107 protein-coding genes, 5 pseudogenes and 1 riboswitch (2 of these 113 cut by a window edge) are annotated in these 112,619 nt (G+C 60.1%); of the genes and pseudogenes, 52 read left to right on the forward strand and 60 right to left on the reverse strand.

All coding sequences use genetic code 11. From position 1 onward, the window contains the following. Nucleotides 1–214, forward strand: the final stretch of a protein-coding gene (locus KHO31_RS10725) for an AraC family transcriptional regulator (protein ID WP_201085639.1). The gene continues 596 nt to the left of window position 1, outside the view; only the last 214 of its 810 coding nucleotides appear in the window; its start codon lies beyond the left edge, outside the window; its stop codon occupies nt 212–214. Between the two features lie 112 nt (nt 215–326). Further along, nucleotides 327–1,499 (forward strand): threonine aldolase family protein, encoded by a 1,173-nt coding sequence (locus tag KHO31_RS10730; RefSeq protein ID WP_201108015.1) that lies wholly within the window; start codon nt 327–329, stop codon nt 1,497–1,499. Here KHO31_RS10730 and KHO31_RS10735 read toward each other — a convergent pair. The 5 genes and pseudogenes from KHO31_RS10735 to KHO31_RS10750 all read right to left on the reverse strand — a co-directional run bounded on the left by KHO31_RS10735 (nt 1,428) and on the right by KHO31_RS10750 (nt 4,871). Further along, nucleotides 1,428–2,429 (reverse strand): NADP-dependent oxidoreductase, encoded by a 1,002-nt coding sequence (locus KHO31_RS10735; protein WP_201085637.1) that lies wholly within the window; start codon nt 2,427–2,429, stop codon nt 1,428–1,430. The two genes, KHO31_RS10730 and KHO31_RS10735, sit on opposite strands and share 72 nt — an antisense overlap. A 149-nt stretch (nt 2,430–2,578) precedes the next feature. Then, the gene (locus KHO31_RS10740; protein WP_201074437.1) at nt 2,579–3,394 is read right to left on the reverse strand and encodes an oxidoreductase; all 816 of its coding nucleotides are present in this window, start codon (nt 3,392–3,394) and stop codon (nt 2,579–2,581) included. A gap of 188 nt (nt 3,395–3,582) precedes the next feature. Next, nucleotides 3,583–4,164 (reverse strand): TetR/AcrR family transcriptional regulator, encoded by a 582-nt coding sequence (locus KHO31_RS10745; RefSeq protein ID WP_201074439.1) that lies wholly within the window; start codon nt 4,162–4,164, stop codon nt 3,583–3,585. Nucleotides 4,165–4,327: 163 nt separating this feature from the next. Further along, a pseudogene (locus tag KHO31_RS39220) lies at nt 4,328–4,408 on the reverse strand (LysR family transcriptional regulator); the annotation flags it as partial. A gap of 55 nt (nt 4,409–4,463) precedes the next feature. Continuing rightward, the gene (locus KHO31_RS10750) at nt 4,464–4,871 is read right to left on the reverse strand and encodes a PPC domain-containing DNA-binding protein (RefSeq protein ID WP_211623265.1); all 408 of its coding nucleotides are present in this window, start codon (nt 4,869–4,871) and stop codon (nt 4,464–4,466) included. Between the two features lie 327 nt (nt 4,872–5,198). Here KHO31_RS10750 and KHO31_RS10755 point away from each other — a divergent pair, with 327 nt between their 5' ends. The 3 genes from KHO31_RS10755 to KHO31_RS10765 all read left to right on the forward strand — a co-directional run bounded on the left by KHO31_RS10755 (nt 5,199) and on the right by KHO31_RS10765 (nt 8,230). After that, nucleotides 5,199–5,918 (forward strand): hypothetical protein, encoded by a 720-nt coding sequence (locus KHO31_RS10755; RefSeq protein WP_211623266.1) that lies wholly within the window; start codon nt 5,199–5,201, stop codon nt 5,916–5,918. A 344-nt stretch (nt 5,919–6,262) separates the two neighbouring features. After that, on the forward strand, nt 6,263–7,720 hold the full coding sequence (locus KHO31_RS10760) for an NCS1 family nucleobase:cation symporter-1 (RefSeq protein ID WP_211623267.1): 1,458 nt from the start codon (nt 6,263–6,265) through the stop codon (nt 7,718–7,720). Nucleotides 7,721–7,849: 129 nt separating this feature from the next. Continuing rightward, a complete protein-coding gene (locus tag KHO31_RS10765) occupies nt 7,850–8,230 on the forward strand; it encodes a hypothetical protein (RefSeq protein ID WP_211623268.1) in 381 nt (126 codons plus the stop codon). A 225-nt stretch (nt 8,231–8,455) separates the two neighbouring features. On the opposite strand, the gene KHO31_RS10770 is transcribed toward KHO31_RS10765, so the two are convergent. Then, entirely contained in the window at nt 8,456–8,914 is a 459-nt protein-coding gene (locus KHO31_RS10770) for a hypothetical protein (RefSeq protein ID WP_201074444.1), read from the reverse strand. Between the two features lie 171 nt (nt 8,915–9,085). Continuing rightward, the gene (locus tag KHO31_RS10775; RefSeq protein ID WP_201074445.1) at nt 9,086–9,487 is read right to left on the reverse strand and encodes a hypothetical protein; all 402 of its coding nucleotides are present in this window, start codon (nt 9,485–9,487) and stop codon (nt 9,086–9,088) included. Between the two features lie 79 nt (nt 9,488–9,566). Here KHO31_RS10775 and KHO31_RS10780 point away from each other — a divergent pair. Next, nucleotides 9,567–9,764 (forward strand): annotated as a pseudogene (locus tag KHO31_RS10780) (4Fe-4S dicluster domain-containing protein); the annotation flags it as partial. A 6-nt stretch (nt 9,765–9,770) separates the two neighbouring features. Here the strand turns inward: KHO31_RS10780 and KHO31_RS10785 are convergent. The 3 genes from KHO31_RS10785 to KHO31_RS10795 all read right to left on the reverse strand — a co-directional run bounded on the left by KHO31_RS10785 (nt 9,771) and on the right by KHO31_RS10795 (nt 14,624). Further along, complete coding sequence (locus KHO31_RS10785; protein ID WP_211623269.1) at nt 9,771–10,397, reverse strand: LysE family translocator; 627 nt, start codon at nt 10,395–10,397, stop codon at nt 9,771–9,773. Continuing rightward, nucleotides 10,321–13,101: a CHAT domain-containing protein gene (locus tag KHO31_RS10790; RefSeq protein WP_211623270.1), complete on the reverse strand. Its 2,781-nt coding sequence runs from the start codon at nt 13,099–13,101 to the stop codon at nt 10,321–10,323. The genes KHO31_RS10785 and KHO31_RS10790 overlap by 77 nt, the downstream gene beginning before the upstream one ends. A gap of 1,082 nt (nt 13,102–14,183) precedes the next feature. Continuing rightward, nucleotides 14,184–14,624: a hypothetical protein gene (locus KHO31_RS10795; RefSeq protein ID WP_097395218.1), complete on the reverse strand. Its 441-nt coding sequence runs from the start codon at nt 14,622–14,624 to the stop codon at nt 14,184–14,186. Between the two features lie 452 nt (nt 14,625–15,076). Between KHO31_RS10795 and KHO31_RS10800 the strand changes: the two genes are divergently transcribed. Continuing rightward, nucleotides 15,077–15,640: a hypothetical protein gene (locus tag KHO31_RS10800; RefSeq protein WP_236071174.1), complete on the forward strand. Its 564-nt coding sequence runs from the start codon at nt 15,077–15,079 to the stop codon at nt 15,638–15,640. Nucleotides 15,641–15,994: 354 nt separating this feature from the next. Here the strand turns inward: KHO31_RS10800 and KHO31_RS10805 are convergent, their stop codons facing one another. Beyond that, nucleotides 15,995–16,729, reverse strand: a complete 735-nt coding sequence (locus KHO31_RS10805; RefSeq protein ID WP_211623272.1) for an SDR family NAD(P)-dependent oxidoreductase — start codon at nt 16,727–16,729, stop codon at nt 15,995–15,997. A 187-nt stretch (nt 16,730–16,916) separates the two neighbouring features. Here KHO31_RS10805 and KHO31_RS10810 point away from each other — a divergent pair, with 187 nt between their 5' ends. Beyond that, nucleotides 16,917–17,864: a LysR family transcriptional regulator gene (locus KHO31_RS10810; protein ID WP_211623274.1), complete on the forward strand. Its 948-nt coding sequence runs from the start codon at nt 16,917–16,919 to the stop codon at nt 17,862–17,864. Between the two features lie 415 nt (nt 17,865–18,279). On the opposite strand, the gene KHO31_RS10815 is transcribed toward KHO31_RS10810, so the two are convergent. Further along, nucleotides 18,280–19,074 carry a response regulator transcription factor gene (locus KHO31_RS10815; protein WP_211623275.1) on the reverse strand — a complete coding sequence of 265 codons (795 nt, stop codon included), beginning with the start codon at nt 19,072–19,074 and terminating at the stop codon, nt 18,280–18,282. A 133-nt stretch (nt 19,075–19,207) separates the two neighbouring features. On the opposite strand from KHO31_RS10815, the gene KHO31_RS10820 reads away from it, so the two are divergent. Continuing rightward, nucleotides 19,208–20,023: a carbon-nitrogen hydrolase family protein gene (locus KHO31_RS10820; RefSeq protein WP_211623276.1), complete on the forward strand. Its 816-nt coding sequence runs from the start codon at nt 19,208–19,210 to the stop codon at nt 20,021–20,023. Between the two features lie 70 nt (nt 20,024–20,093). Here KHO31_RS10820 and KHO31_RS10825 read toward each other — a convergent pair whose 3' ends face one another. Continuing rightward, nucleotides 20,094–21,212 (reverse strand): polyamine ABC transporter substrate-binding protein, encoded by a 1,119-nt coding sequence (locus KHO31_RS10825; RefSeq protein WP_211623277.1) that lies wholly within the window; start codon nt 21,210–21,212, stop codon nt 20,094–20,096. Between the two features lie 592 nt (nt 21,213–21,804). Here KHO31_RS10825 and KHO31_RS10830 point away from each other — a divergent pair. The 5 genes from KHO31_RS10830 to KHO31_RS10850 all read left to right on the forward strand — a co-directional run bounded on the left by KHO31_RS10830 (nt 21,805) and on the right by KHO31_RS10850 (nt 25,047). Further along, entirely contained in the window at nt 21,805–22,278 is a 474-nt protein-coding gene (locus KHO31_RS10830; RefSeq protein WP_201074470.1) for an SRPBCC family protein, read from the forward strand. A gap of 112 nt (nt 22,279–22,390) precedes the next feature. Then, nucleotides 22,391–22,666 (forward strand): metal/formaldehyde-sensitive transcriptional repressor, encoded by a 276-nt coding sequence (locus KHO31_RS10835; RefSeq protein ID WP_201074472.1) that lies wholly within the window; start codon nt 22,391–22,393, stop codon nt 22,664–22,666. Between the two features lie 8 nt (nt 22,667–22,674). Next, a complete protein-coding gene (dmeF, locus tag KHO31_RS10840) occupies nt 22,675–23,964 on the forward strand; it encodes a CDF family Co(II)/Ni(II) efflux transporter DmeF (protein WP_211623278.1) in 1,290 nt (429 codons plus the stop codon). Nucleotides 23,965–23,967: 3 nt separating this feature from the next. Continuing rightward, a complete protein-coding gene (locus KHO31_RS10845; RefSeq protein WP_211623279.1) occupies nt 23,968–24,183 on the forward strand; it encodes a DUF1289 domain-containing protein in 216 nt (71 codons plus the stop codon). A 77-nt stretch (nt 24,184–24,260) separates the two neighbouring features. Next, nucleotides 24,261–24,446: riboswitch (yybP-ykoY riboswitch) on the forward strand. Nucleotides 24,447–24,456: 10 nt separating this feature from the next. Then, nucleotides 24,457–25,047: a TMEM165/GDT1 family protein gene (locus KHO31_RS10850; RefSeq protein WP_201085623.1), complete on the forward strand. Its 591-nt coding sequence runs from the start codon at nt 24,457–24,459 to the stop codon at nt 25,045–25,047. Nucleotides 25,048–25,163: 116 nt separating this feature from the next. Here the strand turns inward: KHO31_RS10850 and KHO31_RS10855 are convergent, their stop codons facing one another. The 3 genes from KHO31_RS10855 to KHO31_RS10865 form a co-directional block, all read right to left on the reverse strand. Further along, nucleotides 25,164–25,922, reverse strand: coding sequence for a hypothetical protein (locus tag KHO31_RS10855; RefSeq protein WP_201140748.1), 759 nt, complete (start codon nt 25,920–25,922; stop codon nt 25,164–25,166). Nucleotides 25,923–26,072: 150 nt separating this feature from the next. Next, entirely contained in the window at nt 26,073–27,248 is a 1,176-nt protein-coding gene (locus KHO31_RS10860; protein ID WP_236071176.1) for an NHL repeat-containing protein, read from the reverse strand. Nucleotides 27,249–27,319: 71 nt separating this feature from the next. Beyond that, a complete protein-coding gene (locus KHO31_RS10865; RefSeq protein WP_201074481.1) occupies nt 27,320–27,478 on the reverse strand; it encodes a hypothetical protein in 159 nt (52 codons plus the stop codon). A gap of 629 nt (nt 27,479–28,107) precedes the next feature. Here KHO31_RS10865 and KHO31_RS10870 point away from each other — a divergent pair. After that, on the forward strand, nt 28,108–29,229 hold the full coding sequence (locus KHO31_RS10870; protein WP_211623280.1) for a polyamine ABC transporter substrate-binding protein: 1,122 nt from the start codon (nt 28,108–28,110) through the stop codon (nt 29,227–29,229). A 253-nt stretch (nt 29,230–29,482) separates the two neighbouring features. On the opposite strand, the gene KHO31_RS10875 is transcribed toward KHO31_RS10870, so the two are convergent. Further along, complete coding sequence (locus tag KHO31_RS10875) at nt 29,483–30,391, reverse strand: LysR family transcriptional regulator (RefSeq protein ID WP_201074485.1); 909 nt, start codon at nt 30,389–30,391, stop codon at nt 29,483–29,485. Between the two features lie 138 nt (nt 30,392–30,529). Here KHO31_RS10875 and KHO31_RS10880 point away from each other — a divergent pair. The 4 genes and pseudogenes from KHO31_RS10880 to KHO31_RS10895 all read left to right on the forward strand — a co-directional run bounded on the left by KHO31_RS10880 (nt 30,530) and on the right by KHO31_RS10895 (nt 34,762). Next, nucleotides 30,530–31,534: pseudogene (locus KHO31_RS10880) on the forward strand (agmatine deiminase family protein). A gap of 32 nt (nt 31,535–31,566) precedes the next feature. Further along, a complete protein-coding gene (gene aguB, locus KHO31_RS10885; RefSeq protein ID WP_211623281.1) occupies nt 31,567–32,481 on the forward strand; it encodes an N-carbamoylputrescine amidase in 915 nt (304 codons plus the stop codon). A gap of 10 nt (nt 32,482–32,491) precedes the next feature. Then, nucleotides 32,492–33,604, forward strand: coding sequence for a polyamine ABC transporter substrate-binding protein (locus KHO31_RS10890; RefSeq protein ID WP_201074491.1), 1,113 nt, complete (start codon nt 32,492–32,494; stop codon nt 33,602–33,604). A gap of 48 nt (nt 33,605–33,652) precedes the next feature. Beyond that, a complete protein-coding gene (locus tag KHO31_RS10895) occupies nt 33,653–34,762 on the forward strand; it encodes an agmatine deiminase family protein (protein ID WP_201074493.1) in 1,110 nt (369 codons plus the stop codon). A gap of 31 nt (nt 34,763–34,793) precedes the next feature. On the opposite strand, the gene KHO31_RS10900 is transcribed toward KHO31_RS10895, so the two are convergent. Together KHO31_RS10900 and KHO31_RS10905 are read right to left on the reverse strand one after the other, a co-directional pair. After that, a complete protein-coding gene (locus KHO31_RS10900; protein ID WP_201074495.1) occupies nt 34,794–35,519 on the reverse strand; it encodes a hypothetical protein in 726 nt (241 codons plus the stop codon). Nucleotides 35,520–35,523: 4 nt separating this feature from the next. Further along, complete coding sequence (locus tag KHO31_RS10905; protein WP_201074498.1) at nt 35,524–35,697, reverse strand: hypothetical protein; 174 nt, start codon at nt 35,695–35,697, stop codon at nt 35,524–35,526. 359 nt (nt 35,698–36,056) lie between these two features. Here KHO31_RS10905 and KHO31_RS10910 point away from each other — a divergent pair, with 359 nt between their 5' ends. Next, on the forward strand, nt 36,057–36,674 hold the full coding sequence (locus KHO31_RS10910; RefSeq protein WP_201085620.1) for a class I SAM-dependent methyltransferase: 618 nt from the start codon (nt 36,057–36,059) through the stop codon (nt 36,672–36,674). Nucleotides 36,675–36,704: 30 nt separating this feature from the next. Here KHO31_RS10910 and KHO31_RS10915 read toward each other — a convergent pair whose 3' ends face one another. Then, a complete protein-coding gene (locus tag KHO31_RS10915; protein ID WP_201074502.1) occupies nt 36,705–38,006 on the reverse strand; it encodes an aspartate aminotransferase family protein in 1,302 nt (433 codons plus the stop codon). A 78-nt stretch (nt 38,007–38,084) separates the two neighbouring features. Here KHO31_RS10915 and KHO31_RS10920 point away from each other — a divergent pair, with 78 nt between their 5' ends. Next, complete coding sequence (locus tag KHO31_RS10920) at nt 38,085–38,969, forward strand: LysR family transcriptional regulator (protein ID WP_201074504.1); 885 nt, start codon at nt 38,085–38,087, stop codon at nt 38,967–38,969. A gap of 158 nt (nt 38,970–39,127) precedes the next feature. Here the strand turns inward: KHO31_RS10920 and KHO31_RS10925 are convergent, their stop codons facing one another. From KHO31_RS10925 to KHO31_RS10935, 3 genes are all read right to left on the reverse strand, one after another. Continuing rightward, entirely contained in the window at nt 39,128–39,343 is a 216-nt protein-coding gene (locus tag KHO31_RS10925; protein ID WP_407945931.1) for a glutathione S-transferase family protein, read from the reverse strand. Then, nucleotides 39,324–40,895 (reverse strand): serine hydrolase domain-containing protein, encoded by a 1,572-nt coding sequence (locus KHO31_RS10930; RefSeq protein WP_211623283.1) that lies wholly within the window; start codon nt 40,893–40,895, stop codon nt 39,324–39,326. The genes KHO31_RS10925 and KHO31_RS10930 overlap by 20 nt, the downstream gene beginning before the upstream one ends. A gap of 164 nt (nt 40,896–41,059) precedes the next feature. Beyond that, nucleotides 41,060–41,686, reverse strand: coding sequence for a TetR/AcrR family transcriptional regulator (locus KHO31_RS10935; protein WP_328822718.1), 627 nt, complete (start codon nt 41,684–41,686; stop codon nt 41,060–41,062). Nucleotides 41,687–41,793: 107 nt separating this feature from the next. On the opposite strand from KHO31_RS10935, the gene KHO31_RS10940 reads away from it, so the two are divergent. The 8 genes from KHO31_RS10940 (at nt 41,794) to KHO31_RS10975 (ending at nt 50,952) form a co-directional block, all read left to right on the forward strand. Then, entirely contained in the window at nt 41,794–42,717 is a 924-nt protein-coding gene (locus tag KHO31_RS10940; protein WP_211623287.1) for an NAD-dependent epimerase/dehydratase family protein, read from the forward strand. Nucleotides 42,718–42,719: 2 nt separating this feature from the next. After that, entirely contained in the window at nt 42,720–43,064 is a 345-nt protein-coding gene (locus KHO31_RS10945; RefSeq protein ID WP_201074511.1) for a DoxX family protein, read from the forward strand. A gap of 455 nt (nt 43,065–43,519) precedes the next feature. Then, nucleotides 43,520–43,828, forward strand: coding sequence for a hypothetical protein (locus KHO31_RS10950; protein WP_211623288.1), 309 nt, complete (start codon nt 43,520–43,522; stop codon nt 43,826–43,828). A gap of 411 nt (nt 43,829–44,239) precedes the next feature. Continuing rightward, complete coding sequence (locus tag KHO31_RS10955; protein ID WP_236071180.1) at nt 44,240–45,493, forward strand: mechanosensitive ion channel family protein; 1,254 nt, start codon at nt 44,240–44,242, stop codon at nt 45,491–45,493. 64 nt (nt 45,494–45,557) lie between these two features. Continuing rightward, a complete protein-coding gene (locus KHO31_RS10960) occupies nt 45,558–45,986 on the forward strand; it encodes an ACT domain-containing protein (RefSeq protein WP_211623290.1) in 429 nt (142 codons plus the stop codon). A 331-nt stretch (nt 45,987–46,317) separates the two neighbouring features. Beyond that, entirely contained in the window at nt 46,318–46,980 is a 663-nt protein-coding gene (locus KHO31_RS10965) for a dihydrofolate reductase family protein (protein ID WP_211623382.1), read from the forward strand. Nucleotides 46,981–47,316: 336 nt separating this feature from the next. After that, nucleotides 47,317–48,996 carry an ABC-F family ATP-binding cassette domain-containing protein gene (locus KHO31_RS10970; RefSeq protein ID WP_201074525.1) on the forward strand — a complete coding sequence of 560 codons (1,680 nt, stop codon included), beginning with the start codon at nt 47,317–47,319 and terminating at the stop codon, nt 48,994–48,996. 669 nt (nt 48,997–49,665) lie between these two features. Then, nucleotides 49,666–50,952, forward strand: a complete 1,287-nt coding sequence (locus tag KHO31_RS10975; protein WP_211623292.1) for a tyrosinase family protein — start codon at nt 49,666–49,668, stop codon at nt 50,950–50,952. 197 nt (nt 50,953–51,149) lie between these two features. On the opposite strand, the gene KHO31_RS10980 is transcribed toward KHO31_RS10975, so the two are convergent. From KHO31_RS10980 to KHO31_RS39235, 3 genes and pseudogenes are all read right to left on the reverse strand, one after another. Continuing rightward, nucleotides 51,150–51,665, reverse strand: coding sequence for a GFA family protein (locus KHO31_RS10980; RefSeq protein WP_201074529.1), 516 nt, complete (start codon nt 51,663–51,665; stop codon nt 51,150–51,152). 307 nt (nt 51,666–51,972) lie between these two features. Next, nucleotides 51,973–53,010 (reverse strand): methyl-accepting chemotaxis protein, encoded by a 1,038-nt coding sequence (locus KHO31_RS39825; RefSeq protein WP_211623294.1) that lies wholly within the window; start codon nt 53,008–53,010, stop codon nt 51,973–51,975. A 215-nt stretch (nt 53,011–53,225) separates the two neighbouring features. After that, nucleotides 53,226–53,390: pseudogene (locus tag KHO31_RS39235) on the reverse strand (LysR family transcriptional regulator); the annotation flags it as partial. On the opposite strand from KHO31_RS39235, the gene KHO31_RS10990 reads away from it, so the two are divergent. The 3 genes from KHO31_RS10990 (at nt 53,337) to KHO31_RS11000 (ending at nt 55,360) form a co-directional block, all read left to right on the forward strand. Then, nucleotides 53,337–53,552, forward strand: a complete 216-nt coding sequence (locus tag KHO31_RS10990) for a hypothetical protein (protein ID WP_321207312.1) — start codon at nt 53,337–53,339, stop codon at nt 53,550–53,552. The pseudogene KHO31_RS39235 and the gene KHO31_RS10990 overlap by 54 nt on opposite strands. 142 nt (nt 53,553–53,694) lie before the next feature. Beyond that, nucleotides 53,695–54,996 carry a UDP-N-acetylglucosamine 1-carboxyvinyltransferase gene (locus KHO31_RS10995; protein ID WP_211623296.1) on the forward strand — a complete coding sequence of 434 codons (1,302 nt, stop codon included), beginning with the start codon at nt 53,695–53,697 and terminating at the stop codon, nt 54,994–54,996. Nucleotides 54,997–55,129: 133 nt separating this feature from the next. Then, nucleotides 55,130–55,360 carry a hypothetical protein gene (locus KHO31_RS11000; RefSeq protein ID WP_201074535.1) on the forward strand — a complete coding sequence of 77 codons (231 nt, stop codon included), beginning with the start codon at nt 55,130–55,132 and terminating at the stop codon, nt 55,358–55,360. A 92-nt stretch (nt 55,361–55,452) separates the two neighbouring features. Here the strand turns inward: KHO31_RS11000 and KHO31_RS11005 are convergent, their stop codons facing one another. Continuing rightward, the gene (locus KHO31_RS11005) at nt 55,453–55,929 is read right to left on the reverse strand and encodes a MarR family winged helix-turn-helix transcriptional regulator (RefSeq protein WP_211623298.1); all 477 of its coding nucleotides are present in this window, start codon (nt 55,927–55,929) and stop codon (nt 55,453–55,455) included. A gap of 95 nt (nt 55,930–56,024) precedes the next feature. Here KHO31_RS11005 and KHO31_RS11010 point away from each other — a divergent pair, with 95 nt between their 5' ends. From KHO31_RS11010 to KHO31_RS11020, 3 genes and pseudogenes are all read left to right on the forward strand, one after another. Then, a complete protein-coding gene (locus KHO31_RS11010) occupies nt 56,025–56,393 on the forward strand; it encodes an antibiotic biosynthesis monooxygenase family protein (protein ID WP_201074539.1) in 369 nt (122 codons plus the stop codon). Nucleotides 56,394–56,504: 111 nt separating this feature from the next. Further along, nucleotides 56,505–57,420, forward strand: a pseudogene (locus KHO31_RS11015) (NAD(P)-dependent oxidoreductase). 153 nt (nt 57,421–57,573) lie between these two features. Then, on the forward strand, nt 57,574–58,434 hold the full coding sequence (locus KHO31_RS11020; protein ID WP_211623300.1) for a PhzF family phenazine biosynthesis protein: 861 nt from the start codon (nt 57,574–57,576) through the stop codon (nt 58,432–58,434). A gap of 862 nt (nt 58,435–59,296) precedes the next feature. Here KHO31_RS11020 and KHO31_RS11025 read toward each other — a convergent pair. From KHO31_RS11025 to KHO31_RS11060, 8 genes are all read right to left on the reverse strand, one after another. Continuing rightward, nucleotides 59,297–60,007: an ABC transporter ATP-binding protein gene (locus KHO31_RS11025; protein WP_211623302.1), complete on the reverse strand. Its 711-nt coding sequence runs from the start codon at nt 60,005–60,007 to the stop codon at nt 59,297–59,299. Between the two features lie 126 nt (nt 60,008–60,133). Then, nucleotides 60,134–60,883, reverse strand: coding sequence for an ABC transporter ATP-binding protein (locus KHO31_RS11030; protein ID WP_211623304.1), 750 nt, complete (start codon nt 60,881–60,883; stop codon nt 60,134–60,136). Nucleotides 60,884–60,941: 58 nt separating this feature from the next. Continuing rightward, nucleotides 60,942–61,901, reverse strand: coding sequence for a branched-chain amino acid ABC transporter permease (locus KHO31_RS11035; RefSeq protein WP_211623306.1), 960 nt, complete (start codon nt 61,899–61,901; stop codon nt 60,942–60,944). Next, nucleotides 61,898–62,767: a branched-chain amino acid ABC transporter permease gene (locus KHO31_RS11040; protein WP_201074549.1), complete on the reverse strand. Its 870-nt coding sequence runs from the start codon at nt 62,765–62,767 to the stop codon at nt 61,898–61,900. Before KHO31_RS11040 ends, KHO31_RS11035 begins: the two co-directional genes overlap by 4 nt. A gap of 131 nt (nt 62,768–62,898) precedes the next feature. Then, a complete protein-coding gene (locus tag KHO31_RS11045) occupies nt 62,899–64,161 on the reverse strand; it encodes an ABC transporter substrate-binding protein (RefSeq protein ID WP_201074550.1) in 1,263 nt (420 codons plus the stop codon). 274 nt (nt 64,162–64,435) lie between these two features. Continuing rightward, nucleotides 64,436–66,349 (reverse strand): SMP-30/gluconolactonase/LRE family protein, encoded by a 1,914-nt coding sequence (locus tag KHO31_RS11050; protein WP_236071206.1) that lies wholly within the window; start codon nt 66,347–66,349, stop codon nt 64,436–64,438. Nucleotides 66,350–66,679: 330 nt separating this feature from the next. Continuing rightward, nucleotides 66,680–66,850, reverse strand: a complete 171-nt coding sequence (locus KHO31_RS11055; protein WP_201085666.1) for a hypothetical protein — start codon at nt 66,848–66,850, stop codon at nt 66,680–66,682. Between the two features lie 41 nt (nt 66,851–66,891). Then, the gene (locus KHO31_RS11060) at nt 66,892–67,725 is read right to left on the reverse strand and encodes an oxidoreductase (protein ID WP_201085609.1); all 834 of its coding nucleotides are present in this window, start codon (nt 67,723–67,725) and stop codon (nt 66,892–66,894) included. A gap of 166 nt (nt 67,726–67,891) precedes the next feature. On the opposite strand from KHO31_RS11060, the gene KHO31_RS11065 reads away from it, so the two are divergent. After that, entirely contained in the window at nt 67,892–68,803 is a 912-nt protein-coding gene (locus KHO31_RS11065; protein WP_201074808.1) for an AraC family transcriptional regulator, read from the forward strand. Nucleotides 68,804–69,011: 208 nt separating this feature from the next. Here KHO31_RS11065 and KHO31_RS11070 read toward each other — a convergent pair whose 3' ends face one another. The 15 genes from KHO31_RS11070 to KHO31_RS11140 form a co-directional block, all read right to left on the reverse strand. Then, nucleotides 69,012–70,679 (reverse strand): alkaline phosphatase family protein, encoded by a 1,668-nt coding sequence (locus tag KHO31_RS11070; protein ID WP_201074552.1) that lies wholly within the window; start codon nt 70,677–70,679, stop codon nt 69,012–69,014. A 280-nt stretch (nt 70,680–70,959) separates the two neighbouring features. Next, nucleotides 70,960–71,793, reverse strand: coding sequence for an AraC family transcriptional regulator (locus KHO31_RS11075; protein WP_201074553.1), 834 nt, complete (start codon nt 71,791–71,793; stop codon nt 70,960–70,962). 130 nt (nt 71,794–71,923) lie between these two features. Then, nucleotides 71,924–73,420: a DHA2 family efflux MFS transporter permease subunit gene (locus KHO31_RS11080; RefSeq protein ID WP_211623308.1), complete on the reverse strand. Its 1,497-nt coding sequence runs from the start codon at nt 73,418–73,420 to the stop codon at nt 71,924–71,926. A 180-nt stretch (nt 73,421–73,600) separates the two neighbouring features. Beyond that, nucleotides 73,601–74,278, reverse strand: coding sequence for a glutathione S-transferase (locus KHO31_RS11085; RefSeq protein ID WP_201074556.1), 678 nt, complete (start codon nt 74,276–74,278; stop codon nt 73,601–73,603). An 88-nt stretch (nt 74,279–74,366) separates the two neighbouring features. Then, on the reverse strand, nt 74,367–76,007 hold the full coding sequence (locus tag KHO31_RS11090; RefSeq protein WP_201074557.1) for an AMP-binding protein: 1,641 nt from the start codon (nt 76,005–76,007) through the stop codon (nt 74,367–74,369). A gap of 76 nt (nt 76,008–76,083) precedes the next feature. Next, the gene (locus KHO31_RS11095; protein WP_201074558.1) at nt 76,084–76,479 is read right to left on the reverse strand and encodes a RidA family protein; all 396 of its coding nucleotides are present in this window, start codon (nt 76,477–76,479) and stop codon (nt 76,084–76,086) included. Next, nucleotides 76,476–76,919: an acyl-CoA thioesterase gene (locus KHO31_RS11100; protein ID WP_201074559.1), complete on the reverse strand. Its 444-nt coding sequence runs from the start codon at nt 76,917–76,919 to the stop codon at nt 76,476–76,478. Before KHO31_RS11100 ends, KHO31_RS11095 begins: the two co-directional genes overlap by 4 nt. Then, entirely contained in the window at nt 76,916–78,106 is a 1,191-nt protein-coding gene (locus KHO31_RS11105; protein ID WP_201074810.1) for an acyl-CoA dehydrogenase family protein, read from the reverse strand. Before KHO31_RS11105 ends, KHO31_RS11100 begins: the two co-directional genes overlap by 4 nt. Before the next feature lie 19 nt (nt 78,107–78,125). Further along, nucleotides 78,126–78,977, reverse strand: a complete 852-nt coding sequence (locus tag KHO31_RS11110) for an enoyl-CoA hydratase family protein (RefSeq protein ID WP_201085607.1) — start codon at nt 78,975–78,977, stop codon at nt 78,126–78,128. 26 nt (nt 78,978–79,003) lie between these two features. Further along, complete coding sequence (locus KHO31_RS11115) at nt 79,004–79,561, reverse strand: MarR family winged helix-turn-helix transcriptional regulator (RefSeq protein WP_201074561.1); 558 nt, start codon at nt 79,559–79,561, stop codon at nt 79,004–79,006. Continuing rightward, nucleotides 79,558–80,331: an SDR family NAD(P)-dependent oxidoreductase gene (locus tag KHO31_RS11120; protein ID WP_201074562.1), complete on the reverse strand. Its 774-nt coding sequence runs from the start codon at nt 80,329–80,331 to the stop codon at nt 79,558–79,560. The genes KHO31_RS11115 and KHO31_RS11120 overlap by 4 nt, the downstream gene beginning before the upstream one ends. Next, on the reverse strand, nt 80,328–82,700 hold the full coding sequence (locus tag KHO31_RS11125; protein ID WP_201074564.1) for a bifunctional salicylyl-CoA 5-hydroxylase/oxidoreductase: 2,373 nt from the start codon (nt 82,698–82,700) through the stop codon (nt 80,328–80,330). Before KHO31_RS11125 ends, KHO31_RS11120 begins: the two co-directional genes overlap by 4 nt. Before the next feature lie 748 nt (nt 82,701–83,448). Next, nucleotides 83,449–83,616 (reverse strand): DUF2934 domain-containing protein, encoded by a 168-nt coding sequence (locus tag KHO31_RS11130; RefSeq protein WP_211623309.1) that lies wholly within the window; start codon nt 83,614–83,616, stop codon nt 83,449–83,451. Between the two features lie 143 nt (nt 83,617–83,759). Continuing rightward, complete coding sequence (locus KHO31_RS11135; RefSeq protein WP_211623311.1) at nt 83,760–84,119, reverse strand: superinfection immunity protein; 360 nt, start codon at nt 84,117–84,119, stop codon at nt 83,760–83,762. Nucleotides 84,120–84,162: 43 nt separating this feature from the next. Then, nucleotides 84,163–84,438, reverse strand: a complete 276-nt coding sequence (locus KHO31_RS11140) for a hypothetical protein (RefSeq protein ID WP_201074570.1) — start codon at nt 84,436–84,438, stop codon at nt 84,163–84,165. Nucleotides 84,439–84,710: 272 nt separating this feature from the next. Between KHO31_RS11140 and KHO31_RS11145 the strand changes: the two genes are divergently transcribed. Then, nucleotides 84,711–85,604 (forward strand): SDR family oxidoreductase, encoded by an 894-nt coding sequence (locus KHO31_RS11145; RefSeq protein WP_211623313.1) that lies wholly within the window; start codon nt 84,711–84,713, stop codon nt 85,602–85,604. Nucleotides 85,605–85,990: 386 nt separating this feature from the next. Here the strand turns inward: KHO31_RS11145 and KHO31_RS11150 are convergent, their stop codons facing one another. Continuing rightward, a complete protein-coding gene (locus tag KHO31_RS11150) occupies nt 85,991–86,929 on the reverse strand; it encodes a LysR family transcriptional regulator (protein WP_211623315.1) in 939 nt (312 codons plus the stop codon). Between the two features lie 182 nt (nt 86,930–87,111). Between KHO31_RS11150 and KHO31_RS11155 the strand changes: the two genes are divergently transcribed. Genes KHO31_RS11155 through KHO31_RS39245 form a run of 4 tightly spaced genes read left to right on the forward strand, consistent with a single transcriptional unit; the run spans nt 87,112 to nt 91,389 of the window. Next, the gene (locus KHO31_RS11155; protein ID WP_268962261.1) at nt 87,112–88,212 is read left to right on the forward strand and encodes a porin; all 1,101 of its coding nucleotides are present in this window, start codon (nt 87,112–87,114) and stop codon (nt 88,210–88,212) included. A gap of 59 nt (nt 88,213–88,271) precedes the next feature. Then, nucleotides 88,272–89,714 carry a carboxylesterase family protein gene (locus tag KHO31_RS11160; RefSeq protein ID WP_211623317.1) on the forward strand — a complete coding sequence of 481 codons (1,443 nt, stop codon included), beginning with the start codon at nt 88,272–88,274 and terminating at the stop codon, nt 89,712–89,714. Nucleotides 89,715–89,758: 44 nt separating this feature from the next. Continuing rightward, entirely contained in the window at nt 89,759–91,036 is a 1,278-nt protein-coding gene (locus tag KHO31_RS39240) for an MFS transporter (RefSeq protein ID WP_236071182.1), read from the forward strand. Continuing rightward, nucleotides 91,036–91,389, forward strand: a complete 354-nt coding sequence (locus tag KHO31_RS39245) for an isochorismatase family protein (protein WP_236071208.1) — start codon at nt 91,036–91,038, stop codon at nt 91,387–91,389. Before KHO31_RS39240 ends, KHO31_RS39245 begins: the two co-directional genes overlap by 1 nt. Before the next feature lie 227 nt (nt 91,390–91,616). On the opposite strand, the gene KHO31_RS11170 is transcribed toward KHO31_RS39245, so the two are convergent. Continuing rightward, nucleotides 91,617–92,315, reverse strand: coding sequence for a substrate-binding domain-containing protein (locus KHO31_RS11170; RefSeq protein WP_211623318.1), 699 nt, complete (start codon nt 92,313–92,315; stop codon nt 91,617–91,619). Between the two features lie 217 nt (nt 92,316–92,532). On the opposite strand from KHO31_RS11170, the gene KHO31_RS11175 reads away from it, so the two are divergent. The 3 genes from KHO31_RS11175 to KHO31_RS11185 all read left to right on the forward strand — a co-directional run bounded on the left by KHO31_RS11175 (nt 92,533) and on the right by KHO31_RS11185 (nt 96,843). Then, nucleotides 92,533–92,814: a hypothetical protein gene (locus KHO31_RS11175; RefSeq protein WP_236061360.1), complete on the forward strand. Its 282-nt coding sequence runs from the start codon at nt 92,533–92,535 to the stop codon at nt 92,812–92,814. Nucleotides 92,815–93,631: 817 nt separating this feature from the next. Beyond that, nucleotides 93,632–94,699 (forward strand): alanine racemase, encoded by a 1,068-nt coding sequence (gene alr, locus KHO31_RS11180; RefSeq protein ID WP_201074580.1) that lies wholly within the window; start codon nt 93,632–93,634, stop codon nt 94,697–94,699. Between the two features lie 209 nt (nt 94,700–94,908). Next, nucleotides 94,909–96,843 (forward strand): putative bifunctional diguanylate cyclase/phosphodiesterase, encoded by a 1,935-nt coding sequence (locus KHO31_RS11185; RefSeq protein ID WP_211623321.1) that lies wholly within the window; start codon nt 94,909–94,911, stop codon nt 96,841–96,843. A 190-nt stretch (nt 96,844–97,033) separates the two neighbouring features. Here KHO31_RS11185 and KHO31_RS11190 read toward each other — a convergent pair whose 3' ends face one another. Together KHO31_RS11190 and KHO31_RS11195 are read right to left on the reverse strand one after the other, a co-directional pair. Then, nucleotides 97,034–97,657: a hypothetical protein gene (locus KHO31_RS11190; protein WP_211623323.1), complete on the reverse strand. Its 624-nt coding sequence runs from the start codon at nt 97,655–97,657 to the stop codon at nt 97,034–97,036. 30 nt (nt 97,658–97,687) lie between these two features. Continuing rightward, nucleotides 97,688–98,245: a hypothetical protein gene (locus KHO31_RS11195; protein ID WP_201074583.1), complete on the reverse strand. Its 558-nt coding sequence runs from the start codon at nt 98,243–98,245 to the stop codon at nt 97,688–97,690. A 286-nt stretch (nt 98,246–98,531) separates the two neighbouring features. Between KHO31_RS11195 and KHO31_RS11200 the strand changes: the two genes are divergently transcribed. From KHO31_RS11200 to bla, 4 genes are all read left to right on the forward strand, one after another. Beyond that, a complete protein-coding gene (locus tag KHO31_RS11200) occupies nt 98,532–98,951 on the forward strand; it encodes a hypothetical protein (protein WP_201074584.1) in 420 nt (139 codons plus the stop codon). Nucleotides 98,952–99,314: 363 nt separating this feature from the next. Next, nucleotides 99,315–101,429, forward strand: a complete 2,115-nt coding sequence (locus KHO31_RS11205; protein ID WP_201123114.1) for a phosphocholine-specific phospholipase C — start codon at nt 99,315–99,317, stop codon at nt 101,427–101,429. 131 nt (nt 101,430–101,560) lie between these two features. Then, nucleotides 101,561–101,785, forward strand: coding sequence for a hypothetical protein (locus KHO31_RS11210; RefSeq protein WP_201074593.1), 225 nt, complete (start codon nt 101,561–101,563; stop codon nt 101,783–101,785). Nucleotides 101,786–102,011: 226 nt separating this feature from the next. Next, on the forward strand, nt 102,012–102,845 hold the full coding sequence (bla, locus tag KHO31_RS11215; protein WP_236071210.1) for a class A beta-lactamase: 834 nt from the start codon (nt 102,012–102,014) through the stop codon (nt 102,843–102,845). 40 nt (nt 102,846–102,885) lie between these two features. Here the strand turns inward: bla and KHO31_RS11220 are convergent, their stop codons facing one another. From KHO31_RS11220 to KHO31_RS11235, 4 genes are read right to left on the reverse strand one after another with little or no spacing between them, the layout of a single operon-like run. Next, nucleotides 102,886–103,578: a DUF2894 domain-containing protein gene (locus KHO31_RS11220; RefSeq protein WP_236071185.1), complete on the reverse strand. Its 693-nt coding sequence runs from the start codon at nt 103,576–103,578 to the stop codon at nt 102,886–102,888. Further along, nucleotides 103,571–104,218, reverse strand: coding sequence for an OmpA family protein (locus tag KHO31_RS11225; protein WP_201074597.1), 648 nt, complete (start codon nt 104,216–104,218; stop codon nt 103,571–103,573). Before KHO31_RS11225 ends, KHO31_RS11220 begins: the two co-directional genes overlap by 8 nt. After that, entirely contained in the window at nt 104,215–106,308 is a 2,094-nt protein-coding gene (locus KHO31_RS11230; protein WP_211623327.1) for a DUF802 domain-containing protein, read from the reverse strand. The genes KHO31_RS11225 and KHO31_RS11230 overlap by 4 nt, the downstream gene beginning before the upstream one ends. Nucleotides 106,309–106,318: 10 nt before the next feature. Continuing rightward, nucleotides 106,319–107,065: a DUF3348 domain-containing protein gene (locus KHO31_RS11235; RefSeq protein ID WP_211623329.1), complete on the reverse strand. Its 747-nt coding sequence runs from the start codon at nt 107,063–107,065 to the stop codon at nt 106,319–106,321. A gap of 325 nt (nt 107,066–107,390) precedes the next feature. On the opposite strand from KHO31_RS11235, the gene KHO31_RS11240 reads away from it, so the two are divergent. Beyond that, complete coding sequence (locus KHO31_RS11240) at nt 107,391–109,082, forward strand: fibronectin type III domain-containing protein (protein ID WP_211623331.1); 1,692 nt, start codon at nt 107,391–107,393, stop codon at nt 109,080–109,082. 8 nt (nt 109,083–109,090) lie between these two features. On the opposite strand, the gene KHO31_RS11245 is transcribed toward KHO31_RS11240, so the two are convergent. Next, nucleotides 109,091–109,723, reverse strand: coding sequence for a ParB-like protein (locus KHO31_RS11245; RefSeq protein WP_201074604.1), 633 nt, complete (start codon nt 109,721–109,723; stop codon nt 109,091–109,093). Between the two features lie 148 nt (nt 109,724–109,871). Between KHO31_RS11245 and KHO31_RS11250 the strand changes: the two genes are divergently transcribed. Further along, the gene (locus KHO31_RS11250; RefSeq protein ID WP_201074606.1) at nt 109,872–110,183 is read left to right on the forward strand and encodes a hypothetical protein; all 312 of its coding nucleotides are present in this window, start codon (nt 109,872–109,874) and stop codon (nt 110,181–110,183) included. Nucleotides 110,184–110,214: 31 nt separating this feature from the next. Here the strand turns inward: KHO31_RS11250 and gcvA are convergent, their stop codons facing one another. After that, the gene (gene gcvA, locus KHO31_RS11255) at nt 110,215–111,105 is read right to left on the reverse strand and encodes a transcriptional regulator GcvA (protein WP_201074608.1); all 891 of its coding nucleotides are present in this window, start codon (nt 111,103–111,105) and stop codon (nt 110,215–110,217) included. Nucleotides 111,106–111,242: 137 nt separating this feature from the next. On the opposite strand from gcvA, the gene KHO31_RS11260 reads away from it, so the two are divergent. Then, nucleotides 111,243–112,088 (forward strand): transketolase, encoded by an 846-nt coding sequence (locus KHO31_RS11260; RefSeq protein WP_201074610.1) that lies wholly within the window; start codon nt 111,243–111,245, stop codon nt 112,086–112,088. Beyond that, a protein-coding gene (locus tag KHO31_RS11265) for a transketolase family protein (protein ID WP_201074611.1) crosses the window boundary here: on the forward strand, nt 112,085–112,619 show its 5' portion. Its footprint extends 464 nt past the window's final position; only the first 535 of its 999 coding nucleotides appear in the window; its start codon is at nt 112,085–112,087; the stop codon falls past the right edge of the window. Before KHO31_RS11260 ends, KHO31_RS11265 begins: the two co-directional genes overlap by 4 nt.

Consider the following 112,619-nt stretch of genomic DNA (forward strand, 5'->3'; position numbering starts at 1 on the left):
TCGATTCCGGTTCTTGAAACTGTTCAAACGCACTATCGGCATGATGCCCCACGCCTGGTTACTGCGCATGCGGCTTGAAAAGGCGGTGGCGTTGATCAACGCGAACAGGAACATGCCGATCACTGAGATTGCGCACGCCGTTGGCTTCTTTGACCAAAGCCATTTCACGCGAGCGTTTCGCGAGGCGTACGGCGTTACTCCCGCTCGCTTCTGACGGCGGGCGGCGCGGCAATTTTTTACAAGGCGTTTTGGTAGCAGATCGGTAGCCTTTGGTTTTTGGCCTCGTGCCCATCCCGGGCGGCCTCCATCTAAGGCAGAAGCACCGAATGACTACTTTCAGCTTTCTTGACGACTACAGCGAAGGCGCACATCCTGACATTCTTCGCGCCCTGTCGGAATCCAACTCCATCCAACAGGCAGCCTGCGGGGAAGACTCCTACTCTGCCGAGGCAACGACTCGGATCAAGGCCCGACTGGGGGACACGTTCGACGGAGCCATCCACTACGTCGCAAGTGGCACGTTGGCCAACATCGTTTCGATATCTAGCTGCCTGCGTCCGCACGAAGCCGTCATTGCAGTGAGCTCGGGACATATCGTAGTTAGGGAGGCCGGTGCTATTGAGGCAACTGGCCACAAGCTCATCGTCGTTCCCGCTGTAGACGGGAAGCTCACGCCCGCCAATATTGAGGCCGCGCTTGCCAGCAATGCTCATTTTCCGCACATGGCAAAACCTCGGCTGATCTATCTGTCGAATGCTACCGAAATAGGCACCGTCTACTCGCTCGATGAGTTGCGCGAGATATCGGCGCTCGCAAAGCAACGGGGCCTCATTCTATTTCTCGATGGCGCGCGCTTGGGTGCGGCATTGGCGTCGAGCAAGAGCGACGCGACATTGGCCGATATTGCTTCCCTCGTTGATATTTTCTGGATCGGCGGAACCAAGATCGGCGCGCTTTTGGGTGAAGCAATTGTTGTTTGCAATCCAGCGTTGACGGAGGATTTTGCTTTTCATGTCAAGCAACGCGGCGGCATGTTAGCCAAGGGACGGCTACTGGGTATCCAGTTTCAGGCGTTATTTGGCGACAAGAATCTCTTCGTCGAAAATGCAAAGCACGCCAATGCCATGGCGGCAAAACTCGCCTCCGGGATCGTGTCTAGCGGTTACGCGCTCGAGGCGGAAACGGCCACGAATCAAGTATTTGCAATATTGCCCGATTCAGTCATTTCCGCTTTGAAGCAGTACTTTGCTTTCTACGTTTGGCGAGAGTTGGATAACGATCATTCTGTGATTCGCCTGGTAACGTCGTGGGCCACACAAGAACACCAGGTTGATGCCTTTTTTGGCGCGGTTCCCCCAGCTTTGAAGGCACGTACCCATAGCCGATACACTCAGAACGACTCGTCCTCGATAGAGCGCATCGCTCCTCTATCGAATCTTGATGACCGTTTTTCCCTTTGTACGCCCTGCTTCAACGTAAGCCAAAGCCTCATTGGTTGACGCAAACGGGAAGACCCGATCGATTACGGGCCGTATGGTTCCCGCATCGATCAGTGCGGCGATCCGACTCAATTGGTCTCCGCTGGGGCGCATGAACAAAAATGAATAGCTGGCATCATGACGTTTTGCAATTTTCCTGACGCGATAGCTCAAAAGGCGCATCACCGTTTTCAGGAACCACGAAGCGCCAATCTCCTTTGCAAACTCGGGATCAGGCGGCCCCGCGATCCCGATGAGCCTGCCACCCGGCCTGAGGACGCGCAGTGATTTTTTGAGCGTATCTCCGCCCTGCGTGTCGAGCACTAGATCGTAACCATTGAGGATGTCTGCAAAATCCTCTTTCTTGTAGTCGATGACGATATCCGCGCCGAGTTGCTTCACCAGTTCGGCGTTCCGCGCACTCGTTGTCGTCGCGACGGTCGCGCCCACATGCTTCGCCAGTTGAATGGCAAATGTGCCGACGCCACCCGAGCCGGCATGTATCAGCACTTTTTGCCCTTTCTTCAGTTGCCCTTTCTCGATCAACGCCTGCCACGCGGTCAGGCCTACCAGTGGAATCGAGGCGGCTTCTTCCATGCTGAGTGTGTTGGGCTTGAGCGCCACGCCGTCTTCCTTGACCGCAATGAATTCCGCGAAAGCGCCGATGCGATCTTTGTGTGGTTGCGCATAGACCTCATCGCCTGGTTTGAAGCGCTTCACGCGCGCTCCAACGCGGACGACGACCCCGGCCAGATCGTTGCCCAGAATCAGCGGCAAACGATAAGGCAAGATGAGCTTGAACTCGCCGTCCCGGATTTTTGCATCGATGGGGTTTACGCTTGTGGCGTGGATCTGGATCAACACGTCATCCGCTTGCGGCTCCGGGGTCGGCATCTCGCCGGCTCGCAAGCCATTCTTGCGTCCGTATCGATCGACGACGAATGCCTTCATCACCTTTCCTTGGAAATTTATCGTTGACTCAGGCTGCTTCGCGGGCAGTTGCTGGGATGTAGCGTTGGATATCATTGTGTTGTCCTATGCGACCGCGCTGCTCTGGATCAATTGTGCTTCAAATGGGGGAGAGGTGGCGGTGACGCCGTTTAAGTTTGAAGTCGCAGGTCTTTGCGAATACCGGCATCCACGAGACCTGCGGGCGCAAACCTGCGCAGCAATCGCATGCGGCCGGCGAGTCCACCGGCGGCATAGCGGAGTTTGGGACGAGCCGCGATGGCGGCTTGCAGTACAGTCTCGGCCACAACCTCGGGCCCGTCAGCACCCTCGACCACCTCTCTCACTCGCTTGGCCAGGGCCGTGCGAACCTCGCGGTACTCGTCGAGGGGAACGTCCGGTTCCATGAAGTTCGCGTCGAAAGGCGTCTTGATGTAGGCGGGCTCAATAACGGAGACCCGAATGCCCATCGTGCGCAACTCATGATCGAGCGATTCCGAATAGCCTGCGACCGCATGCTTCGTGGCGGTGTATAGCGCCATATACGGCATCGGCAAGAAGCCGAGCACGGAGCCGATGTTAATGATGCGGCCACTCCCTTCACGACGCATGTGAGGCACGACGGCACGCGTCATCCGGACGATCCCGAAGAAGTTCGTATCGAAGATTGCTCGGGCCTGTTCGAGTGAACTCTCTTCAGCGCCGGCGGGCGCAACGCCAAAACCCGCATTGTTGACGAGCAGATCGATGTGGCCCTCCAGTCGTAGCATTTCGCGAACGGCGGTGTCGACGGATGCGTCGCTGGTAACGTCGAGCGGCAGCAAATCGAAGGACCGTTTGCCGGCCGGTGCACCTCGTCTACTAGTGCCGTAGACCTTATAACCCGCCTTCGCGAGCCGCTCGGCCGTGGCTTCACCGATGCCTGATGAGGCGCCCGTAACAAGCGCTGTCTTGGTCTTGCTTTTCATAATGTCCTTCCTCCTGCAGTTCCTGGGGTGATCTTCATGGGACTTTCTTTCGTTGGACGGTGGTCACAATCCAGTTGCTGCGGCGACGCGGTGGAGAGGTCGTCCATCTGGTGGCATTACTATGATGGTCGTCATATTTAATTGCGAGCGCAAAGCCGGCGGAAAAGCCGGCATGACCGTGGGTGGAATCAGGCGACGTTAGGGGCGAGCTGCTCCAGTGTTGCCTCTCGCAGGGCGTCGGAAAGCTTGGGGTCGTCGACAGCGCGCGCCAGAAGCAGCGTTCCGACCATCGTGGCCACGGTAACGAGCGCGCGTTCGTGCGCGCCCGGCTGTCCCCAGTCTGACGACTGGCGGGCAATGAGATCGATCATCTCCTTGATACGACGGGTGGCCGCGCGCCGCACCTCGGGCGCCTGGCGGGGCATTTCCGAACCGAGGGCCGCGACTGGGCACCCCATCTCGGCGTTTTCGACGTGCTCCTTCGAGAGATAGGCGCGCACGAGCGATGCCAATGCCTGCTCCGGCGGCGCGCCGGCCGCAATGCTGGCCGACGCGGCGACGGCTTCAGCGCCGGCGCGATCCGCCGCTTCGGCGAGCATTGCCTCGCGCGAAGCGAAGTGGGCGTAGAAGCCGCCGTGCGTCAGACCGACATTCTTCATGATGTCGGAAACACCGGTGCCCGCATAGCCGCTGCGCCGTATGGCGCGCGCGGCTGCCTCGACGATGCGTTCGTGAGTGGCTTCCTTACGCGTAAGTGCGGATCGTGTCATGACGGCAGAGGTGGCGAATCGTATATATTACGTTCATCATATTCGGTTTTTGTGCAAAACGCCAGATGGAATTTCAGTCAGATGTTGGCGATGCCTGGTCTTGGGTGTGGTGTGCCCAGTTCACTCTGGATCAAGTTCTGGATTCCGGTAGGGGCAATCCGCCATGCACACACCGGTCGGCTGACGGCAGCAGTATATTTGGCAAAACTAATTTAAGCTGCCCGCTTTGAACGTACTTCGCCAGTGGATTGAGCTGAGATGCCTCATTCGGCAACGCTGTCCGGACGTACACGTTGAGCCTACTCCACGGGTGGTTCGTTTCTTATAACCAGTTCCATGAATCCCGAACCTGAGTCGTGCTCGCGGGAGAAGCGATATTCGGGAAGAAGCGCCAGCAATATCTCCGCGGTTGTACGGACCGTGCAACCGCGTCCCACGTGACCGCCGAATACTCGACCGCGGGGGTCGGCAACCGACATGTGCAGATGCGCTCCATCAGATGATATGGACCCAGCGAGCGTCAGGATTTCCAGATCATCGCGCAGCTCAGTCGAGTCCTCGTCTCCGGCAAATCGCAATTGGGCAACGCTGAGGCTCCCGATGCCCTGTATCACGAAGGCCGCCCGCAACTTGAGCTGGCGCAGCACGTCTTCGAGAGCGGCACGCAGATCGTCGCCGGGGAAAAGGCGTAAAGGGTGTGCTTGCATCGCGCGGTTCCTGGTTTGGGGCTTGGTGACAGGTTAAGGCGGATTGAGCTGGGCGACAATCGGGTAGCTCGGGCGCTTCGGCATCCGGCTGACCTCCTGTTGCGCGAAAGCCAGGTAGTCCGAGGAAATCGTCACCGTGGGCGCCGTCCGCACATCTTCGAATTCACGTCAACCAGGTAGCACGTTGAAAGGGCGGCAAATTTTGAACGAAAACTTTCCGCGCCTTACCGGTGGCTGAGATGAAAGGGGAATTGCCCCCTTACCAGGCATTTGGAAGTGTTGCCATCACTTACTCTGAGTGCTCACCTTGTAAGGAGATCAAGCATCATGAGCATACAAAGTGTAGGTGGTTCGCAAACCAGCACGAACCTGCTTTCTGTCGGCGCCACTCGCCGCTCGACCGGCGGCGGCTGCGAAGCGGCGTCGTCCTCGTCGTCTTCGTCGATCAGTTCGACGGATTCAAACCCGCTGTTGTCGGCACTCGAGGCGGCGTTGGCGGCACTTGGGATTGGCAGCACGTCGTCGACCACGGCTACATCGGGTACGTCGAGCACGACTGCCGCTTCGAGCTCGTCCAGCACGGCAGCGTCTTCCACCGCCTCCACGAGCGATTCGACGTCAACCAGTTCGGTGTCCGGCGCGCTGCAGGCCTTTCTCGGGGCGCTGTTTCAGACACTAGGGTCGCTTCAGCAGCCGGGCAATAGTGACGGCTCCACGTCTAATAGCACGAGCGGCTCCACGAACTCGATCGCGACTTCTTCGTATGGGGATATTGGCGGAGCGCTGAATGCACTCGCACAGGACCTCGGGTCTGGCAGCACGACGAGTTCGACTACTGCATCTGGTACCTCGGATACAAGTGGCAATTCTTCTTCGTCTTCTTCGCAGACGTCGACGCTGCAGACGGATTTTCAGGCTTTGTTGAGCTCACTCGGCGACAGTAACTCGGGCACATCGTTGCAGTCGTTTGTGCAGACGCTCGCGGATAACCTCAAAGGAAATTCGCATATGCAAACGGTTGGTAGCCTGGTGTCGACCACGGCTTAAGGTAACAAAAGTACAGGCGGTTTTCCGTCCTTCCTGATGACGTCATCGGGAAGGACGGAGGCCGACCGCGCGTCGAGCTGGCATGGTTTTTTTGTCGGGCAATAATGACTTTGCCGGATGGTCATGTGGATGACAACGACGAACCTGCAATGGCGCTCGTCGTGCGTGGAACTGCGCGATTGGCTTGCGGTAGCACGTATCTCGACCAGGGTTAACCCATTCGAAACGATGCGGTAAAGCACATACAGTTCTTGCATACCAACTGGCTTCAGACGCGGGGGCATCTCCACCCAGGAGTGCCCGGCGGTGTTTCCTCAGTTCCACGAACTCAAAGGAGATGACAGATGGAAATCCGCGATCCTTCCCCGGGCCTCTACAACGAAGATCTTGCGCCCGCCAGACAGCGCAACTGGGGCGCCTTCAGCATTTTCAACGTCTGGACCTCGGACGTGCACAGCCTCTGGGGCTACTACCTCGCCGCCAGCCTGTTTCTGCTGTGCGGCAGCTTCATCAACTTCGTGCTGGCGATCGGGATCGGCTCGCTGGTGATCTTCGCGCTCATGAACCTGATCGGCTACGCTGGCGAGAAGACCGGCGTGCCTTACCCGGTGCTGGCGCGCGCCTCCTTTGGCGTGTGGGGTGCCAATCTGGCGGCCATGGTGCGCGCCGTGGTGGCCTGCTTCTGGTACGGCGCGCAGACGGCAGCCGCTTCTGGCGCGATGGTCGCGCTGCTGATCCGCAGCGACAGCCTGATGGCGTTTCATAAGGGCACGCAGTGGCTCGGCCACTCAGGGCTGGAGGTGATCTGCTACGTGATCATCTGGGCGCTGCAGTTGCTCATCATCCAGAAGGGTATGGAGACGGTGCGCAAATTCCAGGACTGGGCCGGTCCGGCGGTGTGGGTCGCAATGCTGATCCTGGCGATTGGCCTGTGCGTCAAGGCCGGCGGCTTCTCGTTCACCAGCGGCATTCCGATGAGCGTGCTGCTCGAGAAGACCAGTGACGCCGGCGTCAGCGGCGAGCCAGGCTCGTTCTGGGCACTGATGGCAGTGGGCGCGACCTGGATCACCTACTTCGCGGCGCTGTACCTGAATTTTTGCGACTTCTCGCGCTATGCGAAAAATCGCGACGCAGTGAAGAAAGGAAACCTGTGGGGCCTGCCGATCAACCTGATCGCATTCTCGCTGGTCGCCGGCGTCACCACCATCGCCGCCTTCAAGGTGTACGGCGAAGTGCTGCTTCACCCAGAACAGATCTCCGCCAAGTTCGACAGCTGGGTACTGGCACTCATTGCGGCGCTGACCTTCGCAGTCGCCACGCTGGGCATTAACGTGGTGGCCAATTTCGTCTCGGCCGCATTCGACATCTCCAACACGTTCCCCAGACGGATCAGCTTCAAGAAGGGGGGATACATCGCCGCGGCTATCGCACTGGTGCTCTATCCGTTCGCGCCGTGGGAAGGTAACGCCGCGCACTTCGTGAACGCCATCGGCGCCACGATGGGCCCGCTGCTGGGGATTATTCTGGTGGACTACTACCTGGTGGCCAAGGGCAACATCAACGTCGCGGCGCTCTACCAGGAGCACGGCGAGTACCGCTACGAAGGCGGCTGGAACATCAACGCGCTGGTCTCCGCGGCGGTCGGCAGCGTGTTTTCGACCTTCCTGCCTAACTTCACCAATCTGCTGCCGGTCTGGTGGAATACCTATGGGTGGTTCTTCGGCGTGGTGATCGGCGGCGGCATGTACCTGATCATGGCGACGCTGCGGCCGCGTGCTGCGATCGCGCCGACCCGCGCTTGAGGGTTTTCCTGGGGGACGGGTAGGGGCGAGTCTTGGCCTCTGGCATGCGGAACAGGCATGGCAACAATGCCGATGGTTTGCTGTCGACGGTCATGCTAGGATTTCTCGCAAACAACTCCGGAGACTGCTATGCCGTTCATCTGCGAAAACGTTGAATGTCGCGCCGTGCTGGCCCGCGGGCAGGTCAGAACTGTTCAAGAGAACGAGGGGTGGTGCTTCTACTGCCCAGACTGCAAAGTGAGGAACGCGTTGAACGATATCGGCGCGCTGGGCGGTCCTGTTGAGTTGGTTCAGCCGGAGCGATCTGATCTTCCACACAAAGTGGTTGCAACTGCTCGACCATTGGAGGACGGCAAGTACGCGGCGCAATTGCGCGTACAAAGGGCACTCGGTATGAAGGGGACTTACGCGGTCGAAGAACATTGGGAACAACTCGGTGTATTCCTTGACGCGCACGAAGCCGTCGCGCATGCAAAGTCCGTTGCGGCAGACTGGCTGGGAAAGGCATAGTCCCGAGTTGAGCGCTGGATTCAGCCGTGCGCACCGTGTGCGGATCTTGACGGCCGGCCCGCGACCGTAGATCCGCAGCACAAGCTGGTGCTGCACGGCGCCAGTGCCGTGAAGGTAACGGTTCAGCTTTCGGTATGCTCAATGAGCGTACGTCAACGGAACCGCTTTACCCTGAAATGCTCCGCCAGACCCGATGTCACGGGTTCCGAATTCATACAGCGTCGCTCATGAACCTTCGACGGGAGCGAGCTTGACAAATAGTCTGGCAGCTTCGTTGCCATGGGACAAAGCGCGCAGTGCGAGGGAGAGCGCTAGCTGCGCGTCGTGGGCGACTGCGCTGCGGTCCTGATCGAAGAGTTTGACGGCGTGGCGCATATGCTGCGCCGCTTGATCGTGAAGCTCCGCTGCCGTCGCGTGAAGTTTTGCCGCGTTTGCGCTGTTTGCGCCGGAGCCGGTCGATGCAGGCGCTCCGGGCGGCGTACTGGCGCTGTGCGCACCGGCGTCGTGTGCCTGATCGATTGCGTGCAAGGTGTGGCCGTGGGCCATCATCGCCTCGTGTGCGGCGTGGGCGTAGTCTTTACCGCCCTCGAAATGCCGCGATGCCGCGCGGTGATATCGCGCCGCCTGCTCGTGATGTGACGCCGCAGCTTCAAGATGTTCTTTTTTGCTGTGCTTCGTGCTCATACCGGCTCCTGCAAGACTGTAGGACCCACTCCGATGACGACTGATTTGAAAACACAGTGGCGGGTCGGAAACCACAAGATCCGAATTTACACGCACTTGCGCTCTCGGTGACGTTTTCGTTACGCGAAAAACAATCCATCAAAATCGTCATCTGCGAATGCCTTGGGGCATTCACTCCTCGCACTGCACGTCCTGCTTTCGCACAACGATAATCACCGGGTATGTCCCGTGTTCGAGTTCCACGCGTGCGACTACGGCCATCGTCGTGTTGTCGATGTCGTCGTACACGCTGACTTTTTCATGCCGAAGGTTCGTGACACCGGTACAGGCAGACGCGCGACCCTCGTCGGAGACCTTGCATTGGATCGGGTTGTCTGCAAGGTAGCGATATCGGTCTCTTTCGGGGGTCGCAAGATATTCACGAAAGCTCTGTGCCGCTCCGCCGATACCGGTGACATACCCAATGGCGCACTCCAGTTTGGGCGTATCGCTGCTCGCGGATGTTTGGGCTGTCGCGGCTGTGCTTGCCAGCGCGATGACCGCCGCGAGTGTCGATGCAAGAAGGTATTTCATGGCGCAAATCACCGTTGTCGGATCGAAGTGCTGGATTGTAATGGCATCCTGCCCGAGAGGTCAGGAAGCGCACAGCGGGACATATGCGGGTCAGAAGTCACGCTACTGCGCGGCCGCGGTTTATGAGTTCGTGAAGAACGATGACGGCAGCGAGCGGCTGGTGATCAACGCGCAGAGCTGTGTGCACTGCAAGACCTGTGACATCAAGGATCCGACCCAGAATATCGTCTGGGTGACGCCAGAGGGCGGTAATGGTCCGAACCACTCGAATATGTGATCGGTCTCACTGGATTTTTTCTGTTGCCAACTTCAGGCCTAGTCCGACAAACAGAGCTCCCATCGCCTTGGTCAACCAGGAGGAAATAGCCTGGTTGCGGCGAAGCGCGCTTGTCATTCGCGCTGCGAGAAACACGTAGATAATACTCGTTGCTATTCCAACCATGTTGCCAGCCACGCCTAACGCGACGAGATGCTTCACTGGACTTGGGTCGTGTGCGTTCATAAACTGGGGAAGCAATGCGATGTAAAACAGCGCCACTTTCGGGTTCAAGACATCACTGAGAAAGCCTTGCCAAAAAATGAGCCGCAAAGCTTTCGTCCCGGTGTCGCCGAGGGGAAGAGCCAAGCTCCCCTTGGAGCGCAATGCTCCCAAGCCGAGATAGACCAGGTATGCCGCGCCTACCCACTTCAACGCGGTGAACGCCGTGGCTGATGCTAAGACAAGCGCAGAGAGACCCGTTACCGCAACGAGTAAGTGCACGTAAGCGCCGAGATTAATTCCGAACGCGGCGCATAGGCCTGCCATACGTCCCTGAGCAATCGTTCGCCAAAACTCACCGAGCGCCGTCGCCGTCGAGAACATAAGCGCCCCAATAGTACGGATGGCGATAAAGCGCGCCGTCTTTGCCATTCAGCATGTCTCGTTCGGTCTGCGCAAGGGCTTCTGCTTTTGACAGGGAAGGATCTGCGGAGAGCGTCTTGAACACGGTGGTCGTGACGTCTGCGGCTGAACGGGATTCCACCGCCCATTGGGTGACCAGCATCGTGCGCGCGCCTGCGGCAAAAAACGCCCGGCTCAGTTCCGACACGGCGTCGCCGGCGTTACCGGAGGCCAGCCCTGTGTTGCATGCCGACAGCACCACCCAGTCTGCATTCAGGCGTAACGTCACAATGTCGTCTGCCGTCAGAATCGAATCCTGGAGTCCGTTCCCTTCGTAGGCTAAAGCCAGACCGGACTTGTGCCACTCCGGCGGCTCGCCCGGAATGACCCCGTGTGTCGCGAAAAGCACCACCCGTTCTGTGGATAGATCGGCCTTCAGAACCGAACTTCGCGTCGCTTGAGTCCCCGAAACAATGCTGCTCTGCGGAGCGCCAAGTGCTGTAGCAATAGACCGCGCCTCGTCAAGGGTCTCCGGAAGGGGAGCGACGCGCCGGTAGTCGAAATGGGATTGAGCCGGAGTTGAAGCCGTACCCTTCTGCAAGCCTGGCGGGTCTTCGGTTGCGGACCTTGCCGCCGCCGCGCCGCTGAAGCTCGGATCCGCAAATGCGACAAAAGGCTGGCTGGCATTTGGCGAGGGATGCGCCCTTGCAATTACCAACGCAGACGCGCTCGGCAGCCGTACCGTCGCGATGGAGCTGATCCACCATTTTGCACTCTCCAGACTTTCGGTCGGCTCTGTTACAAGGACGTCGAAAGGTGTGCTGGCAAGGGGCCCGCTTGTTACGATGTATGCCGTTTTAGCTTCGCGAAGCTCGTCTGCAATGGGTGCAATGAGCGATTGGTACAACCCCACGGACGCGGCCAGATTGAAACCGCTCGGGTCGCCAGGTCGTGCTGGCGGGGAACCAGCGTCAAATATAGTGCGCAAGGCAATGATCTGCTTCTTCAAGTCGGCGCGCGATGTTGGGAGCCGTACAGCTTTGAATGTGCCGTCTGGGCGCACGACAAATGCGTACGCTTCGTCGCGTGCGGCGTAGAGGTCAATGTAGACCTCCCCCTGACGGAGTGTCGAACTTAAAGCCGCAGGATCTGGTAGCTCAGGAGCGACCAGATCCTTGTACGCGGGGAACTCCTTCTCAATCTGTTTGCGGATGCTCGCCAGATGTTCGTCCACCTCACCCACAGCACTCTGCTCCCGCTTTACAACTGATGCTGCGGCGCTCTGCTGTAAGAGAGTGCCTCCATTGCGTGATGACGAAAGCTGACTGACCGCAAGCGTGAGGGCCAGACGTGCCGTGTTCTGCTGATAGCGAATTTCCTGCTCCTGCTCGACGAGAGCCCTGAGAGCAGGATTGGAGGCCGCGAGTCGCGCTGCACCATCAGCCATAGCGCCGTAAGTAGCGTTTGTATGAAAGAACTCAGCAATGCGAAACGCTACGCGTTGATCCCTGTCGTTGCCGGCCATCAGCCTCTTCATGGATAACTGCAGTGCGCCGTCGACCACGAGCGAGCCTGCGGTGCTCGACGCGTCCCAGCTGCCGGGTGATCCAGTGATCTCAGACGCGAATTTAATGACTTGTCCGTTCGTTATAGTTGAATTAGGGTCGTTTAATTCATACAAGATTTTCAATGCCGCATCTGATTTATAGTATGGCGCGCCTGCGCCGTATCGCCGGAGTTCCCCAGCCATCGCAGAGGTGATTTTTTCGTCAGCTTCTCGCCATTGTCCGCGGGACGCTAATATTAACGACGCCCGCTCTCCGCTGCCTTCATTTTTGCCCACCACCGGGTTCACCGAGGCCGCCGCCGCCCACCCATCCGCATCTGCGGCATACTCGCGTATTCGCCCTTGTACCAAAGCAATCATTAGTCGGGCGCGTCTCGCTTCTGAATAAGAGATTGAATTCGGAGATAGGTCCGATTTTCGGAACTCGTCGAGAGTGGCACTGATGGCAGCCAAGGCTCCGTCATAGTCATCGTTCGATGAAAGGGCGATGGCAAGGGCGTAGTCAACTTCGCCACGCTGAAAAGCATTTAGATGTAGATCCTGATGCGTTTGCATAATCCAACGCATTTCATTCGCATAGCTCAACGCCTCCATTCTGCGATTGTTCTCAACCATCGTGCGAACGGGTTCCGACAGGTGGTCGAATAATTCGTCGACTGCTAGGCGGTGCCGATGTTCGCTCAGTGATGGATCGTTCAAATCACGCCACGCCAGACTGATGACTGCCCTACGTGCCGATAGGGCGAGATCATGGCGGTTGAGATAACGGCGCTCGAACTCTGACTCCGCGAACATTTCAGCGTATGCGGGGTTACGTGGAAGTTGTTCGAGCTCGGCAGCAGTGGTGCTGCTCGCAAGAGACTTTGCTTTTTGCAGCAACCGGTCGGCGCTAACAAAGTCGCTAGCAGTGGCATAAGAATTCGCTAAATTCGAAGCCGCAAGCGATCGTTGCCCCGCCGATATATGACCGTCGTAGACAATCTTCTCGCGAATCCGCATCGAGTCCGCCACTCTTCCTTCGCGGAAGTAGGTGCTCGCGAGCTTGTCGAGCAGGGCGTACCGTTGAGCTCCATCCGAAATTGTCGACAGTTGCTGCTCGACAAGCAACTCGTCGGTAGGCAGTGGGCTCGTCGACGCCAACGCGGGTCCTGAGTTGATCGACGGCATTGAATTTGGGCCGGGCCCCGGCCCACACGAGACGCAGACGCTCAACAGCGCAAGAGACGCAATCAGGCGAGAGTGCCATGGCGCATAGCTTTGCATGGTCGGCCCCGGTGGGTGCTGGGAGGACGCCTGATCGCTGACGAATAGTTACCCATTCAAGCACCAGCCCATGCCGATTACAAGACCAGCCACCATCTTGAGCACTACAGTCTCGATCGCGTCCGGGAACCACGCCCCGGTGCCGCACTATCTTTCCGGGCGACCTCGAGTCTCGAGTCTCGAGTATGCGCTCCCAGCCCGGTCGCCATCTTTCTTCGTGAAATTCAGCAATAGTTCGAACAATCGACGGACAGCCGCTAGGTCAGCGTCTGCTTCCGTGCTGTGCTGCTCGATCTGCCATTGAGCTTTCCGAGTCGCTAGTTGCAGCCGCTCCACCAGCACCGCCCGCGGCGGTAAGGTCGTCAACATGGATGCCTGACTTGTCCAGTCCAGCAGCTCAATCTGTTCGGACTTCTGGCCTGTGCAAAGAATGATGCCTAGCGGCGAGGGCTCCATGTTGATTGTGGCGGATGACCAGTCGGGCCGACCGAGTGTCGAACGGCCGAACGGGGTCAACCCCGGCCTTAAGCTTCGCTCGCAAGCGGCCATTCGTTGAGCGCGGCGCTCGATGGCCTACGGATGACCGCTTTGGCCTGCGGATGCAGCCGGTGCACCGACGAGTTTGGTTGCTTCCTAGTCGGGGAAAAGACATGCGAATTACCACCACTCCGCATGATGGCGAATATCCACTTCGACACGACCTGTCTGGCGACCATCGCTACGGGTAGTTCGATCCCTGGTTTTCCTCTATACGACTGTCACCACGAGGTGGTGCGGGCGGGCCCAGACAGAGCGCGATGGAGAGAATCGCGGAGTGCTTCATCGCGGTCGGAGTCTTGCGTCGCTATGGCGATTGAAGAGGCTGGCGTGGTTCATCAAGCGCCGGTTCTGGCTCACATGAGAATCGCCCGTGCAGCGCTGCGAATGGTATTCGGCGTTTCGGGCTTAACCCCTTTAATTGAACCACGCCGTTTTTTGCTTAACGTTCAGTCATGGTGGCGATGTTTGTGATGGCGCTTGTCCGGTCGGTAGCCGCGGGCATAGTCGTCCGCGTACGAATTGGACCGCGACATGTTGCCGCCAAGCGCCGAACCCGCGCCGCCGCCCACGGCTGCGCCGACGAGGCCGCCCGTGCGGCCGCCCATCGCATTGCCTGCCGCTGTGCCGGCGCCGCCCCCGAGCGCGCCACCGATGATGGCGCCCGTGCGTTCCCTGCGGTTTGACGTGACTGCACCGCCGGCGCCGCCCCCGACTGCACCGCCAATGACGGAACCCGTGCTGCCGCCTACTGCGCCGCCAAGAGCAGCACCGGCTACGCCGCCGAGCGCGCCGCCAAGGGCATTGTTCATATCGCCGGCCACCGCAGGTAACGACGCTGCAGTGGTGAGCGCTGCAATGGCAACGATCTGGAAGATTCTCTTCGACATAAAAGGTCTTTAGTTTTTGGGACGGCGCCGAGTATAACCGCCCTCCGAAAGGTTTTTGTAACCCGGTAGTTCGGACCTCGGTAAGAGGTGTAACAAAATGATCCGATGGCGTTTTAGTGAAACGTTTTCGGTACCAATTGGCGTCAGGCTGCAGTCGGCGGTCACGCGCGCAAATCCCCGCTTCTACAGGGCGGACGACCCAGCAATTCTCTGGATATCGCTCGTCCATTCCTGCCCGGCACGTCCGCCATTGCCGTCATTTGTCTGATTAAAGCCGTAGTCAGTCGTTTATCATGGCTGGCTCACGTCGTTTGCAGGATCCGTCAGTAAGCATGATGAATACCCGAAAGATTTTGATGATTATTGGAGGGCTCCTGCTCGGAGCAGCAGGGATCACGTACCTGATGCTCCTTCAGGCGGACCGCCGCTCAATGGCAGAAGTAACGGCCGCCATGGATAGATCCGCACATCCTCCAGTCGTCGATTCGCGCGTCGGCGATCAGGTGACGGAAGGCAGCATCGGCCAGTCGACGCCATCCGGCGCAATCACGGCAAGTACTGCCATCGCGCAGCAGTCGTTGCCCGCTCCGGCATTGGCACCTGCGCCCATGACGGCCGCACCCGCATCCAGTCCGGCCGCCGCACAAGTCACCGTGCAACCGAAACCGGAGGCACAACCGAAGCAGGCGCCATCGACGGCAGTCGCGTCGGTGAACGTGCAGAACTCGGGTGCGCCGAAAGTGGTTCCGGCGCAGCGCGCCCAGCGTGGACGAGACGGTCCGGACCGTCGCGCGATAACGACTCAAGGCTCGACACCGGAAACGGACGAACTGGTCAGGGAATCGGCGAAGCTCGATCCATCATTGCCTCCGCCGGATATGTCGGCCGCTCGCGCCGCCATGGACCAACGTAGCTCGAAGCCAGGCACGGGCTCGAACCCTGTCGCGGCCGCAATGACGGATCAGCTCGTCAGGGATTCAGCCAAGCTCGATCCTTCGCTGCCGCCGCCCAAGTAACCGACTTCTCCGGGAGCACGTGCGGCGGCATGAACTCTCCCGGCACTTGAGCACCGCGCTCCAGCGCTTGGTGTAAGGCGCCCGAAGCAAGCGAATTGGTTGTTGCCGTCCACAGTTGAGCACCGGGGAATGACTGCTATCAGGAAAGTTGGCCGATTCCTTAGGGTCGCCGTGTGCCGCCGATCGCCGTCAGGCAGTGACCGGCCACATGGCGACGCTCGACGTCTTTCGTGCTGAGCTGTTCGCACGTCAGATTCTCTTGAGGTTTGTTCGACGCCTGCCCATGTTTCCTTCGGTTTACCACGCCCTACGGGCTCCGAGTATCGAATGGAGTGCCCGGCCGGGCGTAGCGGGTCAGAGTTGCGCAAGGCCGCCGTCAACGGCGACTTCGCTGGCGGTCATGAAGCTGCTGTCCGGCGACGCGAGAAAGGCGGCCGCCGCTGCGATCTCCGCTGGATCGGCCATGCGCTGGAGCGGAGTCATCGAGGCAAAGACCTTCTGGCCCTCCTCGCCTAGTGCTTCCTTCGCGAGTTCAGTCGCCGTCGCCCCGGGCGACAGTACGTTTACCCGGATGCCGGTGCCCTTCAGGTCCTCCGCCCAACTCCGCGCGAGATTGCGCACTGCCGCCTTGCTCGCGCTGTAGGCGCTCATTGCCGGGGCGCCCGTGGTGCCAGCGCTCGATCCGGTCAGGATTATCGAACCGCCCTTGCCCATCAGCGGCAGCGCTTTCTGGACCGTGAAGATCGTACCCTTCACATTGGTGTCGAAGGTTTCGTCAATGTGCTCGGCGGTGATCTTGCCGAGCACAAGCTGGCTTCCCGCCCCGGCATTTGCGAAGACGATGTCGAGGGTTCCGCGCTCGGCCTTCACCGCTGCGTAGAGTCGGTCGAGGTCGGCCAGATCAGAGACCGAGCCCTTCACGGCGCGGGCATTGGGTCCGAGGTCGGCCAGAGCGGCGTCGAGCGCTTCCTGCCGCCGGCCGAAGATGAAGACGAAGGCGCCCTCCTCGATGAAGCGCGTTGCTGCGGCGCGACCGATGCCGGTAGCGCCACCGGTGATCACGGCGGTCTTTCCATTTAGTCTGTTCATGTCATGCATCCTTTATTGGAGTCGTTCGGAAGCAGGGAACTGTATTCATGAACCGCATGAACACATAGAACCCGAACCCTTTAACTGTGAGTGCCGAAACAAAAGCGACGGACACGATTCTGAAGGTCTTGATTCATAAAGCCAATTGACTAAATATCTATAACTGCCATCTACTCTTTGGATACGTATGCTCGATAACGTCACCATCAATCAACTTCGGGCTTTCGTTGCCGTGTGTGACCAGGGAAGCTTTTCCGGGGCTGCACGGGAGCTGAGGCGTGCACAGTCAGCGATCAGTCACGCGATCAGCGCGCTCGAAAGTGCCTTTGATGTGGTGCTGTTCGAGCGCAACGCTCGCAAAGCGACGCTTACGGCCGCGGGCCGCAGCCTCCTGCCTGATGCTCGTGGAGTGATCTCACGCACCGAGGAAATGAAGATGCGCGCGGTTGCGATTGCTGAAGCCGGGGTGCCACAGGTCTCGATTGCAGTGGATACCTATTTTCCGCGTGCGCACCTGATTGAATGCCTGCGCAGGCTGCAGTCGGACTTTCCAACCGTTGCAATCAATCTGCGCGTGACGACGATGCAAGGCGGCGAGCATTTGGTTCTCGAAGGCACGTGCGCATTGGCGGTGACGATCACCGACGTGCCGGAGTTGAGCCCGGCTACCATAGAAAGGGAGCATTTATGTGAAGCGCAAATGGTGACCGTTTGTGCGCCATCGCATTCGCTGGCTGCAATCGCGGGGCCGATCCCGCGGGAGGAATTTGGCCGGCACATTCAACTCGTCGTAACCGACAATCAGCCCGACGCGGAAAAGACACAACAGGGGGTCGCCGGTGAACGCCAGTGGTTGGTGAATGACCTCGGCGCGAAGCACGATTTGCTCAGGGGAAGCTTATGCTGGGGGCACATGCCGCATCATATGGTTGCGGAAGACCTCGCGAATGGAACACTTGTCGAACTCCAACGGCGCGCATGGCACATGCGCCCCCTCACGTTCATGATCTCGCAGCGGCGCGGGTACTCGTTTTCCGAATGCGAGATGCGGCTGGTTGCGCTCCTTCGCAATCGTCATCGCTTTTCAAAGAGTGCCGGCAAGCGCTCCGTCTCACACAAAGGCAAAAAAGCGTGAAGGCCCGCCACGCGTGAGCAACAGCCAGTACGGCCTGCCGCTCCTCGACGGATGTCCGCAAAGGGACGAGCAGCCGCTGCACGGCGCCTGAAGGGTGACCGTTGGCTAAGCCCGATGATCCGCTTGGCGACTGGCTGGAATGGATGGCCGCTGTAGTTTGGAAGCTGCCGAAGATGTGGTGATGGATCCAACGTCGCTTCAGGGTCGGCTGCAGTCCTCTGCGCAATGCGCGGTTTGAGAGTTCTGACGCGCGTCGGCATCGGGCAGAGTTCAACGGCCAGTAGCCGCCGTTGGCCCGCGTTCTCATGCGAACATTCGAACGTCGGTGCCGCCCGGACAACGGACATTCCCGCGTGGTCCGGACCTGCTTGTGCGGCGAGGGCCTACGCAGCCCACGGGCCAGGCGGACCGATCGCTACGACTCGATCTGTGCCTTCAGGAACAGCGAGAAAAGCTCCGACTGCGATTTGATATCGAGCTTCCCATAGACGTTCCGGCGATGGACTTTCACCGTCTCGGCGGAGATCGCGAGCTTGTACGCGATCTCCTTGTTCGAGCGGCCGCTCAGCATCAGCCTGACGACATCCAGCTCGCGCGCGGTGAGCGGCGTGCCGCGCTGCTTCATCGCCTCTTCGAGACTGCCTTGCCACTGAGGCGTCTGCGGCGCGGCGCTTTTCTCCGCGAGTACACCTTCGAAGAACATCCGTTGCCGCATCAACGCGGCCACCCAGGGCCGCATCAGGTCGAGCAGGGCGATCTCCTCCGGACTGAAGCGCTTCTTGCGGCCGAGCGAAAGACAGAGCGTGCGCGAGTCGTCGAGCTGGACGTTGTATTGCACCTCGTCCGAGACGACGTTGTGCGTGAAATAGAGCTTGTAGTAATCGGTCTGGTCGAAACACTCCGGTGCGACATCGGACAGACGGAAGAGCCCGCTCTTCAGCGCCTCGCGATTGGCAATATAGAACGGATCCAGCAGATACAGACCCTTCACGTAGTCGTTAAAGAGCGGATCCGGGCCGTCGCCTTCATACTGCGATTCGGCGAACACGTGCGGGCGGCCGTTGCTGAATAGCAGCGCGACCCAGCTGTCAACGTTCACGTACTCGTCGAAGTGTCGTGTCAGCGCAAGCCAGAAGCCCGGGCGATCGACACACTCGATGAGCTGGCCGACCGACCGGTGCCACGCCACGTCCTGCAAGGTGAGATTCATGCGCGTACCCCCGTCGGGTTAACCAATCGACGTGATTATTAAAAACGGCGGCAAAAGTCATACTTGAATTCGCCCTTGGGCGAAGGCTCAAGAGTATGCGGCAAAAGATCCGCTCATCAAAAAAGGTCCAACCATGAAGATTGAAATCGTACAACTGGCCGGTCGCGACGGCGACACGGTCTACAACCTGAACCGCACGTTACGGGCAATCGCCACCTGCGCTGCAGACACCGATATCGTCCTGTTCCCTGAAGCCCAGATGACCGGCTTTCTCGAAGTCGAAGAGCTTGCTGCGCTGGCCGAGCCGCTCGACGGCCCGAGCATTAGCGCAATCAAGGACGCCGCGCGCGAGCACGACGTCGCCGTGGTGACGGGGCTGATCGAGCGCGATCGCGGCCAGTTCTACAACACGACGGTGTTCGTCACGCCGGAGGGCGTCGCGCTTAGCTATCGCAAGACGCACCTGTGGGTCTCCGAGCATGGCGTCGTGCTGCCCGGCGATCGATACGCGACGGTCGAATGGCGCGGGGTGCGCCTCGGCCTGCTGATCTGCTACGACATCGAATTTGCCGAGAGCGCACGCGCGCTCATCGAACTGGACGCGGAGCTGTTACTCGTGACGAATGGCAACATGGAGCCGTTCGGCCATGTCCACCGCACGGCGATCATGGCGCGCGCCCAGGAGAACCAGGTCTTCGCCGTGATGGCGAACCGGGTCGGCGAAGGCAGCGGTGACATCACGTTTGCGGGCGGCAGCGCTGCAGTGGATCCGTTCGGGCGCATGCTGTTCGAAGCGGGGCGCGAGGAGAGCCGCCACGCCGTCGAGCTGGACTTCGCGCAGATCGCGGCAGCGCGCGCTCTCTACAACTACCGCGCCGACCAGCGCCTGCCGTTCCCGGGCGAGCGCGTTGAACATCCTGACGGACGTCGCGAGCTGCTGATTCCCTGAGCGATCTTCGGATCGATCAACTCCTGCCCGGCCGCACGGCCGGGCGCGGAGAAAGGACGAGTAAGCAGGATCAATCGGTCTTGAGCTTCGCCCAAAGACGGTTCTCGAGACGCATCAGTGGTGCCGTGACCGGCTTGGTGATGACCAGCTTGCGGTACACCTCGGGCGACGGGAACACGGCCGGGTCGGCGAGCACCTCGGGACGTACCAGATGCCGCGACGACGGTACTGCGGACGGATACGACGTGTCGTTGGTCAGGGCCGCGCTCTCCTTCTCCGATAGCACGAAGTCGATGAACTTTTGCGCGGCATCGGGATGCGGCGCGTCCTTCGGGATCGCCATCATGTCGAACCAGATTGGCGTGCCTTCGCTCGGAATCAGGTACTTGATGTGATACGACTTGTGGGCGTCGGCGGCGGAGATGCGCGCGGAGTTGACATCACCCGACCAGCCGAGCGCGATGCAGATGTCATTGCCCGCGAGGTCGTTGATGTAGCCACTCGAGTTGAACTGCGAGATGTACGGGCGGATCGCCTTGACCGCCTCATAGGCGGCCTGGATGTCGGCAGGATTATCAGAGTTGGGGTCTTTCTTCAGATAGATGAGCGCGGCGGTGAAGGCGTCGGCGGGCGAATCGAGGAGGGAGATACCGCAGCTCTTGAGCTTCTGCGCGTACTTCGGGTCGAACAGCAGCGACCAGCTGTCAAGCGGAACGTCGTCGCCGAGCAGAGCCTTCACTTTCTCGACGTTGATGCCAAGGCCGTCGGTGCCCCACGACCACGGAATGCCGTACTGGTTGCCCGGATCGTCCTTCGCGAGGGTCTTCATGATCTCGGGGTCGAGTAGCGCGTAGTTCGATATGTGCGACCGCTCAATCTTCTGATAGATACCGGCCTGCAACTGACGCCCCCAGTAGTAGTCGGACGGCACCACGACGTCATAACCGGAGGTGCCCGCGAGCAGCTTCGCCTGAAGCGTGTCGTTCGAATCGAACTCCTGATAGACGACCTTGATGCCGGTGGCCTTCTCGAAGTTCGCGACCGTACTCTTGCCGATCGAGTTGCCCCAGTTGTAGACGTTGACTACCTGGTCCTCGGCCTGTGCGCCCGGCATGCCGTGCCATACGAGCCCACTCAGTACGAGCGCCGCGCAGGCCGTTTTCAGTCCTTTCCTTTTGTCCCCTACCATTCCACTTTCCTCCGTCGATGTTGTCAGCTAATGAGGACAAGTATGCGGCTCGCCGTTGATTTCAATAATCACGTCGATCGGTTAACCCGGGAGGGGTACATCCCTGAATCAAACCTTACAGAACGGAGCTGTGCGGCCGCTCCGGACCGCTACGCCAAACAGGCGAACCTGACTTTGTGGGGCAGATATTCGCCTTTCTGAACACGTGGCATTTGCCAGCGTCACGGTTAGGTTTTGAATATGTAAAGCCGTTTGTTTGTTTGATTCGTCTGCGGGAAGGCGTTCGTGCTGATTTTTCCCAATGTCCGATGCGCCCCCATGACCGGACCGTCGTCGAAAATAACATCGAAGGTCTCTTGTGGGTTGACATGAGGCGGTTGCGTCAGGCAGCAGTCGGCCGGGTTTTGCCGGGATGCAGCTCGCGGCCGGCGGTTCTCGTGCCCTAGCCAGCTGCCTCTAGCTGTCCTACGTTTTGTTCCAGATGGCTCAACGAGATATCGAGGGGTAGAAACGCGGCGCTGTTTCGCCCGTGATGGTAAGTGCGGTGAGCATCTGACAAAATCTCTAGAAGAATACTAAGAATGGAGGCAGCTTGCGGCCGGTCGAATACCGTTTCTCCACGATTTGGCGCATCGACGCGCCAGTGCAGGACGTTTGGGCGGCAATCCAGGATTCGGCGCGCTGGCCCGAATGGTGGCATAACGTCGAGCGCGTGGACCAGCTGGACGCGGGTTCCGATCAGGGCGTGGGGGCCGTACAACGCTATACGTGGAAAGGCTGGTTGCCCTATCGTCTCGTCTTCGATATGCGGGTGACGCGTGTCGAGCCGTTGGTCGCGCTGGAGGGGGAAGCCACTGGCGACGTCGAAGGCGCAGGCCGCTGGAGCTTTTCGACCGGCGGACACAACCTCACCGTGGTCCGTTATGACTGGTGTGTGCGTACGAACCGCACATGGATGAACGCATTGGCGCCGTTGTTACGACCGGTTTTCCAATGGAACCACGATGCAGTGATGCGTGAAGGCGGCGCGGCGCTAGCGCGGCGGCTCGCCTGTGCAAGCAGCTAGTTGATGAGGTCGCTCAGGCGAATGCTTTCGAACAACTTTCGTTTGAAGCGATTTGGTATACCCCTCCACCCTATTTGCCATATACTCCCCCTCGGTATATGGGAGATCATTAATGAGCCACACCATTCGTGAGAAACAAAAGCTTCTCAACCGCGTTCGCCGCATCAAGGGGCAGGTGGAAGCCATTGAGCGGGCGCTCGTGGAAGAGCAGGGCTGCATTGACGTGCTGCAGCAGATAACCAGCTGCCGCGGCGCGATGAATGGCCTGCTGGCCGTTGTGCTGGAGGACCATATCCGCACCCATCTCGTCGATGCGGAAACTCATGAAGAATCGGCCGGCAGTGCGACTGACCAGCTCATCGAAGTCGTTCACAGCTATTTCAAGTAGAGCAGAACATGAGTGATTTTAAAAACGCCGCATTTGGCGCAGGACATGACCACATCTTTCTGGGTGCCGGTCATGAAAAGAACGAGCGCAAGACGTGGGCTGTGATTGCGCTGTGCAGCGCGATGATGCTGATTGAAATCGTCGGCGGCAGCATGTTCGGCTCGCTGGCGCTTGTCGCCGACGGCCTGCACATGTCGACGCATGCCGGAGCAATGCTGATTGCGGCCCTCGCGTACACCTATGCGCGCAAGCACGCCACCGACTCCCGCTTCGTGTTCGGCACCGGCAAACTGGGCGATCTCGCAGGGTTCACGAGTGCCATCGTGCTGGCAATGATTGCAGTGCTGATTGGCTACGAGGCAGTGTCGCGTTTTCTGTCGCCGGTGCCTATTCACTTCGGCGAAGCGATTCCTATCGCGGTGGTCGGCTTGCTAGTCAACCTGGCAAGCGTGTGGCTGTTGAGCGGCGGTGACCACGGTCATAGCAATGGTCATAGTCACGGTCATAGCCACGGGCATGAGCATGGTCATGACGACCATGCTCATGAAGACGAAGGGCAGAAGATTTTCGCGCCGTCTGGCGTGTTTGCGGTTTCCATCTTCGAGGATGGCGTGCCACCCGTTTTCCGCATTACACCGGCGACGGATGGTTCGCGACTGGACGCCTCGACGGTGTCCGTTACGACGGTGCGACCCGATGGGACGCAACAGGTATTCGCGCTCGCGGACCGTGGCGGCTATCTGGAATCGAAGGAAGACATCCCTGAACCGCACGCCTTCAAAGCCATCGTGCGGATGCCGGACGGCGAGCACGAAGTGGAATTCGAAGAACATGAGCACCACGTCGACGCACATGAAGCAGCGACCCGCGACCATAACATCCGGTCGGCATACATCCACGTGATGGCGGATGCGGCGGTCTCCGTGCTGGCTATCATCGGCCTTTTACTGGCACGTGCATTTGGCTGGCTCTGGATGGACCCGCTCGCTGGTGTCATCGGCGCGCTGGTGATTGCAAACTGGTCTTATGGATTGATGCGTGACACCGGCGCAATTCTGCTCGACATGAACTCCGATCGGCGCATGGCGGAGAACGTGCGGAACGCCATCGAGGACCGTGGCGACAAGGTCGTCGACCTGCATGTATGGCGGGTGGGTCCAGGTCACATGAGCGCCGTGGTATCAGTGGCAACGGGTGAACCCCAGCGTGATTCGCGCTTTTATCACGCGGTGCTCGAACGCTTCAAGGGGCTGTCGCATGTCACCGTTGAAGTACAACCTTCACACGCGGCGGCCTGATCCATGGCAGTCAAGTCGCCGTGCATCGACGTGTGTGCTTTCGATGGTAAGACCAAACTGTGCGTTGGATGTTTTCGTACCCTGGATGAAATTCGCGGCTGGAAGAAGATGACCGACCACCGGCGCCATCAGGTGATTAACGACCGGGCACGGCGACAGGCCAAGCTGCTGCGGGACACCCTGGCGTTGTCCCCGGGCGCTGCAACTTCGAATAACTGAATCCAGGGAGCGCCGCTATTCGCCACGCGCTTTCGGTATGGCAACTTGCTTCCGTAACGCACGGCGCGGTAAAATCGTGCCTGCTCATTGGGGAGTAGCCGCCTCGAACGCCATGTTCGAGGGCGCACGTCAACATACTTGGCGAGTCGAGAGACTTGCTATGGCGTGCGCAGCCAAGTGCCTGGCAAGACCGATGACACGCATTCCGACCTAACCGGGTCGCCGGAATGCGCGTCATCGCGTTCTTTCTGCGCGGCCCGGATACAAGACCCCATGCAATCCTTCCTCGTTTCGACCAGTGTGGTTGGTCTCGCTGAAATTGGCGACAAGACACAACTCCTGTCCCTTGTGCTTGCTGCACGATATCGCAAACCGATTCCCATCATCCTTGGTGTGCTTGCAGCAACACTCCTCAACCATGGCGCATCGGGTGCGTTGGGCGTGTGGCTGGCAAGTATTCTGAGCCCTAACGTCCTGAATTGGGCAGTTGTCGTATCGTTTGCGGTTATGGCTGTGTGGATTCTCATTCCGGACAAGCTGGACGACGCCGATGCGGTATTGACGAAAAATTCGATGGGCGTCTTCGGCACAACGGCCGTTACGTTCTTTGTCGCCGAGATGGGCGACAAGACTCAAATCGTGACCATTGCCCTGGCTGCGCGTTTTCATGAGTTCTTCGGCGTCGTCGCGGGCACAACGCTCGGCATGATGTTGGCAAATGTGCCCGTCATCTACCTGGGTCACAAATTCGCCGACCGCTTGCCAACAAAGGCGGTCCACATTCTGGCCGCCGTCATCTTCGTTTGTCTTGGTGGCCTCGCCCTCAGGACCGCGCTGTACCCGCAAGCGCACCCGCTGTTCTAGTTCAAGCGCTCGTTCCGTACGTTCGAGGTATGTGCTATATCCGGCGCATGCCTTGAGATTTCCTAGGGTTCAGAGACGTCGAACGGTGAATCAAGGGCGTCATATGTCCAGCCGTCTCACATCATGCCGCCAGCGCTTCCGGTGCCGCCCGCTCCGGATCCACCGCTCCCGCCTGTGCTGGTATTGGGCGATGTCGCAATCGGATGTGCAGCCCCCGCCGTGACCACGAGTGTGACGGCGGCTGCGTCCGGTTCGCCGTTGGTGTCGATTGCGCCACGAGCGAGGAGCGCTTCTAGATCACTGTCCTCGCCTGGTTGGCCGACAGTGAATGCGGTGGTCAGAAAATTGGGCGTGGAAAGCGTAACACCATACTTCTGCTGCAGACCCTGGGCGACAGCGGCCTGCGCAGTCAGAACGTCGGTCTGATTCTGCAGCGTCTGCTGAAACTGCGTGTTCGTCGAGAAGCCGGTGATGAGCCCGTTTTCATTCGTACCGAGTTGCGCCGCGAGATATGACAACAACAAATCGGTCTCCGGCGTGACGTTGTACGTGCCGCCAGCGAACGCTGCGGAATGCAGGATCGTCACGCCCGAAGTCGCAGAGATCATGCACGGCAACACTGCGCCGAACGTCGCGTGGTAGTTTCCGTTCGCATCCGCTGCGACCGACATCGCACCGCGCGCGCAGTCGATGCTAATCGTCGCGTTCGCGAGTGCCTTGCCCGTTGCCGCGGTACCAGCGATCGAAATCATTGACGTGCTGCTTGCGCTACCGCTACCGCCACCACCGCCGCCGCAGCCAGCGAACAACGCAACGGATGCAATCAGCAGCCCTGCGCTGATAGAACGGATGACGTGCTGTTGTCGAGTGCTCATCGAAGTCTGCCGTTGGTTCGTACGTCGTCTAAACGATTTCGCGAAGGCGTCTATTCCATCTTTCGCACACGTTTGATACTGCGAACGCATTGCGAAGTGGCTGGCCCCAGTGAGGTGGATGCTCGGCTTGGCACGTCATTCCATTGCGCACTATTGCCCACCATTCTCGAAGGGCACCTTCCAGACGGTCACGGTGTTCGTGTTGTCGTCGACCGCTGCAAAGCGCACGAACTCTTGACGCGGTTGCGAGAACGCCAGTCCGAAGGCACCGGCTTGAGCCGGGTCGACAGGAAGCTGCGCGACGAAGCGGCCTTGCGGCGTGAATTCGACGATTTCGCTCGGCTGCTTCGGATTGCTGTTGATCGCGTCGCCGTTCGCGACGAACAGATGGCCGTTCGGTCCGAAGGTTAGTGCGATCGGACCGTGGAGATGTGCGTTGTCCGCATAGATCACCACGCCTTTGCCGCCGTCGTGCTGCGAATTGCCCGCACCGAATACCGCGAAGATTGCGTTGTCGACGGTGGACGCGACATAGAGTACGTCGCGCTGCGGATCGTAGGCGAGTCCGGTCGGGCCTACCACCAGTGCCGAAGGGTCGCTGTGAAACGGGTAACCCGAGGCGATCTGCGTCGCGCGGTTGAGACGAACGCCGTTGTCGTCGACGCTCACGTCGAGGCGCACGACCGTCCCGTTCAGCACGTTCGATACGAACACCTTCGCATGGTCGCCTTGATCGAAGATTGTCAGATCCCAGGGGCCGTCGATCTTCGCCGTCGCAGGCGTCCATTGCGCGACGATGTTGCCAGTTCGATTTAGCACCAGCAGCACGCCGGGCTGGATCGTCTTGAAGGTGCCATCCGTGGTCGGTACGCTGCCGACCAGTACGAAGCCGCCCTTGAGAACACCGAGTGCGGTGCTCAGGCCAAGACCGGGGGCACCCTGGAAGAACGTGACCGGCTTGTCGTTCGGCACGATCTTGACGATTGTCGTGCCGGTGCCCTGCGCGTTCTGCGCGTTGTTGAAATTCGAGACCAGCAGGTCGCCTGCGGCGATCGTGCCGAACCTGGGGAATCCGTCGGGCACGAAGGCGACGCCATACGGATTGACGTCACCGTTGGCAGGCACAGTCGATGAGGTGACGAACGACGGCGGGAGCAGCGGCGTGAGTTCGTCGGCAAGGGCGGAGCCCGCTGCCGAAAGGGCGAGGCTGGCGCCGTACAAGGCGGCCAGCAGCAGGTGTTTCAGCGTGCGGTCTTTTGCACGGACGACGCGCTGACAGGGTTGCCGGTCGATTGTCGGATTGAAGCCGTGTATGACGGGGTTCATGACTGGGCTCTCCAAGAAGGCCACGGGGCGGGCGCACTGTTGTCGCTGCACGCAGTGCGTGCCGGCCGCCGCTAGCGGATTTCGCCCGTGCCCGCGCGGCGGGTACCAGCACTGCTGCCTTGCAACCCGAACGGGCGTTGCGCAGCGTCGGCAACGGTGGGGCGGATCTTGTAAACCAGCAAATACTGACCCTTTGCCGGCGGGTGCGTGGCAAGTGAGGCGTGCTTCATGCAAAAAGCGGAACGGGATCGTCCGTGCGCAGTAAACGGCTGGCAGGAACAAATATTCCCGCGTGACCACGCGGAATTTCCTGTCATGGCACACCAGTCCGTTCAAGTTGAAGTAGTTGCTGGCCGCCAGGGACCGCGGCGTCGACTCGGTCACGCCGATGGGATAACCCGCCATCATCTTCGGGGAGCACTCTGCGGAGCTTCGCCGCGATCTAGCTCCGGGTCGGCGCGCGGTTTTTCATGTCTCCCGCTGCTTCGCTGCGAAAGACATGAGAGAAATTGATCAAATCAAACAAAAAACATCAATTCTCATCAGATATTGTTCGACCCACAATGGCTCACCCGTCGGCAAGGCGAAAGACGCGATACCGCGCGGGAAACGGCCATCTATTCATTCCTGTTGCCATTCAGATCACGTAGATAGATAGGAGTAGAAAGCAAATAGAAATATGGTTCTGACGCAAAAGAAAGAATGGCCTGTGCCAGTACTCAGCAGCCCGGATTTTCGTCGGCACAGTGCCGCGACTGCGTGAGGGGGATGTCCGGACAGGGCGATCCGCTCGCCTGCTGGCTTCTTCCACATTCCTACCTACCTTCACGCCAATCTATTACCTTCAAGGGAAACAACAATGCGCTTTTGTCATCTTCGTCATGAGGTCGCGGGTGCTGTTTTTGTTGCGATCACGGGAATTCATCTGTCTTGCTCGCCGCCAGTGAAGGCGGCCGATGCTGAACTCAACGTCTACAACTGGTCGGACTATATCGCCAAAGACACGATCCCGAACTTCGAAAAGGAGTCTGGGATCCACGTGCGATACGACAACTACGACAGTGACGATACGCTGCAGGCCAAGCTTCTGGCGGGGAGTTCAGGTTTCGACGTCGTCGTGCCATCGTCGAACTACATGGCGAGGCAAATTCAGGCGGGCATGCTTCAGAAGCTCGACAAGTCGCAGATCCCGAACCTCAGGAATCTCGACCCGGTACTCATGAAAATGATCGCAGATGCCGATCCGGGCGCGCAATACGGTGTGCCCTGGGCCTATGGGACGGATGGCATCGGCTACAACGTGCAGGAAGTGAAGAAAGCGCTGGGTGAGAACGCGCCCGTCGACAGCTGGGCGCTGGTGTTCGATCCGGCTAACGTTTCGAAGCTGAAAAGCTGTGGCGTCTCGTTCCTCGATCAGGCCGCCGACGCATTTGCGACCGCGCTGCAGTATCTGCACAAGGATCCGAACAGTTCGAATCCCGCCGACTATCAGGCCGCTTTCGATCTGCTGAAGAAGGTGCGGCCCTATATCACCCAGTTCAATTCGTCGGGCTACATCAATGATCTCGCGAATAACGATGTCTGCGTGGCCATCGGTTGGTCCGGCGACGTGGGCATTGCGCGGCGGCGCGCGGCCGAAGCGAAACGGTCCTATGAGGTCCGCTTTTCGAACGTCAAGGAAGGTGGCCTGCTGTGGTTCGACGTGATGGTGATCCCGAAAGACGCGCCGCATCCCGAAGCGTCCATGAAGTGGATCAACTATATCGAAGACCCGAAGGTCAATGCGGCGATCACCAACGAGGTGTTCTATCCGACCGCGAACCGTGCCGCCCGGCCGTTCGTCGACTCGGTCGTGTCGCAGGATCTGAGCGTTTATCCGGGCGATGACGTGCTGAGCAAAATGACTCTGATGAAGCCGTTGCCTATCGACATTGTCCGGCTGGAAAACCGCCTTTGGGCGCAACTCAAGGCCGGTCGCTAATCGCGTAAAACGGCTTGATTTCAGCGGCCGTTGTTCGCTGCATCGCATGAAACTACCAGCACGCTAGCCCGCCTGCGCCGGTAGTGCGCGGGCAACCTTTCCCTGATCGCAGCACGTCTTGTGAGTCTGCCTAGCGAGCCTCGCATGGATGACGTCGCGACATGCAGACCGCCGGAGACCGGGTGGCGGTGGCATCCACTGCGCGGCGAGAGAACTCCTCGCATGAATGAGCCGGCCGTGGTCCTGAACCAGGCTAGGCCTCGGGACCATGGCCGGAATCGGCTTCTTTGCCCTGCGCCAGCAACCATTCGAACATCTGCTCGACGATGGGTGAACGCGACTGCTCGGCCACTCGCGATATCCACCATGTCATGCCCGGCAAACGCGGGTAATCGGCCAGGATGGTCAAAGCGCCCTGATCGATACTGCCTTGCGCCACCAGCCTGGACAGGCAGGCAATACCGCGCCCACGCAACACGGCGTCCAGCACAAGACGCTGATCGTCATAGATCGCGTTCATGCGATAGGCCGACAGTTGCCCGCGGAATATCGGCGCGGTGCTCTCGCTGGTCAGGTTCTCTTCCAGACAGATCAGGCCCGTATGCAAATGATGTTTGGCGCGCGGCACGCGGTCCAGTTTCGCCGCCAGTTCCGTTGCGCACACGGTCACCCACTCGTCCTGCAAAAACGGCATCTCCAATAGACCGGCCTGTTGCATCGGCCGCGCGCCGATCGTCATATCGACGTCGATCTCATCGACATAACGCGCGCTCTCGTCGGTGGAGAGCAGCGGGCATAAATCGGGAAGCACCTGCTGCAATTGATCGAGACGCGGTTGCAGCCAGCCGTGCAGCAACGGCGCGGGACACACCAGTACGACCAGCCCGGGGTCCAGATACGTGGCGATCCGTCCGAGCCCGCTGCGCAGCGTTTCCATCGAGCGCTGCACGCTTCGTTGCAGCACTTCGCCAGCGACTGTCAATTCCACACCACGGCCGATTCTGCGAAACAGCGGTTGCCCCAGTTGCTCCTCGAGTTGCTGGATCTGGTGGCTGATCGCCGATTGCGACAGGTGCAGTTCGTCGGCCGCGCGGGAGAAGTTGCCCAGCCTCGCGGCCGCTTCGAAGCCCATCAGCAACTTCAGGGAGGGGACACGTTGCATGGAGATATGAGAAAAGTTGATTGATTCGACCAAGAAACATCATTTTTCATCAAGTGTAACCCGTATCACAATGGCTCACCACCTAACGACGGAGATAGCAGGATGATTCGCTTCGACGCACGCCAATATGGCTACCGGATGCCCGCTGAATGGGAAACGATGGACACCACCTGGTTGGGATGGCCGATTCTGGAAGGCCGCGAAGACCTGTGGGGGAGTCACTATCTGCGGGTTTGCCGGGAGTTTGCGCTGGTCGCGCAGACGGTCGCCCGCTATCAGCGCTGCGTGGTGAGCGCTCACCACAGCCAGGCGGATGCCGCGCGCGAATTGCTCGGCAACCGTGTCGAGGTTCTTGCCGTCGCCGCGGAAGACAACTGGCTGCGCGACTGCGGGCCGATTTTTCTGCTGGGCGAGCGTGGCCAGCTGGGCGCCGCCGCGTTCCGCTTCAATTGCTGGGGCGAGAAATACTAGCCTTACGACGGCTGCCAGCAGGTGGGACAGGACATCGCCCGCGCGGCCGGGGCGCAGATCTTCAACTCTCACATGGTGCTGGAAGGCGGCGCGTTTTACGTGGACGGGCAGGGCACGCTGGTCACGACGGAAAGCTGCCTGCTGCATCCGAACCGCAATCCGCACATGAACCGCGCTGAAATCGAGGCCGAACTCAGGCGCATGCTGGGGGTGGAGAAGATTATCTGGTTGCCTGGCAATCCGGATGAAGTGGAAACCAATGGGCACGTGGACGGCATTGCGTCCTTCATCGCGCCGGGCAAGATGCTGTTCCAGACCGCGAGTCCGGTGCAGGGCGATTACTTTCATGTGATGCGTGAGAATCGCCGAGCACTGGAATTAGCCACCGACGCTGCCGGGCGGCACTTTGAACTGCTCGATCTGCCGTCGCCGATTATCAGCGAACGCTATGGGTCCGAGCGCTACTGCGATTGCTACGCGAACTACATCCTGGTCAACGGCGCGGTGATCTCGACCGCGTTTGGCGTGGAACAGGACCAGGCCGCGCGCGAGGTCTTCGCTCAGGCGTTCCCGGCGCGGCGCGTGGAGTTGTTGCCGATTCCCGCTTTGTCGATCGGCGGCGGCAGTATTCATTGCTCGACGCAGCAGCAGCCCGCTGTCACTGCTCACTGATCCAGACCGAATCCGATCGAAGGAACCTTCACATGTCGTCGCGAAACATCACCGTAGCGTCGGTGCAAATGGCATCGGGCAGTTGGACCTTTGAAGACAATATGGCCACCGCGGAACGATTGATCCGTGAGGCCGCAAGGCAGGGCGCCAACCTCGTTTTGTGCCCCGAGCTTTTCATGATGCCGTACTTCTGTCTGGATCAGAACGTGCAGCATCTGGAGTTGGCCGAGCCGTTCGAGGGCAACCCGAGGATTGCCCGCTTCGCGAGACTCGCCGGCGAACTTGGCATTGTATTGCCCATCGGGTTTTTCGAGCGGGCCGGCAATGCCGCCTACAACTCGATTGCCGTCGCCGATGCCGACGGCACAGTACTCGGCGTGTATCGCAAGACGCACATTCCGGACGGCCCCGGCTATACGGAGAAATTCTATTTCACGCCGGGCGACACCGGCTTCAAGGTGTGGGACACGCGCTTCGGCAAGATCGGCATCGGCATCTGCTGGGATCAATGGTATCCGGAGACGGCCCGCAGCCTCGCGCTGATGGGTGCGGAAGTTCTGTGCTTTCCGACCATCATCGGGTCCGAGCCGTTCAGCAGCGACTTCGACTCGGCGGGGCACTGGCAACGCACGATGCAGGGCCATGCGGCAGCCAACATGGTGCCGGTGGTGGCGGCTAACCGGATCGGCCGTGAAGTCGGTTTCGGCAACGGCAATCCGCAGCAACAGGGTCTGGCCGGCGTGTTCTACGGGTCCAGTTTCATTGCGGATCACACGGGCGTGAAACTGGCCGAAGCCAATCGCACGGACGAAACCATTCTTCTGCACACATTCGATCTGGACGCTATTCGCGCGGATAGACAGTCGTGGGGATTTTTCCGCGATCGCCGCCCGGAGATGTATCGCACGCTGCTGACCAGCGACGGCGCCTCGTCCTGCTATCGCTAAGGAATATGTCATGAAAAAGCACTGGTTGCCTGCGTTCACCGGCCTCGGACTTTGTCTCTGCCTGTTGGTCGGGCAATCCCATGCCGAGGAAGAGAAAGTACTGAACCTGTACAACTGGAGCGATTATTTCGCCCCAGACACCTTGTCCGAGTTCCAGAAGGAAACCGGCATCAAAGTCCGTTACGACGCTTACGACAGCGACGAAACATTGCAGTCCAAACTGATGACGGGCGACAGTGGCTACGACCTGGTATGGCCGACCAATGACTTCATGGCGAAGCAGATCCAGGCCGGCGCGTTTCGCAAGCTCGACAAGAGCAAACTGCCGAACCTCAAGTACCTCGACCCCGCGCTGATGAAACTGATGGCGCAGTCTGATCCCGGCAATCAGTACGGCGTTCCGTACATGTGGGGCACCGTGGGCGTGGGATACGACCGCGCCAAGGTCAGTGCCATCCTCGGGAAGGACATGCCCGCCGACAGCATGGACCTGCTGTTCAATCCGGCGATTGCGTCGCGCATCGCCGCGCACTGCGGTATCGGCTTGCAGGACTCCGCGAGCACGGTGCTGCCGTTGGCGCTGCGCTATGTCGGCCGCGATCCGGTAAACCCGACTGCGCAAGACTATGCCGTCGCGCAGACCATGCTGCTGAAAGCCCGGCCGACTATTCATCTGTTCGTCGATTCGGCCAATGCCAACGAGTTGATCGACGGCGAACTGTGCGTCATGGTGGGCTACTCCGGCGCGATCAACCTGGCCTCGCAAAAGGCGCGGGAGTTGGACAGCAAGCGCGACATCGTCTACGACATCCCGAGCGTGGGCAGCCTGATGTGGTTCGACGGCATGGTCATTCCCAAGACCGCGAAGCATCCGGACAACGCGCATGCGTTCATCAACTACATCTTGCGGCCGGACGTCGTGGCGAAAATATCTAATGCCACGCGATACGCCAATGCCAATCTGGGCGCACTGAAGCTGATGGACCCCGCGCTGGTCAATAATCCGAACATCTATCCGAATGAGCAAAAGAAACGGACTCTGTTTACGCCGGTGGTCGAAGCACCCGCCACCGCTCGTCTGGAGGGGCGAATCTGGCTCGGCCTCAAGGCGAGCAAGCCCTGAATGGCCGACTATGCATCACGCTTTACCGATCTGCTTGAGGTGTTTTCCATGACGACAAGACGTCATTTCCTGAAACGGGGACTGCTGGCCTCCGGCGGCGCGCTGTTATCGGGTGCGCTGGGCAGCGGTTTCAGCACGATGGCGCGCGCACAGAGTGACAGCTGGCAGATGCCGGACGAAGGCGGCGCCCACGCCGCGACCTGGATGGCATTCGGCCCCAGCGAGGAAATCTGGGGTGGCAAATTGCTGCCCGTGGTAAGAGAAAATCTGGCGGGTATCGCCAAGGCCATCGCGGCACACGAGCGGGTGAAAATGCTGGTGCGCGACGAAGACCACGACATCGCCGCTCGCCTTTGCGGTGCTTCGGTCGAGCTCGTGCCTCAACCAGTCGATGACCTGTGGATGCGCGATACCGGGCCCGTGTTCGTCAAGGGCCCCGCGGGCCAACTCGGCGCCGTGGGCTTTAACTTCAACGGTTGGGGTCACAAACAGGAGCACGAACAGGACGCGGAAGTCGCAGCCTTCGTTGCGCGTCGCGCCGGGGCAAGATTGCTCGAAACGCATCTGGTGCTGGAAGGCGGCGGCATTGAAGTGGACGGCGAAGGCACGGCCATTATCACGCAGAGCTGTGTGCTGAATGCCAATCGCAATCCGGGTCTCAGCAAGGCGCAGTGCGAGGCGGAGTTGTCCCGCCTGCTCGGGCTGCAGAAAATCATCTGGCTGCCGGGCATTGCAGGCAAGGATATTACCGACGGCCATACCGACTTCTACGCGCGCTTTACGAGCCCAGGTGTCGTGGTTGCCGGGTTCGATCCGGATCCGTCTTCCTACGATCACGCAGTGACGAAGCGCCATCTGGATATCTTGCGCAAATCCACTGATGCGAAGGGGCGTCCATTGAAGGTGGTGGCGCTGCAAGGCCCGAAGACGGTGCGCCGGAAGTATGAGAACGATCAGTTCGCGGCTGGGTATATCAACTTCTATGTGTGCAATCACGCGGTGATCGCCCCGGCGTTCGGCGACGGCAAAGCAGACCGCAATACGCGTGACGTTCTCGTGGATCTGTTTCCCGGCCGGGATGTGATCCAACTGAATATCGATGGCGTAGCGGCCGGCGGTGGGGGCATCCACTGCACCACACAGCAGCAACCCAGCTGATCAGATTCGCGAGCCGCTGCAAGACGGCCCGCTAGTGCGGCAGGGATCCCATTGAACCCGGATCTTCGAGCCATCGTGAGACTGCGGACAGCACCTGCGTCTCGATGCCAAGAAAGCCATGCGGCGACTTCGCTCCGCATTCACTGGCGCGAGCTCCGCCGCGCTCGCTGCTTGATACTGCGAGGAACTGCAACCGGTTGTCCTCAGCGAGCGCGCGGGCCGCTCTAAACGGTGAAACCGGACATCCGTCATTCTCGTTCGATACCACCAGAACCGGCGTAGCGCCGAGGTCCCAGTGCATGCCCGAAAGCCCGCGCTCGCCACGCATGCCGATCGTGACGGGCGAGGTCAGTACATACGCGTCGGCCAGCCGTGGCTCGCGTTGGAGCACATTGCCAACCGAAATCGTGCCTCGGCTGGTGCCAACAAGTGCGATCTTTGCGGAGGGAAAGCGTTGCCTGAGCGCTGCGACAATGACGTGTAAGTCCTGAGCGTGAGCTTCGCTCAGACGGAATGCGTCATTCATACCGGATGATTGATCCGATGGCGCATCGACGACAGCGATCGCGTCGCCCGCAGAAGTCCAGTATCCGGCGGTCCGGAGGAGGAAATTTGCCTTCATTGTCGTCGGGCCGGCCTCGCCAAGGGCGACCACACCGTCATCTCCGGCAAACAATACGATGACCCATGGTGGCGCGCTGGCTGGCCGTTCGATGAAGACTGCCTGGGTTTGCGACCCCCGGACTGGCACTTGCATCAGTTCACCTGAATACGCCGGCAAAGCGGTTATGGCCGTGCACGCGAATGCGCATATTTGCACCGCGAACCTGGGCAACAGTTTGCAAAGCCTGTTGCTGAAACGGGTTACGGGCCTCGCTCTTGCTGATTTCTTGTCGCGCATTCTGAAGATCGCGTAATGATTCCATTCGCAGCATACGTGAATCGAGTAGCGGATGCAGAAGCGGTGATGTTCAGTGAAGCGCGGATAGCGGTGCAGCGCCCAAGCATAGCGCCCGATTCTGGAGGCGTTCGTCAATTCAGCCGCCCGGCTCAATGATCAGATCGATCGCATGCGCGGTCCAACGCAGAGGCCTATCTGCCTCCTCGCTGTTCACTATCGCGTCACGACGAAACGGCCGATTCGCAACGGAGCACCGGCTCGAAGTTGGGTGCAAAATAGCGGTATGAAGGTGTTAAAGCAAAACCGGACAACCTGATCGATCAGTGCGGTTGCGAAACGGTCGCGCAAGTACTCGGTCGTCCGGCGGGGTCAACGAAACTCGTAGGAAATGCGATGCAATCGAAGACTCATTGGGAACACATCTACACGGCGAAATCGTCGACCGAAGTCAGTTGGTATCAGCCACATGCGACGCTGTCGCTGGGTCTGATTCAACGAATCGGCATCGGGCCTGATGCTGCGATCATCGATGTCGGCGGCGGTGCGTCAACGTTGGCCGACGATCTGGTCGCTCATGGCTATCACAATCTTTCCGTGCTGGACCTCTCCGGCGAAGCGCTGGCCGTGGCGCGCCGGCGACTCGGACAACAATCCAGACTCGTGCAGTGGATCGAAGCGGATGTCACTTCTGCGCCCTTGCCGGAGCGTTTTTTCGATGTCTGGCACGACCGCGCGGTGTTCCACTTTCTCACAGACGAGGCCGACCGCCGCGCGTATGTCGATCAGGTAATGCGGGCGGTCAAGCCGGGTGGCCACGTGATCGTTGCCACCTTCGCTCCTGACGGCCCGGCCGAGTGCAGCGGTCTTCCCGTAGTCAAGTACGACGCCGATTCGCTACACGATGAATTCGGCCCGGCATTCGAACTGGTCGAACACGATGAAGAAGCGCACGTCACGCCGGCCGGGCGCGTCCAGCATTTCATCTATTGCCACTGCGTTAAGCCGCATTGAGCTGAATCTGCCGCCGCAACACTGAAGTGACTACAGCGAACGCTCGATCGCCTGCCCGAGCAGCGCCAGGCCCAAGTCGATCTCGTCCTCGTGGACGGTCAACGGAGGGGCGATCCGGAAGACACCACCCATGCCCGGCAACTGCACGATGTTCATGCTGAGCCCCAGGTTCATGCACTCGCGAGTGATCCTTGAACCAAGCCCATCCGCCGGCTCCTTCGTGCGTCGGTCCTTGACGATCTCCATACCCAGAAGCAAGCCTCGTCCGCGAATGTCGCCGATGCACTCAAAACGTTCCATTAGATCCATCAGGCCGCGTTTGAGTCGATCGCCCATCAGATTCGCGCGCGCAACCAGCCCCTCGCGCTCGACCACATCCAGCACCCGCAGACCGACGGCGGCGGGAAGCGGATCGGACACATGGGTCGTATAGAACAGGTAACCCAATTCGTGGGCGCGCTCCTCTATCTTTGCGGAGGTCACGACGGCCGCGAGTGGCAGACCGGCGCCCAGCGTTTTTGAAAGGGTGAGAATGTCAGGCGTGACGCCATCGCGCTGAAAGGCGAACATCGTGCCCGTACGCCCGATCCCGGTTTGCGCTTCGTCGAGGATCAGCAGCATGCCGCGCTCCTCGCATTTGCGCTTCAGTGCGGCCATGTAGCCCTCCGGCAGTTCGATGATCCCGCCGGAACTGAGGATCGGCTCTGCAATGAACGCCGCGAGATTGCCACTGGATTGACGATCGATGAGATCGAAGGCGTAGTCCAGCTCTGCCAGATAGTCGTATTCGCCATTGCGCTCGAAGCGCGGCCGGTACTGGAACGGGGCGGGGATCGCGAAGGAGCCGACGGCCGCCGGACCGACGCCCTTGCGACCGGCGCTGTAGGTTGCAGATGCCGCGCCCCCCGTCATGCCGTGCCACGACTGCGCAAACCCAACGATTTCATATTTGCCGGTGACCAGCTTCGCCATGCGAATGGCGGCCTCGTTCGACTCCGCGCCGGTACTGAGTAACAGTGCCCGATCGAGGCCGTCAGGCGTAATGTCGGCCAACCGGGTTGCCAGGTCGACCACTGGTCGCGAAAGCATCCCGCTGAAGAGGTGGTCAAGCTTGCCGGCGTATTCGTTGATGACCGACACGATTTCCGGATGGCTGTGCCCAAGCACCGCGCTCATCTGCCCCGAGGTGAAATCCAGGATCGCGCGGCCGTCTGCGTCATAGACGAAGCTGCCTAGGGCGCGCTCAATGATCATCGGCTCGAAGGTGCCGCCGTAGCGGATGAGGTGCTGCCTGGCGTTTTGCCAAAACGTTGCATCATGGTTCCGGGACACCTTGCTTCTCCTTGGCTCATGGCGGGAATAGCTTGCAGTCTAGATGGCTCTCTGCTTTCATAGAATCGAATAGTTCTTATGGAAGCTAGAAACGGGCCTAATACCTTGAGTCTCTCACTCGAAATCGATCTGCTGCGTTCGTTTGTCGTCATTGCCGAAGTGCGGGCGTTGAGTCGTGCGGCCAACCGGATCGGCCGGACCCAGTCTGCGTTGAGTCAGCAGATGAAGCGCCTCGAAGAAATCGTCGATCAGCCGCTGTTTCAGCGAACGGGTCGTGGCGTGGTGCTGACGAATCCCGGCGAACGCCTATTGATCCACGCCCAACGCATTCTGCGATTGCACGACGAGGCGATGGCCGATCTGTCCGGCAAAGGGCTGTCCGGGACGATTCGCTTCGGCTGCCCGGACGACTACGCCGCCGTTTTCCTCCCGCATTTATTGCGTCAGTTCTCGAGTCAACACCCGCATGCGCTGGTGGAGGTCATTTGCGCGCCCACGCCACGATTGCTCGAACAACTGGAGATGCATGCACTGGACCTTGCCTTGATCTCGTTGCCGGAGGACACCCCGAATGAGGACATCATTCGCCGTGAACCGTTAGTCTGGGTTGGCTATGCGGGACTGGATTCCGCGCACTTCGACCCGTTGCCGCTGGCGCTTTCCGATCCGGACACGCTCGACCACGTGGCGGCTTGCGAGGCGCTGCAACGCGCTGGCAGGGCCTATCGCATCGCCTATGCGAGCAGCAGTCTTGCCGGCCTCACGGCGCTCGTCCGCTCTGGGCAGGCCGTGGCCGTTATCACACAGACTGCCGTCGCTCCGGATCTCACCATACTCAATGGCGATCCTGCGCTTCCGCCGTTGCCCACCGTAGGCATTGCTCTGAAGTTCGAGCGAGAGCGTCCTTCACATCTGACGACGGTATTCGCTGAGCACATCAAATTGACGCTGCCCTTGCTGTGAGCGAACAGGCTGAGGTACGAGCGTCGCTACCTGCAGGAAGCTCAACGGAATCGTGCAGCGTGGATCGCTAAGTGGGCGAAAGCGGAGATTCAGGCGGCCACCGGGGATGAAACCTTGCGAAGCTCCATAGCCGACGTTCAACTTCGCAGAGCTGACCTTCATAAGCTGGTCGGTGGCTTGCCAGTGAAAACCGCCAATTGAGCGTCAAAAGCACGCCTGTAGGCGGCCCGCGCTTCGCCGCGAGCGACATAGGCGGAGAGGTTCGGATATTCGTCCAGCAAACCCGATGCTTTCAACCTGAGTAACACCGACACCATCAACTCGACGTCGGGACGAAACGGCGCATCAATGCGGTTAATCGCCCTGCTCGCCATCAACCGACACCACCCGGCCATCCCCATCCTCGAAGCGAAGATGGAGCTTCTCGCCACTAAACGATAAGAGATATTTGCGTTGTACGCCGAATGCCGGAACCCGCAAGTCGACTACAAACCGCTGCCCGTTCAACCATGTTCCTTTCGTGGCCGTGATGTAACCTGCGGCGGGGCCAGATTTCAACGGCGAACCCCTGCGATATAGCCCATCAAGTCCGATCGGCTCGTCGTACTTCACCGAAGAAGTGGCCGAATCATGCGCATAGGTTTCGAATTCAACATGCGGATGAGGGTCAGTCAAAAACAGGCGAAGCGACCTTAGCTTTAGCGCGTTGTCAGGAAATTTGTAGGTCCTTCCCGAGATAGAGGAAGCAATCACAGGCGTTGGGCCAACGGCCGCAGGTTTTTCGACCGAGGCATCGTTGATCGCAATTGTGAGCAACTCAGCGGCGTTTACGTTTGGCGAGAGCGCCGAATCGGACTTGACCGCTGCGTAAATACCTTCGATCAGCGCGAATTGCGAAACGTATTTGTGAGCAGTCACCACCGCCACGACATCCAGATCCGGAAACACCGCTATGTTCTGGCCGTGCCAGCCATTTGCCATGAAGACGCGTCCGCCGGGAAATACCCAAAACAGGTTCGAGTAGCGTTGGTTGGGATCGTAGGACGCATGCATATTCACTGTCGGGTGACGCAGAACATCCGCCCAACCGGGGGGCAACAGTTGCCTTCCCTCCCATTCACCATGGTGCAAATACAAATAGCCAATCTTGGCCATATCGCGCGGCAGCAAGGCCAGCGTCGATCCTCCGATCGTGAGACCTTGAGGATCGCGGCCCCAGCGCCAAGTGGTGATGCCTAACGGAACAAAAAGCTTTTCCTTCGCGTAATCTTCGGCAGTTTTTCCCGTAAGCCTGGTAATGATCGCGGAAAGCACATGCGGATTGCCGCTGTTGTAATAAAAAGACTCTCCCGGTGGACGTGCCATGGGGCGATCAAGAATGAATTGAGTCCAATTGGGACTTCGTTGCAGATCTGCGACGGATTGTTCTGTGCCGCCCTCAAATCCCTCATCCCAATCAAACCCGGAGGTCATATCCAGGAGGTTTTGGACTGTTATGGCTTTCTTTCTGTCGTCGACGTTCGCGATGTGGCGATCGGTGAAAAAGTCCAGCGCGGGGTGATCGAGACGGTCGAGCTGGCCGTCCTTGTAGATCATTCCAACCAGCGTGCCGATAATTGCTTTGGTGCACGAGTGAATATCGTGCGGAGTGTCCGCCGTGTAGGGCGCGTAAGTGGCCTCTGTCACAATTCGCCCGTGACGCACGACGAGCAGACTGTCAAAGCTATGGCTTCCCCCAAAGTCGACCAGCGTGGCGAGTTCCGACGAATCCATGCCCTGTTCTTCCGGCGTGGAGGTCAGCCATTCTTTGGTCGGCCAAACAGGCTGAATGGCGTCCTGTGCCTGCGCAGTTCCATTGCCGAGTGAAGTCATCAGAACCCATAGGCCCAACGCAAGGCTTAAATGGAAAAGCGTTTTAGCCTGCATGAGCATCAACTCCACGTGATGAGTGACGGGTCGCCTTCTGACGATAATGCGCAAGCGCGATGCGACGTGCTCGTCTCATTGAACAAGCTTTCTCGCCTCCAACCATCAACCTGAGCGGAGACTACATCGGGTATGCCAACAGGTGCAACGGCGGGGCAAGTACCCTAGCGAAGTGCAGCCGCTACCGCCTCGTCAATCTGCACCGCAAAGCGCGCTTCAACATCAGGCACCGTGTAGCCAAGTGTCAGTTCCAGATGCGCGTCGCCTAGCGTCAACTGGACGAATGTCGCTGCCCGCAATGCAGCAGTCGATTCGTCAAATCGCTTTCGGAGAATTGTTGCGGCGAAGGCACGCACGACCTTTGCACCATTTTCGTAAAACACCTGGCCGAGTTCCGGAAAACGCGCGGCCTCGGCAACGATGGCCCGGTAAAGCCCCAGACTATCCGGCGTAATAAGGCTTCGTGCCATCACCCATCCCAACTCGTGCAACTCGACTTCGGGTGCGCCATCGGATTGCTCGCCCTGAGCGCTGGCAAGCAGCGCGCCCACCTGAGCGCACATCGCGCTCACCAGACCAACGAAGAGCGCCTCCTTCGACTTGAAGTGGCGGTAGACCGTCTGTTTGCCGACGCCGGCGGCCGAGGCGACATCGTCCATCGTTGCCAAACCGAAACCCTCGCGTAAGAAAACGGTTTTCGCGCCTTCGAGGATTGCAGATCGCTTGCGGCATTGCAGCGGGCTCAGGCCGGGGAAAGAAGAAGTGTGCATGCGAGATAAATAACAGATCATCAAGTAGTTGACAAGACTGGGCAGTCTCGTTTAGATTTGTCAAAACGAGACCGATGAGTCTCGTTTGTGTGACTATTCAACTTCGCAGGTATTCATTGGAGAACGCTTTGAAACTGTTCATTACAGGTGGTACTGGCTTCATCGGGCAAGCGGTCGCGCGCAAGGCAATCAGCCTCGGTCATCAGGTGACGGCGCTGGTGCGCCAGGACAGTTCGGCGGCCGCCAGCGCGCTGGCAGGTCTCGGTGTGAAACTGCATTCCGGTGACCTGCGTGAGCCAGAGTCTTTCGCTGCAACTGCCGGTGCCGCTGATGGCGTGGTGCACGCCGCGTCGACCAACGATGCTTCCGCCGCTGTTGCTGATGAGGCCGCGGTTGTAGCGATGCTTTCGCATTTGCGTCCGGGCGCGGCGTTTGTCTATACGTCGGGCACCTGGGTCTACGGCAATACGGAGGGGGGGCCCGCGACTGAAGCATCGGCGCTGAACCCGACACCACTCATCGCCTGGCGGCCTGCTGTGGAGCAACGTGTGCAGGCGCTAGCAGCAAGCCGCTCGATTGCCGCAGTGATCCTCAGGCCGGCGATGGTGCACGGCTACGGCGGCGGCGTCTTCGGCATGCTTGCCGGCATGGTCCGTCAGACCGGCAGTGTGAGGATCGTCGGCGATGGCCGCAACCACTGGCCTGCCGTTCACGTCGATGATCTCGCCACGGCTTACCTGAGCGCGGTGGAGCGGGCGGCAAGCGGGGACGATCGAGTCACGGGACAGATCTTCAACGTGGTCGCGGAAGACGCCGTTGCGGTTGCCGAAATGGGTGAAGCGATTCGGGCCTCGGTAGGCGCCGATCGCGTCGAACTCTGGCCACTCGACGATGCTCGCCAATCACTTGGACCGTTCGCTGACGCACTCGCGCTCGACCAGGCAGTAAGCGGCCAGCATGCCCGGCGAGTTCTTGCGTGGAAGCCCCATGGCCCCGGCCTGATCGCGGACCTCTCTGAACGAAAGCACTTTCAGCAAATCAACGGAGCATGACCATGGCGTGGAACAGTGCATCTTTCGAATCGATTCTCGTGATGATCGTAGCGGTTCTGTTCGCGATTGCTGGGGTGGTCAATCTCACAGGACGCGGCGCGGTGAAGCGCGACTTCGCGCGCTGGGGTTACCCGGCATGGTTTCATTTGCTCTGTGGCGCTCTTGAGCTGTTGTGTGCGGCACTTCTTTTTGGACAACAAACCAGAGTCCTGGGCCTGATGCTCGCCGGCGCTATCTTGGTCGCCGTGCTCTTCACGTTGCTACGAAACCGGGAGCCGTTCGGGCATCTCGCCCCTGCGCTGATCTTCTCGGGGCTCATTGTGGCTACCGTGGCGCTCCGCGGTTGAGGCTTGCTCGCCACCAGGCGAGCGAGCCCGGGACGCTAACAGGCCGCGCGGGCAATCCATGCTGCAGGTACTTGAAATACGCACACGGATAGCGGCATTGGAGCAACTCCAATTTGATCACGTGCGTCACGCGTTTGCTTTTTGTAGCGATAGCTGGGGGGCGAACCACGCAGGCCTCGGATTGGGGACCAGGACCCATTAGGGGTATTCCCGAAATCGAAATTCACCGTTGCGAACAATGCGCTTAATTATCAGCGACCGCTTTCGTAAACTGGGTATGAGCTGCTACGGACTCGATCGCGCGCTGTCGGCGCACTGTATGTCGTCAATACTGCGTAATGCCGGCCTGAGAAGACTTATTGCGCGCCACGAGCCAAGCGTACAACGACCGCTATGGAGAAATACGAATGGATCGTTTGCGTCGAAATTCCAGTCCAATCAAGGAGGAACGGGTCATGAACAAGGCAACCAGCACACTAATCGCCGCCGTCGCCGCACTCACGCTGTCGGGCGGCGCTTATGCACAGAGCAATAACACGCTGGCGACCCCAAGCACCGTGTCGCCGGCCGCCGTGTCGCCGGCCAATACAACGAGCGGCTACGGCACGCCTGGCGTCACCAATTCGGACAGCGGCATGAGCACAGCGTCGCCGAACTCGGGTCTGCCGAATAGCACGAACAATAGCGCGACGTCCCTCACCAACGCTCCCGGGAGTCACAACACGTTGGCGACCCCGAGCGTGGTGTCGCCGGCTGGCCAATAACAGCAATGTCATGGACGCGCAAATGCTGACGGGCGCGTGAGCAGTTAAAGCCGCGGTAGAGCGAGACATCGAGTCCCTCATTCGGCACCCATCGTAAGAAAGACCGCTGCCCTCACGGACAGCGGTCTTTTTTTCTCACTGACCTCTTCCCGGCAGCGGCTTGCGGCCCACCGACTGGTTGCATGCCATTAAGGTGACCGAATAACAGCGACTGACGACGCACGGTATGCCGAGGGAGGGGGCCGGCAGAAAAAAGGCACAAACAAAAAGCCGCGGTCGACGCCGCTACAATAGCGTTCGTGCGATGCGCCCGCCGCCGGGCCCGGCCTAGCTCGCACGGTGGCGACGCCTGCGGCGGCAGGCGCCGCGCTTGAGCCACCGCAGCGCGCTAACCAACCGGTCAGGCCAGACATGCTCGGCGAAGTGGGCTCGCCGACAATGGGGGGATCTATGCTCGACAAGGCGCTGCGTATCGAGGGCGGACCGGACTGGCATCACTTCCAGGTCCACACCGACAGCACTTTTGTCGCGGTACTGCTTGTTGCCGCTCTCCTGCTCGCGATTCTGCTGGCGAGCGCGATCTGCTACTACGTGACACGCTCGATCATGTTGATGATCGTTGGCCGCCTCGCACGCCAGGAGCGGCGCAAGTGGCTGCGAGCCGCCAAGCGCCATAAGGTCTTCCATCGACTCGCGCCGCTTGTGCCCGCGGCGATCATCTACGCGGCCGCCCCCCTGATTTCCGGACTCACGTTCCCGCTGATCGCATCGCTCGGACATCCACTGGCGATGCTCGCGGCCTGCTACATGGTGTACACGCTGCTGCGCGCGTCGCTCGCGTTCCTTGGCAGCATCAGCGAGCGCTACAGCCACTTCCCATCCTCGAGCGTGCGGCCGATCAAGAGCTTTTTGCAGATCGCCACCATCGTGCTGTACGTGATCGCGCTGATCGCCGTGATTTCGGTGTTGCTGGAGCGTTCGCCCGCATACTTTCTCACCGGTCTCAGCGCGATGACGGCGCTTCTCATCATCATCTTCCGCGATTCGCTGCTCGGCTTCGTGGCGAGCATCCAGCTCGCCGCCTACGACATGCTGCGGGTGGGCGACTGGATCGAGGTGCCCGGTTTCGTCGCCGACGGCACCGTGATCGACATCGCGTTGAACACGATCAAGGTGCGAAACTTCGACAACTCGATCGTCATGCTGCCGAGCTATGTTCTACTAACGAATAGCTTGAAGAACTGGCGTGGCATGACAGAGTCTGGCGGCAGGCGCGTCAAGCATGCGATTCATTTCGACGCCGACACCGTCCGCTTTCCCGACGAGGCGCTGCTCGCCCGGCTGCACGACGATGTCAACCGGCCGCTCGCCGCACTTGCGCCCGGTGATGCACGGCGCCGCACGAACCTGGGCCTGTACCGTCTCTATCTGACTGCTCATTTCCGCGATCACCCAGCGGTCCGCCACGACATGCCCCTCGTGATCCGCCAATTGCAGTCCAGTCAGCCCGTCGTCGCGCTGGAGATCTTTCTATACCTCGACGAAACCCGCTGGGAACCCTACGAAAACCTGCAGTCGGACATGCTTGACCATGCTTACGGGCTCGTGCCGTTGTTCGGCTTACGCTGCTGGCAGCAGGAATGCCCGTCATCCCGACAGCCCTAGCGGATGCTGCCCGTAAATTAGACGAAGGCTGAATGATCTTGAGCGATGTGACACAGGAGGTTGTATGAACCCGGTTTCCGATCTTTCTGTTTTATTGAAAACGTTGGAGCCGGTGCTTAATCCCGGCGTGTTTGTGTTTGCTTCGGTCAAGGACGGTCATGCCATTGACCCTAGTGTCATCGTTGCGTCAATCCGGGAGCCGGAGGGGTTGTCGGTCGTTACGAGTGAGACGGACGCGGCGACCAGCGGTTTGAACGCGTTGTTCAAATGCGCCTGGATTACGCTAACCGTGAATTCAGCCTTGGATGCGGTGGGGTTGACCGCAGCATTTGCCCGTGCATTGGGTAATTCCGGCATCAGCTGTAACGTGGTGGCGGGCGCGTACCACGATCATATTTTTGTTCCTCTCGAATCGGCACAGACGGCGATGCAGGTGCTTCATCAATTGCAGATGGATGGAGGGATCGCGCAGCAACTAGTAAATGGTGCTTAGCTTTCGGATTGGGAATCAAGAGGGTTGGCGTTAGACATGGACCGCCTATTTTGCGATATTCCCGCATCGGACCAATTCGATGCCGTATTGCAACTTTTGATTGGCCGGCGGCATATTTCATTGCAATACTACTGCCGGATTGCGCGTTGTTGAGCGCGGGGTTTCACGGGCGTTTTATTTAGCTGAATTTTTTCAGTGAACGCTGAGGAGCAAGCCGATAAGGCATTTTTTTTTGGATTCTTATGGTCAATGTATAACGCCGTGAGCGATATAAACCGCAGGTCTTGCGGTTGACATTGCGTTAGGCGCCTATCGAAAGGAAGGCATGAAAATGACACGCGTCCGAGTTGAAGGCTTTACCATTTCGCTTGACGGATACGGAGCTGGTCCGAGTCAAGACATGAATAATCCGCTCGGCGTGGGCGGGACAGATTTGCACCAGTGGTTAGTCCCGACGCGCACGTTCCAACAGACCCTATTTGGCGCCGACGGTGGCACGACGGGGATCGACGACGACTTCGCCGCGCGGGGCTTCAAGAATGTTGGCGCCTGGATTCTGGGAAGAAACATGTTCGGACCGATTCGCGGTTCCTGGGCCGACATGAACTGGAAAGGATGGTGGGGGGACAACCCGCCCTATCACCTTCCAACTTTCATCTTGACGCATCACGCGCGCGCGCCCATCCAGATGGAAGGCGGAACGACATTCTATTTCGTGACGGGCGGTATTCACGAGGCGCTTGACCGGGCGCGCGAAGCAGCCAACGGAATGGATGTGCGCATTGGCGGCGGAGCTAACACTATCCAGCAATATCTTCGTCCGGGCCTCATCGATGAGCTGCACGTCGCTATCTCGCCGGTCCTGCTGGGCGGGGGAGAGCGACTGTTCGAGGGGATTGACGCACGCGCTCTGGGATACGAATGCGTTCAGTTCGTTGCGTCGGAGAAAGCCACCCATGTTGTACTCCGGCGCCAAGGGCACAATGGCGGCTAACGACCGGTTGCAGCGGACGGTGCTGCCGCGCCGCCGCTGAACCGGAACGTTGTGGGTTTTTCTTTGTTTGAGGCGCCCATGTTCTTGCTGGATACCGCGGTCGCATTACGAGAAAACGCCCACGGCAGATCGGCAGATCGGCGGATCTGACGGCCACGAGCCGCCACTCACCGTCTGTTCGCTGGCCCCGCGATCGCCCGGTGTGCCAGTGCCCGCCTCGCTTTGCGGCCGATGGGCGCCGCAAAGCGCAAGCGGCTCTTCACTCGTGCGGCCAGAAAAAGGAAGTCATCTACGTCCGGTCGGCTATCATGCCTATCCTCTTCGAAGTAGCTCCTTATGATTTCCGTCCGTAATGTCACGCTGCGCCGCGGCGTCAATGTCGTACTCGACCACGCATCCGTCACTTTCACCCCTGGCGAAAAGATTGGCCTTGTCGGCCGCAATGGCGCCGGCAAGTCATCCTTCTTCGGCCTTCTCAACGGCACGTTGCACGAAGATGGCGGCGAGTTCTCGATTCCCGCTGCATGGAGGATGGGCCAGGTCGCGCAGGAGATGCCGGAGACCGAGCAGAGTGCGACCGACTTCGTCATCGAGGGTGACACCGTACTGCTGGCCGCGCAGGCCGAAGTAACCGCCGCTGAGGCGAGCGACGATGGTATGCGCATGGCGCACGCCTACATGGACCTGCACGACGCCGGTGCGCACGATGCCCCCGCACGTGCCCAGGCGCTGATCCAGGGCCTGGGCTTCAGTGCTGCGCAGCTTGGCCAGCCGGTCAACAGTTTCTCCGGCGGCTGGCGCATGCGACTGCAGTTGGCGCGTGCGCTCATGTGCCCGTCGGACCTGCTGCTGCTCGACGAGCCGACCAATCACCTTGACTTGGACGCGCTGGTCTGGCTGGAAGCGTGGCTCAAGCGCTACGAAGGAACCATGGTCGTGATCAGCCACGACCGCGAATTCCTCGACGCGGTGACGCAGGTGACCGTGCACGTCGACAACGCCAAGCTCGTGCGCTATGGCGGCAACTACAGCAAGTTCGAAGAGATGCGCGCTGAGCAACTGGTGTTGCAGCAGGCCGCAATGTCCAGGCAGGCGGACAAGATCGCCCATCTGCAAAAATTCATCGACCGTTTCAAGGCCAAGGCCTCGAAGGCGAAGCAGGCGCAGAGCCGGGTCAAGGCGCTCGAACGCATGGAGAAGATCGCACCAGTGCTTGCCGACGCAGAGTTCAACTTCGAGTTCAAGGAGCCGCTCAACGTCCCGAACCCGCTGTTGTCGATGCTGGACGCGAGCTTCGGCTACCCGGCGCCGACCGACGCACCGCCGGACACGCCGCCGACGGTCATCGTCCGAGGCATCAACCGATCCGTGCTGGCCGGGCAGCGCATCGGCATTCTCGGTGCCAACGGCCAAGGCAAGTCCACGCTGGTAAAGACGGTGGCGCACGAGCTGGCGCCGATTGCCGGCGAAATCAGCGAAGGCAAAGGCCTGAACATCGGCTACTTCGCCCAGCAGGAACTCGACGTGCTGCGTCCTCTCGATACGCCGCTGGAACACATGATCCGCCTTGCCAAGGACACGCCGGCGCACCTGCGTGCCCCCGGCCAGAGTGGCACCGAACAATCGCTTCGCACCTTTCTCGGCACCTTTAGCTTCAGTGGCGACATGGTCCATCAGGCGGTCGGCACGATGAGCGGCGGCGAAAAGGCGCGGCTCGTGTTGTGCATGATCGTGTGGCAGCGCCCCAACCTGCTGCTGCTCGACGAGCCTACCAACCACCTCGACCTGGCCACACGCGAAGCGCTAGGCATGGCACTTAACGAATTCGAAGGCACCGTGATGCTGGTCAGTCACGACCGGTCCCTGCTGCGCGCGGTATGTGACGAGTTCTGGCTCGTCACCAAGGGTGGCGTCGAGCCCTTCGACGGCGATCTGGACGATTACCAGCAGTTCCTGCGCGACGAAGCCCGTCGCATGCGCGAGCAGGCTGCCGGGGAGCAGAAGGTCATCGCCTGAGTTAACGCCCTGGCAGTTCCAGTTTGGAAGCTGCCATAGCGCTGCTCCGCGAGCCGAGCCGAAGCCACGCAGGGAAGCATGGGGACACGCGAAATTTGAGTTAGGCCGCTCGAGAGCGGCGGAAATAGTTCGCAGTATGCTGATTGCGCGAGGCAGTGACCGGCCATGCAGCGTCATTCGCTTGCTTAATTGCATGGGCATCATTCAAACGGTGACTCCGTTTCAAAAAACGCTGTCTCGATTGAGACTGTGAACGTATGAGCCATGTCGGTCTATCGTGAGACGAAGTCCGCGCATACACCACTATGGTTCATAGGACGTGTGCGCTAGCGCACATAAGATGCCGAAGGCGTTAAAAGTTAGGTTGAAACTTTCGGGAAGTAATCCATACTTCCAAACACCCTTCAGGCAGCCAGTCCGTCGTTCGAGGTAACGACAATGCGGCGGACCCGAAACAGCCTGCCCTCTATCCTCCCACCGCCAAGGGAGTTCACCATGATTTCCGCTCCATTCACGCGGCGCGCGTTCGTTCAAGGAACCGCGTCGGCAATCGCACTTGCGTCACTCCCCAGGCTAGGCGTCGGAGCGACGCCGACCGTAATCAGGCTAGAGTGGCAAACGTTCAAGACGACGCCGCACTATGCATCGTATTTGAACGCGGTTAAAACGATGAAGGCCAATACTAATTCCGCCAAGCCCGCGTCGTGGCAGTACTGGGTCAACGTTCACCTCAATTATTGCCCTCACGATCTGCCGTACTTTCTGACGTGGCATCGTGGTTATATCTATTATTTCGAGGAGCAGTTGCGAACCGTATCCGGCGATAGCGGCCTGATTCTTCCCTACTGGGATTACTACACTTATCCCGTCATGCCGTCGGAATTCACGGATACTGCCAGTGGCAATCCGCTCTACGTTTCGCGAGTGAACACGAATGTCTATCAGGCGCTCTCTCTGAGTCCGTTCGGAACCAGCGTGACAAACTTTCAGCGCGCCCTGAGCAACGCATTCGAAACCTTGCTGGAGAGCGTGCCGCACGATGCGGTGCACGACATCATCGGCGGTGATATGGGCGACATTACGACGGCCCCGATAGATCCGATTTTCTATTTGCATCATTGCAACCTCGACCGCTTGTGGAACGCGTGGTCGCTGCGCTCGACGAGCAAGGTACCCGCGGCGAACAATAGTTACTGGAACGGTAGCTTCACATACTCAAGCGGTCTGACAATGACGAAGTCCCTTACGCGCACGACGAAGGGGCTGGGCTACGACTATGCCAACGACAAGATGCCCACCGTATTGCCGCCACAGGCGCGTGATGGGAGGATTATTCGTGTGCAAGGACAGACCATGCCGAATCAGACGCGCCCGGCAGTAGCCGCATTGACGACGACCCCGCCGCGCACCGTGTCCTCCACGCGTGAGTCGTTGGGGGGCGTGACGAACGTGTCGCTAGGCACCAACTCCTTGAGCGCCGCCATTCCGCTTCAGGCAACCAGCACGAACACGCTGCAGAGTGTGCTCACAACTTCGCCTGCAGTCGGTCTAGGCAATTCGTCAGCGGCAACAACTGCGAGCCCACTGGCCGCGACTCCGGCCACGAAGTTCCCGTACGTGAAGCTCGTTCTCGATGGCGTGGCCCTTGCGAAGGCGGCCAAAGCCGGGGGGTTCTTCTATAACGTGTATATCAATTTGCCCGCTTCCGTAGACGTGAATGCCGCAGGGGCGCTGTACTTCGTCGGCACGCTTGGCTCTTTCGAAATTTCGACCGCGGCACATCACGGCATGAACATGATGAACTACGACGTGACCGATCTGCTGGCGCAGCAAGGTGTGAATAAACTGTCCCAGATCGTGGTTTCGTTCGTGCGTATCAATGCTGCCGGCTCGCCGAGCGGCAACGCGATCGCTATTCAGGAGATACGAATCGAGCTAGGCACGGATGCGCCATAGTGGATCGAGCCCGCGGCTACAATGGGTAGAGGACAACGACGCAGGTTGAAAGTCTCGAAGCGACATGCGCTCGAAGTCTCGCGGCGACTGGTGCGATCGTCGTTTCGCGGTTGGAGTAACGCGCGTCTTCGGAATCGACATCAGCGGCGGCATGGCCACTGGGTCCTCGCGGGCTTGCTATCGCGCTGTGCGGGCGCTTATCGATGAAGCAACATTGCCATCTTGGCAAGAACCAGCTTCATCATGAGCGACATCGGATAGCGCGAGTAATAGGGAACATCGGTTGGAATTGTCCGGCCGTCGGTTTTGAACTTGGTGCAAATGCGCATTTGCACCGGCAACACATCATTCTTGCATCGGGATCGATACAGATCCACCCAATGTTTGCCATCATCAAAAGCGAGAAGCATTGCCGAATTACAGCAGGTCGCGATCACTCGATTCGTCGCAGAGCCTTCTCTGATCTTGTGATATCTCAACAGTGAGGTGCCTTTCAGGCACCTCACCCGATCCTTCCGATATACGAGGTATGCCGTTCCTCCATCCGGGTCTTGAACCGAGGTCGCATGGGGTAGTGACTCAATCTGTCGAGCTCCTTCCTGACAATCGTCGCAGTAGCAGATGACGCTGGTAATCGGTGCGCCGATAGCCTCATAGGTGACCTGCCCACACACACAGTCAATCGTCGCCATCGCCCGAGGTCTTTTATCCATTCGCTATTCCGCTACGTTTCGCGCCGGCCAGTGGCTAGTTTTAGATTGTGAAGCATGCTGCAAAGTACAAGATTTGGTGCACTACGTAAACTGGCTTCCATGCAGCTTGATGGCTCAGCCATCGGGAAGAATCGCCGACCTGCCGTGAGATGCGTCAGACGGGCGACCATCGTGGCGTGCATTATAGGCACGAGGACCATGGTCTCTCATGAGTCTGCAATTTCCGGCGTGCCGAGTCTCCGCTGCCGGGAGAGGTGACGGACCGCCGCAACCAGCTGTCGCGCCACACTAGATGGCCAACAAAGCCTTAAGCAAGAGGTGACTGCACGATCACGCCGTACCATCCCAATCCGCGATAACTCTCATACCCTGGGGTAGCGGCGAACGATACCGTACGGCCATCAGTCAGTTGATAAAAACCTGCTGGACGGCCGTCGGTTTTCAGACGGAACTGTTCGTCGAGCACGCCTTTATCGTCCGAACTCGCAATTACGCGATGCGACGCATTGACGATCATGCAGCGCGTGCGGCGCCATTCTTCCTCCGTGAGCCGCACGCCTTTAACGACCGCCGACGCCTGTGGCGCCCAGTCGAAAAAAATCACCAGCGCGCCGAGCGGCTTGCCGTCGACCGCGCCGTTTTCTCGGATCGCTGTCGCATAGGTTGCGACGTGCGCGTGCTTCAGAAGCGGCAGCGCCTCGATATCGCCCGCAACAAAGTCCGCGCCCGAAGGCGTTTTCATCGCATCTCGAAACCAGCCGGCTTCAGCGACATTGCGATCGTGCACCGCATATAGATCCGGCCGGCCATTCGCGATCACATTGCCCGCTGCGTCGACGATCCATAAATCGCGGTACACGGTATAGCTGTCGAGAATCACCGACAGGCGGCGCGATGCATACGCCCGCGTTTCAGCGCTCTTATTGGCGAGACAGTCGACTACCGCGGAATCGGTCGCCCACCAGCGCACGTCGCATGAGCGCTCGTACAGATTGCGGTCTATCACGTCGATCATGTTCAGCGCGAGATCGGCGCACCGCTGACCCTCGTGCGAGCGCAGCCGTTCGATCATGCTGTCGCCGAGATCGGTCAGCTTGGTCAGCGAGCCCGCGAGTTCGCGATTGAGCACCGTGGTGATTTCGCCGATCCGCGCGGATACATGCTTGACCTGATTCGCCACGACCGCGAAGCCACGGCCCGCATGGCCGGCGCGCGCTGCTTCGATCAGTGCGTTGAGTGCGAGGAAAGTGGTCTCGCGATTGATGTCGTTGATATCGGAGATTTTGCCGGTGGCGAGCTTCTTGACGTGATGCGTCAATTCGACGATTTCGAGCGGATTCGACATGGCGTGGTCCCGTTGTTTGCAATGTTGTGGCTACATAAAAGCAAGCATTGGGCCGGGATGGTCCCTCGGGCAGCACAGGCGTTGTCATGCACCTCGCAAACGTTTGGTGATGCATGTGGTGGTGCAGGCAGAAGATGCGATGACCGGCGACGCACCGGGTACGTGCATCGCCGATCTTCGCCTATACGTCACGCAGAATCTCGTGAGCCGCTGGTTCACGGAACCTTAAACAGCTTCGCGCACGTGAAATCGACGAACACTCTAAGTTTCGGCGACAACTGCCGACTCGATGGCCATAGGATCGAGAACTGTCCTGGGGTGATCCGATGCTCGCCGAGCAATGTCGTGAGCATGCCCGTCGCGAGCGCGTCGCGGACCAGATCGGCGTGATCCAGTCCTCAGAAAGCGGCTGGTCGAACCCGCTCGTCGTCGGATTCCTGTTAGGCGCGGCACTGCTGGCCGCTGCGTTCAGGGTAATCGAAACGCGAGTCGCGCGGCCAATGCTTGATCTGTCTTTGTTCCGCTATCCGCGTTTTTCGTGATTCTCGGCCGCACGCGTGCCGGCGACGACTCGTCAACAGATCGTGAAAATAGAAAACGACCCCGAAATCCCGAACTATCTTCCGCGCGCCGTCCAATGGCATGATGTTGCCCTCGGTTCCTAATTCACCCCCCCTCCCGAACATGTCGAATCTGATCGTACACGGCGGCCTCCCGTTACGCGGCAAGATCGTGCCATCCGCCAACAAGAACGCTGTCCTGCCAATCCTTTGTGCCACGCTGCTTACCGACCAGCCGCTACGTCTCATCGGCGTACCTGAAATCACCGACGTCAAGAAGATCCTGGAGATTTTTCGCACGCTCGGTAGCGATGTGTCGATGGACTTTGCTACCGGCATCCTCGATTTGCATCACCACGCGACGGCATTCGATCCCGTCGCGCACAGGTTGCCTGAGGAGATGCGTTCTTCGATCATGCTGGTGTCACCGTTGCTGGCGCGTTTCGGCGTTGCCCGTCTGGAAAACGATGTAAAGGGCTGTACGTTAGGCGTCCGCGAAATTGATCCGCACGTTGAGGTGTTCGAGCGTTTCGGCGCGTGCGTCGAGCGCACGGCAGACTCGCTGATCGTGCGCGCAGCCACTCAAATGGTTGCCAATCATCATTGGCTGGACTACGCGTCGGTCACCACCACCGAGAACTTCGTGCTATGCGCGGCTTCGGCTGGCGGCACGTCTACGCTAGTCAATGCAGCATCGGAACCGCATGTGCAGGAGTTTTGCCGTTTTCTGGCCATGCTGGGTGTCGCAATCGACGGCATTGGCACATCGCGTTTGAGCGTAGACGGCGGCCGCAAACTCGGGGGCGGCGAGTTTCGGTTCAGTGAGGATTTCCACGAGATCGCGACTTTTCTCGCGCTTGGCGCAATCACCGGCGGCGACATCGTGGTCAGAAACACGGCGCCCGAGCAGTTCCCGCTGATCGACCGCACCTTCGCGAAGTTCGGCGTGCAGGTAGAGCATCGCGATGGCTGGTCACATGCTGTCCGGGAAGGCCCATTGCGAGTGCGCCGGCCTTTCACCCAGAATATTCTCACCAAGGTGGAAGCGGCGCCTTGGCCTTATCTGCCCGTCGATCTGCTCCCCATCTTCATTGCACTCGGCGTGAAGGCTGAAGGCAGCGCGATGTTCTGGAACAAGGTCTATGACGGAGCGATGGGGTGGTCCGTTGAACTCTCCAAGTTCGGTGCCCACATTTTTCTGTCGGACCCTCATCGTCTGATTACTTTCGGCGGACTTCCGTTGAGTCCCGCGAAAGTCGAGAGTCCGTACATCATTCGCGTGGCAATTGCGCTGCTCATGGTCGCCGCGAGTATCGAGGGGCGTTCGGAAATCACGAATGCGCTGCCAATCCGTCGTGCCCACCCGAATTTTGTGGAAAATTTGCGCTCGGTGGGCGCGAACGTGGAATGGACCAGCAGCGAATGATTGTCTAAGCCCTCACGCGATGCCCGAACGGCGTCACTATGTAGTGCCCGCGTTGAAACCGTCCTAGATTGATTTGCAGCCGCCACCGTACCAAATCGGGCAAAGGTATTTGTCCATCTCAGGAGTGTACGAAATGCTTGTCTATATTTTTCGGGGACCTGGTCGCGTGTTCGGCTTTACGGTAGACGAAGCGGGAGCGAATCTGCCGGCAAAATTCGCTCCTTGGGTTTCATTTAAGTCAGTGGAGCTGAGCCGGGACAAACCAACCCCAGGCGTCGACTCGGGAGAGTGTCTGGACGACATCGAGAAGTATGGGTTCCACATTACCGACGCGCACGTTCGCATTACTGACAAGGTGGTTTGATGTCGTCTTGTCACTCGCGAACGTCCGCGAAGACGATGGACGGCCGGCCTTAGACGCTGGGGCCGATGATGTCGATGAAGAGAGCAGTGCAATCACTCCAGATTGTCAGGCTCCATGCTGTCCTCCAGATTTTTTCGCAGTTTCGTCATGACACTGTGTGCTGCCTCGATGTCCTCAACAGATAACCCGTCAGAGAGGCGGTTGACCCAAGCGGCCTGAAGTCTCATGGCAGCGTCGAATGCCTCGCTCCCCTTGTCCGTCAAAACGACAAGTTGCGCGCGGCGATGGTGGGGGTTGACCTCGAATCTAACTAAGCCGTCCTCTTCCAGGTCGTTGACTATTCGTTGCACGTTTTGGCGATTGGCGCTCAGATCCCGAGCGATCCACGCGACCGGTTGAGGCTGCTGCGCCGCGGTGATTGCACCAAGGATCTGCCAGCGGGCGCTCGTGAGTCCGAGTTCCGCGACGAGGCGATCGCCTGCGATCAGAAGCCGGCTATTCAGCCTGAAAAAATCGAGTATGAAGCTCGTCAGGGTCTCGCCGGCAGGCGTTCTTTTCATCTTACGCATCTGTCACCATTGAAGTAAATTGACATCATAGTGTCAATGCACTATACATCAGTCATGTCAAATTGACACTGTGCAGCCAACTTAACGGAGTCACTATGCCGCAATTGCGCCCACTTGACCCTTCTTTCCCGATCGAACGTCAACTCGCCACGGACGCCGCCCCCGTTGTACTGGTCAACGTCTTCACACTGGATCAGGCCGATGAGCAGGTCTTTCTCCAAGTCTGGCAGGACGATGCGGCGTTTATGAAGCAGCAGCCCGGCTTCATTTCGACACAACTTCATCGCGCAATCGGAGAAAGTCCGACGTACCTGAACTATGCTGTGTGGGAGTCTACCGCTCACTTTCGAGCGGCATTTGCCCATCCGGAATTCAGGGCGAAGCTCACCGCGTATCCTTCGTCGGCGGTCGCTTCGCCGCATCTGTTCCAGAAGGTTGCGGTGCCAGGTATTTGCGTCGGTTAGTGGGGCGTTACCATCGGGCGCGATCTCGGAAGCGCACCTGCTCCTGCACCAGAACCACCGACCCGTGGCCATAAGTAACGGTAAAGCAACGGTAAAGAAACGGAGACACTCATGAAAGTAGGATTCATCGGCCTTGGCGTGATGGGGCAGCCGATGGCGCTCAATCTCGCGCGTGCGGGAACGGCACTGATGGTGTGGAACCGCAGCCCGGAACGTTGCGTCGCGTTGCGCGACGCAGGTGCGCAGGTTGCAGACAGCGCCAGCGACGTCTTCCGGCAGGCACGCATCGTCATCCTGATGATGGCGACTGATACGGCGCTCGATGAGGTGCTCGGCCGCCACACCGCAGATTTCGCGACGAACGTCGCAGAGCATACGATCGTGCACATGGGGACGACGTCGGCCGACTATTCGCGGGCTCGAAGCCGACATCCGCGCGGCGGGAGGACGATACGTCGAGGCGCCCGTCTCGGGCTCACGCAAGCCGGCCGAAGCGGGACAACTGGTGGCGATGCTGGCGGGCGAGCCGGCGGCCGTCCAAGAAGTGCGTCCTCTCCTCAAGCCGATGTGCCACGAAACGGTGATCTGTGGAGCGGTGCCCACGGGCCTTCTGATGAAGCTGTCGGTCAACACGTTCCTGATTCCGATGGTGACCGCGCTTGCCGAAGCGTCGCATCTCGCGCGGCGCTATGGGCTCGACATGAAGCAATTCCAGGCAGTGCTCGACGCGGGGCCGATGGCGAGCAACGTATCGCGCGTGAAGGTCGACAAGCTCGTGAACGAGGATTTTGCGGTGCAGGCCTCGATCCTCGACGTGCTGAAGAACAACCGGCTCGCGGCCGAAGCGGCGCGCAATGCAAATCTCGCTTCGCCGCTGCTGGATGTCTGCTTTGACCTGTACACCGAGACCGTCGGGTTGGGCCACGGTCAGGCCGACATGGCGGCCGTCGTGCACGCGATCGAAGCACGCACCGAGGCGAGGGGGAATGGCTCGCGGGCTTGCGAACCGACAGGCCGGCATCCGTGATCTTTCGCGCGCATGCACGAGGTTAGCGTACGAGTCGATATCGGCGCGACATCTGGTCATCTACAAACGAGCGACAACTGACATCCCGAGGCAGTTGCTCGGGTAGTATGCCGCGATAGCCGTTTGCCAATCTGTCACCACGGTAGCCATTGAATGAGTACCTACACGTTCCGCCTGCTAAACGTATTTGCCGAATCGACTTTTGGTGGTAATCCGCTGTGCGTCTTCGAAGATGCAAGGGGCATGGATGATTTGACAATGCTTGCTCTTGCCGCTCAGTTCAACCTTTCCGAAACGACGTTTGTTTTACCTTCGGATCGCGCAAGTGCGCAGGTTCGCATTTTCACGCCAGGCTATGAAATGCCATTCGCTGGACATCCGGCGCTCGGCACGGCACACGTAGTGCGAGACGTCATCCAGACTGGCGACAGCCTCACTCTTGAGTTCAAGGCGGGCGTTATACCGGTAAGCGCACACGAGGACGTGTGGACCTTCGCCGCACCGCATGCAGGCAAGCCAAAAACGGCAGCCTGTACCTTGACCGACAGAGAAATTGCATCGTTACTAGGCTTGAACGAAGACGATTTGCTTACGTCGCCCATATGGGTCAACACAGGTTCAGATCAGTTACTGGTCGCGCTGAACAGCACGGATGCGGTTCGCCGTGCACGGCCCGACAGCGCGCGTTTGGATATTTGGCCGCAAAGCAGTCTCGGTCGAAAAACTGCCTACGTGTTCGCGTTTGATTCTGCCCGGCCGGGAAGAGTGCTGTCGCGTTATTTCTTTGCAAAGCAAAGCGGCGGTATTTCGGAAGACCCGGGCACGGGCTCAGCCTGCGCAAACCTGGGTGGTTGGCTGCTCGCCAACGGGGAGAAATTGCCGGCGGCATTTGAAATCGAACAGGGCGAAGCGGTAGGGCGCCCCAGTCTGCTGCGGCTTTCAGTGATCGAGAGCGGTGAAATCCATGTGGGCGGGCGTGTCATTGAGATTGGGCGAGGTGCAATCACCCTGTAGCTTCGGCATGCCGACTGCTTGATAACCGTTTTGAGACATTTCTGCAGGTGCCCCAAACCGCCCCAAAGGGGCTCACGTATTCGGCGGCCGCGCTACCCAGAGGCCGCTGGCGAGGCCACTTTCTGGCTAGAGGGCGACGCTGTGCCTAACGCACGTCAGCGGAATCTTCCAGCCTTCGCAACGTAACGCAACTCTTTCAGCAGTGCCGCCTCCAGTACTGGCGACGAGAGCGAAAGAAATAGAGCCTCTTCGGTGCCCAGTGGGTGTCCGGTGATTTTTTAGGCGCTGATATTGATGACTGAGCCGACCGTTACGCCCTGTGTCGTGCCGGAACCCGTAGCGGTTTGTGACGGCGATGGCGAAGAATTCGCCAATGCGCTCAGCGCGCCATGCGCGTGAAGATGATGGACGCTTTTGCCAGGACTGCTCTGTGACGTTGCCGTCTTCAGGTGAGCCGCGAAACTCGGCTGGCTTGATTCACTCGCTGACGTGTGACCCGTCAGCTTCGACAGCCCGGAACTAACGGCGCTGCTCACGCCGCTGAGAAGTGAGGCTGCTGCACCGATTGGAATCATGTCGACGTCCGTCAGAATGGGGCAACCGAAATGCCCGCGCGTTCGAACTATACCGAGTTTTCTCGCGACCCCCGTGAAATTTTTACGTCGCCTGGCGCGTCGGCGCTCTGGTATTTATCGTGCTCGATGAATGCGCGCAATTTGGGCAAGACCCACCAGCAGTAATCTTTCGATATCCTTGCATGGGTTGTCGACAATCGGGATTGGGAGGGGTGTCCATTGCATCTCGCCCAGGAGCAGACGCTGCAGCGATGCCGCCGAGAACGGCAAGCCTGCCCTGAGGGCGTTCACTGCTCCGCGCTGGCACCGGTTAGGGCTCGTACCCGGCGTTCATCGGCGGCGAGATCGCGCGCATTTCCCGAATACACGATGCCGCCATCGTCTAGCACGTAAGCATAGTCGGCGATCTCGAGGCTCATGCGTGCGTTCTGTTCCACCAGCAGTACCGATATCCCCTCATCGCGCATCTGCGACACGACTCGAAACACCTCCCGGACGATCAGCGGGGCCAGGCCTTGCGATGGCTCATCGAGAATGAGCAACCGGGGATTGAGCAGGAGTGCGCGGGCAATCGATAACATCTCCTGTTCGCCGCCGGAGAGCAGGCGCCCGCGGTTGAACTTGCGTTCGGCCAGGCGCGGAAACAGCTCGTAGATCCGCGCGATCGTCCACGGTCCGCCGCGCTCCAGCGGGACCTTCAGATTTTCCTCGACACTGAGATTGGCGAAAATTCTTCGCCCCTCTGGTACGTAGCCGACGCCACACGCGGCGATCCGGAAGGTTGGCCAGCGCGTGGTATCCGCCCCGAAGATCGTCACGCGCCCCTGGCGCGCGGGCGTCAAACCTACGAGGGTACGCAAGGTCGTGGTCTTGCCGGCCCCATTGCGACCGAGCAATGCCGTGATTCGGCCCTCCGCAACCTCCAGGCTCACGCCGTGCAGGATGTGGCTCTTGCCGTAGTAGGTATGCAGCCCTTCGGCGGCGAGTGCGGCGGTCATGGGGCAACCTCCGTGCGTCGCACTTCGGTGTGAGCTTGCTTGGAGCGGTCCGGCGCGGCGCTCATGGGGCAACCTCCGTGCTTCGCACTTCGGTGTGAGCTTGCTTGGAGCGGTCCGGCGCGGCGCTCATGCTGCGTTGCCCAGATAGGCAGCCTGTACGGCCTCGTTGGAAGCGATCTCCTTTGGCGAGCCTTCGGCGAGGAGGCTGCCCTGGTCGAGCACCGTGATTCGATCGGCCAGATGGAAGACCACGCGCATGTCATGCTCGATCAGCACGATGGTGAAATTGCCGTCGCTGTGCAGGCGGTGCACGAGTTGCGTAATCTCGTGAGTTTCCTGATCGCCCATGCCGGCGGTGGGCTCGTCGAGTAACAGCAGGCGCGGCCGCAGCGCCAGCGCCATTGCGATCTCGGCAATCCGCTGGTCGCCGTGCGGAAGCTCTCCAACCAGGTGGTGCGATTTACCGGCAAGACCCGTAAGCTCAAGCGTTTCCTCGACGTGACGACGAACCCGCGCCCGCTCGGCGTTGCTGATCCACGGGCGCAGGCGAAAACCCTCCGTCACCTCTGCACTAATGCGCACGTTCTCGAATACCGTCAGTTCGGGAAAAATCTCGGTGATCTGAAACGTGCGGGCGATGCCGGCCGCAACGCGCCGATACGCAGGAAGCGTCGTGATGTCGAGTCCGTCGAACACGATCGTTCCCCTGCTCGGCGGAAAAAAGCCGCTGATGAGATTGAAGAAGGTGGTCTTGCCCGCGCCGTTCGGCCCGATGACAGCGCGCAATTCGCCCTTCTCGACGGTGAGCGATACGTCACGCACTGCGGTCAGGCTGCCGAAGCGCTTGCTGACGTTCCTGACTTCGAGCACGGTCATTGGCGTGCCTTCGTGCTATGCACTGCGACGTGAGCGCCTTCGGGCGGCCGGGCGGCGCTCATGAGTCGCTCCTGTGCTGAATGAAGCCGAGCAGCCCGCGGGGGAAAAACAGCACGATCGCGACGAACAGCATGCCGACGAACGACATCCAGTTGACCGTGATGCTCGAAAGATAATCCTGCAGCACGACGAATACCGCGGCGCCGAGCAACGGCCCCCACAAGCTGCGCATGCCGCCCATGACCGCCATCATGACGAAATCGCCCGACTGGCTGTAGTGCAGCCCGCGCGGGTCGGCGAAATTGTTCAGGAGAGCGTAGAGCGCACCGGCGAACCCCATGAAGAAGCAGGACAGCGTGAAGGCGATCCAGATATGCCGGTCGACGGGGATGCCGAGAAAGCGCGCACGCTGCTCATTTTCGCGGATCGCGATCATGGTGCGTCCGAACGGGGAGCGCAGGATGAAACCCATTACGCCGATCGCCAGCGCCAGGCAAAACAGCACAAAGTAGTAGAAGGCATTGGCGTTCGACAGGATGTCGATCCGGGCGATGCCGAGATCGAGCGGCTGGCGCGAAAAGCCGCGCAACCCGTCGTCGCCGCCGGTGACGGAGCTCCATTGGAAGGCGATGTAGTAGAAGACCTGCCCGAACGCGATGGTGACCATCGCGAAGTAGACACCGCGTCGCCGTGCGATGAGCGCGCCCAGCAGTGTGCCGGCAATGCCGCCGAGCAGCGTGCCGCACAGCAACGCGAGCGGCGTGCTCGGCGCGAGAAACTTCAGTGCGAGGCCGGCGCCGTAGGCGCCGAGCCCGAAATACGCAGCGTGTCCGAAGGACAGCACACCGGTAAAACCGAGCAGGAAGTTGACCGACATGGCGGCCAGTCCGAGCACGAGCACGCGCGTGCCGAGCGCGGTGTAGCCGCCGAGCGGCGGCATCCAGTAGGGCGTCAGCAAGAGCACTGCCCAGAGTGCTGCGATGACGACGAGCCGGCGAGGGTGGCGAGTTTCGCTCATGTCATCATGCCTTCTTCACCGAGCAGGCCGCGTGGTCGGATCAGCAGGACCACGGCCATCAGCACGTACATGATGGCCTCGCTCGCCGCAGGGAGGAATACCGCGGTGATGCCCGAGGCAACGCCGATCAGCAAGCCGCCGAGCAGCGTACCGGTGAGGCTGCCAACCCCGCCGACGATGATAGCGATGAAGCTCGGCATCAGGAGGCCGGTGCCCATCGTCGGCTCCAGCCCGAGCTGGCCCGCAGCGAGCACGCCGCTCAGACCTGCGAGATAGATGCCGGCGGCGAAATTGAGCGCGCGCAGCCTGCCCACGTTGATGCCGAGCGCCGCGACGGTCTCGAGGTCGAGCGTGCCGGCCCGGATCCGTATGCCGAGCCGGCTGTAGCGCAACAGCAGGAAGAGCAGTGCAACCGCGAGGGTGACAGTGCCGACCATGAACAGGCGGTAGCCGGTGATAAAGAAGAGTTCGTTGCTCAAGGGCTGAGCCAGCGCCGGCGGAATCGTGACAGGCTTGCCCTGCGCTCCCCAGATGAAGCGGGTGCCGTCCTCGATCATGAAGGCGAGGCCGAACGTCAGCAGCAGACTGTAGAGCGGATCGCGCCCGTAGACCCGCCGGATGAGTACCCGTTCGACGGCGAGACCGATGACGGCCGTGCATATCGGCGCGATCAGCAATGCACCCCAGAACCCGACATACGGCGTGATCGTATAGGCAATGTAGCCGCCGATCACGAGAAAGCCGCCGTGGGCGAAGTTGATCACGTTGCTCAAGTTGAGAATGAGCGACAGGCCAAGCGCCATCAGCACGTAAAACGCACCGATGATCAGCCCGTTGGTGACGTTGAAGAGGAGTAGTTGTGTCATCGGCCGCTCATGTCGAGACGCAACCCGTGCACGAGCTGCGTCGGGCAGCCTGGGTCGCTGTGTTGCCGCACATGCGTGTCAGGTTCATACCAACGGCTGCCTGCACTACCGCGCGGAGATCGTCTTTGGGATCAGGTCGGCCACTGAAGCTTGCAGCCGGTCGCGGCTTCGGGCGGTGCTGTCTTGTCGCCGGCGACCACGCGATCGACACGGAACAGATCCTCCGGGTCGCCCGCCGGCTGAGAGAGCGCTTCGCCGACGAAGGCGGAGGTCATCAGCTGGTGGTCTCCCTTGCGGTAGTAGCACTTGTTGGGCTGCAGCTTGACGTCGTCCGCGAGTTCGAACCCGCCGAGCGCTTCGGCGAGTTTTTTCGCATCGAGGCTCTTTTCCTTGTTGGCGATCGCGGCGAGCGTATGAACCGATGTGTAGCCAAACCAGTGGCGTGCGGTGGGGACTTTGCCGTTGTTCACTTTGCGGATCTCGGCGACGAACTTGTCGACGCCTGAGACGCCCGGCTGCTTCCAGTACCATTCGAACATCCAGATGCCGACGCGTGCCTCCGGCGGCATCGCTTCGAGCGATTCGAGTTCCTGCTGAAGCCCGGCAACGTGCATCTGCTTGCCGATGCCGAACTGCGCGACCTGCTTCAGGCAGTTGACCATGTCGGAACCTTGCGGCAGTACCAGCAGAACATCGGGGTTGGCCGCGCGCGCCTTGATCAGGTATGCAGAGAAATCGGTCGTGCCGAGTGGCGTGAGTTCGTTGCCGGTCATCGTGCCGCCGAGCTTTTGCAAATCCGCCAGCGCGGCCTTCTGCAGCGTATGACCGTAGGCGTAGTCCGGCGTAATGAAATGCCACTTCTTGCCGTACTTGGTGAAGAGGAGGTCGGCGACCGCATTGGCCTCCATGCTGGTCGTGTTGCAGACGCGATATACGTTCCACTTGCAATCGCTGCCTGTGATCGTGTCGGTGTGGCCGCCCGAGACGATGTGCAACACCTTCTTCTCGTTGGTCACCTGGGCGATTGCCTGAGCGACGCCTGAATTCACATCTCCGATCAGGAACGTGACCTGATCTCGATCGATCAGCTTGCGCGCCTTCTGCACGCCGGTGCCGACGTCGTTCGCCGAGTCTTCTACCAGCAGTTCAATGGGACGCCCGAGAATGCCGCCGTTGGCGTTGACCTGTTGCACGGCGAGCCTGGCGCCCATCACTTCATTCTGTGCAACTGCAGCATAAGCGCCGGTCAACGGATCGACCATGCCGATGCGCAACGGCGTCTCGCCGCGTGCCTTGATGATGAAAGGTGCGGCGAGCTGCAACGCTGCAGCAGCAGCGGCCCCCTTGAGCACCGTACGTCGACTAACAGCGCGGATATGGCCCGGAGTCTTCATAGGGGTTCTCCCTTATTTCTTCACGTCGAACCGGTCAAACACCTGCATTTTTAACCGAAGCGTGAGCATCCCCGGTTAATAGAATCTTGATCTTGTTAGATAGGATCCACAAGTACTCGTTATCCCACCGGCTGGCTAGCGGATATCCGCTTTAGCGAAATTGGGGCGTCCCCCGCAATCATCTCCGCTTTGGTTGCTGTCGATTTCACCCTAGACCCGCGCGGCGGCCGCGCGGGGAGCCAGTCGCACGCACGAATTTGGACGGCTCTTTTGATCACGGTGTCCAGCGATAAATGATGACGCTGGTCCCGTTGTAGTTGTCTTTCGTGACCACATACTCCCCAGTCGACCGACGGTACGATCTAAGGCCGTACATCGAATCCACGTCATTGCCAACGTACACGGTATTGGGGTTGCTGTTGATCAACGTGGTGTCCAGGCTGCCAGTGATCAGATTGAAGGCATCGATATTGGGCACAGTGTGTACGTATCCGACAAACAGATAGTTGCCGGCCGCCGTGATCGACTTGGGATTGGCGCCGGTGAGATTGATCACGGGATTGGGAACGGTCGTGTTGCCTGCGAGCCAACCGTGATACACCTCGATTCGTGTTCCGATCGACGTCCAGTCCGTACTCCCGAGAATGCCCTGTGCCAGGATCATCGTGTCGCTTTCGGGCAGGTAGATGATCCGCGTCAACGGCGTGATCGTGCCCGGAATGGGTGTTGCAATTCCTGCTCCCCAACTCGGCTGACCGTTGGCATCGAAGCCCGTCAGCGGATAGTGCCAAATGGCATTCGTCTTGTCCAAACCGGCCCAGACATCCCCTTTGCTGTCGAGGCAGAATCCGTCCCTGACCGGTGCGGTCGCATTGAACGCCGTACCTGGAAGCGTGGCGTCCGGTATCGCGATGTAGCCATTCGCAGCATTGAAGTGGAAAAAGTAAAAGGTATCGGGATTCTGGCCGGACGCTACGAGGATCCGATTGGCTCCGACGGCGGCAAGTTGACCGAAGTGCTCATCCCGTGAGCGATCGTTGATGTTGATGCGTGGATCGGACGGATAGTCGATCGGGTCGACAGTGTTCGCTACGAAGGTTCCCCCAGCGGTGCCGCTGTAAATGTTGGTGCCTCCATAGAAGTACGCGCCGTCAGTACTCGGGTCCGGAGCGGCAACCCCCTCGAAGTTGAGCGACTGAAGCTTCCATTGCAGGTGGCCAAAACTGTCGTAGGAGTGAATGTCGGTGCCGCCGTCACGGCCAAGGTCCCAGCTTCCGCCCCACGGGTTGTTGAGTACGTACAGGTTGCCGGCGGCATCTTTGCCGATGCCGGTGACGCGGGTAAAACGCTTATCGCCAACCTGACCTTTGATTCCCGTTGTCGTATCGAGATATCCCCCCTGAATACCAAATGTCCTGACCAGAATTGGAATACCCAGAATGTTGTAGATCTTGATGTTCATGTCGGGGCCCTCGTCGCCGATCATGAGACACCCAGTCGACGAATCGAAATACAGCGAGGACGGTCGAGAGGCGAGGGACATCTGGATGGTATTCACGAGCACGCCGGCCGGATTGAATTCGAGGATCGCGCCGGCACTCTTCTGCGCAACCCAGATGTTTCCTGCGCTGTCCACCGCGAGCGCGCCGGGGCCTGAGACGGCGATATCCTGCCGCCAGACACCGTCGGTGGTATAGACGCGGACGCGATTTCCAGGAAAGTCGCTCGCATAGAGGAGCGAGCCTGACGTCGCGAGTCCCGTGATGACATCACCCACCTGCTGAGTCGTTGTCGCGCTGACCGAGATGAAAAAGTCGCGAGTTTGAGTGGTTCGGTTGTACCGCCCCACCGCGCCGCTGCCGTACGTGGTATTAAACTGCAGAGCGGCGAAGATCGAAGTTGCATTACCCGTAATGGCGCTGCCCTGAAACTCGCCGTGACCTCCGATGGACCCCAGGCTTTGACCGTTCTGGTATATCGCGACACCCCCTTCGTTTTCGTCCCACATGGAAGCCGTGTAGATGACGCCCTCGGGCGCTATCCACATGGAACGCGCGACGCTACCCACACGGGTAGCGTTGGTCCCGAATGTGTTTGCCACCCAGTCGGTGGTGTACTGTCCCTGGCACTCCGGCGCAAGTGTAGCGATCAGCAGTGCGGCGAGGAACGTGACATAGATTCGTTTCATGATCGGCAAGCGTGCCCTCCTGAGGCAGCTGATTTCGGGGATTGCGGATTGGCCCATGCTCCGCTCGCCGCTTCAGCTCGCGTCTGTCCAATTCAACGCAGCGCTCGATCGGTATATCGGCGAAGTGCGGAAAAGGTTGAGCGGTTCGGGGTGGCAAGCGTGGCCCGCGAGAGGGTGATTTTTCGCGAAGCGGAGGTGCGGCAAGGGCCGATTACCGAAGTTCGGGGCCGTTGGGCGTCTGACTGGACTCGGCCGACTGCCGAACTTCCGGGCTCGCCAGGTCGTCGGGCGAAGTTGCCCAGATTTATAACAATGTCTCAGGTTGAACGCTTACCGAGTCTTCAGTTGGCGCTCCATCTCCGACACCAGTTCGCGCTGCGTCGTGGCGCCCGCGCCGGCGAAGTTCCAGATCTTCCCGCTGTGCGTCGCCATATCGCGGCCTGGCAAGGAGAAGCCCGTTCTGGATTTCCTCACCTTCGTCCGACGCTGTTTATTGGTCATGAGCCGCTTCACACCGCTCCCAAATACGGCGTTACGCGCGCTCATCCGTCCGTCGATCTGGTAACACTTTCCCACGCGTCAAATTCTGCACTGAGTGACGAGAGCTTTTCTCGGACCAAACCGAGCGCATCACTGCCTAGCAGAAGATGCGATGGCGGCTCGTCGTTTTCGATAACGGACAACATGGCACGCGCAGCTTTGACAGGGTCTCCGAGTTGTCTACCGCTTTTCTCTTCCCGTCCTTTTCTGATCGGATCGAACAGAGCATCGTAGTCCGGGATCGAGCGCGGCGTTCGAACCATCGATCGACCGGCCCACTCAGTGCGAAAAGACCCGGGTGCCACTGCGGTCACGTGGATGCCGAACGGCTTGACTTCTTTGCTGAGGACCTCGGAAATCCCCTCTAATGCGAATTTGCTGCCGCAGTAGTAGGCGATTCCCGGCATCGTGATAAAGCCGCCCATCGATGTGATGTTGAGAATATGTCCGCGTCGTCGCTCGCGCATATACGGCAACACGCTCTTCATAACGGCAACCGCACCGAACACGTTCACGTCGAATTGCCGACGCATTTCAGCAAGCGGCGACTCTTCCATGACGCCCTCATGACCGTAGCCGGCGTTGTTCACCAGCACGTCCAGTGGTCCCACGTTTGCCTCAATGTCGTTGACGACATCGTCGATTGAATCGAAGTCGGTTACATCAAGTACTCGACCGAATGCGCTTGCGGAATCAAGCGATTCAAAGCGGTGTTTTGCCTGCTCGCTTCGTACCGTGCCGACGACCCGATACCCCGCGGCGAGTGCTTCTTCGGCCAATGCGCGTCCGAAGCCGCTACTGACACCGGTGATGAGCATGGTTTTGGTTGAAGGCATTGCGAACGCTCCTGGGTTGGTTTGGAGAGTTGCATGTTATTCTGAATATTCCATGAAAATCAGGTCAAATTATCTGTCTTTATTGCCTATTTCTATGAGCAAAGCAGCCCGCAAGGAGAGCATTGATCAACATGTCCCGTCTGCCAGCGCACGTGACCAACGCCGCATGGTGTCCCTGCTGGCCGCGCTCGCTCCGCGGGAAGGCTACAACCTGACTGCGTTGAGCGATGTGCGTATCCTGCGTTCCGACCGGGCGTTGTCTCGCACGCCGGTGCTATACGATCCCGGCATCGTGATCGTCTGCCAGGGTAGAAAACGGGGATTTTTGGGTGACCGGGTCTATGTGTACGACGAGCAGCACTATCTCGCCGTCGCGGTGCCGGTCCCCTTCACGATGGAGACCGACGCGACGCCCGAGTGTCCGCTTCTGGCCCTGTACCTGCATCTGGACTTTCAGGTGGCGGCCGAGCTCATGATTCAGATAGGTCAGCATGGTTTGCCATCGCCGGGCGACGTGCCGCAGACCATGATGTCGAGTCCAATGGATGCGTCGATGCGAGCGTCTGTGTTGCGTTTCCTGGAGGCAATGAACCAGCCACTTGACGCCGCAATCCTGGGTCCGGGGCTGGTACGTGAATTGTATTTCCGTGTTCTCACCGGCGCCCAAGGCAACGCAATGCGCGCGGCTTTAGCGATGCAAGGGCAATTCGGCAAGATTGGGAAAGCGCTGGAGCGTATCCATGCGACCTATGCAGAGCCGCTAGACCTTCCAGGTTTGGCAAACCAGGCTGGGATGAGCGTTCCTACGTTCCACAGTCACTTTAAGGCCATCACAAGTACTTCGCCGATGCAGTACGTGAAGTCCACTCGATTGCATCAGGCTCGCTTGCTAATGGTGCGCCAAAGCATGACTGCTGAAGCGGCCTGTCATGCTGTCGGCTATGCCAGCCCCTCTCAATTCAATCGGGAATTCAAGCGACTCTTTGGCCGAACGCCTGCCGCAGAGACGAAACGCCTTCGGGAAAGCTTCGCGCTGCCTCCCGCCTTTCCAGAGTCAAAGTTCGTCTCGTCACATTGAGGACCGGCGATTGACGGCTTCCCCTATATGCACGTCGGCCGGCTCGATGTCCGAAGAGTCCGTTGTACAACTAAGCGGCCGACCAGGGACGCCCCCTGGCCGGCCACATTCGACAAGCGACACGACACGAGATCGTTGACTGTCCCAACGAATCGCGTCGCGTCGGTCAAGTAGCACGCTCCACTAGCCGCAGAGCATAACCCTCCGCCTAAAAGCGCTCGCGGTCGAACTCCGGCAGCGCACGCGTTCCTTCAATCGCGACCGAGTGCAACAGTTCAGGCTCCAGATCGAGCAAACGCAGGATCGTCGGCGCGACCTGCGTGGTCAGCACACGCTCGTCGTTGGTCCGTCCAGCGTGATGGGCGTGAGGCACGTAAACCACGAGACCGAGATGGCTGTCGTCGGGTGCATTGCCGCCGTGCTCTTCGTCCTTGGCCGTACTCGAGGTATAGATGACCCCCGGGTTCGGCTGAACGATGATGTCAGGCGTGCGTCCGCGTGCCGGATCGCCAAACCAGTTGCTCAGCTGCGGGCCGTACAGAATGTACGCCTGCGGGCCGTCCGCGCAAATGCCGGGTGCGTTGCAGCTCAGGTTGTCTTTCAGGGTCTTCACGACCTTAGGCAGTTGGCGCTGATCGCGCAACCAGATCAAGCCGACGTCATCGGTCTGGACGAAACCCGTATCGACGAGCCCCGTTCCGTCATTGAGGTTGCCGCTCTTCGTATTGTTCTGCCCGAAATTTCCGTTCGGATCCAGATAGTTGCTTGCTTCAAGCAGCTTCGAAAGCGTGTCGCCGTTCTTCACCAGCTTCGAATGATCAGTCGGGGACTGCCCATGCTTCGCAGTGACGATGATCGCCGTCGACGAATAGAGGTTGCGCTGCTTGAGTTCGGACACGATGCGACCCAATGCGTTGTCCAGATACGCAATAGCGCCGGTTACTTGCGGACCCGGCGTGAAGCTCGCATCCAGATAGCCGCCGCCAGTCGCCACCGTTGCCTTCTGGGCGACGCTCAAGGTCTGGAAGTTGGCTCCGAACACGGTAGGCACGTCGGCGGTGCCTTGGCCTGTCGAATCCTTGCCGTCGATTTCATTGATCAGCGACTGCACATGGTAATCGTCGAACTTTTCCGTGTGCGTGTAGCTGTCGAGGTAGTACGTGTGGGTAACCGGATCAATCGAATTGATCTCGGTGCGCGAGAGATCGTCGACGCCTGTGCCTGACGGTCCATTGAGCCAGTCGTAGCCCCACGCATGTTTGTCTGCCCAGGCGGTGCGAGCGCCTTTCACATTGTGTTTGACCACTTCGAAGATCGTGTTGGTCTTCACATAGTTGTGCGGATAGACGGGCGTACAGACGCCATTGACCAACGCATGCGGGATGGCTTGCGGATTGAACGCGCCGCCACCGTTGAGATTCGTCAGGGCGCCGCCGTTCTCGCCGTCAATACCCGTGGTCTCGTCGAATACGACATTCCAGCCTTGCTTGCCGGTGCAAGTGCTATCCGACGGCGCGTAGAGCGTGCGGTCATAGGATACGTCGTAGAACAGGCCCGCGGACTTGGGCGAGCCGCCGGTGACGAGCGCTGCGAGGCCCGGGAACGAATCCGAAAGACCCGGTGTGTGTGCGTTGGTGTAGGTCGTACCAGACTTGGCCAGCAACGCAAGATTAGGGCACGCATTCGAACTGATGCAGCGTGCGACGTCCTGCTCATGCAAACCATCGAAGCTAATCAGCAACACATGCTTTACCGACTCATGCTCATGATCGTGCTCATCGCCCGCCGCTGCGCCCACCGAGTACAGCCCGGCAAGCAAGGCAACGCCCACGCCAATGGCATTCTGCGTACGCTTCCATCTCCTGATCGTCTTCATTTTCCCGTCCTTTTTCAGGTTGTCACGAAATATTTCGTAATCGGGAATGAATGTGCCGTGCAATTGAGTCGTCTGGATGAACTGACGCTTTCGATTTCATAACGCGTAGCATCTCATGCTACAGGCCGGAAAAACACGTAATAATATGTATGACTTAATGTTTCCTTAAGCATTGGGTGATCCGGTGGTGCGTCAGGGGTGTGGCCGTCTGCGGCCGTTGAGCCGGGCTTGCGTGCCTACGATCGGAAGGTGCGGCCGGGCAAGCCGGCCGTACCCGGAATCAAGCCTTCAACGGCAGCCAGATTTCGAGCCCGCCCATGCCGCTGACGGGGTCGAACTTCTCGTCATAGCGCTCGAAGTTCGGTGCATCGGCCGGGATATGTCCCGATGCCGGCAGCCACTGATTCCAGATCGTGTTCCAGGTGCGCCGCACGGTCGAGATATGCTCGCGGTGGCTGAACACTGCGTAGCGCTGCGGGGAAATGCGCAAGCGGCTTAGTTCGGTAGCTAATGCCGAAAAGTCACTGACTTCGACACCGCACAGATAGTCAATATTGCCGGCGTCGTCGGCGTTGTAGCAGACGCCATACGCTACGTTGCCGACCTGGCCCGGCACTTTGCCGAAATAGTCGCCAAAGCGCTGCCACTGCGAAGGAATCGCGGCGCAGGTTTCGCTTGTGTAGCGCTCGCTCAGGCCCGCGACGAGAAACGGTTTGCCGTCTTCGAAACGCGGCGGTTCCAGATGCGTGAAAGGGGTTTCGTCCATTTTGATCGGCTCCACGATGGCAAGGCTGTCGAGATGACCACACGCGCGCAGCGCTTCGGGCGTGAGTCCGAATTGTTCGCGAAACGCACGCGTGAATGCTTCGTGAGAACCGTAACCGGCGTCGATGGCGACTGTCAGAATATCGGGTGCACCGTCGGCGAGGCGCCGTGCCGCTTCGCTCAGGCGGCGCGCGCGAACATAGCGCATGACCGAAAGCCCGGTGGCCGCTTCGAAAGCGCGCGCCAGATGAAAGCGCGACACGCATCCGCAGTTTGCGATGTCATCGAGCGTCAGCTCGCGGGCAAAATGGCTTTCGATAAACCAGAGCGCTTTTCCAACGGGGTTCATATCAGCTCTCATGTCTGCATGAAGCCAGCATAGCCAGGCGCGATCCGGCGCATTTGATCGCGCTTGCGGTTTTGCAACAGCCCGCGAATGAACTCCTTCGTATGCATGCTTCGAATACGCCGCGCGCAGATCAATAGTTTTCCGTCGCTGCCTCGTTGCCGCTGGAGCGAGGATGTTCGGATGCTGATGTGCCGTGACCGTGTGCGTCCGCATCGGCGCCGCCAGGTTGCCCGGGGCGCAGCAGCAAACCGCCCAGCACACCCGCCGCTGCTGCGAAGATCGCACCGAACAGGAACGCCAGGTGATAGCCGCTATTGAGGGCCGCCGTAGCGCTCCCGGAAGCCTGCATCGCATCGCTGCGCGCGGCAGCGAGACTTGCGAGCACCGCGAGGCCGAGCGCGCCACCCATCATGAACGACGTATTGACGATACCGGACGCTAGGCCCGAATCGCTCGGATCGACGTCGCTCATGGCGGCCAACAACACGGGATTGAACGCGATGCCGGCGCCGAAGCCGAGCAGGAGCATGCCCGGCAGCACGTCGAACACGAAGCTGCCGTTGACCGGCGCGCGTGCAAACAGCGCAAGGCCACATGCCGCGACAAGCAGCCCGGCAGCAAGCGGAAGACGCAGTCCGAAGCGCATCACCACGCGCGCCGACAGGCCCAACGAAAAGAACGCCATGATCAGATTGGCAGGCAAAAACGCGAGTCCGACCTGCAACGGCTGGTAGCCGAGCACACGTTGCAGATACAACGCGGAGATGAAGAACCACGCGAACATTGCTGCCGCCCACAGTACGCCGACCACGTTGGCGGTCGCGACATTGCGCAAGCGGAACAGACCGAGCGGCATCAACGGATGCTGCACGCGCGCTTCGATAACGAGAAACGCGATCAATAACGCGAGCGCGGCGAACAGCAGCCCCAGCGTCTGCATCGAGGTCCAGCCGGCTTCGTTGCCGTTCACGACTGCGTACACGGCGAGCATTAGCGAAGCCGTCACCGTCACCGCGCCGGCCACGTCGAGCCGTTCACCATGAGCATGACCTCGTGCAGAGGGCAGGAGCGTGACGCACAACGCGTAGACGGCGATGCCAATCGGCAAGTTGACGAGAAAGATCCAGTGCCAGCTCAGCAGGTTGGTCAGCAGACCGCCAAGCAATACACCGATGCTGCCGCCACCCGCGCAGACGAACCCATATACGCCCATCGCTTTCGCCCGCTCACCGGTCTCGGTGAACAGGTTCATGATCAACGACAGCGAAACGGCTGAGACGACTGCGCCGCCCAGACCCTGCACGGCACGGGCGCACACCAGCAGAACTTGCGAGTTCGCCATGCCGCATGCGAGCGACGCCAGCGTGAACAGCGTGATGCCGCCGAGGAACAGCTTGCGGTGGCCGTAGAGATCACCCAGCCGCCCGCCAAGCAGCAGGCAACCGCCGAAGGTGAGCATGTACGCATTGACCACCCACACCAGCGAGGTCTCGGTAAAGCCGAGGTCCGCGGCGATCGACGGCAACGCGACGTTCACGATTGTCGTATCGAGCACGATCATGAGCACGCCGAGGCACAGAACGATCAGCGCCAGCCAGCGTTTGTTGCCGTGGATGGAATGGGTCATGCAGGGGCTCCTTTGCCGTGGTCAATCGGGCGCAAGCGGATGCAAGCGGATGCCGGACGTGCCGCCGCTCGGCACAAAGTCGGAAACCCGGTCGGCAACCCGTTGATGGCAATGGGAAATTTTAGTCTAGCACCCGTGACTTTTGACCCACAACTACGAATTCCTGGGCGGCGCGAGCCGTCAATGCCCGCCCAGTAGTTCGTACTTGCCGCCGCGCTCCAATGCCCGCTGATAGGCCGGCCGCGCGTGAATGCGCTTCAGGAAATCGACGACGGCGGGAATTTGCCCTTCCATGCCGCCGCGAGCGGTGGCAGCTTCGAGCGGGAAGCTCATCTGAACATCGGCCGCCGTGAAATCGTTGCCGACGAACCAGCCGGTCGCGCTCAATTCGTTATTGATGTAGCCGAGGTGCAGCTTCAACTGCGGATCGATGAAGCTCGATTGCAGCGTCGACGCGATCTTGCGCGCAATCGGCTTGGCGAAGAACGGCATTGGCGCGCCGGCGATGCGCAGGGCGATCAGTTTTAGCAGCAGCGGCGGCATCGCCGAGCCTTCCGCGTAGTGCATCCAGTAGGTATAACGCAGCCGCTCGGGCGTGCCCGCTGCGGGCGCAAAGCGGCCCTGACCGTACTTGTCGACCAGATACTCGATGATTGCACCGGATTCGGCGAGGGTCTGGCCGTCGTCGGTGATGACGGGCGACTTGCCGAGCGGATGGACTGCGCGCAACTCAGGCGGCGCCAGCATCGTTTTTGCGTCGCGCTCGTAGCGCTTGATCTCGTACGGAACGCCGAGTTCTTCGAGCAGCCACAACACGCGTTGCGAGCGGGAGTTATTCAGATGATGGACGATCAGCATGGGTCGGGAAACGGTGGCCTGTGGAGTGTCACATCATAGGGGCGTTATGCCGAGGCATAGCTCCAGGAAAGAGGGGCTCCTTGATGGGCTAAGTCATCGTACGCAATTCGAAGCGTTTGATCTTGCCGGTTTCGGTGCGCGGCAGCGCCCCGATGAAAGCGATGACGCGCGGGTATTTATACGGCGCCACGCTATTTTTAACGAAATCCTGCAGTTGCGCGACCATTTTGTCGTCAGGCGTATAACCTGGGTTCAGCACCACGAAGGCCTTGACGATCTGTCCGCGCGTCTCGTCGGGTACGCCGATCACGCCGCACTCAGCTACCGCATCGTGTTGCATCAGCACGCTTTCCACTTCCGGCCCGGAGATGTTGTAGCCGGCGGAGACGATCATGTCGTCGGCGCGCGCCTGATAAAACACGTAGCCGTCTTCGTCGAGATAGACCGAGTCGCCGGGAAGATTCCAGCCGTCACGTACGAACCGCGTTTGCCGCTCGTCGGCGAGATAGCGGCAGCCAGTCGGCCCGCGTACCGCGAGTTTGCCGATCGTGCCGGGCGCAACGGGCTGCATGGCGTCGTCCACGGCTTGCACGACGTAGCCCGGCACCGCGCGACCGATGGCATGCGGGCGGATCGCGTCGCCTTGCGCCGAGATGAAAATATGGATCAGTTCCGTGCCGCCGATCCCGTCGATCATGTCGATGCCGCTTGCGTCGTGCCATAGACGGCGCGTCGAATCCGGCAACGCCTCTCCCGCCGAGACCGTTTTCTTCAGGCTCGAAACGTCATGATGCGCAATGAGCGGTGCCATTTGCCGGTAGAACGTCGGCGCGGTGAACATGATCGTCGCGTGAAAGCGCTCGACGGTTTGCAGCAAGGTCTCGGGCGTGAGCCGCTCGATCAATACCGTTGACGCACCCACTCGCAGAGGAAAGCACAGCAAGCCGCCGAGGCCGAATGTGAAGGCGAGCGGCGGCGTGCCGCAAAATACATCGTCCGATGAAGGTTTCAGAACATGACGCGGAAACAGATCGCACATCGCCAGGACGTCGCGATGAAAGTGCATGCAACCCTTCGGCGCGCCTGTCGTGCCGCTGGTGAAGGCGATCAAGCAGACGTCGTCAGCGGCAGTGTCGCAGGCTGTGAAGTGGTCCGGTTTGTTGATCGCAAGAGTGTCGAGCGAATCGGTGGAATCATCATGAAACAGACGCGTTTGTTTCAGGCCCGCGCAATAGAACTCGTCCTGCGGATTGGTGCAGCGCGCGAGTTCGTCGGTCAGTCGTGCGTCGCATAGCGCGGCGCTGACTTGCGCCTTCTCGATGATCTGCTTGAGTTCTTTCGCACGCAGGAGCGGCATGGTGGGCACGACGACGAGGCCGGCCTTCAGGGCGGCGAGCGCCGTTACTGCCATGTGCAAGGTGTTCGGCCCGCGCAGCAGCACGCGGTTGCCCGGCTGCAAACCCATTTCATCGACCAGCACGTGCGCGCTGCGATTCACCAAGGCAAGCAACTCACCGTAAGTGGTCGCTTGCGGCTTCCCATCCACGTCCGACCAGATCGCCGGACGGTCGCGATGTCCCGCTTCGATCGTTCTGTCGAGTAATTCCGTCGCGCAATTGAAGCGCGCCGGGTAAGCAACGTCCGGGTTGTCGAGCAGAAAGACGGGCCATTGATCCTGCGGCGGAAGATTGTCGCGCGCGAAGGTATCGACGTGTGCTGACGGTTCCATCATTGTCTCCCGGGCGTTGAGCCGGCTGAATGCGCTTCGGTTGGCTGGGTGGCTAGGTATTTCGTATTTCGAGCGCTTACTGGGGGATCACTGCCGTCGCTTCGATTTCGACCTTGGCTTCGTCTTCGATCAATGCGACGACCTGCACCGCGCTCATGGCGATGTCGTAGTCGCCGATCAACTCGCGAAACGCCCGGCCGATGTCTTTCAGCGAGGCGAGGTACTCGCGCTTGTCCGTGACGTACCACGTCAGGCGCACCAGATGCTCGGGTGCGCCACCCGCTTCATGCAGCACAGCCAGCACGTTCTTGAGCGCCTGAATGGCTTGTGATGCGAAGTCGGTGGTCTGGAAACGCGCCTGTTCGTCCCAGCCGATCTGGCCGGCGATGAACACTTGCGTGCCGGTTGCAGCGACGCCGTTCGCATAGCCGCGCGGCTTGATCCAGCCTGCGGGAAGGAGAGCTTTTTTCATGAGCGATTCGCCTCAGTGGATTCGGGCTGTGGAGCAAACGCCGCGAGCGCGCTCGCGATGTCGGCGGGAATGTCGATGGATGTGCCGCTTTCGAGCGATGTCGTCACGAGCACCTGTTTCGCGCGAAAACGTGTTTCGTTGCCGCAATAGCCGAGGATGTCGATGCTGATCGAGCGCCGTCCAATTGCCACGACGCTGAGTGCCAACGTGATCGTTTCACCCATCTGGCTCGGCCGCGAAAACTCGCAATCGAGTTTGACGATCGGCAAGCCGACACGGCGTTGCGCGATCATCTGCGCATAGTCGATCCGCATGCCTTCGTTGAACCAGTCTTCGACCAACGCGTTGGTCATCACCAGATATTGCGGAAAGAACACAATGCCGGCCGGATCGCAGTGCGAGAAACGGATGCGGACCGGTCTTTCGAAGGTCGTGTTCATTTCGCTGCGTCCTTGGCGACTTCCGCGGCGTGAGCCTTCAGGAGGTCGCGGCCGACAATCAACTGCTGAACTTCAGTCGCGCCTTCATAAATCCGCAACGCGCGAATCTCGCGATACAGCATCTCGACGGCAGTGCCGCTTTGCACGCCCATGCCGCCATAGAGTTGTACCGCGGCGTCGATCACCTGTTGCGCACCTTCGCTTGCGTGCCACTTGGCCATGGCGGCTTCGCGCGTGACGTTCTCGCCTTGATCGCGCAGCCAGGCCGCGCGGTAGACCAGCAACGCGCTACTGTCGATCGTCAATGCCATTTGTGCGAGTTTGGCTTGCGTCAACTGAAAATCGCCGAGCGTCTGTCCGAACATCTTGCGCGACGACGCACGCGAGATGCCTTCTGCCATTGCATGGCGCGCGAAACCCAACGACGCAGCCGCTACCGACGTGCGGAAAATATCCAGCGTACGCATCGCGAGTTTGAATCCTTCGGCAGGCGCGCCGAGCATCTGACTGCGCGGCACGCGTGCGCCGGCAAAGTGCAAACGCGCTAGCGGATGCGGCGCGATCACGTCGATGCGTTCGGCGATTTCCAGGCCCGGCGTGTCGGCGTCGACGATAAAGGCGGTGATGCCGCGCGCGCCTGGCGCTTCGCCGGTTCTGGCGAACACGACGTAGAAATCGGCGATGCCGCCGTTCGAGATCCACGTCTTGTCGCCGTCGAGTACGTAGAAGTCACCGTCTTCACGCGCTGAGAGGGACATGGCGGCGACGTCCGATCCCGCTTCCGGCTCCGACAAAGCGAAGGCGGCGATAGCGGTGCCGTTCGCCACGCGCGGCAAGTAGCGCGTCTTTTGCTCATGCGTGCCACCGAGCGAGATCGCGCCTGAGCCGAGCCCTTGCATCGCCAATGCGAAATCCGCGAGACCGGAATGCTTGGCGAGTGTTTCTCGCAGCAGGCACACGGCGCGTGTGTCGATCGTGTCACCGTGGCCACCGTAAGCAACGCCGCCGACGCCGTATTTCAGCCAACCCGCCGACCCGAGTTCACGGACCAGGCGGCGGCAGGTCGCATCGACGTCATCGTGCTCGACGTGCGAAAGATTCGCGAGGCACCATGCTTCGACACCCTTAGCCAGTTCGCGATGGCGTGGCTCGAAAAAAGGCCAGGCCAGCGCGCTGTGCGGATCCATATCGTTGTTCGTGCTCAATTCAATCTCCCTCGAACACAGGGCGGGACTTTGCGGCAAATGCGCTATACGCCCGTTCGAAATCGCGCGTGCTCATGCAGATTGCCTGTGCTTGCGCTTCCGATTCGATCGCTTCGTCAATGCTCATGCTCCATTCCTGGTGCAGCATCCTCTTCGTGATGCCATGCGCGAAGGTGGGGCCGGCGACGAGATCGGCGGCGAGTTTTTGTGCGTCTGCGAGGAGCGCTGCCGGTTCGCACAGGCGGTTATAGAAACCCCATGCGTGGCCTTCTTCGCCGCTCGCCGAGCGGCCGGTGAACAGCAGCTCGGCGGCGCGTCCCTGACCGATAATGCGCGGCAGGATCGCGCAAGCGCCCATATCGCAACCCGCGAGGCCGACGCGCGAGAACAGAAACGCGAGCTTGCTGCGCGCGGTGCCGAGGCGCATGTCGGACGACATCGCCAGAATGGCGCCGGCGCCGGCGCATACACCGTCTACCGCAGCAATTACCGGTTGCGGGCAATGACGCATCGCTTTGACCAGGTCGCCGGTCATACGCGTGAACAGCAACAGTTCCGGCATCGGCAGATCGATCAGCGGCGCGATGATGTCGTGCACGTCGCCGCCGGAGCAGAAGTTCTCGCCAGCGCCATGAATCACTACCGCCTTGACGTCGGTCGCGTAGGTGAGTTGCCGGAACAGATCGCGCAACTCCGCATACGATTCGAATGTCAGCGGGTTCTTGCGTTCGGGCCGGTTCAGCGTGATCGTCGCGACCTTGTCGGCAACCGACCAGCCGAAGTGCTGCGCCTCGTAACCGGCGAGCGTCAGGCGGTTGCCGGCTAGTAGCGCATCGGTGTTGGATCGTGTCATGAGTGCTTTCTCCGATTCGGTGCGGATCAGTCTTTCAGACTGTCGAGCAGATGTTTCTTGAGTTTGCCGAGGCGCTGATGGGTGCGCGATTTTTCGTCGAGACTCAAGCCGCCGAACAATTCGACAACCCATTGCTCGTGCGCGACTGCCATCTTGTCGAACGCCTTGCGGCCTGCGGGCGTGAGGCACACGCTGATCGAACGGCGATCGTTCGGATCGGTATCGCGTGAAACCAGACCTTCCTTTTCGAGCTGATCCGTGATGCCGGTCACGTTGCCGCCCGTCACCATCAAACGGCGCGACAGCTCGGTCATCTTCAGGCCTTCCGGATGACGTTCGAGTTGCGCCATCAAATCGAAACGCGGCAACGTGGTGTCGAATTCGTTACGCAGGCGCTTGCGTAGTTCGGCTTGCACGAGATTGGTCGTGGTCAACATGCGCAGCCACAAACGCAGACCCATGTGACTATCGACGCCGGTGCTCATTTCCAGATCCACGACGTTCTCCGCTGGTTTGGCGACGCCTTTGCGTGGCGGCTTGACTTCTGCCGTCGGGGGTTTTTTGATGTTCGATGACTTGGTCACATTACTTCTCCACCGGAGATGGAAATGGATTGGCCCGTGATCGCGTCCGAGCCGGGTTGGCAGAGCCACAGCACTGCGTTGGCGACCTGCTCCGGACTCACAAAGCGATGTTGCGGATTCGAGCGAAGCAAGGTTTCGCGCGCCTGCTGTTCGGTGCGCGAGGTCTTGCTGGTGATCTGTTCGAGCGATGCGTGCAGCAGCTCGGTCTCCGTGTAGCCGGGGCAGACTGCATTGACGGTGACGCCTTTCGTGGCGACTTCCAGTGCGAGTGAACGCGTCAAGCCGATCACGCCATGTTTCGCGGCGCAGTAAGCGGCGACGTACGCATAGCCGATTTGCCCCGCCGTGCTCGCGACATTGACGATACGGCCGTGGCCGCGTTCGAGCATGCCGGGCAATACGGCGCGCGTGCCGAGGAACACGCCGGTGAGGTTCACGTCGAGCATGCGTTGCCAGAGCGCCATGTCGGTATGGCTGAACGGCGCGGCTTGCGCCTGGCCCGCGTTGTTGACGAGGATGTCGATTGCGCCGGCTTGTGCGAATGCTTTCTCGACCGATTCTTCGCTCGCGACGTCGACGCTGATGCAGGCGACCTCGCCGAGCCCGTTGAAATTTTCGCGCTGCGCATCAAGACGTTGTGCGTTCCGCCCCATCAAGGTGACGCGCGCGCCGGCGCGCAGCAGCGCTTCGGCCACCGCTGCACCGATGCCGCTGCCGCCGCCGGTGACGACAGCGTGCTGTCCTGCGAGCGTTCTGATGGGCGTGTTCACGTGGTTCCTTCTGCGCGTTGCGCGCGTTCTTGCGGCGTCAGGCCTGCGTTCGCAGCGGCCTGGGCACGCTCACGTTCGAGATTGCGTTCCAGTTGCGACTTCGCTGCCGTGTAAGGCTTCGGCCACATCACATCGAAATAGCCGATTTTTGCGGCTTCATTCAACGTCCACGACGGATTCGCCAGATGCGGTCGCGCAATTGCGCAGAGATCCGCACGGCCTGCCGCGATGATGCTGTTCACATGGTCTGCTTCCGAGATCGCGCCAACCGCAATCGTTGCGATTCCTGCTTCGTTGCGCACGCGGTCGGCGAATGGCGTCTGGAACATGCGGCCAAACACGGGCTTTTCCTGCTTGCTGACCTGGCCCGACGAGACGTCGATCATGTCGGCGCCTGCAGCTTTGAAGGCACTGGCGATTTGCACGGCGTCGTCGGGCGTGGTGCCGCCTTCGACCCAGTCGTTAGCGGAAATTCGCACGGAAATCGGCTTGTCTTGCGGCCAGACTGCGCGGATCGCCTTGAAGACCTGCAATGGGTAGCGCAACCGGTTTTCGAGCGAGCCACCGTATTCGTCGGTGCGATGGTTGGTCAACGGCGACAGGAAGCTCGACAGAAAGTAGCCATGTGCGCAGTGCAGTTCGAGCCAATCGAAGCCTGCCTCGGCGGACATTTGGGCAGCGCGCACGAACTGCGCTTCGATTTCTTGAAGTTCGTCTGGGGTGGCCTCATGCGAAATCTGACTGACGCCACTTAAATATTGTTGCGGCGAAGCGGACACAACCGGCCAATTGCCTTCGTCGAGCGGCTGATCGATGCCTTCCCACGAAACGCGTGTCGAGCCTTTGGCGCCGGAGTGCCCCAGCTGGATGCCGATCTTCGCGTCCGACTGACTGTGCACAAGGTCGACGATGCGCTTCCACGCCGCGAGATGCTCGGGTGCGTACATGCCGGGACAAGCGGGCGTGATGCGCGCTTCGGGCGACACGCAGGTCATTTCCGTCATGACCAGTCCGGCGCCGCCCATGGCGCGCGCACCAAGATGCATCAGGTGATAGTCGCCGGCGATGCCGTCGACGGCAGAGTATTGCGCCATCGGCGAGACGACCACGCGGTTTTTCAGCGTGACGCCACGCAACGTGAAGGGCGTGAACATCGGCGGAACGGAGTGTTTTTCGGGGGCGCGGTCAATGCCTGAGCGGTGTGCGAGCCAGTCTTCGAATGTCGAGAGATAGGTCGCGTCACGCTCCCGCAAATTCTCGTGCGAAATGCGCTGCGAACGCGTCAGCAGCGAATAGGCGAACTGTTCCGGTTCGAACGATGTATAGCGATCGACATGCTCGAACCACTCCGTCGAATTGCGCGCGGCGTTCTGAATGCGCAATACGTCGATGCTGCGGACATCCGTGTAGTGCTTCAACGCGGCGGGTAAGTCACCGGGATGCGCGCCGATGCTGTTGGCGAGTTCGATCGAATCCTCGAGCGCGAGTTTGGTGCCGGAGCCGATCGAGAAGTGCGCGGTGTGCGCCGCGTCGCCCATCAGCACGATCGGCGTTTGCGTGCCGTCGACGTTGCCGCGCCAATGCACCCATTCTTCGTTGACGACGCGCGGGAAACGAATCCACTGCGACGAACCGCGCAAGTGCGCTGCGTTCGATAGCAACGCGTTGCCGTCCAGATACTTGGCGAACAGCTTCTCGCAGAAGGCGATGCTGTCTTCCTTGCTCATTTCGTCGAGACCGGCGGCGCGCCACACACGCTCCGGTGTTTCGACAATGAACGTGGAGGTTTGATCGTCGAAGCGATAAGCGTGGGCCTGGAACCAGCCGAACTCGGTTTCTTCGAAGGCGAAGGTGAACGCGTCGAACAGCTTTTTGGTGCCGAGCCAGACGAAGCGGCAATCGCGCATGTCGATGGCGGGCTTGTAAGTGGCGGTGTACTTCTGACGGATGGCGCTGTTGGCGCCGTCACAGGCGATGATCAGGTCGGCGTCGTAGGTTGTGTCGTCCGTGACCTGGGTTTCGAAAACCAGCTTGACGCCGAGCTCTTCGCAGCGTGCCTGCAGGATATTCAGCAGACGTTTGCGGCCGATGCCGCAGAAGCCGTGGCCAGACGAGCGAATCTGCCTGCCGCGGAAATTGATCTCGATGTCGTCCCAGTGATTGAAGGCGTCGAGTATCGCGTCGGCGCTTGGAGCGTCGGCGGCGCGCAGGTTGCCGAGCGTCTGGTCGGAGAACACGACGCCCCAGCCGAAGGTGTCATAGGGCCGGTTGCGCTCGACCACCGTGACGTCATACGCCGGGTTCCGTCCCTTCATTAACAAACCGAAGTACAAGCCGGCTGGGCCGCCGCCGATACAGACGATGCGCATGATGTCTCCTCACGTGGTCTTTGCTCTGGAATGTAATTTAGGCTTCGATAGTTTAGATGTCAAGTAAATTGTGGGCGGGCTGGAGGGCTTCAGAAGGCATTTGATCTGAAAGAGTAAAGTCGGTCGGACCGAAATACAGACGGTCGGAGGCCGATGGTCTGCGGGAGAATCTCTCTCACGAGCCTTTACTCAACTAGACTAAATGGTTCCCGCGTTGTGGGAGGCGCTAAGAAACGCGACTTGGTTTGCTATGAAGTCCGGACGCGTGGAGGCTGGATGGAATCTGGCGAAGTCGGTGACGGGGGAGTTGGGGGCGACGCCTGAGAGGATTTTGCCGACGTTGAATAGTTTTGCTTACGCAACCCGTGAAAAACTTCTGTTTACGGGATGGTAGACGCACTGATTGCGGAGCTCTTTGACTGACATTGTTGTCGTCAACGCAAATTTGACCCGGATACTGAACTCAGCTGGACCACGAAGGTGGTCCGCAAATCCTTGCTGCTGGAACTTTTCATGGTTGGCAGGCGTGGTCACTCTGACGTCGGCTTTGCATTCATAAGCTTATGCATTGCGCCGGTCGTGCTGATACGTCACTTTCGGAACGGCCACCAATTCTGCCGCAGAAACGCAATCAGGTTCCGCAACGGTGTTGTTGGTCATACCCGTTTTCGATGCACATCCGATTGAACGCAGGAACGGCAAACTTGATTGCAGCCGCGGTACCGCAAAGTCGAACGAGCCGCTCCAGTCACACCGAGCTAGTATCTGAATCCAATTGAGCCAGTGCGCCATCTGCGCCAAGCTGCTGCCGTGCTTTTTCCCAATAGTCCTGGGAACGCCCGTCGGGACTTCCTTCTTCCTCCCAAAGATAGAACGCGAGCGTACGAATTTGTTCCTCGGTAACAGGCACATCCATTTTCAATCTCCCAAAAAATACCGTCAATGGGTCAAAGGATCGTCGCTATGCTCAACCGACTTGGCAGTTCGAAAGGGCAGCACTGCACGGTGCCCGCCTTCCGAATGCCAAACAACCCATTGATGCGTGGTCCACGACTACCGCTAACCTCTTTGTTGGTAGCGACGGTTCGCTGCGATCCGCGTGACTACGGGCACCACACGGGGGTTCAACACAGGAATTGAGCCAGCACGACGTTCAGCTCGCGCAACGATTGCATCAATGGTGACTCGTGCGACCGCGCGTTGTGCCCGCCTTGTGAAGTGCTTCATACGGCGGTCGCTGACCGGATGCCGAGCCCACACTAGCGCTGCGAACCAACCGATAACCGTCCAGCCCAGCAGGATGTTCACCATCGTCACCGCAAACGCGTCTTCGCGTTCTCTAGCGTCTGCAATCATTGCGGGCGCCAGATAGAGCATCAGCGCCCCCATGATCACTGCACCCTCGATAATCTTCAGCATTTCGACACCTCACTACAGTCTCTGTCTGCAGACGACCTTCAGATTAGTGGCCTGCGTACAGACGGCCAACAGACTCGGCAGGTTGACGGCTGCCAGACTCCGAAGTCGATGCGACTACACCACCGTACGAATCATTGACGGAGCCGACCGCGTCGTTGCGTTCGACTGCAACGGTTTGCGCACTCTGGCCACGCTGCGATGCGGGCGCGCCCACTGACGGGCGATAGGAAGGTGCCGGGCCATAGCCGCTGGCAAACGCAGGCGCAGCGATAGCGGTGGTAGCTGCGATGAGCAGAGCTGCAAGAAGTTTGCTTTTCATGACGAATCCTCAATGCGATTTTTAGGAGCGTTGCGGGTCGAGTGAGACGCGCGCCGCTGACAGGACTCAGTTTAGGCGGCGCCTATCCTTTTTCTATGCCAATAGCGTGAAATCACAATTGCTGCAAAGCGAACAATGCGGCGCTGCCGCGCCCACAGCGGGTTCGCGGGTATCCCCAGGTTGGAAGAGGTCTGCGGCACGTAGTCGGCACCGACCCCCGCGCGCCCATGACTGCGGAAGCGTATGCTGCTGTAAATCATCGGGAGACGACCATGAACCTTGCTGGCAAGACTCTATTCATGTCCGGTGGCAGTCGCGGCATCGGACTCGCGATTGCACTCAGAGCCGCACGCGACGGCGCGAATGTCGTGATTTGCGCAAAGACCGCCGAGCCGGACCCCCGTCTCGAGGGTACGATTTATACGGCGGCTGCAGCGGTTGAGGCTGCTGGCGGCAAGGCGCTCCCGCTTGTTGTGGATATTCGCGACGAAGAACGCGTGAAAGCAGCCGTTGCCGAGACCGTTGCGTTGTTCGGTGGCATCGATATCCTCGTGAACAATGCCAGTGCCATTCGACTGACTGGCACGCTAGACACACCCGTCAAACGGTACGACCTGATGCACGGGGTCAATGGCAGAGGCACGTTCGTATGCGCGCAAGCGTGCCTGCCGCATCTGCTCAATTCGCCGAACCCGCACATCCTCACGCTGTCGCCGCCACTGGTCAGCGACGCAAAATGGTTTAGCGACTTTCCGGCATACTCCATTGCAAAATACACAATGAGCCTGTTCACACTAGCGCTTGCCGGAGAGTTCAAAGACCGGGGTGTCGCCGTCAATTCGCTATGGCCTCGAACAGCTATCGCGACCGCCGCTGTGCGCAATGAGATTGGCGGCAAGGACATGATTGCAGCATGTCGCAAGCCTGAGATAGTCGCCGACGCGGCCCACTATATCCTGACGCGCCCAGCCAAAGAGTGTTCGGGAAACTTCTTCCTCGACGACGAAGTCCTGCTGGCCGCAGGTGTGCGCGACTTTGCACAGTACGACGTGCAGACTGGGGCGGCATTGCAAGCGGATTTCTTTGTGGAGGCTTTGCCGGGCATGTTGCCGGCGGACAATATGACGAAGCGCGCTTCCCGCAACCCCGCTCAAGCGAGCGGATAGCGGTCGTTGCCCAACACCAGCGCGGTTCGCGACCACCGTCTGCAATCGGCAAGCTATACGGGGCGAACGGGGACAAACGCCCAGCATGCGCCGCTGCACCGGTCCCTACTGAATCCGGAGGAATCATGAGTCGAACGCAAACAGCTTGGCAGCACTGATGACAAATGGTTGGACCCTGACGCGATAGCAAAGGAGTATCTCCACATCTCGTCAGTACCGCAGCGCGTGGACATGGGAGGTCGAACTGCGACCTTGGGTCGAAAATTATTAGTGTAGACATGCCGTTCGTCGCATGGAATCGAATCTCGCAAGGTAGTCCAAATTGACTTACAGGATTTCGGTTCCAACCCGATGATTCCTACGCGGGCTTCTGAGCGGGTCGGCGCCTAGCCCGCACCTTCCTGACAAATCGTCTTGAGCTCGGCGACGAATTTTTCGGCTGCCTCCCGCCCCGGGCTATCCTCCCGCCAGATGGCTGACAGCGGAAGCGTTCCGAATGGTGCGGCGTAGCCAATCCTGCGCAATCCATACAACGCGCCAACTTCATCGATCGCGAAGCCTGGTAATAATGCGATCGTGTCGGTGTGCGCGCAAATCGCGAGATTGATCGTGTAGACGTGCGAGTAAATCACGCGATGCGGCAACGGAACCCGGGCGGCATCGAGTACGTTACGCAAATTCGTCAGCAACACGCTCGGTCCTTCCGGCAGAAACCACGGGAACGCGGCCATTTCTTCCAGCGTGACCGTCTTGCCAACGAGCGGATGATGCGCGCGCCCGACAAATGCGGGACCGCCATCGTGGAACAGCGGTTCGGCACGCAGGACCCCGGGACGGTCAAGGTCGATCCATCGACCGATCACCAGGTCCACGTCACCTGCGTCGAGTTCGGACAGCAATTGCTCCATCGACGCCTGCCGCAGCGTCAGCCCCACGCGCGGCGCCACTTTCCCGAACACATTGACGCAGCGGGACAGCGCCTCCCACCAACCCACCGGTGTAAATACGCCGACCGTCAGCTTGCCCGACTCACCTCTGGACAAGGCGTCGCACTCGTCTTCCGCGCGTTCCAGGTCGGTCATGACCCTGGCGCTATAGCGCATCAGCACTTCACCCTGCAAGGTGGCGCGCGAACCGAACGGTGTGCGTTCGAACAGTTGCGCCCCGATCAGCGTTTCCGCCTCGGTCAGCGCTTTTGAAATCGCGGATTGGCTAAGCGCCAGTTGTTCACTCGCCTTTTGCAGACTGCCCGTGCGCCCGATCTCGTAGATCACCGAGAGGTGTCGCATTTTCAGGCGCCCCACACGTTTTCTGCTGTCTTCCATTCGGTGTTTTCCCGGGCATGAATTTTCTTCATGCCGCTTGCCGGTTAATTCGTTTTTTTGGCGTGCCAAGTGCCAGCAGACTCGGGTTGACGCCGCACTCAGTCACGCCGGAGACAAAACATGGAACCGATTATATCGGCAAGCGTGCGGTGCCCTAATCAACCTTTTCAAGCGGAGTAGCGGTGGGAAAACAACGGATATTTGGCAAATGCTCAACGGCAACGGCCGTCGCATTTGCCTTGAGCGCAACCCACGCCCACGCGCAAAGCAGCGTGGAACTGGGTGGTCTGATCAGCGCCGGTCTGAACTATGCGACCAACGTCGGCGGCAGCGCGTCGACCTATATGAGCCCGGCCGGCGTATTGAGGCCGAACACGTTCTTTCTGCGCGGCACCGAGGATCTCGGCGGCGACCTGAAGTCTGTTTATCTACTCTCGGCTATGTTCAGCATTGCGAACGGCGCCAATGCCGGCGGCAACGGTTCATTGTTTTCTCGCGAATCCTACGTCGGTCTGTCGGACCAATGGGGCACGCTCACTGCGGGTTCGCACCGCGATTTCATGTTCGATTTGTCAGTCGACGGTTATACCGGCGCGTACTACGCGGGCATCGTCGGCGCTCACCAGGGGCCGTTTGCGGGCTTCGGCGTGCCGTACGGTGGCAATGGCGACATGGACTTCGACCGCGTCAACGGCGAGGCGCTCAACAACAGTGTGAAATTCAGGTCGGCGAATTTCAACGGACTGACGTTTGGCGCGATGTACGGTTTCGGCGGGCAGGCGGGACGATTCGGCGCGTCCTCGTCAAGCAGCTTCGGAGCCAATTATTCCAACGCACTGCTGGGTGTTGGCGCGGCTTATACGATGGCCAAATATCCGCAACTCAATAATGGCAGCGACGGAATCCGGAATATCGGCGTCGGCGCCAATATTCGCCCCGCGCCGTGGAAGCTGGCCGTGCTCGCTACCTGGTCAAGGAACACCGCGACCGGCGGTCAGATCGCCGCCTACGACGCAACAGTCGGCTTTGACTTCACCCCCGCGATCGGCGCGAGCCTGACCTACACCTACATGGACGGCAACGCGGTGTTGCAGGACAAACATGCGCAGAGCCTCGCGGGCACTGTCAATTACAACCTCTCCCGGCGTACCACGGTTTATGCGGAAGTCGTCGCGCAACGCGCGACGGGTCCGGGTGCTAAAGCACAGATCAACGGCACGCCGGGCGCATCGAGTTCCGGCAACCAGATCGTTACCTCATTAGGTATCCAGACGGTATTTTAGGCGATCGTCTTCCTCTGTCCGCTTCCCATTTTCTCTGATAACCAACCAGATCAATAGCCATGCAACATTTTTCCAGCCAAGCCGCGCCCGTTGTCGAAACCCTCTCCGGCAAGGTCCGCGGCCACGTAACCGACGGCGTCGGAATCTGGCTCGGCGTACCTTACGGCGCGGCCACCGGTGAACTCGGCCCCTTCGCCGAAGTCGAGACGGCGCCCGCGTGGGAAGGCACGCTCGATTGCGGCGGCTTGCCAGCGGTATTCACACAGCCACAAAGCAGACTCGCGGAAGTCATGGGCCCAGCCATCGATGCGTCTCCCCAATCGGATCAGGCATTTACCGTCAACGTTTTCGCGCCGCAAGACGCGCAAGGACTTCCGGTGCTCGTGTTCGTGCACGGCGGCGGCTTCAGTTCAGGCGGCGGCACGCGCTGGTACAACGGTAGTGCGTTGGCGCGCAACGGCAACATGGTCGTTGTGACCGTCAACTACCGGCTCGGCATCTGGGGCAATTTATCCGCACCGGACGCGCCCTCCAACAATGCCGTGCGGGACGTGCTGGCCGCGTTGCGCTGGATCGCCGCGAATATCAAGGCATTTGGTGGCGATGCGGACAACGTCACGCTGTCGGGCCAGTCCGCCGGGGCGGTACTGACCCGCTTGCTCACCTTGTGCACCGAGGCAAAGGGCCTTTTCAAGCGCGCCATCATGCTTAGCTGCCCAGGGCGCCTGGGCGCGACGGCGGACGACATCGGGGACGCGACACATCACGTCATGAAAATTCTCGGTGTGCACAATATTGCGGCCTTGGCACGCGAATCGTCGGCACGCGTCCTCGATGCAGTGATGACAGCCACCCGGGAGCGTGCCGTACCGGGTTCGGTCACGCCACTCTTTCGCCCCTATACCGATGGCGTGTTGCTACGCGACTGGATGGACGATCTGGATACGGCCGCCGGGCGCGCGCATTGCAGTGAAATCATGGTCGGCTTTACGCGTGAGGAGTTCACATCGTTCCTATGGCAACAAGCTGAGGCAATCAACGATGCACCGGACTCCGTCCTTGACTGGTATCGCCATGCGTATGGTGCGGACGCCGTAGTGCGGTATCGCCAGATGGCTTTGCACCGGACCGGCGCGACACCTTATACCCAATGGGTCGATGGATTGTCGGAACAGATTTTCGGGCTGCCCGCCGTGACGCTGGCGAGTACCTATGCTGAACACGGACAGGCATTCGCCTATCGCTTCGATCTTCAGACTCGCAAGCCGCATCTATACGCCCCGCACTGTCTCGAACTGCCGTTCTTCTTCGACAATCTGACCGACTGGTTCGATGCGCCGATGCTTGAAGGCTTCAGCAACGATGAGTTGCAACCGCTCGCTTCCCGCTTTAGCGCCGGCGTCGCGAGTTTCGTTCGAACTGGCAACCCCGGTCTCGACGGATGGCGTGCCTTTTCCGGCACCGGGCCGTTTCTGATGTCTTTCGACAAAGACCCGGTGTAGCCGCGGACTCAATACCTCCCACACCATCCTGAAAGAGCGGAACCATGAAACCTGTGTCACCTGTGCAAATCGCTTCGCCGCTATCGGTGGTCGACGCGAAGTTATGGATGCTCGGCCTTGTCTGCTTCTGCGTGATGGCCGTGGACGGCTTCGATACGGCGGCGATCGCATACGTCGCGCCGACACTTGCTCGCGAATGGAACATCGCGCATGCGGCGCTCACGCCTGCCTTTGTCGCTACGAGTATAGGTGCGGTCCTCGGCTATGTGTCGAGCGGCGCGCTCGTGGCACGCCTCGGGCGGCGCCGTCTCATCGTGCTTGCTATCGTGGCGTTCGCGTTGCTCTCTCTCGGCACCACGCTTGCCGGTTCGATCATGAGCATCTCTGTGATTCGACTCGTCACCGCGGTCTGCCTCGGCTGGGCGGTGCCGGCTACGATCTCCTGTATCGCCGACCATGCCGGGGAGCAAACTCGCGCTGCGGCAACTATCGCCGCTACAACCGGCTTGTCAGCCGGTGCCGGGTTGGGCGGTTTGCTGGCGTCGCTGCTGATTGCGCATCATGGCTGGCAGTCAGTTTTCATAGCAGGCGGGATCCTGCCGCTCGCGCTGCTGCCTTTTGTCTGGGTCGCGCTCGGTGGAACCGACCACCGTCAGCACGCGGACGCTTCTTCGTACGGCGTGGTAACGCAGGATTCGGCTAAGTCATCGAGCATCGCAGCGCTGTTTCATGGTCAGTTTGCATTCCAGACGATCGTCATCTGGTCCATCGCATTCGTGGCCTTTCTCGTGACTTATCAATTCATGTTCTGGGTGCCGACCTTGCTCGTCTCGTACGGATTTTCGCCGGCAAGTGCAGCCTTGGGTTCAGCGGCCAATGCAATCGGCGGTATCGCGGGAAATATGGCGTTGTTGCTGTTTGTCGGGCGATACGGGGTGCAGCGATCGTTAATGGTTACCGCGTGTCTCGCGATCGGATGCATTGTCTGCCTCGGTTTGCTGACGGTGGAGGGGAGCGCTGTGTTGCTGCTCATTGTCGGGGTGGGCGCGGGCACGACCAGCGCCTGCGTCGGGCAAGCAACGTTAGCGGTCATGGCGTATCCGCCGGCCCTACGCACGACCGGGGTGGGTTGCGCCGCCGCTGCGGGGCGCGTCGGCGCAGTGGTTGGCCCCGCAATCGGCGGGATTCTGCTAACGCTTGGCTTCGCGCCGCAGCGAATCGTTTTGGTCAGCTGCCTGCCGATCTTCCTGATCGTTGGCCTGCTCGCAATTTCGCAGTTCCAGTCACGGCGAGCGGAACGTGTCTGCGCGGGGATCGACTGATCGAGAGTACTCCTGGTCATGGTCACGCGACGATGCCCGACGGCATGTGGGGTCCCACGATCCCTGAAGTGACTGCCGCGCTTCCTGGTGTCCCGATGATCAGCCGAACCTCGATCAATGCCTGGGACGATCCGAATGTGCGGGCGGCGATCGAGAAGACTGGCCGCAAGCAGATTCTGATCGCAGGCGTTTCGCTGGAGGTGTGTGCGGGCATTCCGGTGACCGACTATGCCACGGCGGGTGTGGAAATGCTGCATGGCAACGACGATCCGAAGGCGCAGCAGGTGTATGCCGATCTTGACATGCCGTTCGCCGACCTGGTGTGGAAGCTCAAGAACGCCTCGCGCAAGTAAGGCAACAACCGGACTCGGCGAGGGCGAACAGCATCCTCGTCCGAACAACCTCGAAGCTATTTCACATGGCCGGTCCGACCTTTGCGGCGCATCCGCATGCTGGAATTCCGGCGATGACCTGCGTGTTCGAGGACGCGATAGGGGGGCATGTCAATTCGTGATTCCGCGACCTGGACGCTCTGCCGAAGAGCCGTCCAGCGAAACGTGAACGCCGTGGCGCGTAGACTCTATTGGCGCGCGACCGGCGTGAACCCGTAACGTGTGAGTACGTCCTGTGCCTCCGGACTCATCAGATACAAGGCAAGCCGGTAAGCGGCGTTGCGGGTGGCAGCGGTCTGCGGCAGTTCCAGGACAGTCATCCCATAGTCGGCGGAGATGCTGAGGTTGGCCGGGAGTTCGACCTGCACAAGGGTCGAATCGGGCGTTGTTTCGTGAGAGCTGCAATAGCCAATGAAGACGTCGACACGCCGCGTCGACATAAAGTACTTCACGGGACTCTGACCCACTGGAACCTGAGGCGCTGCTGCACCACCCACCAGTTGCTGCGCTTTCGCCTCCAGAATCTGCTTTGCTCCGGGGCGCACTGAGTCAGCCTTTGCGAACAACTCCCATGCATAGTCACCGCCCGGGTCTGCCTTCGGTGTTGAAGTGCCGATCTTTATATTCGGATCCAGCAGTTTGTCGAGCAGATTATCGGTTGTGAGGCCGACGTCCGGTCGGGCCTGGACACAAACCCGATTCCTTGCAAAGACAACAGTGGGGGCAGCCTTTCCTTCTGTCGTCAAGCGCTGCGGATGCGCCATATTGGCGGAAACGAGGGTGAGCGCCTGAAAGGCATTGATAAAGCGAGTCATGGAACCTTGAGGTAACCACTTTTGTGTCGTTGTATCGAGATATATATAACGCAATGCATGAGCCTTCAACAAGTAGTGGCCAGTGATAGATGGAATCAGGCCAAAGTTCCGTCCATGCAAATCAACACGCTTTTGCCCATCTCAAACGCATCCTGGAGCTGGACCGTCTGCGACTGCGGGGGCGGACTTTGAATATGTAGGCAGGTTTACCACCTTCAGCGGCATCGCGAAGACCTGGACTAAACTCTGAGAACAACCGGCGACGGTGCCTCACGAGGAGACAGATGTCATGGAACGCTCTGCATTTCTCGCTGCCACCCGGCAGTTGGCAGCAGCAGCCGAAATTCTAGCCAAGGCCGGTCCCGAAGACTGGCGGTTCGACGCTTTCCAGACGCTCGCGTTCTTTCGCCGATACGATAATCCCGGTCCCAGTTTGAACGCGGTCGCAACGTCCGACGACGAGTTGTTCGCGCGCACAGGGCACGCCGCACTCACTTTGGCTGGACGTAATGAGTTTGCCGCCGCGCATGAGCTTCTTAAGCAGGCCCGATCGCTTTTGCCGGCAACATGAGTGCAGCTGGCGTTTCTGCTAGTCCAAGATGACGAGCAGTCCAGGTCGCCACAAAGCGAGCCAACGCAGACGGGGTGAGGCCTTGGGTTTGAACAGCGAGGAGCCAGTCATGCTTTCTGAAAGGAAGCGGAGGTAGTATCCGGCGACTGATTCTGGCGTGACATGTACTGTCGTCGGGCATGGCATACCCATAGACGACCGTACACGCTCGAGCAATCAACTGTGCCGTCGATGCTGCTGTGTTAGCGCGCCGACTCGCACACCCGCAATATATCGAGAGCTCGAAATGGACACTTACATCTTGTTAGGCTGTGGCTTTGGTGCGGCTCTGCTGATTGCAATCTGGGGAATCTGGAATCTTAGGTAATCCGCAAAACAGGCACCCGAAGAGCAGGTGACGAAGAATGCAGATTGCGCGAAAGAGCGCGTAACCGAATACGTGCGTCCGGCCACCCAATAGGTAAGGATCGCTAACGTATTCAGAAAGACGTTCCGGCACCGGAGTGCCCCTCATGCTTTCCCAGGCCTCGAAGGCCTGGGCAGTACACGTGGGCAGGACCGATCAAAACGTTGGGGATTGAACGTGATCGCGTGGTTCTGGACGACCGAACCCCGGCTGCCACTCAGGCGCTCAGCATGTTCGCCGTCAGTGGATTGAGGCAAGCGGCCGGGAAATAAACCTAAAAATCAATTTAATACAGTAACAAAAACTGGCTTCAGCTAGATACGATAGTGGAAAACGCTGCCTGTCGGCCATAACACTGGTCCTTAATAACGGGCATCCATTCCCTTTCTAAACAAGCCCTCAACGCCTCCTATGCCACGCCCGATCGTTGCACAGATTCATCCCGACGCAGTCAGCCACAACCTCTCCCTCGTCAAGCAGCGGGCGCCTCGATCACGGGCTTGGGCCGTAGTCAAAGCCAACGCATATGGGCACGGAATCGATCGCGTTTTCCCGGCACTCGCGAATGCGGACGGTATCGCGCTGCTCGATCTCGACGAAGCGGTCCGTGTGCGCGAGTTGGGTTGGACCAAGCCGATTCTTCTTCTCGAAGGTGTTTTCAGGCCAGATGACGTGCAAATCGCCCAGCAGTTCGATCTTTCCATGGCCGTGCATTGCCGTGAGCAACTCGATCTGTTGCGCTTGTCGCCGTCACGTGAACGCGTCAATGTGCATCTGAAGATGAACTCGGGGATGAATCGCCTTGGATTCCGGCCCGACGCGTACCGCGCCGCGTGGGAGGAGGCCCGCTCGATTCCCGGCATTGCGGATATCACGCTGATGAGCCACTTCGCGAATGCTGACGACGGCGACGTGGCATGGCAGATGGATCGCTTCGATGCGGTGACGCACGGCATACCGGGTCAACGAAGTCTCGCGAATTCAGCGGCCGTTCTGTGGCATCCCCAGGCGCATCGTGACTGGGTGCGCCCGGGTGTCGTGCTGTACGGCGGCTCGCCCACCGGTCAGTCGCGCCACATTCACGACGTGGGCTTGCGTGCTTCGATGACGCTCAAGAGCGAAGTGATCGGCGTGCAGTCATTGTCGGCCCAGGAAACAGTCGGTTATGGCCGTGCTTTCGCCGCGAATACCGACATGCGCATCGGCGTGGTGGCATGCGGGTATGCGGATGGATACCCCCGGCACGCGTCGACAGGGACGCCAATCGCTATCGACGGAATCATGACGCACGTGGTTGGCCGCGTCTCAATGGACATGCTCACGGTTGACCTGACGCCGTGCCCGCAAGCGCAGGTTGGTTCAAAGGTCGAACTGTGGGGCGAGCAGGTCAAGATCGACGACGTCGCTCATGCGTCGGGGACGATCGGGTACGAACTGATGTGCGCTTTGGCAAAACGGGTGCCTGTGGAAGTCGCCTGAATGACTTTCTGTCTCGCCGGAGCGTGAGACAGTCAGTCAGGCCTAGGGATAATCGCGTATTCAGCCGCAATGCGGCGCGATATCGTGGCTGTATAGGCGTCGTGGTGTCTAAAGCAGCGCAATAGCATTGCAACCTGACATTTTAAGTTTACGTAATAATCGCGAGGCGCGTACGATTCGACTCACTAACCATTAAAAATGCGTAGGTCATGGCTTTCAGCGAACCAAGGTCTCCATTTTTCAAGTGGGTCGTGTCCTCCGCTCAGGATCTGAGCGCGGAGAATCGGCAAATATTGCTGGCCAACCTGTTCACGCGAACCGCGTCGATTGTATTTGCGTCGATTTGCGAAATCAGTGTTTGCGCGACCGCGTTCTATTTTTATCCAAAAGTCCTTTACGCAGGCTGGGGCGGCGCCGTCGTTGCGTTGCTGATAGCTCGCCTCGCGTTGATCTGGCTGTGCTGCCGGCGCAGCGCTCATAATCAGCCGACACCCACATCGGCATTCCTTTTCGCGAGCCTTCTGTGGAGCGCGCTATTCGGGTTCGGCACTTTCTTGTGCAATATCAGCGGGGATCAGACGCTTTTCCTGCTCGGCAACGTTTGCGCGGTGGGTGTAATCGGCGGGCTGGCTGGACGAAACGCCGGGACACCCCGCCTCGTGCTGCTGCAGATTTCGTTCATTCTCGGGTTTTTAGGCGTGGGGGCGGCGCTTTCTCCGGGCTCTGGCAAGCTCGTGCTGCTGTTTCAGGCGCCATTTTGCGCAGCGGGCTTCTTCACGGTTGCGCTGCGCAGCAACCGTGACACCGTTGCGTTGCTGCTGGCGCGCGAAAACAGCCATCGCCTTGCCCATCACGACAGCCTCACCGGCCTGCCCAATCGCGCGCGTATCAGCGAGCTCCTGCTGGAGCGCACCGAGGCAGGCTTGCGGCGTCAGGATCAATTGTTTGCTGTTCTACTGATCGATCTCGACGGCTTCAAGGCGATCAATGACAGCCTGGGCCATGCCGCCGGCGATCAGATCCTGCAGGAAGCGGCGGTTCGATTGCGTGAAGTGCTGCCGGCCGGCGATCTCGTGGGACGGCTGGCCGGCGACGAGTTCGTCGCCATTTCCGACGGCACGGGGCTGAACCGCGACGTGCGCTTGCTGGCGGACCGGATCGTCAAGACGCTGGCGCGACCTTTCGCGCTCAGCGAGGCGCTGGTGCATATCGGCGCGAGCGTTGGCGTCTCGCTCTATCCGGAACACGCCAGGACCGGACCGCAATTGTTGATCTGCGCGGATCGCGCCTTGTATTCGGTCAAGCGCAGCGGCAAAAGTGCGTTCGCGCTCTTCGATGCCAGCAAGCACGCATCCCACGAGAGTCTGAGCCTTCTGCGCAGCGACCTGGAAGGCGCCCTGCAGTCCTTTAGCGGTTTGCGGATGGAGTATCAGCCCATCGTCGATCTCAGTGACGGGACGATTTCAGGCCGCGAAGCATTGATTCGTTGGAATCACCCGACCCGCGGCGAACTCCCTCCTTCGGCATTCATTCCGACCGCCGAACGGACGGGTCTCATCCTCGCGTTGGGCGAGTGGGCGTTGCTGCAATCATGCACGGAAGCTGCAAACTGGCGTGACGGCGTGACCGTCGCGGTTAATGTCTCGCCGGTGCAGTTGCGGGAGGAAACGTTTGCGTCGGCCGTCGCGGCGATCCTTCATAAGACCAGGCTGCCGCCGGCGCGCCTGAATATCGAGGTCACTGAAACGGTGCTGCTGAACGACGATACGGTCACCCGGCGTAACGTCGGGAAGCTTCGCGCGCTGGGAATCGGGCTCGCGCTCGATGACTTTGGCACCGGCTTTTCGACGATGTCGACTCTCGTGCACTTCTCGTTCGACAAGCTCAAGATCGACAGTTCATTCGTCAAGGAGTCGGTACATCGGCGTGAATCCGCTGCTGTGGTTCGCGGGATTGTGGCTTTGGCGCGGGAAATCGGCATGCCGACCACGGCGGAAGGTATCGAGACGCAGGAGCAGCTGGATTTTGTGCGCGTCTGCGGATGCACGCACGCTCAAGGTTTTCTTCTCGGTAAGCCGGTACGGGGCGAAGAGATTCCGCAGCTCGACTCAAGGCTCGCTGCGCATTCCACGGATAAGGGATGAGAGGTGGCGTTGCAGATGAACGGCTTGCCTGAAACCAGCTTGAACTAGCTGCATTGCCAACTCACGCGCGCCAGGCCATTGAACAACGATTCACGTCGAAGGATTGCGCACTGTCTGGCGGGAGTCGTTCTCGCGCGACTGCGCACCGCGCCCGCTGAATCCAGCGGGCGCTGAACATGGCGGCCTGCTCTTACTGACGCAGTTCCGGCGAATCCTGCATGGCTGCCTGCAGCTTCTGCACGGCGTCAATTGTCGCGCGTTGTGCGGCGAGACCGAAGTTGCGCTTGAATTCGCTAAACTCCGCGTGACCGCTGCCCGTTACTTCCTTTTTCGTCACGAGCTTGCCGCTCGGATCTGTCACAGTACAGACAAGCGTCACCGAAAAATCGGTCGGCGGCCAGGTCAGGATGCTCGGCGACGAAGACGTGGTTGAGATTGTCGGCGTGACCACATAGCTCAGGCTTTTTGATTGAGCCATTGCCTGATCAGGCGCGACATTCAGCTTCACAACATTGCTGAACACCTGGCTGAGTTCGACATAGATCGGAAGTTCCAGATCGCGATACGGTTTGTAGGCCACCTTGTCGCCGCCACCGCCTGGCGTGACGACTTCCTTTGCGCGCAGTTCGTCGGTAATGACGAGCCCAACCGTCTTGTTGATCGGCGCCGTTTGGGTCGTCGACGTTGCCGCGGTCGTGGTGGTCGCGGTGAGCGCCGCCGGGTCGCCGGAGATGGTGATGTCGTGTGCGCAACCTGCGAGCGACGCAATTGCGCCGGTGACCGCGATACTGCGAATAAGATGCATCAGCTTCATGATGATTTCTGGTCTTTGAGAAGAGAGGGATTACTGGATGGCTTGCATGAACGCGGGATCCGCATAGAGCGACGCGAGCAGTTTCTGGACGATGAGCGGATACTCCTGTGTCGCCCTCGGAATCGCAATCGCGGCTGCGAACGACGAATCCCATTGCGTCGTCGCGCTCTTCACGCTGTCGTATCGCACGTCGGCGCCGCGCTTGACAATGAAGCGTGCGGTGATCGTGCCCGTCGCCGTGCCGATGTTGGCATCGACGTTATTCTTCAGCAGCACGCCGCTCAGTTCGACCTTGGCATCGGGTGAAAGCGCGCGGGCGATCGTCAGTTCCTGCTGTAGCGCGCTGGAAAGGTACTGGGCAAATGAATCGCCAACGGGCGAGGTCATTCGATTCGCGCGCAGTTGCACGGATGAGTGATCGCCATCGCTTGCGTCGTTGGTGAAAGTGCCGAGACGCGTTGCCAACGGAGAGGCGTTCTTAAGCGTCTGGATATTGTCCACGGAAGCCGAATAGGGCGGCGCGGCAACCGAGCACGCGGCGAGCGCGACAACGGGGATGAAAAGGAGAATCCTTCGTAGGGCAAACATGGGCTTCTAATGCCTCTTTGGTTATGGTCAAAATGAGGTGGCCAGCCGCCTCGACTCTTATCTAAAGCTAAAGGGCGGTTCACTTGTTATCGGCAAGCCCCGCGAAAAATTGACAGAAGGGTTATTCTCTTTTTTTGCAGTTGAAAGTAAATCGTAATGAACGTATGCGACAAGCATTGGCGGGCTGATTCAGAATTAACCGGTCCCTGCCCGGCAATTGCACTATTGCCAATAGCACTGACTCATTTCCGCTAGCGCGCGCTCTTGATTCGATACCGAGGCAGACATGGAACCCACATGGCAATTCCAATTAAGGATCACCGTCTCACCCGCGCTTGCAAACGATCTGCGCGCAGACCTGGCGAGTACTTCGCATGCCGCGCTTCGTGATGTACTGCGCAGGCACAACGCGACCTTGAAGTGTCAGTTCGACGCTTTTGCCGACTACGTAAGAGAAGCGGAAAAGCAGGGGCCGGAAAACTATCCGCTTTATCAGTGGACCCGGCAGACAATTGAGAATCCGGAAAAGAAGGCGAAGTACTTGCAGTCGTTCACTGTCTACGTGAATGGCGACGAGATATATGGCCAGGAAATCGCCGACGTAATGGAAGCCGAACTGCGGACACTGATCAGTAACGACGGCATTGAAAGCGTCGCCAGGTTCGATACCAATCCAGCGAATAACCCGCAGCCGCCCAGGCGCTAGCGATGACACGCAGTCCACCTGCTTTCCAACACGACACTCGCGTGTAACAAACAGTAATTATCTTCTCGGCACCGCTGGCGTCTGAGCGCAGCGGCTGTCGACGCGCGATCGCGTCCGTCATTCTTTTCCACGGAGACACTCATGCCGACACCGGCATTCCGGCCTTTTGCGCTCATCGTCCTCAGTGCTGTGACAGTACTGCTCGGTGCGTGCGGCGACGGCGTATCGTCCCCTGCGCCGACTCCTGCTGCATCGGCCAAGGCAGCATGCGGCAATGCCCCCGTGGCCAGCGCGCACATGAGTTGCCCGCCGGGCTTTGTCCCGCCCGCCTCCTGAGTTCCGAATTCAAATTAGGTCCATCGCATGGTCACCAAAACTCGTCGAGATTTTCTGAAGCTGTCCGCCGGACTAGCGGGCGCGACAGCTGCCACCACCCTGTTTCCCGAATCGATTCGCAAGGCGTTGGCAATCGAGCCGAGTTCGGTCTCCGGCACCATTCAGGACGTGCAGCACATCGTCGTCTTCATGCAGGAGAACCGCTCGTTCGATCACTATCTCGGTCACCTGAGCGGTGTGCGCGGCTATAACGACCGCTTCCCCGTGACGCTGCCGAACGGCCAGCCGGTGTGGTTCCAGCCGCGCCAGGAGGATCCGACGAAAGTGATCGCGCCGTTCCGCTACGACACGACCAATCCGAACGTCAACGCGCAATGTATCGGCGGCTTGCCGCACACGTGGGCCACCACGCACGGTGCGATCGATAGCGGCCGCGCCGACAAGTGGGCCGTGCAGAAGAGCAACATGACGATGGGCTATCACGTGCGCGAGGACATTCCGTTCCATTACGCGCTCGCCGACGCCTTCACCGTGTGCGACAACTACTTCTGTTCGATCCCGGGCAACACACACCCGAACCGCATGTATCTGATGACCGGGATGGTCGACCCGCTCGCCACAGGTGGCGGCCCGCTACTCGACAACACCGACTTCATCGACAACCAGTTCGACAGCATCAAGCTGCAGCCCTTCAACTGGACCACCTATCCTGAGCGCCTGGAAAAGGCGGGCATCTCGTGGCAGATCTATCAGCAGGGCACCGGTTTCGATAATTTCAGCGGCAATTACGGCACGAACATGCTGGCCTCGTTCCAGAACTTCGTGAACGCGCCGGCGGGTTCGTCGCTGCAGAATAGAGGGATGAGTACGCGCACACTGACGCAACTGAAGGCCGACGTGCAGGCTAATGCGTTGCCTCAAGTGTCCTGGTTGTTGCCGCCCGCCGCGTATTCAGAGCATCCGAAGTTCACGCCGCTCTACGGCGCCAATTACATCTCGACGATCCTCGATGCACTGACGTCGAATCCCGACGTCTGGAGCAAGACGGTTCTCTTCATCATGTATGACGAGAACGACGGTTTCTTCGATCACGTGGTGCCGCCGCAAGCACCTACATTGCCGGGCTCCGGCATGAGCACGGTGGACATCACGCTCGAACGGCATAACGTGGTGACCGCGACGCAAGCGGGCACTTACACCGCCGACAATCTGCCATACGGCCTCGGTCCGCGCGTGCCGATGACCGTGGTGTCGCCATGGTCGAAGGGCGGCTTCGTCTGCTCGCAGGTATTCGATCACACCTCCGTGCTGCAATTCATCGAAAAGCGTTTCGGCGTTATCGAAACCAATATCTCGCCATGGCGCCGCGCGGTCTGCGGCGATCTGACCACGGCGCTCGATTTTTCGAAATCTGACGCGACCGTGCCGTCGCTGCCGAGTACGCAAACCTACGTCGCACAGGCCGATATGCAATGCGCGCGTTCGACCGCGCAGGCCGCGCCCGCCAGCACCGCTCAGCAGTTGGTGACGGCGCAGGAGGCCGGTACGCGGCCCGCGCGCGCGCTGCCGTATGAGTTGCATGTGAACGGGCAGTTGCAGGCGCAAGGGTATGCGCTGACGTTCGCGAATACCGGCACGCAGGGCGCGCATTTCTGGGTGTACACGGGCGACCCGACCGCGATGCCGCGTCGCTACACCGTTGAAGCTGGCAAGCAGTTGACCGATACGTGGGCGTTCGACGCGAGCGGCAATTACATGGTGAACGTCTACGGTCCGAACGGCTACTTCCGGCGCTTCGCGGGCTCGTCGACTGCGGATGCTGCCGCGAAGCCGGATGTCGTGACGTGTTACGACGTGGCCAACGGCAACGTCTATGTCACGCTGTTCAATGCGGGAACGACGCCGCTCACGGTCACCGCGTCCGACGTCGCCTATGGCCAGGCGCCGCTCACGCTGACCGTGCCTGCGGGGAAGAGCGTGGAGGCGCATTGGGACCTCTCATGCAGCAGTCAGTGGTATGACTTTCAATTGACTGTTGCGGGCAATGCGGGCTGGTTACGGCGCATTGCGGGCCATGTCGAGACGGGCCAAACCAGCATTACCGATCCGGCAGCAACCGCGCCGGTGACGAAGGCGATTTAGGCGCGCGGATCCGACATTTCTTTCATTGTCATTTCGGAGTGGGCGCAAACTGGTAAATCAGTTTTACATTTGGCGACAAGGCGTCAAGTTCGTGAGAGGATGGCAATTCACTTTTTCTCGCGGAGGGCGAAATGGGACTCTTGGACGAAGTAGGCAAGATCGCTGGGGCAGTAGCAGCCGTTGAGGCGGCGGAAAAAGTCGATCCGGAAGCAGGCCTGCTAACGAAGGGCGTTGCCGCGATTGCGGGCTTTGAAGGCGCCGGTGCATTGGAGTCGTTGGTCGAGAAGAAAGACGGCGAGAAGCAGGACGACGCCGACAATGCTCAAGCCACAGACGATACGAATCCTCAGACGTGATTGTTGCGCGGTGAGCGGGCCAGTCCTTTGCAGGACTGGCCCGTTTTTTATGGTGAGTCGGGACCGACATCTGCCGCAACGCAATCATGGAAACCGGTCGGCGGGATGTCGGATAGCAGCACGATCTTCCTGACCTCGGCCCTCCATCGCGCGGTCCTCGTTAGCGAATGAATTTGAGGACGATTCTTTGACCATCTCTGCAAAACGCCGGAGTTTGACGCTCGGGTTGCCCCTGCTGCTCAGCCTTGGCGCTACCCCCACACTGGCCGCAAGCGCATCCTCGCTGGCCGACATCGAACGTCGCAATGGCGGACGCCTTGGTGTGTTCGCTATCGATACTGGTTCAGGCCGAACCTTGGCTCATCGCGCTGACGAGCGCTTTCTGATGTGCAGCACTTTTAAAGGACTGCTCGCCGCGCAGGTGCTATCCCGCGTGGATGCCGGCAAGGAGGATCTTGCCCGCCGTGTGTCATACACCGAGAAAGACCTGATCTTCACGTCCCCTGTGACGAAGGCACATGTCGCGGAAGGCGCGATGTCGGTCGGCGCGTTGTGCCAGGCCATCGTCGAAGTGAGCGACAACACGGCGGCAGTGTTGTTGATGAGAGGCGCTGGTGGTCCTGCCGGTCTGACTCAATTCGTGCGCGGTCTCGGCGATACGGTGACTCGCTTTGACCGGTACGAACCCGAGTCGAACAAATATAGCGGTGTGCTCGATACCACCACGCCTCGTTCGATCACGAAGTCGGCAAGCAAGATTCTCTTGGGGAATGTTCTGAGTCCCCAATCGCGTACGCAACTGGAAAACTGGATGGTCGCCTGCACGCCGGGTCTAAACCGGCTCCGCGCTGCTTTACCGCCGGACTGGATAGCGGGTGACAGGCCCGGAACAAGCGTAGAAGAAGAAACCAACGACTATGCAATCGTGCGCCCACCAGGACGCGCTCCGCTTGTCATCGCCGCCTATTACGATGCCCCGGCGCTTGGCATGCCCGCTCGGGAGGCCGTGTTGCGGGAAGTCGGTGCTGCATTCGTGAAGTGGACTTCGGATCAAACATGACGATGGTCAGCCAGCGGACGAGACGGCACCTGCGCTCGCGCTAACGTGGTTTGCTCCGGACACTCTTCCTGGCACTCGCGGCGCGAGGAGGCGTCTCTTTAGCCGGTAGCGCACCGCTACCGTTCATCTGCTCCATCCACGACAAAGCGTCGACGTACGACAGGAACTGCTGGAGATACCCAGGCGACAGTTCGCGCATCAGCGAGAGCGACCGATGCACCAGGCTGCTTGAGTTGAGCGGCCCGGCATTACCCGGCGCTTTCTTCAGCGACTGCCGCAACTGTTTCTCGGAGCGGACCTTGGACCAAGTCTCCCTGAAGTAATCCAGCACTTCCAGTTCCGGATAAGCGGGACGCCGGGGCGTGGCGTTGCCCGCGGCGGGGCCGGTTCCGTTTGCCGGCGCATCGCTGGCGATGTAGTCGATCAATTCAGCCAGCGCCCCGCGAGTGGGTTCGCCGGATGACGCCGCGGTGCCAGTGCCAGCATCGGCAGCCTTGAATTCAGCGCGCTCAAGATCGCCGGCATAGGCCTCGATCAGTTTGGACAGCCTGTCGTCCAGGAGACGCCGTGCCTCGCCGCTGTGGCCAGCTGCCCGCCGATCCAACGCCTCGATGAAATGAAAGCGGATGGGATCCAGGCGATCGGCGCCGCGTTCGCGCCATGCGTCGAGCGTTGCCCGGGCGCCGTCTGTCACTCCGCTAGCGCCACTGCTTGCGTCATGCACGCTACTCACGGGGCTTCACCGTTGCGCTCGAAGGCCTCGGGACCGGCGCTATTTCCACGCGCCGGTTTTTGGCCCGGCCCTGGTCGTCGGCATTCGAGCTGACAGGCTGCTGGGAGCCGAACGCGGCCGCAAATACGGACGAGGCGGGAACGCCTTCATCGATCAACGCACGGGTCACCGTCAACGCGCGCTGGGCCGACAGCTCCCAGTTGTCGGCAAAGCGGCGGTTAGCCTCCCGCACCTGCCGGTCATCGGTAAAGCCGCTCACCATCAGGATCTCGTCGTTGGCCCGCAGGTAAGCGGACAGCGGCCCCGCCAGACTCTTCAATATGTCCCGGCCTTCGGGCTGCAATTGATCGGAGTTCAGCGCGAACAACACGCTGCCGTTGATGCCGATGCGTCCGTTGACCAGCGTCACCCGGCCCGCTGCCAGCGGTCCTGCCAGCGCCTGCTCCAGGGTTTTGCGGCGCTGCGTTTCCAGCTGACGCTGCTTGACCTCTTGCTCCAGCCTGGTCGAGAGTTCCAGTTGCACGCCGATGACGCCCACCAGGATCAGCACGAAGGCGCCCAGCAGCACCGACATCAGGTCGCCGAAGACGGGCCATATGGGCGCCGCGGTCTCCACGCCGCCGTCGATTTCCTCGCTCATGCCGCTTCAGCTCCCACGGACGCCCGCTTGCCCGCAAGCTGTTGCAGGTCTTCGACGATCTGCTTCTGCGACATCATGCTCAGGTCGATGACTTCTCTCGCCTGGGCGACGTAATAGGCCAGCTGCTCGTCACTGCGGGCGAGGGACTTGTCCAGCGCGGCTTCGATACGCTGCAGATGCGCGACCAGCGTGGTGTTCGACTCGCCGAACGACTGGACGGCCGCGCCGAATGCGTCGCCCAGGCTCGCCACTTCGACGGCGCTGCCGGTAACCTGCGCGGCTATCGCACCCAGCTTCCCGGTCTCGAGTTCGACCTTATCGGTGAAACGGGTGCCGACACGATCCAGCAGATCCGCTGACGTGGCGACCAGTGCGTCGACGGCGGAGCGCTGCTCGGTGGAGGCATGGTTCACGGCATCGAGCAGGGTTTCGAGCGTTGCCAGCAGACGGCTGCGTTCCTCCAGCATTGCGGTGTCGCGGACCATGCTGTCGGAGAGCTTCTGACGCAGTTCGGCGACCACTTCCGCCGCAGCCTTGGGGGCTTCTGACGCGGCTTGCACGAGTTGGGCGATCTCGGCGATCGTATTGCTCGCGTGCGCCTGCGTCTGGGCCGAGATGTCGCGCGCGGTTTGCGCCAGCACGTCGCAGATCTCCTGCTGCCGGCTTGCCGTGCGCGTACCCGCTTGCTCCCACTCCTTGCTCAACGTAGCGGCCATCGAACCGAGCGTCTCGGTCCAGGTCGCGAGCCGTTGCTCGTCTCGCGAGGCCAATTCCGTCTGCAAGTTCGTATGCGACTGTCCCACCGTGCGTAGCAGCGACGCCGAGTGCTGTTCGAAGGTCGCTGCTGCCGCCGCCAAGGCTTGCTGATTGTGGCCGGCGAGCTTCTCGCTGACGTGTTCCTGCCGTGACAGCGCTTCGTTCCATGCTGCCGACACGCTGCCCGCCGTGCTTTCCATGCGCGCGGAGACGCCTTCCAGCAGACCGGCCGAGCGTTGCTCGAAGGTCTCGGTGAATCGATCCAGCGACGTGCTCAGGTGCTGAGTGAGCGCCTCGCTCGATCGCTGGTGTCCCTCAAGTGCCTTGTTCCAGATGTCCGCAACCGTGGTGGTGGTCGCCTCGAATCCGCTTGTGAGCCCGTCCAGTTGCCGCTGCACGGCGTGTGTGACGGTGTCGTGCAGCGAGGCGGTCTCGCGGGCGAGACCCGCCATCGTGGCCGCCATGACCGGCTGCAGTGCCGCGCTGGCGGCGCGGGTGCTTTCAGCGACGCTCTCCTTCAACGATTGTTCAACGGACGACGCGAGGCGCGTGTACGCGGCCTCGGCCTTACCGTGGAAGGCCTCCTGGCTCGCAATCTGCCGCTCGTTCAAGGCGAGGCTCTGTTGCTCGATGGCCGCCATCATCGTCTGCAGACGATCGACCAGCGTGGGCATCACCTCGGCTTGCCGCTGCAGGAGCTTGAAGCTTTCCTCGCGCTGATGGGTCTGCGAGTAGATGCGCAAAGTCGTCGCGATGTTCACGTCGAGCATCTGCGCGGCATGGATCCGCTCGCGGCGGCACAACGCCGAAAGCAGCCCCAGCATCGCGGATGTGGCGACGCCCGCAATCGAAGTGCCGAACGCGAAGCCCAGTCCCTTGACCGGTGCGGCGAGCGACGCGCGGATAGCCTGCAAGTCCGTCGCGCTTTCCAGCGCCATGCCGGTGCCACGCAGGGTCGCCACCATGCCGAGGAGCGTGCCGAGCATGCCCAGCAACACGAGCAAGCCGACCAGATACGGCGTCAGCGCCGGGCCGGGCATGGCCACACGCTCACCCTCGACGCGCAGGCGCACCGCATTGCGCAGGCTGGGATGCAACGGGCCAAGCCAGGCGCCCAGGCTGGGCGGCGGCTCGGACAGGCCCGCGACCGCGCGCGCCAGCGTGGAAGTGGCCTCGCCGTAGCGTTGCAGTTCGAGCGCGCCCGCCACGTAGCAGGCGCCAATCAACATCGTGACAGCCAGCGCCAGCGAGTTCGAGCCGACATAGCCAACACCGATCCAGCACACCGCGGCCAGACCTACCAGAAAGACAACAAGATTGAGATATCTGGACATAGTGTCCCAGTTAGCGGGTGCGAAGGGCCGCGAGCAACCCTTCGACCGGTTGTAAACGAACATCCAGTTCGGCAAGCAACACGCTCTGCATATCCTTGCGGAACGTGTCCAGCCATGCGCCGGGCATAGCCGTTGAGGCGTCCTCCGAGGCTTCGGCGTCGGCCAGCGTCTGTTGCTCCGCCTGGCGCAAACGCTCGAAGTGCCCTGCAAGCAACCCGGGCACGGCGGCCAGCAGGCTCCGTTCGCGCTCGCTGAGCGCTCGCTCCATGACGGCGTCCACCACCGCGAGCCGGGCCATCGCGGGCGTTCTGGCGGCCAACATGCCCCGCAGGCGGCCACGCAGATTGCCGATGCCCGTCTCCATCGACTGTTGCATGGCCAGGTAGCGCTGACGAAAAACCGCGTAGTCGACCGGCGCATCCACAGGGGCTCCTTGAGGGAGCACGTGCGACGCGGGCCCACGACGCCTCGCGACGGCAAACACGCTATCGCCGACGATGGCATTCGCCAACGACGTGCGCACGCGGGCGCACTCGCCCTCTTCAGCGTCGCCGAAGGCGCGCGCGCCGGCGGCGCCGGCAGGCGGATTGTTGTTCAGCGCCGAGGACAACGCGATCGCGTCGGTCCAGCCGAGCCACTGGCTTAGCCGGTCCGAGAGCGATTGGCTGGATTCGGAAACATCGACGTCCGTCAGGCGAGCAAGTAAGCGAATGAGCGCCGGGCCACTGAAAGCTGTGCGCTGTGGGGCTTGCACCATACCACCAGAGTCAAAAAAGTCAGCAGTTTACACGCCAGCGGGGTGGGCGATGCAGCCCCTTAATGAGTTGGGCGGCCGAACGTGGGATTTCGGCGTGTCCGACAAGCCCCTCGCGATCCTGCGATTTCGGTCTCCATGGCGGTTTTTGCGAGGTTGTGCGGTGTCTTTCACTGCGGCCATTTCATCCGGCTGTCATGGCTTCACGACTAGGATGCCCCATCACTTCTGTCGCGCCCTGGTCCGGCACGGTACTCGCGGCCCGCATAGAACCGTGCGTCCGCCGTTCGCGTTGGCGACCTTCCACCCCCATACAAAAACACCAGACATGTCGAACAAAAAAATCGCCAAAGATTTGCTGACTGAGCAGGGCGCGACCATCGTCTCGCGCCGCGGGTTTCTGAAGTTTGCCGGCGCGTCCAGTCTCGCGACGGCCGCGGGCACGCTCGCGTCGGCGGCGCGGGCCGCGAACAGCGTGCCCGACGGTACGCCGGAGCAGATCCATCTGACCTGGGGCAACGATCCGACGAACGAGGTCACCGTATCGTGGGCATCGCCGGCGCCGGCGGTCAATCCGCAGGTACGCGTGAGCAGCGCGGGCGAGGCGAGGGCGACGGTGCATGGTGTCCAAAGCACCTACACCGACGGCATCAACGGCGAGGTCGTGTTCACCTATCACGCGCGCCTGCGTGGTCTGAAGCCCGATACGAGTTACGAGTACGAGGTGAGCGCCGACAACGACAGCAGCGCGGCTCAACCCTTTACCGCGAGCTTCCGCACGGCGCCTCGCGGCCGTGCGCCATTCCGCTGGACGAGCTACGGCGATCTGGCCACGCCCAATACCGGCTGGGTCCTGTCGTCGCCGCAGAGCCGTTTCGCGGTTCAGGCCGTCGAGCGATTTCAGCCGCTGTTCCACTTGCTGAATGGCGACCTTTGCTATGCCAATCTGAACCCGACACACCAGCCGGACGTGTGGCGCGATTTCGGCAACAACTGCCAGACCTCGGCGTCGAACCGGCCGTGGATGCCGTGTCCGGGCAATCACGAACTCGAATTTCACAACGGCGAACAGGGCCTCGCCTCGTACCTCTCGCGCTACACGCTGCCCGAGAATCACACGCGCTTTCAGGGACGCTGGTACAGCTTCCGCGTGAGCTCGGTGCTCTTCATTTCGCTCGATGCGGATGACGTGGTCTATCAGGATGCGGCCGCGTTCGTCGCGGGCCCGAGCCCCCTGGTGCCGGTGGCGAGCACGGGCAATTCGCCGATTCAACCGGGCACGTCGCTCTATGTGCGCGGATATAGCGAAGGCGAGCAGACCCGCTGGCTCGAAAAGACCTTGCGCCGGGCGGCGGAAGACAAGGAGGTCGACTGGATCGTCGTGCAGATGCATCAGGACGCGCTGAGTTCGTCCAAAACCGGTAACGGTTCCGACAAAGGCATCCGCGAAGCCTGGCTGCCGCTGTTCGACCGCTACGGCGTCGACCTGGTGTTGTGCGGGCATGACCATGACTACGAGCGCAGCTATCCCGTGCGCGGCTGCAATCACAACAAGGGCACCGATATCGCCACGGGACGGGTGGTCGATACGATGCAGCCGCGGCCGGTCATGTCGGCGGTGTCGTCGGGCGCGTCGACGTTCGATACGAGTCACGGCACCATTCACCTGATTCTCGGCGGTGGCGGGACCAGCGCGCCGTTAGACGTGTATGGGACGGATATCGGTACCGGCTTGCCGCAGGCGCGTATTTTCACCCGGCCGAATCGTCCGGTTGCCGGGACGACCGCGGGTACTTTTGTGCGTGCTGGCGCGGATGCCGTTGAAGATGCGGTCTGGTCGGCGCAACGCGACACCGGGACGGGCTACGGTATCGCGGTGTTCGATCATGATCCGGGACATCCGGGTGGCGAGACCACGATTACGATGAACTACTATCACGCGCCGGGGGCTGACCAGACGCCGACGCAGAACTATGAGTTGTTCGAAACGATTGAGTTGAAGAAGACGCGCAGAGGGTGAACCCAACGCTATTTCATGCGTCGTGACTTGAAGCCCGGCAGTGTCCGGGCGTCGGGGCTCCACGCAAGGTGGACGGCCTGCTCGACGGCTGCCTTGAACTGTGAATCGCTCGACCACAGCGGAATGCGTGTGCGAAAAAAATCCGCCCACTGAAATTCGGCAAAAGGTTCGGGCGTTTTTAGATAGCCCCCTGCGTCGCGCGCGAACGCGGCGATGCTCCGGTACGGGTCGTCGGCGAGGGCGGAGACCTCATCGGGTATCGAGGAAATGGCTCGCAGGATGCCGCGTTCATCGTAGGGATGCACCCAGCGTTTGTCGATCACGGTGTCCCAGAACTTCACGTCCGGCAACCGCGACAGGTCATCCACGACCACGGCGAACGCTTTTTTGATGCCGCCGTCCCACAGCGCACGCGCGAGGTGGTGGTGGTCGATGACGTAGTGTCGGTCGCGCTTGCCAATGACGGTTGGAATCGGCGCGGCTTTCAGGAAGTCTTTCAAAGACTTTGCATCCATGGCCAGAAGGCGTTTTCGTTTTGCATCGACTTCCAGCATGCCCACCGTTGCCTGCAGCGGGCGCAGTTGTTCAATGTCGATACTCGTTATCGTTGCCATAGGGTGACCCTCCGTATCTGGCAGCATTCTACTGCCGCGCTTACGCTCGAACGCTGCGGAGTTGTCAGGGGTCGACCAGCCCCGGCTGGACTCCCTCGGGCAGACGCGGTAGGCTGTAAGTGCTGGGGATTCTGTTTGGCTATGCTGGTCTTAAACGACAACGTGGAGCCTGCACATGGACGTAAGCACGGAAACGCTGGTGGAGTTGCTTCGGGAAGTGGAAGCCGACGACCCGATCGACTATGCGGACCTTCCCTTTGGAGAACAGGAACTCAGGCGCCTTGTCATGAGTTCACTTGTCGAGCGTCACCACCTGGTCGAAGCAGGCAACATGGCGGTCTCCGACATCCATGCGCTCTATCTGCTAAGCACCGCCAAGCTTGTTCTCGAGAACACGGTACTTCACGCGAGGCTGCTTCTGCTCCAGGGGCAGCAGGTCGACGTACAGTCACTGTTGGCTCCGTTTACCCTCAAAGGCAAATCTTAAAAGCGGGGCGCCCGGCTCGGCGTCGCAAGCTTCACTTCTCAAGTTCGGCAAACAGCCAATCCTGAAAGCTACGCAGCTTCGGCAATTCGGCGCGGGATTTCAGCAGGTTCAGTGTATAGCCGTGCACGGGGAGTCCTTCGAAGCCGAACGGCGCCACCAGCCGGCCTGTTTCCAGTTCGCGTTGCGCCAGAAGCAGGCTTTCAAGGCAGACACCCAAGCCGTCGACCGCCGCGCTGATCGACATGAACGAGCGATCGAAGCGCGGACCGCGTCCGATGTCGAGCCGCGTCTTGCGATGCAAGCGCATCCAGTCACGCCAGCCCACCAGACACCCCTCGCTATGAATCAGCGGATGGTGCTGCAAGTCCGCGACGCTGTGCAGGGGATGCTCGCCAGCCATGAGCATCGGCGAACACAGCGGCACGATCGTTTCGGGCGGCAATTCGAGCACCATCGTGCCGGCCGGCTGCAGCTTTCTCGGACCGTAGCGAATGTCGATATCGACCGCTTCCGAGATCAGATTCACCGCCTCTGACGACGCATTCAAACGCACATCGATATCCGGATTCGCCGCGCTGAAACGCGCGATGCGCGGCATCAGCCATTGAGTCGCAAAACTCGGCGTGCAATGAATCGTGAGGATGTCGCTCTTGGCGGCCCGCCCGATCTCGCGGGTTGCCGCGTCGATTCGCGAGAACGCCGCGGTGATTTCCTCAGCGTATTGCCTCCCGTAGTCCGTCAGGATCACCGTGCGGTGCAGCCGATGGAACAGACGAATGCTCAATTGCTCTTCGAGCAGCTTGATTTGATGGCTGACGGCGGAGGGCGTGACAAACAGTTCGTCTGCTGCGAGCGCAAACGACGAGAGCCGCGCGGCGGCTTCGAATGCCTGTATTGACTTGAAAGTGACGCGATTGTGCATGGCAGCATCAAGGTGAATTCAATTCATCCATTGAGCCATCTTAATTCGTTTGAGCGCGTGTGAGCACGAGATTACGCTTGAGTCACTGGGATCGGCATCACGGCGGCCCCTGCAAAAGACCCATCAGGAGACGAACAGTGACCACCAGCGAAACCGCGCCGTATGCCAAGCTCGCGGAGCACGCCTATCAGATCCGCCGCAACGCGCTGCGCATGGGCGAAGTGCAGGGGCAGGGCTATATCGGTCAGGCGCTCGATATCGCCGATGTCCTGGCCGTCGCCTACTTCCGCGCCATGCGCTATCGCGCCGACGACCCCGAATGGGAAGGCCGCGACCGCTTTCTACTATCGAACGGCCACTACGCCATCGCGTTGTATGCCGCGCTGATCGAGGCCGGCATCATCGCCGACGAAGAACTGGAGACCTACGGCAGCGACGACAGCCGTCTGCCGATGTCCGGTATGGCGAGCTACACGCCCGGTATGGAGATGTCCGGCGGCTCGCTTGGCCAGGGGCTGACGATCGCCGTCGGCCGTTGCCTCGGTCTGAAGCGCAAAGGCTCCGACGCCCGCGTCTACACGCTGTTCTCCGACGGCGAACTCGATGAAGGCGCGATCTGGGAAGGGCTGATGTCGGCCGCCCACTGGAAGCTCGACAACCTGATCGCGATGGTCGACGTCAACAACCAGCAGGCCGACGGCCCGTCGTCGAGCGTCATGGCGTTCGAGCCGCTGGTCGAGAAGCTCCAGGCGTTCGGCTGGTTTGTGCAACGCGTGGATGGCAACGATCTCGCTGCGGTCGTCGCCGCGTTCGATGCGGCGCACGCGCATCCGGAAGCGCAACCGCGAATCATCGTCTGCGATACGCGGATGGGGTGTGGCGTGCCATTCCTCGAAGCGCGCGAGAAGAACCACTTTATCCGCGTCGATGCGCACGAGTGGCAACTCGCGCTGCAGGCACTGGAAGCCGGGAGAAACGTATGAGCGCCGCCGCACCGAAACCGCGTCTGAAAACATCGGCGATGATCGCGTCAATCGCCAGTGAAGGACAAATAACCCGCTCGGCCCCGTTCGGACACGCATTGGTCGAACTGGCGCGCAACCGCCCCGAAGTGGTCGGCATGACCGCCGACCTCGGTAAATACACCGACCTGCATCTGTTCGCCAAGGAATACCCCGAGCGCTATTACCAGATGGGCATGGCCGAGCAACTGCTGATGGGCGCCGCCGCCGGCATGGCGCACGAAGGCGCGCAACCGTTCGTCACCACGTACGCCGTGTTCGCCGCGCGCAGGGCTTACGACTTCATCCATCAGGCGATTGCCGAGGACAACCTCGACGTCAAGATCGTCTGTGCCTTGCCGGGCCTCACGACCGGCTACGGCCCGAGCCACCAGGCGGCCGAAGACCTCGCGCTGTTTCGCGCGATGCCGAATCTCACGGTGATCGATCCGTGCGACGCCATCGAAATCGAGCAGATGGTGCCGGCCATCGCCGACCATCGCGGGCCGGTGT

It is taken from the genome of Paraburkholderia domus, from assembly GCF_905220705.1.
Lineage (GTDB): Bacteria > Pseudomonadota > Gammaproteobacteria > Burkholderiales > Burkholderiaceae > Paraburkholderia > Paraburkholderia domus.

Excerpts from the sequence above, each read along its gene's own strand:
- KHO31_RS11020 (WP_211623300.1), top strand. The coding sequence starts at position 57,574 with ATGAGTACCTACACGTTCCGCCTGCTAAACGTATTTGCCGAATCGACT.
- KHO31_RS11145 (WP_211623313.1), top strand. The coding sequence starts at position 84,711 with ATGAACCTTGCTGGCAAGACTCTATTCATGTCCGGTGGCAGTCGCGGC.
- KHO31_RS10800 (WP_236071174.1), top strand. The coding sequence starts at position 15,077 with ATGGATAGATCCGCACATCCTCCAGTCGTCGATTCGCGCGTCGGCGAT.
- KHO31_RS10995 (WP_211623296.1), top strand. The coding sequence starts at position 53,695 with ATGTCGAATCTGATCGTACACGGCGGCCTCCCGTTACGCGGCAAGATC.
- KHO31_RS11095 (WP_201074558.1), bottom strand. The coding sequence starts at position 76,479 with ATGAAAAAAGCTCTCCTTCCCGCAGGCTGGATCAAGCCGCGCGGCTAT.
- KHO31_RS10825 (WP_211623277.1), bottom strand. The coding sequence starts at position 21,212 with ATGGTAGGGGACAAAAGGAAAGGACTGAAAACGGCCTGCGCGGCGCTC.
- KHO31_RS11110 (WP_201085607.1), bottom strand. The coding sequence starts at position 78,977 with ATGACACGATCCAACACCGATGCGCTACTAGCCGGCAACCGCCTGACG.
- KHO31_RS10900 (WP_201074495.1), bottom strand. The coding sequence starts at position 35,519 with ATGCAAGTGCCAGTCCGGGGGTCGCAAACCCAGGCAGTCTTCATCGAA.
- KHO31_RS11210 (WP_201074593.1), top strand. The coding sequence starts at position 101,561 with ATGGGACTCTTGGACGAAGTAGGCAAGATCGCTGGGGCAGTAGCAGCC.
- KHO31_RS39825 (WP_211623294.1), bottom strand. The coding sequence starts at position 53,010 with ATGTCGAATCCGCTCGAAATCGTCGAATTGACGCATCACGTCAAGAAG.
- KHO31_RS11025 (WP_211623302.1), bottom strand. The coding sequence starts at position 60,007 with ATGACCGCCGCACTCGCCGCCGAAGGGCTGCATACCTACTACGGCAAG.
- KHO31_RS11135 (WP_211623311.1), bottom strand. The coding sequence starts at position 84,119 with ATGCTGAAGATTATCGAGGGTGCAGTGATCATGGGGGCGCTGATGCTC.
- KHO31_RS10760 (WP_211623267.1), top strand. The coding sequence starts at position 6,263 with ATGGAAATCCGCGATCCTTCCCCGGGCCTCTACAACGAAGATCTTGCG.
- KHO31_RS11035 (WP_211623306.1), bottom strand. The coding sequence starts at position 61,901 with ATGAGCGAAACTCGCCACCCTCGCCGGCTCGTCGTCATCGCAGCACTC.
- KHO31_RS10890 (WP_201074491.1), top strand. The coding sequence starts at position 32,492 with ATGAAAAAGCACTGGTTGCCTGCGTTCACCGGCCTCGGACTTTGTCTC.
- KHO31_RS10875 (WP_201074485.1), bottom strand. The coding sequence starts at position 30,391 with ATGCAACGTGTCCCCTCCCTGAAGTTGCTGATGGGCTTCGAAGCGGCC.
- KHO31_RS10855 (WP_201140748.1), bottom strand. The coding sequence starts at position 25,922 with ATGAGCACTCGACAACAGCACGTCATCCGTTCTATCAGCGCAGGGCTG.
- KHO31_RS11030 (WP_211623304.1), bottom strand. The coding sequence starts at position 60,883 with ATGACCGTGCTCGAAGTCAGGAACGTCAGCAAGCGCTTCGGCAGCCTG.
- KHO31_RS11235 (WP_211623329.1), bottom strand. The coding sequence starts at position 107,065 with ATGGTGCAAGCCCCACAGCGCACAGCTTTCAGTGGCCCGGCGCTCATT.
- KHO31_RS11205 (WP_201123114.1), top strand. The coding sequence starts at position 99,315 with ATGGTCACCAAAACTCGTCGAGATTTTCTGAAGCTGTCCGCCGGACTA.
- KHO31_RS11240 (WP_211623331.1), top strand. The coding sequence starts at position 107,391 with ATGTCGAACAAAAAAATCGCCAAAGATTTGCTGACTGAGCAGGGCGCG.
- KHO31_RS11175 (WP_236061360.1), top strand. The coding sequence starts at position 92,533 with ATGGAACGCTCTGCATTTCTCGCTGCCACCCGGCAGTTGGCAGCAGCA.
- KHO31_RS10920 (WP_201074504.1), top strand. The coding sequence starts at position 38,085 with ATGGAAGCTAGAAACGGGCCTAATACCTTGAGTCTCTCACTCGAAATC.
- KHO31_RS11245 (WP_201074604.1), bottom strand. The coding sequence starts at position 109,723 with ATGCTGCCAGATACGGAGGGTCACCCTATGGCAACGATAACGAGTATC.
- KHO31_RS11200 (WP_201074584.1), top strand. The coding sequence starts at position 98,532 with ATGGAACCCACATGGCAATTCCAATTAAGGATCACCGTCTCACCCGCG.
- KHO31_RS10895 (WP_201074493.1), top strand. The coding sequence starts at position 33,653 with ATGACGACAAGACGTCATTTCCTGAAACGGGGACTGCTGGCCTCCGGC.
- KHO31_RS11105 (WP_201074810.1), bottom strand. The coding sequence starts at position 78,106 with ATGGATCCGCACAGCGCGCTGGCCTGGCCTTTTTTCGAGCCACGCCAT.
- KHO31_RS11100 (WP_201074559.1), bottom strand. The coding sequence starts at position 76,919 with ATGAACACGACCTTCGAAAGACCGGTCCGCATCCGTTTCTCGCACTGC.
- alr (WP_201074580.1), top strand. The coding sequence starts at position 93,632 with ATGCCACGCCCGATCGTTGCACAGATTCATCCCGACGCAGTCAGCCAC.
- KHO31_RS11040 (WP_201074549.1), bottom strand. The coding sequence starts at position 62,767 with ATGACACAACTACTCCTCTTCAACGTCACCAACGGGCTGATCATCGGT.
- KHO31_RS10770 (WP_201074444.1), bottom strand. The coding sequence starts at position 8,914 with ATGAGCACGAAGCACAGCAAAAAAGAACATCTTGAAGCTGCGGCGTCA.
- KHO31_RS10960 (WP_211623290.1), top strand. The coding sequence starts at position 45,558 with ATGAACCCGGTTTCCGATCTTTCTGTTTTATTGAAAACGTTGGAGCCG.
- KHO31_RS10785 (WP_211623269.1), bottom strand. The coding sequence starts at position 10,397 with ATGGCAAAGACGGCGCGCTTTATCGCCATCCGTACTATTGGGGCGCTT.
- KHO31_RS11000 (WP_201074535.1), top strand. The coding sequence starts at position 55,130 with ATGCTTGTCTATATTTTTCGGGGACCTGGTCGCGTGTTCGGCTTTACG.
- KHO31_RS11075 (WP_201074553.1), bottom strand. The coding sequence starts at position 71,793 with ATGAACCCCGTTGGAAAAGCGCTCTGGTTTATCGAAAGCCATTTTGCC.
- KHO31_RS10975 (WP_211623292.1), top strand. The coding sequence starts at position 49,666 with ATGAAGGCCAATACTAATTCCGCCAAGCCCGCGTCGTGGCAGTACTGG.
- KHO31_RS11125 (WP_201074564.1), bottom strand. The coding sequence starts at position 82,700 with ATGCGCATCGTCTGTATCGGCGGCGGCCCAGCCGGCTTGTACTTCGGT.
- KHO31_RS10945 (WP_201074511.1), top strand. The coding sequence starts at position 42,720 with ATGGCGTGGAACAGTGCATCTTTCGAATCGATTCTCGTGATGATCGTA.
- KHO31_RS10790 (WP_211623270.1), bottom strand. The coding sequence starts at position 13,101 with ATGCCGTCGATCAACTCAGGACCCGCGTTGGCGTCGACGAGCCCACTG.
- KHO31_RS11090 (WP_201074557.1), bottom strand. The coding sequence starts at position 76,007 with ATGGAACCGTCAGCACACGTCGATACCTTCGCGCGCGACAATCTTCCG.
- KHO31_RS10860 (WP_236071176.1), bottom strand. The coding sequence starts at position 27,248 with ATGAACCCCGTCATACACGGCTTCAATCCGACAATCGACCGGCAACCC.
- KHO31_RS10835 (WP_201074472.1), top strand. The coding sequence starts at position 22,391 with ATGAGCCACACCATTCGTGAGAAACAAAAGCTTCTCAACCGCGTTCGC.
- dmeF (WP_211623278.1), top strand. The coding sequence starts at position 22,675 with ATGAGTGATTTTAAAAACGCCGCATTTGGCGCAGGACATGACCACATC.
- KHO31_RS11250 (WP_201074606.1), top strand. The coding sequence starts at position 109,872 with ATGGACGTAAGCACGGAAACGCTGGTGGAGTTGCTTCGGGAAGTGGAA.
- KHO31_RS10745 (WP_201074439.1), bottom strand. The coding sequence starts at position 4,164 with ATGACACGATCCGCACTTACGCGTAAGGAAGCCACTCACGAACGCATC.
- KHO31_RS10905 (WP_201074498.1), bottom strand. The coding sequence starts at position 35,697 with ATGCTGCGAATGGAATCATTACGCGATCTTCAGAATGCGCGACAAGAA.
- KHO31_RS10935 (WP_328822718.1), bottom strand. The coding sequence starts at position 41,686 with ATGATCTGTTATTTATCTCGCATGCACACTTCTTCTTTCCCCGGCCTG.
- KHO31_RS10805 (WP_211623272.1), bottom strand. The coding sequence starts at position 16,729 with ATGAACAGACTAAATGGAAAGACCGCCGTGATCACCGGTGGCGCTACC.
- gcvA (WP_201074608.1), bottom strand. The coding sequence starts at position 111,105 with ATGCACAATCGCGTCACTTTCAAGTCAATACAGGCATTCGAAGCCGCC.
- KHO31_RS11140 (WP_201074570.1), bottom strand. The coding sequence starts at position 84,438 with ATGAAAAGCAAACTTCTTGCAGCTCTGCTCATCGCAGCTACCACCGCT.
- KHO31_RS11225 (WP_201074597.1), bottom strand. The coding sequence starts at position 104,218 with ATGAGCGAGGAAATCGACGGCGGCGTGGAGACCGCGGCGCCCATATGG.
- KHO31_RS10850 (WP_201085623.1), top strand. The coding sequence starts at position 24,457 with ATGCAATCCTTCCTCGTTTCGACCAGTGTGGTTGGTCTCGCTGAAATT.
- KHO31_RS11185 (WP_211623321.1), top strand. The coding sequence starts at position 94,909 with ATGGCTTTCAGCGAACCAAGGTCTCCATTTTTCAAGTGGGTCGTGTCC.
- KHO31_RS10795 (WP_097395218.1), bottom strand. The coding sequence starts at position 14,624 with ATGTCGAAGAGAATCTTCCAGATCGTTGCCATTGCAGCGCTCACCACT.
- KHO31_RS10755 (WP_211623266.1), top strand. The coding sequence starts at position 5,199 with ATGAGCATACAAAGTGTAGGTGGTTCGCAAACCAGCACGAACCTGCTT.
- KHO31_RS10925 (WP_407945931.1), bottom strand. The coding sequence starts at position 39,343 with ATGGCGAGCAGGGCGATTAACCGCATTGATGCGCCGTTTCGTCCCGAC.
- KHO31_RS11010 (WP_201074539.1), top strand. The coding sequence starts at position 56,025 with ATGCCGCAATTGCGCCCACTTGACCCTTCTTTCCCGATCGAACGTCAA.
- KHO31_RS11070 (WP_201074552.1), bottom strand. The coding sequence starts at position 70,679 with ATGAAGACGATCAGGAGATGGAAGCGTACGCAGAATGCCATTGGCGTG.
- KHO31_RS10820 (WP_211623276.1), top strand. The coding sequence starts at position 19,208 with ATGAAGATTGAAATCGTACAACTGGCCGGTCGCGACGGCGACACGGTC.
- KHO31_RS10740 (WP_201074437.1), bottom strand. The coding sequence starts at position 3,394 with ATGAAAAGCAAGACCAAGACAGCGCTTGTTACGGGCGCCTCATCAGGC.
- KHO31_RS10810 (WP_211623274.1), top strand. The coding sequence starts at position 16,917 with ATGCTCGATAACGTCACCATCAATCAACTTCGGGCTTTCGTTGCCGTG.
- KHO31_RS10775 (WP_201074445.1), bottom strand. The coding sequence starts at position 9,487 with ATGAAATACCTTCTTGCATCGACACTCGCGGCGGTCATCGCGCTGGCA.
- KHO31_RS11050 (WP_236071206.1), bottom strand. The coding sequence starts at position 66,349 with ATGAAACGAATCTATGTCACGTTCCTCGCCGCACTGCTGATCGCTACA.
- KHO31_RS10845 (WP_211623279.1), top strand. The coding sequence starts at position 23,968 with ATGGCAGTCAAGTCGCCGTGCATCGACGTGTGTGCTTTCGATGGTAAG.
- KHO31_RS10730 (WP_201108015.1), top strand. The coding sequence starts at position 327 with ATGACTACTTTCAGCTTTCTTGACGACTACAGCGAAGGCGCACATCCT.
- KHO31_RS11080 (WP_211623308.1), bottom strand. The coding sequence starts at position 73,420 with ATGACCCATTCCATCCACGGCAACAAACGCTGGCTGGCGCTGATCGTT.
- KHO31_RS10965 (WP_211623382.1), top strand. The coding sequence starts at position 46,318 with ATGACACGCGTCCGAGTTGAAGGCTTTACCATTTCGCTTGACGGATAC.
- KHO31_RS11065 (WP_201074808.1), top strand. The coding sequence starts at position 67,892 with ATGGTGTCCCTGCTGGCCGCGCTCGCTCCGCGGGAAGGCTACAACCTG.
- KHO31_RS11230 (WP_211623327.1), bottom strand. The coding sequence starts at position 106,308 with ATGTCCAGATATCTCAATCTTGTTGTCTTTCTGGTAGGTCTGGCCGCG.
- KHO31_RS10870 (WP_211623280.1), top strand. The coding sequence starts at position 28,108 with ATGCGCTTTTGTCATCTTCGTCATGAGGTCGCGGGTGCTGTTTTTGTT.
- KHO31_RS11190 (WP_211623323.1), bottom strand. The coding sequence starts at position 97,657 with ATGAAGCTGATGCATCTTATTCGCAGTATCGCGGTCACCGGCGCAATT.
- KHO31_RS10950 (WP_211623288.1), top strand. The coding sequence starts at position 43,520 with ATGAACAAGGCAACCAGCACACTAATCGCCGCCGTCGCCGCACTCACG.
- KHO31_RS11150 (WP_211623315.1), bottom strand. The coding sequence starts at position 86,929 with ATGGAAGACAGCAGAAAACGTGTGGGGCGCCTGAAAATGCGACACCTC.
- KHO31_RS11045 (WP_201074550.1), bottom strand. The coding sequence starts at position 64,161 with ATGAAGACTCCGGGCCATATCCGCGCTGTTAGTCGACGTACGGTGCTC.
- KHO31_RS10930 (WP_211623283.1), bottom strand. The coding sequence starts at position 40,895 with ATGCAGGCTAAAACGCTTTTCCATTTAAGCCTTGCGTTGGGCCTATGG.
- KHO31_RS10735 (WP_201085637.1), bottom strand. The coding sequence starts at position 2,429 with ATGAAGGCATTCGTCGTCGATCGATACGGACGCAAGAATGGCTTGCGA.
- KHO31_RS11055 (WP_201085666.1), bottom strand. The coding sequence starts at position 66,850 with ATGACCAATAAACAGCGTCGGACGAAGGTGAGGAAATCCAGAACGGGC.
- KHO31_RS10910 (WP_201085620.1), top strand. The coding sequence starts at position 36,057 with ATGCAATCGAAGACTCATTGGGAACACATCTACACGGCGAAATCGTCG.
- KHO31_RS11085 (WP_201074556.1), bottom strand. The coding sequence starts at position 74,278 with ATGCTGATCGTCCATCATCTGAATAACTCCCGCTCGCAACGCGTGTTG.
- KHO31_RS10865 (WP_201074481.1), bottom strand. The coding sequence starts at position 27,478 with ATGAAGCACGCCTCACTTGCCACGCACCCGCCGGCAAAGGGTCAGTAT.
- KHO31_RS11195 (WP_201074583.1), bottom strand. The coding sequence starts at position 98,245 with ATGTTTGCCCTACGAAGGATTCTCCTTTTCATCCCCGTTGTCGCGCTC.
- KHO31_RS11160 (WP_211623317.1), top strand. The coding sequence starts at position 88,272 with ATGCAACATTTTTCCAGCCAAGCCGCGCCCGTTGTCGAAACCCTCTCC.
- aguB (WP_211623281.1), top strand. The coding sequence starts at position 31,567 with ATGTCGTCGCGAAACATCACCGTAGCGTCGGTGCAAATGGCATCGGGC.
- KHO31_RS11130 (WP_211623309.1), bottom strand. The coding sequence starts at position 83,616 with ATGGATGTGCCTGTTACCGAGGAACAAATTCGTACGCTCGCGTTCTAT.
- KHO31_RS10980 (WP_201074529.1), bottom strand. The coding sequence starts at position 51,665 with ATGGATAAAAGACCTCGGGCGATGGCGACGATTGACTGTGTGTGTGGG.
- KHO31_RS10990 (WP_321207312.1), top strand. The coding sequence starts at position 53,337 with ATGCTCGCCGAGCAATGTCGTGAGCATGCCCGTCGCGAGCGCGTCGCG.
- KHO31_RS11005 (WP_211623298.1), bottom strand. The coding sequence starts at position 55,929 with ATGCGTAAGATGAAAAGAACGCCTGCCGGCGAGACCCTGACGAGCTTC.
- KHO31_RS10765 (WP_211623268.1), top strand. The coding sequence starts at position 7,850 with ATGCCGTTCATCTGCGAAAACGTTGAATGTCGCGCCGTGCTGGCCCGC.
- KHO31_RS11060 (WP_201085609.1), bottom strand. The coding sequence starts at position 67,725 with ATGCCTTCAACCAAAACCATGCTCATCACCGGTGTCAGTAGCGGCTTC.
- KHO31_RS10970 (WP_201074525.1), top strand. The coding sequence starts at position 47,317 with ATGATTTCCGTCCGTAATGTCACGCTGCGCCGCGGCGTCAATGTCGTA.
- KHO31_RS10815 (WP_211623275.1), bottom strand. The coding sequence starts at position 19,074 with ATGAATCTCACCTTGCAGGACGTGGCGTGGCACCGGTCGGTCGGCCAG.
- KHO31_RS10750 (WP_211623265.1), bottom strand. The coding sequence starts at position 4,871 with ATGCAAGCACACCCTTTACGCCTTTTCCCCGGCGACGATCTGCGTGCC.
- KHO31_RS10955 (WP_236071180.1), top strand. The coding sequence starts at position 44,240 with ATGCTCGGCGAAGTGGGCTCGCCGACAATGGGGGGATCTATGCTCGAC.
- KHO31_RS39240 (WP_236071182.1), top strand. The coding sequence starts at position 89,759 with ATGAAACCTGTGTCACCTGTGCAAATCGCTTCGCCGCTATCGGTGGTC.